We start from the raw sequence: 115,343 nt of genomic DNA, 5'->3' as shown, positions 1-115,343 counted from the left end.
GTTCTGACGGAATGAACCTCTCTGACATTATGAAATCAATGAATTCCTCATATGGCATATACATATAGTCCATAGTTTCACCCTGCTGTAATTTAACGTGTTCCTCATCATCACATACATTAAGATAACCATAATATATACAATGTCTTGCATCATCAGTATACCTATAAAGTTCAATTAAATCCTCTGGCGATTTCTTAATTCCCGTTTCTTCCAGAAGTTCCCTTACCGCTCCTGTCCTAGGTGTTTCACCGCTGATAATAGAACCTCCTGTAACTTCCCATTTTAAAGAATTCGTCTTGTTACGCGACCTCTGCGTTGTAAGCACCTTTCCTGTCTTTGTAACTGTATACACCATAACAACTATGTGGTACACGCCTTCTGGAAGTGACTTTGCCATACTTCTGCGAACTTCAAAACCTAACTTATTCTCATTGGCATCATAAGCGTCCCACATCTCCTCATCGACCATTTCAATGAAGCTGTCATAATACTGCTCCTTAAAATATATCATTTCTTCTATCTGCTGTTTGGTATATAATATGTTCTCAGGTGCAACGACCCACACTGTTCCTGAATCATCTCTCCTTCTTGCAACTGCAATAAGAACACCTGAATATTCATCAACAGCAACATCAACACCTACAAGATACACTCTCTGGTCATCTGTTACCGGTTTGAATTCCAGATCCTTATCATTGATAACGTATCCGACATTAATCGGATACACAACCGAGGGGTTATCCTCGTCTGTACTTCCCAATGGGTGGTCAACTTTTACGGCTACTAATTCTTCTCTCACTGTTCCTCCTCCAGGTACTAACAATAGACACAAAATGTTGTTCTTACTTATTATCTAACCACTTATAATGATAAATGTAATTTGCCACTAATATTATATATTATTTTACATTTGTTGCAAGTATTTTACAATAAAGGCGATATCATTCTTAACATACATACCCCAAGTCTTAATGGCTTAATAACATCTTTAGTATAATCAGCTGTCACTTCGTGTCCTGCCTCAAAGTTATTTAACATATCCTGCTTTACACTTAATGCCGTCGCTTTATTATATATAAATACTGCATTTTCAAAATGAAGATATAAGCTTCTGTAGTCCATATTGATTGTGCCAACAACAGATACTTCATCATCACATACCCACTGCTTAGCGTGACAGAATCCTGGTGTATACTCATATATTCTCACGCCAGCCGAACACAGTGGCTCATAATAAGACCTTGTAATTCTGTATACAAGCTTCTTATCTGGTATTCCCGGTGTGACAATTCTTACATCAACGCCTCTCTTAACCGCAAGCCTTAACTCTCTTTCCATCTCATCAGTGATAATAAGATACGGAGTTGTGATATACACATAGTCCTTGGCATTTTTTAGAATATTAAGGTACACGTCCTCACCAATTCTGTCCTGTCCTAATGGATTATCTGAATATGGCTGTACATAACAGTCTTTCATAACTGCCTTATATGTACCATCTGTCGCATCAAGATATTTATTATAATCATTATCAGTATGTTCTATGGCATTCCACATAGTAAGAAAGCTTGCTGTGAGACTCTTTACCGCATCACCCTGAAGCTTAATTCCTGTGTCCTTCCAGTAACCATATGGGTGTGTTATATTAAAATACTCATCTGCAAGATTATATCCACCTGTAAAGCCTACCTTGCCGTCAATAACGGTTATCTTCCTGTGATCCCTGTTATTCATAAACATATTTACAATAACTTTAAGTGGATTGAATACACGGCACTGTATGCCCTTCTGCCTCATCTGTTTTATGAACTCTTTATTAAGGAAAAAAATACTTCCTAAATCGTCATAGAATATTCTTACCTCCACACCGCTCTGTGCCTTATTTTCAAGGATATGCTTAAGCCTTGCAAAGCTTTCAGCATCTTCAATAGCGTGATATTCCATAAATATAAAATGCTCTGCCTTTTCAAGTTCAACAAGCTGTGCCTCAAAGCTTACATCAGTAGTTGGATAATATTTTACATCTGTATTGCTGTATACAGGATATCTTGCTGTATTGCTTATATATCTGCACTGGTTAGCTACGCCCTTGTCCTTGCTGGCTATATCATCTATTATGTCATTATCCTGCTTTAAGAGGGTAAGCACATTCGTTTCAATATTATTAAATGAACGTCTAACACCTTTAGTTACAATAGAACGTCCAAATAGCAGATATATACATATTCCAAAAAACGGAACTGCAGTTATTACGATAAGCCAGGGCATTTTCTGTGCCGCATTAACGTGTGTTCCAAATATTTTAAGGGCAATAAACATTGCTATAAATGTAAGAAGCAATGTTATGGCAGTTGAATATGTATTCAGCTTCATCATTAAAAATATCATCCAGCCAGTCTGTATAAGAACAAGAAGCCCTATCAGTATCAACCTTGTTGCACTATTTTTTATGCTTGATTTTTTCTCTGTACGCATACCATCACCATTCCTGCATATATTATCTATAATTCAATCTGTGCATCATCACAAATCTTATGTAATAGATAATTATACACCTATATTGTCTGTCCTGCAAACTGTGTCATATATAATTTATAATATCTTCCCATTTTGTTAAGAAGTTCTTTATGATTGCCTGCTTCAACTATATGTCCCTCATCCATAACAACAATTATGTCAGCATCCTGTATTGTAGACAATCTATGAGCTATTATAAGACTTGTCCTGTTCTCCATAAGCTTAAGCATTGCATCCTGAATATGCTTTTCAGTTCTTGTATCCACGTTAGATGTCGCCTCGTCCAATATAAGGATCTTAGGCTGTGCAAGAAATGCTCTTGCTATTGATAAAAGCTGTCTTTGTCCCTGTGATATATTCTCACCCTCTGCCATAAGCTCTGTATCGTATTTTAATGGCATTTTATTAATCATAGTATCGCAGTTGCTCATAGCCGCAGCGGCATACATCTGCTCATCAGTTGCCGCTTCATTGGAATACTTAAGATTATTCTTTATTGTATCTGCAAATAATACAGTATCCTGCAATACAATCGCTGTGTTCTTACGGAGTGTGGCACAATCTATGTCCTTTATATTAACATCATCTATTAATATCTCTCCGCTGTCAACGTCATAAAATCTCATTAAAAGATTGACAACTGTTGTCTTTCCGCTTCCTGTTGAGCCTACAAGTGCCACCTTCTGTCCTGCCTTAACTTGAAGATTAAAGTCATATAGCACCTGCTTGTCCTTGGTATATGAGAAATTGACATCTTTAAACTTAATAACGCCCTCAAGCTTATCCATATTCTTATCACCACTCTTATCTTCAAGCGGTTCGTCCATAACTGCAAATACTCTCTCTGCCCCCGCTATGGCTGTCTGTATCTGTCCATATATCTGTGCAAGCTCATCAATTGGTCTTCCAAACTGCTTCGCATATACGATAAATGCAGATATAACACCGATAGATATAATATGGTTAATGGCAAAATATCCGCCAAATGCCGCAATAATAACAAAGCTTATATTATTGATTACATTCATAACTGGTCCCATTGAACCGCCAAGAATCTCTGCTATAATTCCAACCCTTGTAAGTTCATCCGACACACTGTTAAAGTCTTTTATGACATTTTCCTGCCTGTTATATGCAACAACTGACTTATAACCTGTAACCATCTCCTCAACCGTTCCATTAAGATTACCTAAAAGCACCTGTCTTTTCGTAAAGAACTTCTTCATAGCCTTAGATAAGAACTTAGTTGCAATCACTGTAAGAATTACAGTAACGCACGATAACAGTGCAAGCTGTGGACATAATACAGTCATCATTATAACTGTTCCAATAATCGTTAATACACCTGAGAACATCGAACTTAACGATTGCGAAACTGTTGTTGATATATTCTCAATATCGTTAGTCATACGGCTCATAATATCTCCGTGGCTGTTACTGTCAAGGTATCTTACAGGAAGATTAACTATGTGCCTGAATAAATCTTCTCTCATCTTCTTTACGATATTCTGGCTTAATACCGCACTTATCTTGGTCTGTAAAAATGTACATATACTATGTATTATGTATACAACCACCATTGTTATAAGTATCGGAGTTAATTCCTTAAATCTGCCAGAAGCTATAATATCAATTGCATTACTCTGAAGCTTTGGTGCATATACCGAACATATTACTACAACGATAACAGCCGCCAGAAGCCCTATAATCATAGCTTTCTCAGCCGCAAAATATGCTATCAGTCTTTTTAAAGTACCCTTCTTGTCCTTAGCCTTCTCAACAGTAAGATTGCGGTTGCCAGGTCTTCTGCCAAAGGCTTTATAATTATTCATCTGTGCCTGTCTGCTCTGCTCCATTCTATTCATTTCCTTTCAGCTGTGACTCATAAATATCTTTATATATCTCACTTGTCTTTATAAGCTCACTATGGCTTCCAACATCTGCTAATCTGCCATTATCCATTACAACAATTCTATCTGCATTCTTTACAGAAGCAATTCTCTGGGCAATTATAATCCTGGTTACATCATATTTCTTTACCGACAGCTCTGAATAAAGATCAGCCTCTGTCTTTAAATCAAGTGCACTTGTAGCATCATCAAATATAAGTATCTCTGAATTCTTAAGCACTGCACGGCTTATGGCAACTCTCTGCTTCTGGCCTCCTGAAAGACTGTGTCCACCCTGACTTACCTGTGTATCCATACCATCTGTCCTGTTGTCAATAAATTCTGTTGCCTGTGCTATGTCAGCGGCTTGTCTTATCTTTTCAATGTCTGCACTGTCATCACCCCACGCAATATTTTCTGCTATTGTAGTGCTGAATATCTCCGGCTTCTGTAATGCTATTGACACTTTATCCCTTAAAACCTGCAAATCATAATCTTTAACATTGACATCATCTATAAGTACTTCCCCCTTAGTCACATCATAAAAACGTGGTATGAGATTTACAAGACTTGACTTGCCGCAGCCTGTTGCACCCAGTATTCCGATAGTTTCACCCGGATTAATAACAAGGTTAAAGTTCTCAATAACATTTTCATTATCCATACCTGGATATGCAAATGACACATTCTTAAATTCAACTTTTCCCTTAACGGCAGTTTCTTTATTATATGTACCGCTCTTTATTGCCGGATCACAGTTAATTATCTCCATAACACGCTTCTTTGAGGCAATTCCCCTTGAAGCTGTCTGAAATATCATCGTCATACGCATAACCGCATTAAGCACCTGTGAACAATATGTAATCGCCGCCATTACATTACCAGGCGTTGCACTTCCTGCACTTACCTGTATTCCACCAACCTTTATAACCGCAACAACTGAAAGATTTAATATAATATTCATAATAGGTGTCATATAAGAAAGCAGTAAAAGCACATCAAGCTGTGTTGAAACAAGCTCATTATTAGCTTTCTCAAATCTTTCTGTCTCGTAATCTTCCTTGACATATGCCTTTACAACTCTTGCACCAGACACATTTTCCTGCATTACATTGTTAACCTTATCAAGCTTCTTCTGTAACACTGTGAACTTAGGATTGGCTTTGGCTATGAAATATACAACACATACTGCAACAAACGGAAGTGCACACGCAATTATTATTCCAAATTCCATATTAAGTGACACCATACACGCTATACCACCGATAAACAGCATACTTGTACGCACAAAACCTCTCAGGCATTGCATTACAAAATTCTGAAGCTGTGTTATATCATTCGTAACCCTTGTAATTAAAGAACCTGTGGAGAATTTATCAGTCTGTTCAAAAGAGAATTCCATAATTCTCTTAAAGACAGCTTTTCTTACATCATTACCAAACTGCTGTGCACAAAGATTGGCAAAGACACCGGACATAATGCCACAGATACCACCAAGTGCCACAAATCCTATCATTTTAAGCCCGATGGTAATTACTGTATTAAGATTGCCAACCCCGCCATTGTTAAGCCCCAATACACCGTCATCAATTATTCTGCTCATAAGCTCCGGCTGTAACAAGTCCATAGAAACCTCACCTATCATAAATACAGGTGCAAGCAGAGCAAAGAACCAATACTTTTTTAAATATTTAAGCATACCACATTCCTTTCTTAAGCTTTATTACTTCTTATAGCTAAAAAGCACCATCAGAATAAATCTGCTGGTGCTTCTTCTATTATAAATACATTTTATAAATCAAGTACAAATATTCACTTAATAACAGCGATTCTTACTTAATCCAATATCTAATCTTCAAATACCTGCTTAATACTGTCATAATGCAGGAATTCTCCTGTTGCTGCTATCTGTTTAAGTTCTTCTCTGGTAACGAACTTATACCCTAAGGCTTCCTCTGTCTGTATATGTATGTCCTCATCTTTAACATCTTTAATGAACTTGTATACATCTACAAAATAATTGTCACCCTTGCCAGGATTCTCTCTTTTATAGGTGAATACATATCCACCTCTGGCATCTGTAACGTCAATTCCTGTCTCTTCACGAACCTCACGTCTTACTGCATCAATTGACTCCTCACCTGCCTGAGCCGCTCCGCCTGATACTTCCCACCAGCCAGGAGCCCACGCCTTAGTCATAACACGCTGTGTAATAAGGAACTTTCCATCCGGACGTTCTATGACACCTAACACTGTAAGATGATATTCTCCATCTTTAAGCTGCCAGTCATTCTTTTTCATTAATCTGCCTGTCTTTTCTTTGTTGGCATCATATATATCCCACATTTCCATATACGTCATCCTCCATATATTATAATCAGCCATACAATAATATACAGCGATTAACATTTTCGTTATAACTATGATTAGTATAACACATTTTCAATACTTTTTCTAGTTAGCTGAGTGAATTTTAACCATATGAGCATATTCACCATCTAACTCCATAAGCTCCTTGTGAGTTCCTCTTTCCTTAATCCCCTCATCTGTAAGCATATATATTTCCTCAGCATTTTCTATTGTAGTAAGTCTGTGGGCTATAACAAATGTAGTTCTATTCTTAGCCAGCTTCTCTAACGACTCCTGTACAATCTGCTCACTTTCATTATCAAGTGCTGATGTTGCCTCATCAAATATAAGTATAGGTGGATTTTTAAGAAATACCCTTGCTATTGATAATCTCTGCTTCTGTCCACCTGACAACTTGACACCTCTTTGTCCTATATCCGTGTCGTATCCATTTTCAAATGCTTCTATAAATTCATGTGCATTGGCAAGCTTTGCCGCTGCAATTACTTCGTCATCGGTAGCATCTGGCTTTCCGTATCGTATATTCTCTTTAATGCTTCCCATAAACAGATATACGTCCTGCTGGACAACCCCGATATTATCCCTTAAGCTCTTAAGAGTAACATCTTTAATGTCTTTTCCATCAATTCTTATGCTTCCTTCTGTCGCCTCATAAAATCTTGGTATAAGCGAACATAATGTAGTCTTTCCTGCTCCTGACGGACCTACCAGTGCCACATATCTGCCTGGTGTAACATTAAAGCTGATTCCTGATAATACTTCCTCGATTCCGTCCTTATATCTAAAAGATACATTGTCGAATGTAATCTCACCCTTAACGTCTTTAAGTTCAACTGCATCTGGCTTTTCCTTTATATCCGGTTCAACTGATAATATCTCAAGAAATCTTTCATAACCGGAATAACCGTTCTGGAACTGTTCTGTAAAATCAATAAGTACCTTTACCGGCTCCGTAAATATATTTATATACAATAAAAATGTTACGAAGTCTGTAATATTAACCCAGCCTCTTGTTATTCCTATACCGCCCACTGCAATTACAATTACATTAATCATAGTTGTAAATGCTGTAAGTCCGGCATTGTACATTCCCATATAATGATAGCTGTCTTTCTTTGACTCTAAGAATAAATCATTGCCTTTTTTGAACTTACCGCACTCTATATCCTCATTAGCAAATGATTTAACAACACGTATTCCTGACAGATTATCTTCTATCTGTGCATTAATCTCACCTATACGGATACGGTTTCTTTTAAATGCACGCTTCATTTTCTTATTAAGGAAATATGCAAATACAAGCATAACAGGCACAAGCACAAATGCAGTAAGCGTAAGCCTTACATCTATAGTGCTTAATATAACAAGTGCACCTACAATCTTAATAAGTGATATTGTTATATTCTCAGGACCGTGGTGTAAAAGCTCTGTTATATCGAATAAATCCGAAGTTATTCTTGATAATAACTGTCCAACCTTCTGGTCGTCATAAAATGAATAAGAAAGCTTCTGGTAGTGGTTAAAAATCTCAGCCCTCATATCGTATTCAATCTTAGCTCCCATAACGTGTCCGTAATTAGATATATAATAATTACACCCCCACTGCACAAGAACAAGCACGAATAATATCACAACTATTGTAAATATTGCCTTAGACGCTTCATCTGCCGGCATATAGGCAACCTTGGAAGTTATATATCTTACAACAAGCGGTATGACAAGTGCCACCGCCGCAGACATCATCGCAAGAATCATATCTATAATAAATGTGCCTAAATATGGCTTATAATACTTTGCAAGCTTTTTAAGATTTTCTTTCATACAACTCACTAATCCTTTCATACTTTATTCATTATTAATAACTTTAATTTTAGTGTTCTGCTTTCATAATCTGTACCGGCACTCCAAGAAGCACTGCTCCGCCAAGCATATTTCCGATTGTCACCATAATCATACTCTTGATAACAGAAGCTGTGCCAATATCACCAAGTAACATATATCCAATAGAAAATGTACTCATATTAGCAATACAATGCTCAAAACCAGCAACTACGAACGCCATAATAATACAGAACATTATTATAAGCTTGCCGCTTTCTGTCTTTAACTTAGTACCAACTAATACTGCCATACATACAAGGAAATTACAAAGAATCCCCCTTACTAAAAGTTCCATGGAACCTGCTGAAATCTTAGAATATATAAAACTGTTATAATAATCAACCATTATTGCGTGTGAAGCCTTACTATATACAAATAAACCCGAAAGAATAAATGCACCGGCAAAGTTACCTATATAGCTTACAACCCATACTTTTATTAGATCTCTTACTGAAACCGTCTTATTGTATGTGCCAATCGCCATAACAAAATTATTACCTGTAAATAATTCTCCTCCCATAAATACGACGAGTACAATTGCAATTGAGAATAAAAATGCACCTAAAAGCTTACCAAACTGTGGATAAGTTGGAAGCAGTACTGCCGCACTCACATTCGATAAAATTGTTGCAACAACAATATAGAAGCCTGCCATAATAGAGCGCATAAAATACTTTCCGAAATGGTTGTTGCATAACTCTGCCTTATTCGATGCTGCCTTAGCAATTGCATCGACATCTGAAAATAACATATTAATCCTCCGTTCGTTGGTCTGACAACCTGTAATCGGGTCTGCAACAATAGTTACAGACCCGATTATAGAGGATAACACATATAAAATTCTATTTCCATAATTTGTGTGTATTTTTAAAAGAACTTACTACTTTAAAGGCATTACAGCCACATAATTAAACATCATAATAAAGTGGCATATGCTTCCTGCCATAACAAACAGATGAAATATCTCGTGAGAACCAAAATACTTATGGTTGGCATTAAACACCTTAAGCTTAAGTGCATATATGACGCCACCGATTGTATATATTATTCCACCTGCTAACAACCACGCAAATGCCGCTGTTGGAAGTGCATTTATTATCTGTGTAAATGATAATACACACGCCCAGCCCATAACAATATAAAGAACTGATGATACCCACTTAGGACAGGTTACCCAGCATAATTTAAAGATAATACCAACTATTGCAATTCCCCATACTAGTGCTAACAGTGCATATCCTGTCTTGTTATGAAGGACAACTAAGCATACAGGAGTATAGGAACCCGCTATCATAACCGATATCATACAATGGTCTAACTTCTTTAATATTTTATTAATTCCAGGTGTTGCATTAACTGTATGATAAGTTGTACTTGCAGCATACAGCAAAATCATTGTTCCTATAAATATTGAAAGTGAAATAACATGTATTGTATCAGGTGCTGACAATGCCTTAATTATAAGCGGTGTTGCAGCAAATAATGCCATAAGCATTGCTATAAAATGTGTTATTGCACTTCCTGGGTCTTTTATCTTTATGTTAGATACATTTTTCTTAATCTTTTCCATAATAATCCTCTTTTCTGCACACGCTTTCTTAATATGTGCTGTAATTATCTTCATATTACATAGTATTGATTACTACGTTATATATATAATATAACCATTTATCATAGAAATCAATATCTAATCACATAATTAATCAAAAAAATACTGTGCAAGGACATAAAAAAAGCCACTTTTAACGGTCAATCCGCTAAAAGTGGCAGCTTTTTATATTACTTCATAAGCTTAAATGCACTAACTAATTCTTTTAATCTGTCCGCCTGTGAAGCAAGTTCCTCACTGCTTGCAGAACTTTCCTCAGCCATAGCTGTATTCTCTTCTACTACAGCTGCTATCTGGCTTGCTGCTTCTGATACCTGCTTTAATGATTCAGCCTGCTGTTCTGAAGCAACTGAAATCTGCTCGATATTCTCAACAAGTTCTTTAGTCTTCTCAACTGACTCCATAAGCTTAGCAGCTGCATCATCAACCATTCCCTTGCCCTCTTCAACTGCATTAATTGCCTGAACTATAAGTTCACCAGAGCTCTTAGCTGCATCTGCACTCTGTGCTGCAAGATTACCAACCTGTGTTGCAACAACTGCGAAGCCTCTTCCTTCTTCACCTGCTCTTGCAGCTTCAATCGAAGCGTTAAGTGCAAGAAGGTTAGTACTTGAGGCAATCTCATCAATTGTATTAATAATACTGCTGATATGCTTAGAATTCTCTGTGATAACTTCCATAGCGTGAACTATCTGCTGTACCTGATTATTACTTTCAATAATCTGGTCACCAACAGCTTTAGCCATTTCATTAGCCTTATTAGCATTATGTGCATTCATATCAACCTGATCAGCTACATTAGCAATTGTACTCTGTAATTCCTGTACTGAACTTGCCTGATCCGTTGCACCCTCAGTAATTGCCTGTGCACCATCTGAAAGCTGGCTTGCATTGGAAGCTACCATATCTGCAACACCATTAATCTCTGAAAGAGTTGATGAAAGATCTGTTATAACTTTTACTAAAGCAACTTCAATGTCCTTAAAGTCACCGATGTGTTCTACATTAGGTGATATATTAAAGTTACCACCTGCCATCTCTTTTAAACCTCGTGTTAGGTCTTTAATTATTGCACTTAATCTTCCCGCCATATTATCAAACTTCTCAGCAAGCTGACCAATTTCATCATTATAATTCTTCTTAATATTAACTGAGAAATCTCCCATCGCAAGCTGGTCCGCTACTGCAACTACATCATCTATAGGCTTAATGTACTTCTTAATAAGCTTATTGCTGATAACAATTATAATTACTAAAGTTATAATCGAAATAACAATCATAAACACTACAAGAATAATCGTATTACGCTCAAGATCTGTCTTATTTAATGCACTTGCTGCCCACCAGGTCTGATTAACAGCTTTAATAGGTGCATAATATCTTTCAACCTTAGAACCATCATCCTTCTTAGTTGTTACACTGAAACTGCTTCCTGTATCAATGCCCTTTTGTATCTTGGCATATTCTTTAGCTGGTAAAACATCGCTTAACTTCTTTCCAACATATTCATCTGATTCGCTGTCATATACAAATGTACCATCACCCATAAGTACATCTACATACATTGTATTGTACTTATCGTCTGTTGAACGGAGTCCGCTGAATGTATCAACATTAATATCTACAAGAATTACACCCTGTGTCTTACCATGATATACAATTGGAAAAGAGGCACTTACCATATTGATGCCCTGATCCTTATATGGACTTGTAAAGCTGCTCTGCTGTGAAGCTGCTGCATTCTTGTAATAGTCCTTTGAACCATAGCTTGAATACTCACCATAGCTTTGTACCTTTCCACTCTGTGCATCTGATTCACTTACATAGATTGTATAATCTTTAATAGCAGGGTCAAAAGCATTAGGCTCAAAAAATACACCAACACCTGCAATGCTTTCACTTGATGTTACAGATGTATTGGCTACGCTGATCATAAACTGCTCAATCTCTTTGTTCATCTTCTGTAACTGTACATCATATACTTCACTCTTAACTGTCTCTCCAGTATATCCGGTCTTAGCATAATCATCATAACGTTCCGTAATATAATTCTGAAGAATATTAGCAACATCTGAGGCTCTGTCAAGTACCTCCTGTACTGATACACCATTCTGCTGTGCAATTCCATCAAACTCACCACTTATACTACTATTCATAAACTTAGCTGCAATTGTTGCACTAATTGCAATCATAACCGTAAGGCAGGCAACTAATAATATACCCACTGCTACTGAAATCTTATAGGTCAGTTGTTTATTTTTGAACCCCTCGACTGCAGCATTTTTCTCTGTGTGTTCCTTGCTCATATTATTCCTCCGTTCTTCTACACATTAAATATTCAATTGATCGTATCTTAAATATTTAAATATATATTATCACTATGTATTTACAATATCAATCCATTTATTAAGTTTTACTAAAATTTGTTAAATATTGTTAAATTATCTTTAAAATCGCAGGTTAATAATCCCAAATTTATACATTTTGAAGCAACTTGAAATAAACACATAATTAAGAAACAAGCTGGAAGTATATGCCAATATTACGCAGACTTATTAATTAAATAAAATTGCGCTATATTAAGCATATACTTCCAGCTTTACATCATCTGTTATCAACCTTTTCAGGATTCATATCGTGCCATAAAAGTCTCTGCTTTGCCATATCCTCAAATGCAGTTCCTTCCTTGCCATAATTGCAATATGGGTCAATTGATATTCCTCCTCGTGGAGTGAACTTGCCCCACACTTCTATATATCTTGGCTGCATAAGCCTGATTAAATCCTTCATAATTATATTCACACAGTCCTCATGGAAATCACCATGATTTCTGAAACTGAACAGATATAATTTAAGTGACTTTGATTCAACCATAAGCTTATCAGGAATATATGATATATATATTGTTGCAAAATCAGGCTGGCCTGTTATAGGACAAAGACTTGTAAACTCAGGACAATTAAATTTTACAAAATAATCATTGTCCGGATGTTTGTTCTCAAATGTTTCAAGCACTCCTGGTGCATAATCCATACTATACTTCGTCTTATTGCCTAACTGCTTAAGTCCTTCATCTTCTCTAGACATATTAATCTCCATTCCTGCATATTGTTCTGTCAACATATTAATTCTTTGGTATATTAATCTACTTGTATAATATTCTTTTTGTATATCAATTCCCCAGTTTATTAAACTGCTTATGCACAATTACTTAATATGCTTCTTAATTCTTTCTGTCATCTGCTCCTCACCCATAATATGAACTATTGTCCAAAGGTCAGGTGTATTGGCACGTCCTGTAACTGCAATCCTTACAGCTTCAGCTATATCAGATACATTTCCCTTGAAATTCTCTGGATTAGCCTTGTAAGCCTTCATATCTGAAGCAAAGCCGTGCTCATCTGCTATCTCCTTAAGCTTGTTAAACCATACTGAATTATCATCATTATGGTCATACTTTGCAAGATAACTCTTTAGTATCTTACTTACCATATCTTCATCAAGCTTGAATTCGTCCATTTCCTCTGCTGACTCACCGTCAAAGAAATAAGAGATAAGTTCAAATATCTGCTTTGCATACATTAAATCTTTTCTTCTTCTCTTAGCACCGACACCCATATAAAGGCGGAGAATTTGTAACATCTTTTCTCTATCGCCGAACCATTTCTCTACATTTTCTGGTTCATTCTCCTTAGCCCAGTCATAAAGGAAATCGTAAAGTTCTTCTTCTGAAAGCTTAGATAATTCATTCTTACATATATTATGAAGCTTATCCTTATCAAAGAGTGCACCTGACTGGTTCATCTTCTCTACTGAGAATGGGAACTCATTGATATCCTTGTCCGGGAACTTCTCGTGCCACTCTTCAAAGTTAGAATTAAGAAGCGTAAGAAGATATACCTTCATTGTATATGGATGGTATCCGTCCTTCCTATAATAATCAAGTGAAAGCTCTGGGTCTTTTCTCTTAGATAACTTTCTCTTGCCTCCTGTCTCCTCATCAAACTTCATAAGATGTGCTGTATGTGCGTAAGCCGGCATCTTAAAGCCCAATAAATGGAATAACTCATAATGTATAGGAGCTGATGCAAGCCACTCACCACCTCTTACAACTGTAGTTGTTCTCATAAGATGGTCATCAATTGCATGTGCAAAATGGTATGTTGGAATACCATCTTTCTTTAAAAGCACAATGTCGTGTATATTCTCTGGAAGCTTAATCTCTCCCTTGATTGCATCAACAAATGTAATCTCCTTATCAGGGCTTCCCTGTGAACGAAGTCTTAATACATATGGCTTACCAGCCTTAATATTAGCTTCTATCTCTTCATAAGAGAGGTTACGACAAGTCGCATATTCTCCATAATAACCTGTAAGAACCTTATCTTCTTCCTGCTTTGCCCTTACCTTATCAAGCTCCTCCTCTGTACAAAAGCATGGGTAAGCAAGTCCTCTTTCTACAAGGCTCTTAGCATATGTATGATATATTTCAACTCTCTGTCTCTGGAAATATGGTCCATAAGCATTTCTTGGATCTGTATCATCAAAGCCAGCACCCTCATCAAATTCAATATCAAAATATCTTAATACATTAATAATTGTTTCTACTGCACCATCAACTTTTCTTTTCTCATCTGTATCTTCTATTCTAAGATAAAATACACCACCATTTCTGTGTGCAATTCTCTCATCAGCAAGTGCACTATAGAGATTGCCCAGATGAATAAATCCTGTTGGACTTGGTGCCATACGTGTAACTTCTGCCTTATTAGGAAGCTTTCTATATGGGAATTTCTCTTCATAATATTCAGGAGTATTAACTACTTCCGGAAATAATAAATCTGCTAATTTCTGATTATCCATTTCATCCTCATTTCTGCGCATATTCTCATATAACTTCTATGTATTATATAATTATATACAATGCTATAATGCGCTTATACATTCACATATCATTACGGCAACAGCCAATATTATATATTACACATTTTTATGATATTTATCAACTTATGTTTGATATATATATCAATTTCATATCACCAACACTTTTAATATATCCATTGACACATAACAATATATTCCTATGTACACTTTGTATGCTATATATATCATATATAGCATATATAATATATATATTTCGACAGGTATATTAAAATACAGGCATTTAAATATTCACATAAATCAGCATAACTTTTTTAATTCAACAATATATTCTCTATAGCATATGCCACACCATCTTCATCATTGCTTTTAGTCACATAATCAGCAATGCTCTTTAAATGTTCTGTTGCATTACCCATAGCAACACCGTAGCCTGCGAATTGTATCATATCAATATCATTATCCGCATCGCCAAATGCCGCAATATCTTTCCTGTCTATGCCAAGAAGTCCTGCAAGATATTGTACTCCTGACCTCTTTCCAGCATCTTTATATGATATTTCTATAAGCTGTTTTACTGAGCTTGTAATATATATATCCTTGTCAGACTCATAAAGTTCATCAATAATCTTACGCTTTAAAATGTCATCATCAAGGACAACATCCATACAATCAAGTTCACTTCTATGCTCATTAATGAATTGTATAATATCCTCTTTTAATATTCTTGTGGAACGCACATATTGTATCGCATTTTCTGTTGCACCGTACTTTACAGGATTGTCAATATACTCCTTTGCCGCATATGCACACCCTCTTATAAATGCCTCATAAGTAACAGGGTACTGCTTACATACCGACAGAACATTATCAACAGACTGTGGTTTTAGTATATATGACTTAATACATTTTCTATCTGCAATCCTGTATACACTTGCACCATTGCTTGTTATTGCATACTCTATTCCCTGTACATTAAGCACTTCCTCTGGAAGAGTATCAAATGCCCTGCCGCTGGCAATACATACATGGACACCTCTTTTAATTGCCCCGCTTAAAGCTCTTTTGTTAGCCTCAGATAAGTGTCCGTCCGATGTAAGTGTCGTTCTGTCCAAATCCAGTGCAATAAGTTTAACCATATATCCTCCATTAACGCATAACCTTAATCATTTTACGATCTGCGTTATTTATAATGCTCATCAATAAGTATCTAATTCACATTTTACGCTTTACTGCTCCAGAAATCAACAGGTTCATACTCCTGTAATCTTGCAAGAAAACCAAGCTTGTCAAGCTTCTCCTGAATAATGTCCAACGTGTCCTCATCAGGTGCTATCACTGTATGATAATGATACCCTGATGTGACATTCATTAACAGATTAGACTTTCCATTTCCAATCTCTGCCATATAATCTTTAATATCACGCCTTGAGTGCAGATTAAGATCTGCCTTAATAACTCCGTATACTTTGTGATATACGAACACATCTTTAACCCAGCCACCCATATCAACAATACTGTTAAGCTCTGCTTCTACATCTGCTTCTGTATGAACGACCTTAAATATTCTTGTATGTTCATTCTTCTTACGGATAACATATCCCCTGTTAGTTGATGATATTTCATTATCAGAAGCTCTTATAAGTGCTATATCCTGAACAATTACCTGTCTGCTCACATTAAGCATACTGGCAAGTGCAACTCCCGAAACAGGCTTACTACTACTATTAAGAATATCTATTATTTTTTCACGTCTTTGTTCTCCGTTCATACTATCTCTCCATTTTCATCTATTCAATTGGGTGAAGATTTTTTAATGATATATCCATAATCGGTGCTGAATGTGTAAGTGCTCCGCTTGATACATAATCAACAGAAAGTCCTGATAACTTTTCAAGGTTCTCTTTGGTAATATTACCAGATATTTCAACCTCTGCCCTGCCGTCAATTATATTAAGAGCTTCTTTCATAGTATCGTGTGACATATTATCAAGCATAATTATATCTGCTCCTGCTTCAACAGCCTCACGGACCATATCAAGATTCTCAACCTCAATTTCTATTTTTCTTACAAATGGTGCATATTCCTTTGCCATTCTAACAGCCTTAGCTACTCCGCCAGCCGCTCCTATATGATTATCCTTTAGAAGCACACCATCTGTAAGATTGTATCTGTGGTTATTGCCACCACCAACTCTTACCGCATACTTCTCAAACAATCTGTTATTAGGTGTTGTCTTTCTTGTATCCAGAAGCTTAATACCTGTCCCTTCAAGACACTGGGCAACTTCATTAGTATATGTAGCAATTCCACTCATTCTCTGTAAGTAATTAAGTGCTGTTCTCTCCCCACATAATAACACTTTTATGTCACCTGTTACAACTGCAAGAAGCTCTCCCTTAGTAACTTTATCTCCATCTTTTACTTTTAAATCAACAACTGTATTCTCATCAAGAAGTGTGAATACCCTTGCAAATATCGGAAGTCCGCATATGATTCCATCCTGCTTGCATATAAGCTGTACCTCGCCCTTCTTAGGTTCTGGCATAACACTGTTAGTCGACACATCTTCACTTGTTATATCTTCCTTTAACGCACTGATTATTAATGGATCTGCATTTAATTTTAAAGTAACATTATCTAACATATTTATTCTCCTGATTATACCATATTTTTGCGTTGTTCTTCAACGCATCCGAAGTTTCGAAGAAACTTCTAAGTGACTACGAAGTAGTCATATTATACCATATTTTTGCGTTGCTTTTCCACGCATCCGAAGTTTCGAAGAAACTTCTAAGTGACTACGAAGTAGTCATATTATACCATATTTTTGCGTTGCTTTTCCACGCATCCGAAGTTTCGAAGAAACTTCTAAGTGACTACGAAGTAGTCATATTATACCATATTTTTCTTTTTATGCTGTCTGCTTTCCTGCATCTGCTTCATCTATTTTATCTTTTACAAGTTTTGCATATAATTCATTCAAGGCATTTTCATCTTCATAATCCGTAAGCTTCATATTAGCAACATAGGCATCGGCCGATGCATTAAGTTTATCAGCTAATTCGCTATCTATCATATTATGAGCTGCTCTCTTGGCAAATACAAGGCTTTCAAGAAGCGAATTGCTCGCAAGCCTGTTTCTTCCGTGAACACCATTGCAGGCTGTTTCACCTACTGCATATAATCTGTCCATAGATGTCCTGCTCTCATAATCAACCTTTATGCCACCCATAAAATAATGCTGTGCCGGTACAACTGGTATACATTCTTTAGTGACATCATAACCCTGCTGTCTGCAATGCTCAACTATATTAGGAAAATGCGATTTCAGCTCAGCTTCTGGAATCGTCCTTAAATCTTCCCAGACGTGATCTGTTCCGTCCTTTTTCATCTGCTCATATATAGCCTGTGTAAGTAAATCCCTTGGCAGAAGTTCATTAACAAATCTTTCGCCATTCTTGTCATAAAGCTTTGCCCCCTCGCCTCTTACTGACTCAGATATAAGAAAGCTTCTGTCCTTCTCATCTTTAGAATAAAATGTTGTTGGATGAATCTGGACATAGTTAATATCCTTTAATTCAACATTATGCTTAACAGCAATTGCAATCGAGTCGCCTGTAAGATGTCTGAAATTAGTTGAATGTCTATAAAGACCACCTATTCCGCCTGTTGCAAGAACAGTGACATCTGCCTTAACTGTCATAAGGCTGTTATCTGATTTTCTTATAACTGCACCAACACATTCATTATTATAGCTTATAATGTCTAACATCCTTGTATTCTCTAATAATGTTACATTAGGAAGCTCCCTTACTCTTTCAAGCAGATGACTTGTTATCTCTTTTCCTGTAACGTCCTCATGGAATATTATTCTGTTACTGCTGTGTGCTCCCTCTTTAGTGTATGCAAGATTGCCCTGCTCATCTTTCTTAAAATCAGCACCTGTCTCAATTAAATCCTTGACAACATCTCTTGACGAACGAATCATTATCTCTACTGATTTCTTATCATTCTCATAATGTCCTGCTTTAAGTGTATCCTCAAAATAACTGTCATAATCACTATCATCCTTTAACATACACATTCCCCCCTGTGCAAGATATGAATCACTGCTTTCTGCATCACTGCTTGTTATCATAAGAATTCGCTTATCTCTCGGAAGATTGAGTGCACAATAAAGACCTGAACAGCCGCAGCCTACTATTAATACATCTGTTTCCATAATTTTACTCCATTTCTTTAATTATACCAGTTTGTTATATACCATTTATCTGCAATGTATTTTAATATTAATCATATTATTTTGCTGCCAGCTCAAGCATTTTATTAAGCGGCTTTAATGCACACTGTGCAAGTTCTTCATCAACGAATACCTCATTAGTATCATTTTCAAGAACATCTAACACCTTATCCAGCGTAACTTTTTTCATATTCACGCATACCTGGTCAGGCTTAACTGTATAAAGCTTCTTGTCTGGTGCCTTCTTTCTTATCTCATTGAACACACCATCAACTGTTCCGATAATATATTCATCTGCATCAGTATCAACAACATAATCAATAATTCCTGATGTGCTTCCAACATAATCTGCAAGTGCCAGTACATCTTCTGTACATTCAGGATGGGCTGCAAATCTAGCCTCTGGATGTAATTCTTTAGCCTTTAACACCATATCTTTAGTAATGACAACGTGTCTTGGGCAGCAGCCATTATTAAACATAAAATTCTTATCCGGGCATTGTTTCGCAACATAGCTTCCAAGATTTCTGTCTGGTATAAAAAATATATTTTTATTAGGAAGATTTTTAACAATCTTAACTGCATTAGATGATGTTACACATACATCTGAATATTTCTTTAATTCAGCAGTTGAATTAATATAACAGACAACCGCAAGGTCATCATACTTTTCTCTTAAAGCAAGTATCTCATCTTTGTCAGCCATATGTGCCATAGGACAGTCTGCATTCATATCCGGCATAAACACTCTTTTCTTAGGATTAAGGATTTTCGCACTTTCTCCCATAAATTCAACACCAGCAAATATAATTCTGTCCTGACTCACCTTAGTAGCCACCTTGCTTAAATAAAACGAGTCACCTATATAATCTGCAACGTCCTGAACATCTTCATCAACATAATAATGTGCAAGTATTACTGCGTTCTTCTCTTTCTTTAACTTTTCAATATCGCTTACGATAGACATATGTATTCCTCCAGAAATCGTTATAATTTCACAAAGTATACTACAAAACTTTACAGCTGACAAGACAGTTGTAAAGTTTTTCGGTAAATTTTGTAATATTCCAGTAAAACTGATAAAAGATATATGCTTATACACGATAAAAGCACTAAAAAAAGACGTAACAGCTATCCGCTGCTACGCCCTTTTATCTAAACTAAGTATTTACTTATTGAATGTTATAAAACCATAACTTTCAAGTGTCTTAAAATATTGTACAAGTCTTTTATACAAAGGCTCAGCTTTATCACCAAAATGCTCGTGCACAAGCTCAGATATATCATATATCGTTCTTGCACCATCTATATATGGCCATATGAAATTACCCATTTCATCAAGATGAATCTTTGATATTCTTGGCTTTCTGAATACAACCTGTGCTATTTTATTAAACACACCTTTATTCTCAACCATTATTGTTACTGCACCATTATCGTCTGTTTGAAAAGGATATTTATCCTCATTATGCATTGGCACATAATCAAGGTAATTAGCACTTTCTGCCTTTGCCTTCTTAGATTTTGTCTTCATATTCGTTCACACTCTACTTTTCTTTGCTCTTAGTCCATACTGCATTCTTTAATATTAAAAGAACCATAATAACCATTAACACAATAGAACCGATTGTTCCAAGTGAAATGCTTCCTGATAAATCAATTGGATCTGCAAGTCCAACTACTGCAAATATAGCAAGAAGAATACCTACAAGACCTTCACCAGCAATAAGTCCTGAGCAGAAAAGAATTCCACCACTTGCTTCGTTGTCCTTATCCTTATCTTTAGACTTCTTGTCAACAAAGTGACGGATAAGTCCACCAATCATAATTGTTGCTGAAAGCTCTAATGGAAGGTATAAACCAATTGCTACTGGAAGAACTGAAATACCAAGTATTTCAATTACTAATGCAATAAATACACCGATGAACACAAGTGCCCAAGGAAGATTTCCTTGCATAACACCTTCTACGATTGTCTTCATAAGAGTAGCCTGAGGAGCTGCAAGTTCTGTTGTACCAAAGCCCCATGCACTGTCAAGAAGAACAAGAACGCCACCGATTGTTAATGCTGCAATAACTGCACCTAAAAGTTCACCAATCTGCTGCTTCTTAGGTGTAGCACCAAGGATATAACCAGTCTTTAAATCCTGTGATGTATCACCAGCCATAGCTGCGATAATACAGATTACAGAACCGATACCGATAGCACCCTTCATACCATGAACACCTACATCACCTGTAACCTTAAGACATAATGTAGCAAATAAAAGTGTAGCAATAGCCATACCTGATACAGGGTTGTTACTGCTTCCTACAATACCAACCATACGAGAAGATACTGTTGCGAAGAAGAAACCAAATATTACTATAAGAATAGCGCCAAGAATTGTAACAGGAATATCTGGAATAAGCCAGATAGCAATTGTAACAACAACAATACCAATTGCAATAGCCTTCATATCAATATCCTGTTCTGTACGAAGCTTACCTGTGTTCTTATCACCTTTCATTCCCTTGATAGCATCTGAGAATGTTTTTACAATAAGTGGTAATGACTTAATAAGACTTATAATACCACCTGTTGCAACAGCACCAGCACCGATATATTTGATGTAATTACTCCAGATTGCACTTGCTCCCTTTGTTGCATATAAATCAGCAATAGAGATTGTACCTGGATAAAGTATTGTTGAACCACCAAATGTTACAATAGCCGGAATAAGTACGAACCAGCCTAATATACCACCAGCAAACATATATGATGCAATCTTAGGTCCACATATGTAACCTACACCAAGTAATGCCGGATATACTTCTGCTGAAAGTTCTGTCTTAAGCGACTTAATAGGTGCTGTAATAACACCAGGAATAACCTTAATTCCATCAGTAATGAACTTAAATAATGCTGCAAATCCCATACCTGCAAATACAGACTTGGCACTTGCTCCACCTTCTTCACCAGCAAGTAATACTTCAGCACAAGCTGTTCCTTCTGGATAAGGAAGTGTTCCGTGTTCTTTAACGATAAGTGCATTTCTAAGTGGAACCATAAAGAGAACACCAAGAATACCACCGCAAAGAGATATTAACATTATTGTAAGAAGTGATGGAGAATCCATAATTCCATCTTTAGCCCATAAGAATAATACAGGCAATGTAAAAATAGCACCTGCTGCTAATGATTCACCCGCAGAGCCAATTGTCTGAACCATATTGCTCTCAAGGATAGAATCTTTTTTCATGATGACACGTATAACACCCATAGAAATAACGGCTGCTGGGATTGATGCTGAAACAGTCATACCTACCCTTAAACCAAGGTAAGCATTAGCAGCACCGAATACTACAGCAAGAAGCATACCCATAATAACAGATGTTACTGTGAATTCTGGAGTAATCTTATCCGCAGGTATATACGGCTTAAACTGCTCGTCTTTCATAAAAAACCTCCTAAAAGTATAAAAATCATTGATGAATTATTGCCAGACGATATAATACAATAAATCATCAAAAAAAATAGAGATGACAACTTCAATGACAGCTGTCACCTCTTTTAATCTTTAGTATTTTATCACATTAAATTCAAAAAATAAAGTACCAATTATATACTCTTTAAATTTTTATTAAATATTCCAGAAAATGGAATAAACTAATTCCAGAAAATAATTAATTGCTCATTTTATATCGCAGATATCTTTTATCAAAAATACTTTTAATTAGTGGTGGAATAATCTCATTCCTGTAAAGCACATTGCAATGCCTCTCTTGTTGCAAGTTTCAATAACATTATCATCTCTAATTGAACCACCTGGCTGTGCAATATACTTAACACCGCTCTTATATGCTCTCTCAATATTATCGCCAAATGGGAAGAACGCATCTGAACCGAGTGCAACATTTGTGTTGCCATCAAGCCATGCTCTCTTTTCTTCCTTAGTAAACGCTTCTGGCTTCTCTGTAAATACTCTCTCCCATGCTCCATCTTCAAGAATATCCATATATTCATCACCAATGTAAAGATCAATTGCATTATCTCTGTCAGCTCTGCCTACACCTTCCTTAAATGGAAGTTCTAATACCTTAGGGTTCTGACGAAGATACCAGTTATCAGCCTTCTGTCCTGCAAGTCTTGTACAGTGAATTCTTGACTGCTGTCCAGCTCCGATACCGATTGCCTGTCCATTCTTTGCATAGCATACTGAGTTAGACTGTGTATACTTTAATGTAATAAGGGCAATTATTAAATCAATCTTTGCCTGCTTTGGAATTTCTTTATTCTCTGTAACAACATTTTCAAGAAGCTCTTCATTAATCTTGAATTCATTACGTCCCTGCTCAAATGTAACACCATATACCTGCTTTCTCTCAACTGGTGCTGGACGGTATGAAGGGTCAATCTTAATTATATTGTAATTACCCTTCTTCTTGCCCTTAAGTATCTCTAAAGCTTCATCTGTGAAACCAGGAGCGATAATACCATCTGATACTTCGTGCTGGATAAGCTTTGCTGTTGAAGCATCACACTCATCTGATAATGATATGAAATCACCAAATGATGACATTCTGTCTGCACCTCTTGCTCTTGCATAAGCACAGGCGAGTGGTGAAAGCTCTCCGATATTCTCATCTACCCAGTATATCTTCTTCTCTACTTCACTAAGAGGAAGTCCTACTGCCGCACCTGCTGGTGATACATGCTTAAATGAAGTTGCAGCTGGAAGTCCTGTTGCTTCCTTTAATTCCTTAACAAGCTGATAGCCATTGAATGCATCTAAGAAATTGATATAACCTGGTCTTCCGTTAAGGATTTCTACTGGAAGCCCGCTTCCGTCTTCCATAAATATTCTTGATGGCTTCTGATTAGGGTTGCAGCCATATTTTAACTGAAATTCGTTCATAACTATTCTCCATTCATTTATTAATTCCTATTATTAATTCTTAATTATTTATTATATTAATAGTTCTTAGTTAGTAGTTCTTATTATTTATTCTTATTGATAATTCTTGTTTCATATTCACCTGTCTTGATATCAATAAATCTTACAAAAAGTGATACTTTATTATCTTCATTAAGATTTTCCCATACCATATTAGTAAATGTATCAATATTGCCTTCTATTCTGACTAATACAGGTTCTCCCTCAAAGCTTGGAAGTGGTGAACCATCATTCATATATGTATGAATAAAATGTCCCTCTCCTGCAATTGGTGCATCATATGTAAATGTAAATCTGTCACACTGGTTAGGATTGCCGTTGTGGCTCTTTAATATTGACATTGCATAATCATATTCACCGTTATCGACTGTCATAAGACCTGATATTCTAGGAGTAAAGTTAGGAGCATCTGGTTCAAATTCCCTTGTTCTTAATGATTCTTCAAATGTCTTTCCTGTACTCATAAGGTCATATACCGTATCTGTCTGGTCACCATTAGTAACGATTGTCTTCTTTCCAAGAACACGTACTGGAGCATATATTATAAGGCTTGGATCTTCAAGCTTACTTGGGTCAAACGCCTCTGTTCTTATTCCTTCCTTGTCCTCAACGAATACTCTGTTACGGCTGTTAGCACTTCTTCCCATAATAAAATATGCTGTAACAGCCTTTGTTCCGTCTGCTGATCTTCCGATAACAATTCCTCTTCCCGGATAAGAACAACCCGATAATTCCTTTTCAAGTGTTGTAATCTGCATAATAATCCTCCATTTCTGTTTTTCATACAGTCTGTAAAAAATGTACAAAGCACATACCGCACTATGTGCAGTCGCCTTTGGCAAGCTACATCTTCGTGCAAGTGTGCATAATCGGCACAAAGTGCCTTTTGTATAATTTATACAAAAAAGCCGACCTTATCTGGGTAACCTTTTAAGGGGCTGCCCAGGCGGTCGGCTGATAATCATATATACTGTACTCCCTGTGGGTAATCCCACACATATTCCATAACTTTAACCAATTAAAAGTTCTGTATAATATGCTTTCCGCCAGTCGTACAGCTCATAGTTTTAAGATACACTAAGTTGCGGCATTTTTCAATATTATTTTAAATATAGTTTTTATACTATAACAATTAATATTATTATTACACTACAGATATTTTTAGTAGTTACCCAAAAGCTTGATTGACTTAGCTTCTTCCTGTATTCCTCTTAACGCATTCATAACGCGGGGATCATCAATATTACCCTCGAAATCCACAAAGAACTTATAATCCCACTGCTTATCTGCTGGTCTTGACTCGATTTTATACATATTAAGCCCATTATATATTATGTGGCTTAAAAGATTATAAAGTGTTCCTGCCTCATTGGCTGTCTCGAATACTATGCTTGTTTTGTTAGCATTTTTTAAGAAACGTCTTGCATTAGTTATTATTACAAATCTGGTTGTATTGTTAGATAAGTCAGCAATACCTGTTTCTAATACTTCAAGACCATATATCTGTGCAGCTTTCTTACTAGATATTGCAACGTGCGTGTGATCATTTTCTGATAATAGCATCTTAGCCGCCATAGCTGTATTAGCCTGATGAATTCTCTGCCAATCCTTGTGTGTATTAAGGAAATGGTCGCACTGCATAATTCCCTGTGGGTGCGAATATACAGTTGTAACCTTATTAATATCTGTTCCCTTAAGTCCTACAAGAACGTGATCTATATTAACAAATGTCTCAGCAATTATGTAGTTATCATATTCCTGTAATAAATCATATACACCTACAACACTTCCCGTTGTAGAATTCTCAATTGGAAGCACACCATAATCAGCTTCCTTATTCTTAACTGCTTCCATAACGTCTCTCCAGGTAGGAACACCATAATTATCACAGTCCTCCCCAAAGAAATTGCAGGCAGCTTCCTGTGTGTATGCACCCGGAACTCCCTGATATACAATCTTAACACCCTCTTTATTAATGCTTTCTATAGCCTCATAAGGTTCTCTTAAAGTCTGACCCATAGCTTCAAGAAGCTGATACTGTCCTTTTCTTGAATTAGCCATAATCTGTGAAAATAAGTCATCAATGGCATGGACATTAGCCTCATTTTTAACAAGCTTTGTAACAGCTTCAATCTTCGCACGTTCTCTCTGTGTATCAAGAACTTTCTTTCCTGTCTGGATTTTGTACTCTGCAACTTCCTTTGTAAGCTTCATTCTCTGTTCAAACAAATCGACAAGCTGTTTATCAATACCGTCAATCTGCTCTCTTATTACATTCAAATCTAACATTTTTCAACCTCGTAATCTTTATTGCTTTAAACCATTGATATTGTATCATATTTTTTGTAATATGTAAGTAAATAATTAACAACTATTAATAATACTGATTAATTATATAAAATACTACAGAATGGAGATTACAATATGAAAAAGACCATTACAATAATTATTGTTGTCTTAGTAATTGCAGCTGCTGGTGTTGGCGGATTTTTTTATTTTAAGAAGAACCAGACAGTACATAACAACGACAATGCTATTGGCAACACAGCAGGCAATCTTATCAATGGAGGGCTATTCTGCGAATATAATGACAAAATATATTTTGCCAACCCTGACGATTACAACAAATTATATGTTATGAATTCTGACTGTACGAACATTTCCAAAATAAATGATGACAGCGTTGCCTACCTTAACGTATGTGGCAATTACATATACTATGTAAAGAATAATTTTAATAAAAGTACTATCGGAATGGTATTCAGAGGCCAGCTTTTTGGTCTTTACAGATGTGATTTAGACGGAAGCCATTCAAAAATTTTATATAATGACCGTTCCGGTGCAGCAAGTCTTAGTGGTAACACTGTATTTTACCAGCATTATGATGACACAACAGCCCTTACATTTTATAAAGTAGACATTGATGGCAAGAATAATTCTATAATATCTGACACGCCTTATTCTCCAACAAGTATATATAATGGAAAGCTTTACTTCTCAGACCCTAACGGACGTCACCATATACTTTCTATGGATACTAAGACCTGTCAGATTGTTAATTACTACGACAGCAATTCTTACCTTACATTGATTGATAATAATTACGCTTATTATATAGACCTTGACAAACAGTATTCACTTGTAAGACTTAATATGTCAAATAAGACACTCGAGCTTTTATATGCACCTGAAAATGGCAAAGTAATTAACTACAACGTATATGGTAATAAAATATTCTTCCACGTTGAGGGCGGTGACAATGCCGGTCTTTACAGAATGAATGTTGACGGGACTCAGTTAGAATATGTAGCCGTTGGCGAAATATCAGGTATTCACTGTACTTCCAGGTATACCTTCTTCTCATATTATGAAGATCAGTCAACACTTTACAGAATACCTACAACTGCACCAATAACAACTATTGAAGAGATTTCAATTAATTAATTTATCTATTAAACAAGTAAATATAGAACAATTCCTACGATGCCAGAGCATAACATAACCCAAAGAGGATTAGACTTCCATTTTCTTAAGATAAAAATATCAATAGCAAAAATTATCAAAGCTACAACATCCAAAGATGTAAGATTATTAGGAAGCGTGCTTTGTCCATAAAACGCCATAATTAACAATGAAATACCTGCTGATGCAATCATTGCTATTACAGCCGGTCGTAGCCCTGAAAGAATGCCCTGTACCATATCGAGTCCACGATAACGATAATAAATGTAAGCAAGCACCATTACAATGACGCAGGATGGAAATACACAGCCAACAGTTGCAATAACAGCACCACAAAATCCAGCGACCTGAATTCCCACAAATGAAGCAGAGTTAATTGCTATTGGACCTGGTGTCATTTCAGCAATAGTTATAATATCAGTAAACTGTGTCATTGTAAGCCAATGGTGAATATCAATCACCTGATTTTGTATTATGGGCATAGCAGCATACCCACCACCAATACTTAACAATCCAATTTTAAAAAAGCTCCAGAACAATTCAAGATATATCATTGCTTATTACCTGCTTTCCGTTTCATATTTTTAATCCATATATCTAATGTTCCAATACAACCACAGACAAAAATAACTATAATGATATTTATAGATAAGTAACGTACAGCTATAAATGAAGCCAACATTATTATAATTGGTAGCAGTCGTTTTTTTTGAAATATACTCTTTGCCATATTTATTACAACATCGCAAATCACAGCAGCAACTCCGCAAAGCATCCCTCTCATTGCCATACTAACAATAACATTATTACGAAATGCCTGATAGAACATCGAAATTATTGAAATGATTATTAATGGGGGCAATACTGTTCCCAATACCGCAAGTATAGCTCCTGGAATGCCTGCTATATGATACCCCAACATAATTGAAGCATTTACTGCTATCGCACCTGGCGAAGCTTGTGCAATTGCTGTTAAATCCAGCATCTCTTCTTCCTCTATCCAGCCTAGTTCATCAACAAACTTTTTCCTCATTAAAGGAATTATTACAAATCCTCCTCCAAATGTACACGCACTTAATTCAAAAGTTGATAAAAACAATTTTCTATACTTATACCAGATGCTCATCTCTAGAATTCCATCCTTCCTATTTTTTAATACTATATCACTTGATTCCTAATAATTGAAATAATATAATCTTACATAAATAATAAGTAATTTGATATAAGGAGTTTATAATGACACTACGACATATGATAATTTTTCGTGCTGTATGTGAAAATGGATATAATTCTACAAAAGCTGCATCTGCTTTACATATAACACAGCCAGCTGTAAGCCTTGCCATCAAAGAAATAGAACAATATTATGGGGTACAGCTTTTTGACCGCATAGGGCGAAGACTCCAAATCACTAGTGCTGGACAACGTTTTCTTCAATATGCAATACACATATCCGATTTATTTTCAGATATGGAAACTGGATTTCGCGACTGGGATTCCAAAGGCATCATTCGCATAGGAGCAAGCATAACAATTGGCTCTCAATTTTTACCAAATTATGTAAAGTCTTTCTATGAAATATGTCCAGAAATAGATGTAAGAGTAACTATCGAACAATCTGAACGACTGGAGCAAAAAATACTTGCAAACGAGTTAGATTGTGCGTTAATTGAAGGTATATCGCATAATTCTAACATCGTATCTGAAGCCTATATGCAAGACTATTTAAGTGTTATTTGCGATACTAATAAAGGATGGAAAGATGGGCAGAATATACCCATAGAAGTATTTCAAAAGCAGCGTTTTCTATTACGTGAAAAAGGAAGCGGAACACGTGAAGTTTTTGATCGTGTTACTACACAAGCTGGCATTCATATTATTCCAGTATGGGAAGCTATGAGTACAACAGCACTAATCAACGCCACGATCAACGGACTAGGTATTTCTGTTTTACCAAATAGAATGATTATTCCATCATTAAAACAAGGATTAATTTCTACAGTAAAGGTACAGGATTTAATTTTCAGTAGAAATTTCTATATTATTTACCATAAAGATAAATTTTTGACTCCATCTATCAAACAGTTTATTAATCTGTGCAAAGAATATGTATAATAGTTATTCATTGCCATAGTACAATATAATATAAAAATAACAATAAGAGCCACAGTTTCATTTAAACTATGGCTCTCTTATTATTTTATATTTATTAATCAGGATATTCGCTTGTTATTCCGAAATATTCTTCTAATGAAATCCAATCACCATTATTATAAAGCTTCTCTGCTAATTCAGTTCCAACATATCTTAAATGCCATGATTCATACTGGTAACCTGTATAAGCATCCTTTCCCTTTGGAAATCTTATGCAGAAACCATATTTATAACAGTTATCATTAACCCATTTACCTTCACTTGTATACTGAAAGCTGTCTTCTATCGAATTCAAATCAAAGCATAGACCTGTCTGATGTTCTGAATTACCCGGTCTTGATGAATAAGTATCTGCCGCAGCTTTTCCATCGTTGGCTACATATCTATTGTAAAGACCCACCTGATAATCATATGAACGGTAACCACTCGCAATATAGATATTAAGTCCTTTTGCTGTCGCATCTGCCTGCATTTTTCTGAAAGCCGTCATTAAATCCTTGTCAAGGCTCTTATTACTTCTTGCCTCTGTTACAGGTACTTCTGGATTTTCTGGAATAAATGTACTTGGAAGTGCATATGTCTTATTGGCTATTAAGTAACCATCTATATATGTTGCTCCATTTCTGTTATCAATAGTAAATCCCTTAGATGTCTTAGTTACGCCATCTCCTGTTGATGACCCTTTTTTATCATCTGTCTGCTGGCTCTCTGTGCTCTTATCATCTGAACTATTAACATTTGAAGCATCAGATTTACTCGCTGTATCTGTGCTGTTATTAGATGAATTAATACTATCACCTGCCTTAGACTCTGTGTTATTACTGCTATCGCTTGTTGTAACTATTGTATTATCATTAGTATCCGTTGACTTTTTCCTGTTAGCATTTAATAACAATACTACTGCTACAATAATCACAACAACTACTACTGCTATACACGCGGCAATTGTAATTCTTTTTCTCATAATCCTCTGTTTTCTTGTTAATCTTTTCTTTCTCATATGTCCTCCTGTTATCATTATATTAATGGAGATGCAACTTTATAATCTGAATTCACAATAACATTTTTTAATGCTGTAACCTGCTCATTATCACACTCTTTTATTAAATTGACAAGACCCTTTGTTATAAGCCACGCACCATATTTATTAAAATGTGTATTCTCTGATACAGTGTCTTTCTTAGCAAGTTCATTAACAAAATCCTCTGGCCACTTGCCCTTATTGATACCCTTTTTGATAGATGTATACTTGTGAATATCAGCTTCGCCTATACTCTCAAAAAGCTTTACCGTATAACTAAATAAATCTATCACGGAAGTATGTGTTTCCTCTCCTATCTGCTTCATTGCCCTTATATAGCAGAAATTATCACCGCCGTGAAGTCCCGGACCATCTTTAATTGTTCCGTCCTTGTTAAATGCTGTTCTTGCCGGTGCTGTTACAAGCACTGGAACAGCATTATGTTCTCTTGCCATATCAATATACTGCTTTATGAACCATTTGAAGCTGCCCTTCTCACCATTAGGTGAATATGGATAATATGTATCATTAGGGTAAGTGTTATTAAATGCCTTAACGCTTGCAAGCACTGCTTCCTTATCAGCTATTGAGTCATCTTTCATTAAAGCATCTATATATTCTTCAGGAATATAATCTTTAGGCACTCTCTCGCCCGGTATAACCGGATATCTTCCGTCCTCATCAGGTATTCCAAGCTCTGTCATACGGTTAAACATAGTGCTGTAACCTTTAGAACTATCATCATTGTGGCAGAATTCTATCAAAAGGTAATCTCCTGCCTGTATACTTTCATCTATTTTATCAAATCTTCCTTCATTGAGAAATAACCTTGAACTTCTGCCTCCCTTGGCGCAATTAAATACTTTAGTATCAGGAGTTACATAATATTTAAGGTATTGTCCCCAACCTGCTATAAATTCTTCTTCTGTGTAATTCTGGACGATTGAATCGCCGGCTAAATAAATATTCATAATTCTGCCTTTCTTCCTCTTTGTAATTACTTTACACGACTTATACATCTGCTCGTTTGTTTTTAATTGAACTGACATATTTATTGCTTATCTTCATAGTTTCGCTGTGGACTTTCATAGATTTTGTCGCACGGACATTGTGTGAGGGCTTAATATTACCGCTGGGCACGCTTTCGCTACTTGAAACCGTAACGGACACATAAGCGGCTAAAATACAGCCGCTAAGTGCCGGCGGTTTCAAAAGTACCCAGCTTGCAATATTAAGCCCTCACACAACTGGTGTTCTATAAATTTGTGTCAGTTTTATATGTTTAAATGATAGCACATATCTGTTATTTTCACTATATATTTTCGACAGTAGTTTCTGTTACTGCTTTCGATTTTAGACATACCTATCTATACTAAATGGTTGTCACTAGCTATATCGTAATTATCTGTGTACTCCGCATTTTGCCTAAGCTCCACTAACATTTCATCAACTTCTAATTCCATAGTCCCAATCCCTTTCCTAACATATCCCCCGTATCTTTCCTCTCCACTCACAACGCTGCTCTTGACTACAACTATATTTAAGTATATCATAATAAAGTTACATAAGTTATATCAAATCTATTAAAAACCCCCAATTAAATCAGTCCTCCAGACCGATTTAACCCAAAAATCACCCACCAAAAAGGTCGATAAATACCATTTTATAAATAATAAAGGTCGATATAGCACCACCCACAAAGCTCATCGCCACAACTGTGCATATCTCACAATACCGCACCGCTACCTTTAATGATATCACCAAGGTTACCCCATCGCAACCAAGTGCCACTGTCAGATTGGTGTGGGCTGATATAAGCATAAGAAGACGATGGGGAGCCGCCGGTCCTTAGCTGGCAGTGCCAACTGGCAGCTTAGTACCGCTGCGAGCGACACTCAGTGCAAACGGGTCTTCGTTGCTTATATCAGCCCACCCCAATCGTCCATGTCTATAACATTGTTATTTATCCCCCTTTTAAAAATATTATGTAAAGAAAGGACCCTACTTATGCAAGATAAAACACAACAGATTTTCCGCGATGCTCCAGTACCTAAAGCCGTACTTACTAACGTAATTCCATCTATAATAAGTATGCTTATGGTTCTTGTATACAATCTTGCGGATACATTTTTTATTGGTCAGACTAAAGACCCACTTATGGTTGCCGCTGTTTCCATTGCTACACCAGCATTTATTATATTCATGGCTGTCGGTATGTTATTTGGAATTGGTGGTACTTCTATGATAAGCCGAATGCTTGGCGAAGGAAAACGTGATATGGCCAAACATATTTCAGCATTCTGTTTTTGGACAGGTGCAGCAATTGGCGTTATTGCTATGATAATTATGACAATATTTTCAGTTCCCGTATGCCGTCTTATCGGTGCAAGTGATGCTACAATAGGATACGCTTCACAATATCTTTCAATCGTTGCCATTGGAATACCATTTCTTATTGTAAGCAATTCCTTTAGTAATATCATTCGTTCTGAAGGTCACGCTACAGTCGCTATGACCGGAATGATTATCGGTAATATGATTAACATTGTACTTGACCCTGTTATGATTATTGGTTTTAAATGGTATGTTGCAGGTGCAGCTGTTGCCACAGTTCTTGGTAACATTTTCTCAACCGTATTTTATATTATCCACCTTACTTCCAAGCGGTCGATATTATCGATTAAACCTAAAGATTATTCCGCTAAAAAGATAATTACTCTCGGTGTGCTTTCAATCGGAATTCCAGCTTCACTTAACAGCATACTTATGAGCTTCTCCAATATTATGATCAATTCATTTATGGCAAAACATGGTGATTTACAACTTGCCGGTCTTGGTGTTGCTATGAAAGTTAATATGATTGCAGTTATGCTTCTTATTGGTGTTGGAACTGGTATCCAGCCTCTGCTCGGCTACTGTTTCGGTGCTGGAAATAGCAAGCGTTACCGCTCAGTTTTAAAATTCTCTTTATGTTTTGCAATATGCTTAAGTATTATAATGACACTCATATGTTATCTTGGTGCAGCTCCTCTTGCAAAAGCATTTCTTGATGATGAGGAAGCATTTGGATATGCATTTGCATTTTCAAGAATATACATAATGTCTGGGCCTGTGCTTGGAATACTATTCGTATTCATCAATGCAATACAGTCAATGGGTGCTGCGATACCATCGCTTATACTTTCAGTAAGCCGTCAGGGAATAATCTATTTTCCGATACTGATTACAACAAGCATTGTGAACAACACGCCTGTTAACCTTGCTATGACACAGCCTATAACTGACTATATTGCAACAGCTTTATCTATAGTATTATTCATAGTAGCTTATAAGAAATATTTTGTAGCTAAAGATGATACATCTGTGGCTGATTAATGTTATAGTAATACTATTAATTGACTAAATCAGACATAAATTTATATAATTAATACATAATTAATATAAAACCAATAGTCATAAAACGTAAGTGCTTACCATAAAACAGCAGGACTGCCATATATATGCCCCCTACTTAACAGTAAGGTGACATATACATAGCAGTCCTGCTTTATTAAGAATAGTATTCTAATTTCAATTAATTCATATTCTGAGATTATGCTGCTCTATTTCCAACACTCACCTCAAAAATATTAACTTTATATTACCCCTTCGAATCGTAAGATGTTCCATATAATAAATCTGACACATCAACACTTGAAGATGAAGAATTATAAAGACCTGACAGGCTTTTCTGTATGCTTAATGCTTCTGATACAATATTATTAACTGAACCTGATTGTTCTTTAATTCCCTTCATTAATTCAGACTCACTTCCTAACATCTTCTTTAATTCAGACATATCTGCACTCTTTAACTTATCAGTGTCAACTGAAAGCTTGCCATTATCATCAACAGTAATACCTACTGCCGCAAGTGCCTCCTTATTGTCTGTTACAAGCTTATCAAGCTTAGTCTTGTAAGTATTCTCAATTGTGCTTCCAACTGTATTAATGTTAGTAATAAGTGTATTATAAGCACTTACAAAATTATTAACAGTATCATATACCTTATCTTTAGAATAATCACTTGAATCTTCATTCCAGAGCGATTCGTTAGATAATGAACTTATTACACTGTTAAGATTAGATGCTGAAGATGCAACCTTCTCATACTGTGCATCCTTAGAAGAACTTGATGTATCATATCCAAGAACTTCTTTCATCTTCTGCTGATATCTTAAGTTGTTATTCTGGATAAGAACATCAATATAAGAATCTGCGGCACTCTTTGACTTGCCTGTTGAACTACTACTATTTAACATATCAAGAAGAGTAGTAGATTGTGTAGAAATATTCACTTTATCTTCCTTTCCGTGCAATCGCACCAGGATATATAATTCCCTCCGTGGATATCCATATTTTATATATCGGCACGCATAACAATATGTTTAGAAAATATTCCTAATTCCCATCGCGAATTATAATTATATCATTCAGCTTAAGCATAGTATCCTTCTGTGGAAGAATCGATAAATCATCTCTAAATATAAGATATATTGACACAAAATCTGTTTCTTCAATCTCCTCTACTGTCTTTCCTGCCTGTGTCTTATCAATCTTTATCTCTGCTATCTCTTTTATATCTGCATTTTTAATATCAGAAATGCTGCTTTTTCTCTGATACTATTCAACAAAACCTGCACTAATAATACCTGTTGGTATAGCCACCGCACCAACTCCAAGATAGGCTATGCATATCGCCATAATTCTTCCAACTTAAACCTTGCAGTTACTCCTTTACATTCAGGATAAAGCAGATCCGCCGTCCATATCCTAAGAATATATTCCACGCAGAATATAAATAAAGTTATATACTCAACCCATTTAAAAAATCCACCCATAAATGCAAGCTCATCAAAGGTCTGCAAAAATGTCACTATAATATTAGAAAATATTGTTATCGTTATAAATATATCAAAAGCCCTGCTTATGCGGTTGCTCTTATCCCCAATCTGAATTATGTTAAATATATTGTTCTTCATACAAATCCCGCCGCCTGTATTCATAATCAGTTCATACGCTTACAGTTTGACTGACTGATGATTATTAATTGCTGTTATCTGCTGTAACATTTGTTATATATTGTAACATATATTACATAATAAACACACAATAAAATACCGGTGCCAGCTATTAACTGACACCGGTATTAAAATTTATAAGGAGAAATGTATATTATTATGATGATGTGAATACCAGCCACTAGTCCTGTTATTCACATCACACAACAAGCGATTAGTTATTAGCAAATAATGCTGTTGATAAATATCTATCACCTGAGTCTGGGAGTAATGCAACGATATTCTTACCCTTGTTCTCTGGTCTTTGTGCAAGAATTGTAGCTGCCTTTAAAGCTGCACCTGAAGAAATACCAACAAGTACACCTTCACTTACTGCGAATGCTCTGCCTTCTGCAAATGCATCATCATTATCAATTGCAATTATTTCGTCATATATCTTTGTATCAAGAACTGTAGGAACAAATCCTGCACCGATACCCTGAATCTTATGAGCACCTGCTGTTCCCTTTGAAAGAACCGGACTTGTTGCTGGCTCAACTGCTACAATCTTAACATCTGGATTCTGTGACTTAAGGTATTCACCAACACCTGTAACTGTTCCGCCTGTACCAACACCAGCTACGAATATATCTACCTTACCATCAAGCTGTTCCCAGATTTCTGGACCTGTTGTAGCCTTGTGAGCTGCTGGGTTAGCCGGATTATCAAACTGTCCTAAGATGATAGAGCCTTCGATTTCCTTGTTAAGTTCTTCTGCCTTTGCAATAGCACCCTTCATACCCTTAGCACCTTCTGTAAGAACAAGTTCAGCACCATAAGCCTTTAAAAGATTCCTTCTTTCTACTGACATTGTATCTGGAAGTGTAAGAATTGCTCTATAGCCCTTAGCTGCTGCAACTGAGGCAATACCAATACCTGTATTACCACTTGTTGGCTCGATGATTGTTGCACCAGGCTTTAATAATCCCTTATCTTCTGCATCCTTAATCATTGCTAATGCAATTCTGTCCTTTACAGAACCTGCTGGGTTGAGATATTCAAGCTTACCAAATATGTTAGCCTCTATAACCCCTGCCTTCTTAGAATATCCATTAAGCTTAAGTAATGGTGTCTTTCCTACTAATTCTGCTGCACTCTCTACATAATTACTCATATTATTAATCCTCCTGAAAATGTTTTATTATTGTTTTCCTATAAACCTATATGTTTAATGTGTTTTATGATTGCATTATATCCTCTGATTAGTAATCTGTCAACCACTAATTTTTAAATTCTTATAATTTTTATTATGCCCCGTATTATCCTTCCATATATCCATAATAATTAAATTAAAAAGAAGCCTGTACCACAGCCAGTGTCATTAATTTAATAACATTGCCGTATTCCAGACTTCTATCTTATTATCTTTATATAACTTATTAATATATATCATATATATCAACCGAATTTCTTCGTTACATCTGCCTTCATTATCTTGTCAGCATATTCCACGCCATATTTTTTCACAACATACTTATAGCACTTTGATAACTGAGGTGTTCTTGACTTCAAATCGTGTGCATCAGATGCAATATAATCTACAATATGGTCTTTAAGAAGTGCCTTAGTACATCTCTGTACTGCCCAGCCATTATCGCCGGTAACTGAGTCTGCGTTAATCTGTATGTCAGCACCCATTCTCTTTAACTCATATATATAGTCCCAATCCTTAACCGTACACACATATCTTTCAACGTGTGCCACAATTGGGTGATAGCCAGCCATTATAACATCAAGTACAGCTCCTCTTACCTTGTCCTGCTCAACTCCTGAGGAGAACTCTATAAGAATTGTGTCAGTTCCGCACATTGTCTTTTCATCAAGCTTATCCAAATCGTCTAATATCTCTGACCTGAAATACACTTCCCTGCCAAGATACACTCCCATATCAGGAAATGTCTTAGCCGCCTCGTCAGCAAGTATCTCATAATGCTCTACTATCTTGCTGTAATGTGCCATACCCCTCTTAGGATGAAAATGTGGTGTCAATATGACATCTCTTATACCATCTTCATACGCCATTTGCAACATTTCCATACTTGTCTTTATATCCGGCGAACCATCATCAACTCCAAATAAAATATGATTATGTATATCTGTAAAACCTGTACATACAGGTTCTTCACTCATCTTTCTCATATAAAACCCGCTCACTTTCCAACCATACGTTCTTATATTTTATTATATAAAATATACATATCATCTGTCAATCAAACTATTACAAAGCTTATATAAACTTTATAATTACCAGTTCTTACATTCACGAAGCCCTATATTTACAACGCTTTATACTTGGATATTTCTTCAAGATACTGCTGCCCTATCGTACTTAACGCAATTCCCTTTCTTGAAATATAACCAATATCCATAACTTCCTTAGCATCAAGCTTTACTGCACAATATTCATCACCATTAAGCTCCTCACATATAATTCCTGAACACAGCGTATATCCATTAAGTCCAACCATAAGATTAAGCATAGTTGCCCTGTCATTAGCCTTAATAAGCTGCTTATATTCATATGTGCTTAATACTTCTTCTGCATAATAAAATGAATTATAATCCCCCTGGTCAAATGAAAGACACGGATAATCTTTTAACTCCTCAAGCTTAATAAGCTTTTTACCAGCAAGCGGGTGTCCCTTGTACATATATACATATATTTCACATTCTAACAATTTATGGAACTCAAGATAATTATCATTGAAGATTTTCTCAAGCACATTTTTATTAAAGCTGTTAATGTACAGTATGCCAATTTCACTTTTGCCATTCTTCACATCTTCTATAACCTCATATGTCTTGGTTTCGTGTACAGCAAACTCATATTCGTCCATACCATACTGCTTAACCATATGCACAAAAGCATTAACCGCAAAAGAATAATGCTGCATTGACACACTGAATCTTTTCTTGACTTCTGATTTAGTAATGTATCTTGCATCTAAAAGCTCATACTGCTCCATAACCTGTCTTGCATAACCGATAAATTCCTTGCCCTCAGGTGTTACTGCAATACCATTCTGTGAACGTCTGAATATTTGTACTCCAATCTCCTCCTCTAAGGAATGTATTGAAGTTGAAAGACTTGGCTGTGATATAAAAAGCTTCTTGGCTGCTTCATTAAAAGACTCTGACTCTGCAACAATTATCGCATATTTTAACTGGTTTAATGTCATACCTTAATCTCCATATTATGCTATTCCTTTTATGCCATTTTCTGAAGGAAGGCTTTAGTTCTTTCACTCTTAGGGTTATCTATAACGTCTTGCGGCTTACCCTCTTCGACTATTACGCCACCATCCATAAATATAACTCTGTCAGCTACATTTCTGGCAAAATCTATCTCGTGTGTAACTATAACCATTGTCATCTTTTCATTGGCAAGTTCTCTTAAAAGCTTAAGAATTCCTGCTGTTATCTCTGGGTCAAGTGCAGATGTTGGCTCATCAAAGAACAGCATCTTTGGATTCATAGCAAGTGCCCTCGCAATAGCAACTCTCTGCTGTTGTCCGCCTGATAACTGGCCTGGGTAGCTGTCTTCTTTATTCTCAAGTCCAACCTTCTTTAAAAGCTCGCGTGCCTCGGCAGTCACCTCAGCTTTATCACGTTTCTGCACATTAATTGGTGCATCAATTACATTTTTAAGAACTGAAAAATGTGGGAAAAGGTTGAAATTCTGGAATACAAGTCCAAAATTATTTCTTATGCTGTGTAACTTCTTCTTGTCTACGTACTGTGCTGCACCTGACTCATTAAGCGTTGCACTCTCACCACAATATGACAATGTTCCCTCATCCATATTCTCTAGAAGAGTTGCACATCTTAAAAATGTTGATTTACCAGAACCTGATGGTCCGATTATTGCAACAACCTCTCCCTCATTAACTTCTATTGATATATCCTTTAACACTTCAAGACTTCCAAATGTCTTTTTTACATGTTTCATTTCAAGTAAACTTGTACTGCTCATACTGCCTCCATCTGTTTAATAACGCATTTTCTTTTCTATATATTCCATTATCCAGGCAACTATAAAGTTGAATATATAATAAAATGCTCCTGCAATAAATAATGGCATTATGCTTGCACTTGCCGCCGCAATCTGCTTAGCGAGCGTGAACATTTCTGTATACGCAAGTGCAAATGCTAAAGATGTATCTTTTACAAGAGTTATTACTTCATTAGTAACTGGTGGAAGCACAATTCTTGTCATCTGTGGAAGTATAATTCTTACAAATGTCTGTGCCCTTGTGTAACCAAGAACTGTTGCAGCTTCACTCTGTCCTGCTGGTATCGCCTGAATTCCCGATCTGAATATCTCTGCAAAATATGCCGCATAATTAAGTGCAAATCCTATAATTACCGCATAAAATCTATAACTGTAAGAAAGCGAAATTCCAAATACATAATATGGACCAAAGAACACAACTAAAAGCTGTAACATAAGGGGTGTTCCTCTCATTATTGATATGTATATCTTTGCAATCCATCTTATTACATTTACCTTTGACAATCTTACAAACATAAGTAAAAGTCCTAGTGGAAGTGAGAATACAAGTGTAAGTACAAATATTGCAAGTGATGCAAGCATACCTTCTGCAAGCTTGGATACAACGCTTCCAAGTTCAACAAAGAAATTACCTTTATCAACAGCTAAATCACTATCATTTACAACATTATCAGCACTTAAGCATATGCTTTCCTCAAGTCCCCATTCTTCAGCTATCGAAAGAAATGTTCCATCATCAAGCATATCAAGAAGTGTTGATTGTACTTTATCTCTTAATTCTGTATTGCCAAGTTTAAAGCCTATTCCATACTGTTCATTAGATACATGCTGTGACAACATTCTGAATCTGCCGCCTCTTGCATTAAGTTCATAATTGGCAACACCCATATCCATACATATCGCATCAACTGAACCAGCCTCAAGATTCATAAATGCACCATTATAATCACCAACCTGCTGTAATGAGGCAAAGCTTTTAGCAAGTGCAACATTTTCCGGTTCTGCATCTTCACCGGTAAATGCTGCAAGTGCAGATGAGTCTGACTGCACAACAACAACTTTTCCTGCTAAGTCTGATAATGAATTAATGCTTGAATCTGACTTTACTATTACAACCTGTGAATTATCAATATATGGAGTTGTCCATGTATAATCGGACTCCCTTCCGTCCATAGTAAATCCATTCCATATACAATCTATGCTTCCAGATGAAAGTTCCATATCTTTAGAATCCCAGTCGATTGGCTGTTTGACAAGTTCCCAGCCATTACGTCTGCATACTTCTTCTGCTAAAGATAAGTCAAATCCAACATATTCTCCACTCTCATCTTTGTAACCATAAGGTGGAAATTCCGCATCAAAACCCACTGTAAATGTTGTCTTGCCGTCTGACTGCTTCTTATCTGAACAGGCAGTAAATGTACCTGCTATAAAAGAGCATAATAAAAGTACAATAAGCATTTTCCTTAATAATCGCGTGTTGGTACAGTTCCTCATATTAATCTCCATTCTGTTCTTGCAATTCACTTCTCTAATACGTGAATATTTTATTACTTTAATACACTAAATCGTACCCTACTTATGCACTTATGTCAACTTAATATTTTACATATTCTAATACTGTTTCTGCAAATGTATCTATATCGAATGGTTTGGCTATATGTCCATTCATTCCGTGCTCCAATGCCTTCTTCCTGTCCTCATCAAATGCATTAGCTGTCATTGCTACAATTGGAATATCCTGCCATCTGTCTTTTTCTAACTGTCTTATTAAACGTGTAGCCTCAAAACCATCCATATCCGGCATACACACGTCCATAAGAATAATATCCACAATACCATTTCGATATTTTATATAATCTACAGCTTCACTTCCACTGGCACACTCAATTATATGAGCACCATTTTCCCGTAAAAGCTCGCAGGCAATTTCCCTGTTATACTGATTATCATCAACAACCATTACCTTTATATCTGACAGGCTCTGATTATTCTTTATTATATTATTATCTGTCCCGTTGTCAGTCACATTTTTATCGGCCTGTGTCCTGACAACATATTGAAGCGGTAACTTTACTGTAAATGTTGTACCTTCGCCTAACTTACTGTCAACATCTATTGTTCCATTCATAAGTTCAATTATCTGCTTGGATATAGACAGTCCAAGCCCTGTTCCCTCTACTGATATATCATTATCGTATGCTCCCCTTGTATACAAATCAAATAATGATGGCATATCTTTTTCATCTATTCCCCTGCCATTATCCTTCACTATAATAATATAATTATGTATATTATCCCCTATATTATTATTACAGTCTTCTTTCACAATAACATCTATATGTCCGCCAACCGGCGTATATTTGATTGCATTGTTAATAAGATTAATAAGCACCTGGCTTATTCTCGTCCAATCCATATACACATATTTATCAGTTATACCCTCTAGATCAATTGTCATCTTTTGTTTCTTTACTGCCGCCTGAATTTCTACAAGATTATAGAAATCTGTCATAAGCTCATAAATGTCGCTTTTTTCATTTTCTATATTAATCTTTCCCTGCTCTATCCTTGACACCTCAAGCACATCATTAATAATACCAATCAGATGATTTCCAGCTTCTTTAATCTTTTCAAGGCAATCCTTAACCTTATCCTGATCCCGATTATCCATATTATTCTGTGCAATTGAGGCATATCCAAGAATCACATTCATAGGTGTCCTGATTTCGTGCGACATATCAGAAAGGAACTTTCCCTTTGCCCTGCTAGCACTTTCAGCCTGTGCAAGTGCTTCTTCTATAAGAAGCTGCTGTTCAATCTCTTTCTTTATAACATCTTCAATGTCCCTTATCATAAGAATAACACTTACAGGCTCACCATTTTTTCGCTTCTCAACGACAACACTTACAAGACACCACCTGAATACTCCATTGGTTACCTGTCTTTTGTATCTGTACTCTGTCTTATCTTTATGTTTTAATTCACATTTAAGATTATCAACTGCAAGAAGCGTTGACACATCTTCCTCCGAATTATTACATATGATATTACCTGATATTCTGCGGTTGACCTCGTTAGTATAATCTATAAACTCATTATCCTCGATATACCACGGATATATTCTTTTGCAGGTATTATCTGAAAGATTGACATAGTACACCTCGTAATATGCCTGAAGCGTGCTTGATACAATATTTCCATACCATTGTGTTCCTTCTGCGGCAATACTGCTTTTATTATTCCCTCTACTCATAACTTTCTACCCCTCTGTTATCTACATAATGACATTATTCTCTCTTATATCTGAAACAAGTTGTCGCCTGAACGCCCTACACCCATTCTCATTCCAGTATTTTCTTTTCTCTATCTTTATAACCTCAAATGTAGTATTTAAGATATGCGACTTATAACTTGTGTTAGGTTCTCTGCCTGGATAAAATACAGTGATTGAATCCCTAAACTCGTCTTCGTCCAAATCATAATCTTTAGCAAATTGCTCAGAAAGTTCATCTGTTGTAATCCTCTTAATATGTGCATAATACCCCACAAGATATGCAAAATAGTCCACATCAAACTTTTCTATCCAATAATCATCTGATGCCACAAATACAACTACAGGGAACTGCCTATTATCATCTTTAATAAGATCCTTTAATGTATTGTATTCTTCTTCATTATCAATACCCCTTACATTCTGTCTTAACCTCTCCACATCACAGATTCCAATATTATCTGCTATCTCTCCATAGAAGTTAGGACGGCTGAACAATACATTTTCATTATCTCTGTACTTATCTGCTGGCTCAGCATATTCATTACTTACGTCAAATAAAAGCCTGTCACCATCTTTCTTAATAGTAGCAATCGATATCCACAGTCTGTTAGCGACCTTAGAATCAAGGTGCGTTGTAATCTCCTTGAAATATAAATTCTCATTATCATATTCAAGCGATACCTTATACCCCGGTCTTTCATTATCATATGTATCCACACTGCCCGGCATATCATCAAATACTTCATTAAATCTTGAATGTACCCACGAATATATGTAATTAACTGCCTTTTTAAATGCGTCCTCCATAGAAAGATTAGTAAGATCAATGCAGGAATGTGACTGGAATACCTTATAATTGCCAAGCGGTTTAAATGGCTCAAAGCGGCGTCTTTTACCGCCAGCCTCGAATTCCTGTTTATTCTTATGCTCCTGCTCTATCTTTCTAAATGCCTCGTTAAGCCTTTCATCATCAGGGCCTATCTGATTGACAATCTTTACTATATTATTAAGTGTAAGCTCTATTCCATTCTCTGAAGTATCAAGCCATAACTGTTCAATAGCCCCTTGTCTTGGTGCCTTATAAAATATCTTTGCAAGCTCTGTGTCTGAATCAAACAGCTCCTCTATGTATGGATGCAGTGGTTCATTCTCAAACTTTAACCTGTAGTGACACCTTAACATATCATTCCATTTCTTGTCTTTGTAATGCTGGTGTCCTAAATCTTCAAGCAGCCCTGCTATCGAATCATCACACAGTTCAAATGTAGCAAGAATACTGTTCATCTTTCTTGCCAGTGCTTCGTTACCTATTCCAAACGCCGAGCCTTTATATCTCATATCGTGCTCAATCTCGTGCCAGCCCTCAAATGAGTTCGTCCTTACCTGAACCTCAAATGTATCGTCAACATAATCTGACAGATATGGATTGACAATTGTCTTGCTAAGATATGCTGGAAGCTTGAATATTCCATTGACCTTCATAGCCTTGAATTCATATTCATTATTCTCCGTAGTCTCCCACATTCCTGGAGATATAAATAATGTATCTAAAAGCTTTCTGCATATATCTACATCATCAACAAAATATAGGATTATTCTTATTCCTACAAGATCCTGCATTTTCTTATCTTCATTCTCCGTACCCGGACGTCTGTAATCTTTAAATATAAGCTTATTCACCATAGAATCAACTGCCTTGACCCTGTATGCAATTCTGTAGTAAAATCCTGCTCTTTTTAGCTTTTCCTCTATAATGCTTAATAAATCATCTTTTACAACCTGTGGAACAACTATCTGTTCAACATTCTCCTTTGTAAATAACTCATTAACTTCATTCATAAGTAACCCCATCCAATTCTTCATATATCTTTCTTTTAAGCTGTTCTTTAATGCTATCCTTGGCAAATGCAGCTTCAGCTGAATTAATAAGCAAATTCTTTAATATTATACCATTTATAGGAAATGTTTGCACAAGTAATTTAAGTTCATTTTTAATACTTGTGCCTGAAACCATCATATTGTCCGTATTTATGGTAACTTTAACACCATTATTAATAAGTTTCATAATTGGATAATCAGCAATATTATCAACAACTTTCGTATTAAGGTTACTTGTAGGACACAATTCTAACGGAATATTCTTATCTGCCAGCTCCTTAATCATATCCTCTGACCAGGCTGCCCTTATTCCGTGTCCTATTCTTTCAGCTCCCATATATATTGCCGTCTTTATGCTTTCTTCTCCATCTGCTTCACCTGCGTGTATTGTAAACGGAATATTATATGCCAAAGCTTCTTTAAATATTCCAACAAACTGCTTTGTTGGATATAATTTTTCTGCACCGGCAAGGTCTAGTGCCACAACTCCACGTCCAAGATACTTATGTGCAAGCCTTATCGTTTCTTTATTAAGCTCCTCATTATCACTGCCTCTCATACAGCATAATATAAGCTTGTGATAATCCGAATTATCAAGACCTTTTATTGCAGCCTTCACAACTTCTTCCTGTGTCAGTCCCTTCTGCATATGAAGCTGTGGTGCAAATCTTATCTCGCTGTACATTATCCCCTGACTATCCTGCCCAGCTATTAACATTCTCACACATTCAGTAACAGCTTCTGCTTTCTGCAAAAGTGTCAGTGGAAATTCAAATTTTTCCAGATATTCATTCAAATCCCTGCAGTCTTTGGACACCTGTAATCTTTCTTTCAGGTCTTCTTCACTTTCATTAAGTTCAATACCATTGATAAGAGCCAGCCTCTTAGCCATTGGAATACTGACTGAACCATCAAGGTGAACGTGTAAATCTATAAGGCAGTGTAATTTATCTATATTAATATTCATAATAATCCTCTTTTCTGCGTACATTTTACGCATATCAACCTGGTGCCTTGTAAGGGCAGCTCTAGCTTTTTTCAAATCTCCCACTATGTACAGCTTTATTATAGCACATATTTATACAGCTTTGAAAGGCATAGATAATTCGCACTAACTATTCGCACTAACTATAAGTTTGATTATTTGCCAGGTTTATGTTATACTTATTACACTTATTAGTATTATATTTACATTAATTATTTATTAATTGCTTTATAATCTACAATTATTTATTAATTCACATAAATGTTAGTCAGGGGGAATAATTATGGTCATCCACGAATCAGCTGAAGATTATTTAGAAACAATACTTATGCTTAGCAAGAAACTGCCTGTTGTGCGTTCAATTGATATTGCCAACGAAATGGGCTATAAGAAGTCAAGCGTCAGCATTGCTATGAAGAATCTTCGTGAATCAGAACATATACGCGTAACTAAAGAAGGTTATATATACCTTACAGACTCTGGCAGGGAAATTGCCGAGATGATTTATGAAAGACATCAGATACTTTCTTCTTGGTTAATACAGCTTGGTGTCAATAAGCAGACTGCCGAGGAGGATGCGTGCCGTATCGAACACGATATAAGCAAAGAGTCTTTCAATGCCATTAAACAGGCTATATCTGAACAGCTTAGCAACAGACAGAAATAACTTACTAAAAAAGGGACTTAAAAAGTCCCTTTTAATATTGTTCATTTTTTAATTATAACATCATCCATTCACATTATAAATATTATAATCCCTATAACCAGCAGGAACTTCTTCATCAGTTATTATCTTAGCTGTATCAATCCTTGCAAATGTCACTGAACTTACATTATCGAATTTGGTGCTGTCTGCAAGAATTATTTTGTGATTGCAATGGCACATCGCCATTTTCTTAACTTCTGCCTCATTAATATCAGGCGTCGTAAATCCACATTTAATACTTATGCCATTTGTACCAAAAAATCCTTTGTTGAAATTATAATTTCTTAACATTTCAATAGCATTAGCACCTACTACTGCTTCTGTTGAACCCTTAAGCTCACCACCTATAAGTATAACCCTGAAACCTAACGCCGCAAGATTTCTTGCGTGTGTAACAGCATTAGTCACATATACCGCCCGCTTTTCTGTTATATAATCAATCATACAGCCTGTTGTAGTGCCTGCATCCATATATACAAAATCATCAGGTTCTATAAGTCCTGACGCATATTTTGCAATAAGCTTCTTGCCATTAATATTTATTTCACGCTTCTGCGTAACGCTTGGTTCACTGCCTGAAACTTCAAAACCTGCTGATACTGCACCTCCAAATACCTTGACAAGCTTGCCTTCTTCATCAAGCAAATTCAAATCTCTTCTAATTGTAGATTCAGAAATTCCAAGTTCTTCTTTAATCTCATTGACAGTTATACTTCCCTTGCGTTTCAACTCCTGAAGTATATATTCGTGTCTTTTCTCTGCAAGCATAACAATCACCTTTTCCAATATACCAATTATAATTCAGATACATCAGTGTCACGGATAATCTTTCTGATTGGAAGAATTCTCCCCGGCGAAACCGACAATTCATCAACACCCATTTCAAGAAACTTCTGTGTAAGGCTTGTATCAGCTCCAAGCTCTCCACATATTCCTGCCCATATCCCGGCTCTATGTGCATTATCGACAACCATTTTAATCATCTTTAGCACTGCTGGGTGATGTGCATCAAAAAATGTATCCAGCTTAGGATTCTGCCTGTCAACAGCCAATGTGTACTGCGTCAAATCATTAGTTCCAATACTAAAGAAATCAACCTTTTTTGCAAGCTCATCGCTAATCATTGCAGCCGCCGGTGTCTCTATCATTATTCCTGTCTTTGGGCTTCCTATCTTAATCTCCTGAGCCGCAAGCTCAGCCTTCACCTCATTTTCAATCTCTTTTATGCGGTCTATCTCCCACATATTAGCAATCATCGGATACATAATATGAATATTGCCATATGCACTCGCCCTGTATAAAGCTCTTAACTGTGTCTTAAATATATCCGTTCTTGTAAGGCATATTCTGATAGCTCTCACACCTAATGCCGGATTGTCCTCTTTATCAAGATTAAAATAGTCACACTGCTTGTCTGCACCTATATCAAGTGTTCTTATTATAGCCGGCTTTCCAGCCATATTTTCCGCAACAGTCTTATATATATTAAACTGTTCCTCTTCTGTCGGAAAATCAGTTCTCTCAAGATAGATGAATTCACTCCTGAACAATCCTATTCCTGCCGCATCATTAGCAAGAACTAACGCTATATCCTTAACATTACCAATATTAGCATACAACTTTATCTTTGTTCCATCAAGCGTTACATCTTCTTTTCCCTTAAGTCTGTTTAAAAGTTCCTTCTGTTCTATATACTTCGCCTGTTCTTTCTTGTAGCGGTCAAGTGTCTCGCTATCAGGATTGATATACACAACTCCATTAAAGCCGTCAACAATGCCTGTTAAGCCGTCTATATCTTCATCAAGAACACCTTTTGTTCCTATAAGGGCTGGTATCCCCATTGTCCTTGCAAGTATAGCTGTATGTGAATTAACCGAACCCTTAACACTTACAAATGATAATATCTTTTCTTTATCCATCTGTACAGTTTCCGATGGTGCCAAATCTTCTGCAATGATTATTGACGGCTCATCAGATTCTATTGTACTGCTTTTACCACCACTAAGAATAGTTATAAGTCTTTCAGAAATATCTCTTACATCTAAAGCCCTGCCTCTCATATATTCATCGTCCATAGCCGCAAACATTGATGAAAAGTTATCCGAGGTCTGTGCAACTGCATATTCAGCATTAACATTCTGATTATCAATTATATTAAGAACCGACTCTTTATAATCGTCATCTTCAAGCATTATCTGGTGCATTTCAAATATTGCCGCATTGGCTTCACCGACTTCCTTTAAAGCCTTATCATAAAGCATACCTAACTGTTCAACTGCTTTATCAACGGCATTAATATATCTTTGCTTCTCGCTCTCACAATCATCAATATGCATCCGCTTAACCTGCTGTTGTTCTTTACTGTACACTTTAATTCTGCCTATGGCTATCCCGCCAAACACGCTTTTTCCTTTATATTCATACATAACAGCCCCTCCTTTCTTTAATTTCAGCCCTTTAATTAGGTATTTTAATTTATATACTTTAACCCTGGCACTTTAATTTACATATTAGCTTTCATAAATTCTTCAATCTTTGCAGCTGCCTGTTCTTCGTCTGTACCTTCTACATTTACTGTTACTTCCTGTCCACATTTTACTGCTAATGACATTATTGTAAATACCTTCTTGCAGTCAGCAGTCTTTCCGTCTTTCTTAATTAATATACTACTCTCAAACTGCTTAGCTGCTTTTACAAGTTCACCTGCTGGTCTCATATGGATTCCTTCTTTGTCTGTAATTGTATAATTAAATTCTTTCATAATAAACCTCTTTTCTGCGTATCTTTTATTTTAAACGTTTCGTTTTGGTATATTTTGTGTTTTTTATATTTATATATTGTGTTTTTAACAGGACCATACCAGATACGCCAGGCTACAGTCATATACTTTATTTTAAAATTATATTTTATTAACAAATCTATTCATTAACCTTCTTCTTTAATACTCCAAGAAGGAAACAAGAAACGATTGTTCCAACAACTAATGCTAAAAGATAATATAATGGGTTGCCGACAACCGGGAACACGAATATTCCACCGTGTGGAGCCATTAACGTGCACTTAAATAACATACTTATTGCTCCTGCTATTCCAGAACCAATAAGGCATGCTGGTATAACGTGAAGCGGATCTGCCGCCGCATATGGAATGGCACCTTCTGTTATAAATGCAAGTCCCATAATAAAGTTGGTTGGTCCTGCCTCTCTTTCTTCCTTAGTGAACTTATTCTTAAATAACATTGTAGCAAGTGCAATAGCACAAGGTGGAACCATACCACCAATCATAACTGCTGCCATAATATCGTAATTACCATATGCAATTGAAGCTGTTCCAAATACATATGCTGCTTTATTAAATGGACCACCCATATCAATTGCCATCATTGCTGCAAGCACAAATCCAAGAATTATACGGCTTGAACTTCCCATTCCAACAAGGAATGAATTAAGCCCTGTATTAATCGCCCCCATAACAGGCTCTATTACATAGTTCATTCCAAGTCCTATAACAAGAATTCCCACAACCGGATATATAAGCACAGGTGCAATCTTTTCAAGTGCTTCTGGAAGCTTGTCACACAATTTTCTTAAACCTAAAATAATGTATCCAGCCGCAAAGCCTGCAACTAAAGCACCTAAAAATCCAGACTTTCCATTAGCTGCAATATATCCTCCGACAAAACCCAGTGCCAGTGCCGGTCTGTCACCTATTGCCATTGCAATATATCCTGCAAGCACAGGAAGCATAAATCCAAATGCTGCTCCACCTATATTCTTAAACAAAGCTGCAACTGGTGTTATAGTACCAAAATTAGCTCTTTCAGCTTCAGAAAGACTGTTCATATCAACATTAATTCCATCAATAAGAAATGCTATGGCAATCAGAATACCACCGCCAACTACAAATGGAAGCATATGCGAAACACCATTCATAAGCTGTGTATATATCTGATGTCCAACTCCGCCTGATTTATTCTTCTTAACCGCAGCTGCCTGACTATCATCAGAAGATCTGCCCATCCCATGTACCTGATATTCGGGAACATCACCGCTAAGTGCCTGACTTATTAATTCATCAGCTTTATTAATTCCGTCTGATACCTGACATTCTATAACCTTATGTCCTTCAAACCTTGCCATTGGCACTTTGGCATCTGCCGCAACTATTATACATTCCGCTTTTTCTATATCTTCATCTGTAAGCACATTTTTAGCACCTGCTGAACCTCTTGTCTCTATCTTAATTGTACAGCCTGCCTTTTTAGCTGCTTTTTCCAGACCCTCAGCTGCCATATACGTATGTGCAATACCTGTAGGACACGAAGTTACAGCAGCTATATACCTGCCAGCCTGCTCTGTATTACTACTGCTGGCATTATCTGAACCTGTATCCTGCAATCTTTCATCAATGCTCTTGCTTTCACTGTCTGCATTATCTATAACTTCAAGAAATTCCCCAATATTCTTAGCTGCTTTTAACTTTCTGATAAATTCTTCATCCATAAGAAGCACTGAAAGCTTGCTTAATACATCCAGATGAACATTATCCTCACTATCCGGAGCTGCTATAAGAAACAATACATTAACAGGTTCACCATCTAATGAATCATAATCAACTCCATCCCTTATAATCATAGCTGCAAGTCCCGGTCTGCTTACCGCACTGCATTTGCCGTGTGGTATGGCAATTCCCTCTCCAACACCAGTTGTGCTTTCTTCTTCTCTTGCAATAACCTGCTTCGTATATGCTTCAATATCTGTAATATTACCGCTGGCCGCCATAAGCTTCACAGCCTGCTCTATTGCCTCTTTTTTATTCAAAGGCTTTGCATTAAGGTCAATACTTGAAGCATTTAATAAATCCGTAATCCTCATATACATACCTCCATATTTATAATAAGTTTAAATACCCTTTAATAATCTTTTGAATAATATTATCTGGCTGCAATTATCCTATAATTAACCTGTTATAATCATCTGGTTATAACAACTTTATCAATAAGCATATTTACCTCTCCAACTGTTGCCAGCCTTTCCGAAAATGCACTGGCACTTCCTGTTGCAACCCCTTTCCTGAACGCATACTCATAATCTTTCTTTTCAATCCAGCCTGAAAGGAAGCCCGCTACAAGCGAATCTCCTGCCCCCACTGAATTCTTAAGTATCCCATCCGGAGCCTTTGCTTTATACACATTGCCATCATCTGCTACAAGTATTGCACCTTTTCCACCCATTGATACGCATACATTAACAGCACCCATTTTCTTTAATTTCAAAGCATACGGAATAACTTCTTCCTGTGTATTAAGTGTCACATTAAATATATCTCCAAGCTCGTGCTGGTTAGGCTTTATAAAAAATGGATTATATTCCAATACATTAGTCAACAGCCTGCTTGTTGCATCAACCACAATCTGAACACCTTTGTCCTTTAACATATCCATAATGTCTTTATATATATTATCTGATATGCCTGCCGGTATGCTACCCGCAAGAACAAGAACATCACCGCTTTCAAGTCTTCTTAATCTGTTCATAAGCTGTTCAATATGAGAACTATCTATATGTGGTCCTTGTCCATTAATCTCCGTTCCATCAATCGACTTTAACTTAATATTAATTCTTGAAATTCCGTCATTAATTTTGATAAATTCTGAATTAATGCCACCATTATGCAGTCTTCTTACAATCTCATCTCCAGTAAATCCAGCAATAAAACCTAACGCTGTACTCTTTATTCCAAGATTGCCAAGAACTATAGATACATTAATTCCTTTACCTCCGGCAAGCATTAACTCACTGCTCGTCCTGTTAGTCATACCTGGTCTGAAATCTTTAACAGATACAATATAATCAAGTGATGGATTAAATGTTACGGTATATATCACTTTATATCCCTCCCTTCTGGTCACGTTCCTTTTGTTATCATTATAATAACTCCATATTCATTCATAATCAATTATTATCATTCACAAACATTCATATTCTATTTTGTGCAGATTGTACATATATAAGATTTATTATTAGGATTTTATGTAGAATTATACCATTTAATTGAATTAATATTAACACTTATGATTGTTTTAATTTCTAAATCTTATTCAGATACTTGATTCCGACAAATATACATTTTATAATGATGATGTAAGAAATCTACTTAATATTACACAGAACATTTACAAAGAAAATATAGAAGCTATTTATTCTCAGTATCAGTCTGATGATGTTGACCCGGAGATCATCGATCTTATATTTAATAAAGCAGAAGAAACTCTGAAGCTTAAATATTAATATTTTCATCAAACAACCCCCAAGTAAATTATGAATAAACATTTTCATAATCTGCTTGGGGGTTATTATGTCTTATATATAATATATAACTCGGTTTCACTATATGATATGCATTATAATTAATTACAAAAATAATATATAATACTACCTGCAATCACACCGGCACCGACCAATACCACTTGCCATCACATATAATCTACATTGTATAATCCACATCACATATGATTTATCATACTCGCCAGATATCCCGCACCAAAGCCATTGTCAATATTAACAACGCTTACACCGCTTGCACAGGAATTAAGCATTGAAAGCAGTGCTGACAAACCGCCAAAATTAGCTCCATAACCAACACTTGTTGGAACAGCTATAACAGGGCAGTCAGCCATACCTCCTATGACACTTGCAAGTGCGCCTTCCATACCAGCAATTGCAATTATAACTCTTGCATTCATTATAGCATCAATATGGTTCATAAGCCTGTGCATTCCTGCAACGCCAACATCATACAGCCTTACAACTTCATTGCCATATACTTCTGCTGTCCTGGCTGCTTCCTCGGCAACTGGTATATCACTTGTTCCGCCTGTTGCTACAACAATCCTGCCCTTGCCATTCTTTTCTGGCATATCGCCAATTATTCCAATCTGCGATAATTCATCATAATTCAGGTTATATTGCTGTGCCACATAATCAGCGGCTTCCCTGCTCATTCTGGTTATAAGGATTGTCTTTTCTTTTTCTTCAAGCATTGCACCAACTATACCGGCAATCTGCTCTTTAGTCTTGCTTTTGCCATATATAACTTCCGACATTCCCTGTCTTAATTCCCTGTTGGTATCAACCTTGGCAAAGCCTAAATCCTTAAATGATTCTAATTTAATACTATCTGCCGCCTCTTTCGGAGAAATAGCACCAGAGGCAACATTTTCCAATAAATTGTTAAGTTCCTCTTTGTTCACGGCATTTTCCTCATTTTTCAAGATATCCCTTGTAATCACCTGTATGAAGTATATCATCAGCTCTCTGTATTTCTTCCTTAGTTGGAGGCATAATATCTTCAAGCTCATATTTCACACCAAGATCGTGCCACTTAAATACACCAAGTGTATGATATGGAAGAATTTCAAATCTCTTAACTGTCTTTAATGACTTAACGAAATCTGAAAGTGCCTGTAAATCTTCCTTATCATCTGTAACCTTTGGCACAAGTACGTGACGTATCCACATATCCTTGTTATTATCCGAAAGATATTTTGCCATATCTAATATATTCTTATTAGTCCAGCCTGTAAGTTTCTTATGCTTTTCATCGTCAATATGCTTAATATCGAGCATAAAAAGATCTGTAACTGCCATAAGCTCATTGAACTTGCTTATAAATGGTTCTTCAAATGTAAATGGATTGCCTGATGTATCAAGAGTTGTATGAACTCCTTCTTTCTTGGCTATCTTAAAAAGCTCTGTAACAAATTCAATCTGAAGAAGTGCTTCTCCACCACTCACAGTTATGCCTCCATTATCTTTCCAGTAGTTATGGTATCTGTAAGCCTTATCAAATACTTCCTGTGGTGTCTGGAGTTCGCCATCCTCTAACTTCCAGGTCTCTGGATTATGGCAATATTTACATCTCATATGACACCCCTGAAGAAATACTATATATCTTACACCAGGTCCGTCAACTGAACCAAAACTTTCTACTGAATGAATTCTTCCTTTTATATCTGACATAATAATCCTCATTTCTGCGCATATCCTCTGTCCATAATCATTCATACCCTATGCGCGCCGGTATGAAGCTTCCGTGGAATATTATACAACAATAGTGTATACAAGATATTATCATAATAAACCATTTTATTCTACATTAATATGATATAAGTGTCAAAAACAAAAAGAATTCACCATCTTTGTTAAAATTATCCTCTTTTCCATAAATCTAATGAATCACATAATATTATCCGGTGTTCAGTAAACCAATTAATTATTTTACCTCATTATTCTGCCATTTAATTATATTATTCAATTCTTGACTTCTTTAATATCCTCTTTATTAATTCAACATTAATTTTTATGTATACACATTATTAATATCAGGTAACTCCTCTATCAGCTCTGCTAATTACTGTATCTTGCACATTGTTTTGTGCTGAACTACTTTTTGTTAACAAATTATCAATTAACAGTATTTTGTGATATAATTTTGATATTTTTTTAACATTGCTGTTATTTTAAATAGTTTTTAGTATTTTTCTTCTTTTTGATAATAATTTTCGCATAATTATATTGTTTGTTTAGTCTGACTATGTTATTATAAATCCACGACTGGAATTTATCGAAAGTACATTGTGTGCTTTAACTTATTCCTGATTATCGTAAATATCACAGACAGGGAGATTAGATTTATGGGATTTTTAACAGGTAAAACCGCCATTATAACAGGGGCTGGCCGTGCCGTATTAAGTGACGGAAGATGTGGTTCTATCGGATATGGAATTGCTACAGCTTATGCTAAGGAGGGTGCTAATATTGTCATTACAGGACGTAATGAAAGCAAGCTTGCCGCCGCTAAAGAAGAATTAGAAAAGCTTTACAATATCAAGGTTCTTACAATTCAGGCAGATGTTAATGCCTCTGCTGATAATGAAGCTGTTGTAGCTAATGTCGTTAAGCAGACAATTGATACATTTGGACATATTGATGTGCTTATCAATAACGCACAGGCCTCTGCTTCCGGCGTTCCACTTGCTGAACATACTACAGAGCAGTTCAATCTTGCTATGTATTCAGGTCTTTATGCCGCATTTTATTATATGAAAGCCTGCTATCCTTATCTTAAGGAAAGTAAGGGCTCTGTAATTAACTTTGCTTCTGGTGCTGGGCTTTTTGGTAACTTTGGACAGTGTGCCTATGCCGCCGCTAAAGAAGGTATAAGAGGTCTTACAAGAGTTGCTGCAACTGAATGGGCTAAAGATGGAATTAATGTTAATATTATATGCCCTCTTGCGTGGACATCACAGCTTGAGCAGTTCAAGAACGCTTATCCAGAGGCATTTGATAAAAATGTTCATACTCCACCAGCAGGCCATTTCGGTGATGCTGAGCTTGAAATCGGACGTGTATGCGTACAGCTTGCATCTCCAGACTTTAAGTATATGACAGGTGAAACTCTCACACTTGAGGGTGGACTTGGACAGCGTCCATAACCAACAATAACTAATAAAGGGTATCAATTACCAAACTCAAAAAAGGGTACTGAAAACATAATTCCAGTACCCTTTCTTTTTATTATAACGTTATCAGCTATCTATAAACTTCATTATACAACCACCATACACTTTTATACAGTTTACATATATTTTATCTTTCTGATATATTTCAATAAGTCTTATATATCATATATATTAATTTCTATGATGTAATTCCTGTACAGTCCTGCTGATTTCTTCCCTTAAATGCTCTTTTTCTTTTGGAAGATTATTAAGCTTCTCAAGTAAATCCGCAGTATTATGTTCTGATCCGACATTTCTTAATGCCTCACAAGCCGCATATACAACATCATCATCTTTATCATCAACAAGTCTTAACAATAAATCAACACTGCTGTTATTATCGTTAGTTCCTAAGGCTTTAGCCAGGTCAAGCTTCTCTTCCTTAGTTCCATACACATAATCTGCAACTGCATAGAAATCATTCTTCTTTACAAGATGTTCGATTTTTTTGTTAATATCCTTCTTAAATAACATATCAGATTCCTCCCTTATAAATATAAATAGTGAAATCTAATCTATCGCGATATTTATTAATTAGGTTTTCATTAACACAGATTATACATCTTTTATCATTAAATGTAAAATGTTATTTTGATATGCTCATTATATTCTGCGCGTTTTTCAGCACATATGAAGTTTCGTAGAAACTTCTAAGTGACTACCAAGTAGTCATATTGTGCCTGCACCAGACAACTGCTCATAAAGCTTTAATGCCGCTCCATCTTCCTTATAATTAACAAATACTATCTTGTTATCTCCCTTTATCATAACCACAGGTCCATAGCCATTCCATATAAAAAGCATACATTTTCCATATGTATTGCCTTTATAATTACCTATATTATACTCTTCTGTTGCCCCGCCATTAGTTCTTGTAAAGCTGTCTTTAGGCATTTTATCCATAAGCTGTACTTCCTCAATATCATCAATATTGATTGAGAACTCATATCCCACAGCTTTTACCGTGAAGTAATTATCTTTAATTTCTGTATCTATATGGACATTAATATATGGTATCATAATAGCCACAAACCATATAATAAATCCAGCAACGACAGCCTCAAGTGACCACATAATTGCTTTTCCAGCTTTATTACCAAGATTGAAGGAATAATTCATATCACTCAGTCTGTTCTTGACTAATACTTTAGGATCAGCAGGGTTATTATAGAATCCAGTTTTCCAATACTCATCATCATCTACATATAACGGCTCGTCATCTCTGTTAAGTATCTCCTCTTTCTTCTTTCCAATAACAATAATCATCCATAAAATAGCAAGTGTATACATAAATTGAATTCCCATATACACATAATAGTTGGCATCTGTTATTCTGCTATGTCCTATATATTCAATAAATATATATAGCCACGAGAAAGCATTGATTATGTTAGTTATTAACACTCCTTTAAATATATATTTTTTAACCATCTTATTGACTGCCTGATTAACAGCCGTATCTTTACTGTATACATTTCTTTCTCTTTTATTAAATGCCACATTAAATACAAATGATATCAGCGATACCAGCAACGTATTAAGTAATAATATAAGTGCCTGATTAAAATCCTTTGTTCTGCCACTTACTACCCACAGAATAATACCTGTAACAATCTCAGCACCTATTGGTATTAAATGATAATACAACTTAACTTCTCCTCTGACCGCTGACAGGGAAGTATCTGCATATATCCTTTTCTGGCTCTCTATAACCCATTTATTCTTAACCTTTATATCATACATTTTTCTATGTGGTATAATCATCAATAATTCTATACCTACAGCATAACCAATAAGCCACACACACCAGATAAGCACAAATATTATCATATTAAGAAAATTCACAAAACATATTGCTATACCCAAAAAAGCATTAACATTCTGGAATATTTTATAATTATGCTTTGTCTTTTCAATAAGACCTGCAACCTCTTCATCACCAATATTCTCCTGTGGTATATGAACACCAAGAATCATTCCCTGCTTATATTCATAATTGCCTATAAATCCAAATCTCACAATTAAAATTGTAAATATATTGCTTACCAATGCTATCACAAACAATGCTATTCCCATAATATTATCCTCCCCGTCCAGTCACCAAAATGCTTTTACTTTTGTATTTATGTTGTCTTTGGTTCACTGTCACCTGACACTTTGATTTTTGAATATATTTCATTACACATACTTAGAAAATCTCTCTTATCCATTCCATTAATAGCTGCTTCTGCTAATAATAATTCAAGTTCATTTTCAAGCTTTTCCCTGAATACAATATCCATATCAATATTATCTGATACTATTGCTCCGTGCCTGCGGTCTATTTTAATATATCCTTCTGTCTTTAATATCTGGTACGCTTTATTCACTGTCATTGTATTAACTCCAATATCCTGTGCAAGCTGTCTTACCGTTGGCAGGCTCTCGCCAAGCTTTAATTCACCACGTCCAATTCCCATTACAATCTGATTACGAAGCTGGACATATATAGGTGTACTGCTATTCATATCTAATTCAATAATCATTGTATTAACTCCTTTCCTGACACAATATTCACAACATAGAATTGACCTAACCGATATCTTATGAACCTTACATTAAACAAATATAACCTTTTCACAATCTTATTAATAAGGCAAATAAAAAAGTAGTATTATTTGTATTAGTTATTGTAATACAAATAATACTACTTTGCAATATAATTTGAAAATAATATAATTGAATACTATTATCAGATACTATTACCTGTTAATTATTCCCCTCCGTGCTTTGCTCCTCTATAGCTTCATTAAGATTATTCTCTATCTTTTCAAGCGTTGCACACATACTGTTAAGCTCTTCTTCGCCTATACCTTTGCGGAACACTTCCTCAGCCATATCAAATATATCAGATACCCTGTCAGCTTTTTCCTTTCCTTCTTCTGTTAAAGATATAATCCACGAACGCCTACACTCTGGATTATTCTGTCTTTTAATAAGTCCCATACTCTCTAATCTGTCAAGCGTTCTTGACATCGTAGTCACCTCTATAAGGCAGGCATCTGACAATTCTTTCTGGCTCATTCCATCACATTTTCTTAACTCATATAATATGCGTGGCTGCCCCTGTCCAACTGTCAGTCCAAGTTCTATAAAATATGGTCTTAATAATCTTCGTCTTAGCATTTCCACGTCAAACAGGTAATGTCTTACATTCTGCTTACTTTTCATAATGACCCTCTTTTCTTAATTATTGTCCTCTCCATATAATCAAGTATTTTTTCATTCAAAAATCTCATTATCGACTGGCATTCCACATCCGCCGCAGAACTTAGTCCCATTCTCCAGTTTCATTCCGCAATTTTTACAGTACATTACATTCTCCATTTCTTTTGTTTTTTTATTTTATATTAGTTGTCATTTTATGTATATATACATTTTCACAATTATATAAAAATATAAAATACCAACACCCTATTATCTCCATTCCTAATCACATACACATTTGCAATTATCTTGTCAACGACTGAATCTCTTTTTGTATAAGTCTTCCTGCCGCCTTTGCCAGCTCATCAATACGACGTATTCTTGTAAATTCTTTTCCATAAATCTTTTCTGCGCTATTGGCCGCCGCATCATTTCCCATAAAAACGGCTGATACATGTATTCCTTTAGCACGCAGTGCACGTACCTCTTCGGCTGCATCATTAACAGAAATATCGTCGCTATAATCATGTCCAAACGGGCTGTCCTGTGATGGCAGAATACGCTGGCTGTCATTAGGCGCAGCATCTGTTAAAATAATCACAAGATGCCTGTCAGCCACCCCCGGGTTCATATCAAGGATTTTACCAATTCCCCGAAAAGCAAGACCATCACGATTCCAACCGGCAGCATAATAATTGAAAATATTGTCGCACTTCTTATCCCTAAAAGACTTCAATATATGAAAAACTGTATATCCTCTAACACTGCAAAATCTTGTTACCCTGACCGGTATATTACATTTCACGAGGCTTTTGGAAATAATTACTCCCTGCGCAGCAAGCATTTCCTGATACTGAAGCCTTGAAGCAGATGCATCAAGAAGCAGATCCACTGTAAAGGACGGTTGATTATCATCTTCATATGTGTGAAAAATCCTGTTATCTTCTATATATTCTGCACGCCATACTTTGGTTGTATCAAGCCTTCCTCTCTGACCTGATATTACATCTGTCTTCTGACTTATATATTCGCTATTACGGATTTGTTCGACTATATGTGCAATAAGACTATCATAAAGCCGTACATTTTTATTATAATATGAATGATTTCTTTCAACCTGCAGCTGTGACTGTTCTCTTAAATGAAGAAATTCCTTCGGTATATTTTTCTTTGTTATATATTTTCCATCTGTAAACCATAAATGGCATCCTGTATGACTGCCTGTACACAGTTCTTTTTCTATTTTAATAAGAGTCTGCTCTGATATAACAGATCTTCCAAAACAATTCTCAATATAAGAGCAGTCATCATTTTCTTTCTTATATGTTATATTATCTTTCTTTTTACTGTAAGCTGCTTCACCAGTCATATTGTCCGCCGCAGAAGAACGCATAACCATTACATGATTATTTCTTACAGAGCTGACAGGCATTATTCTTGTCATTATCCGGGCAAATGCCCCTGTAAAATGCAGTCGCAACGCTTTTTTTTCATGTTTTACGCCATCAAAAAGATTAAATTTGCGATAAATTGCCAGCACAGCATCTATCAACCGGTCTGTTTCAGGCATTATCTGTGGTGTCAGTTCTGCATACAGCTTTTGTTCATTTGGTGTCAGCAGAACCTTCTTTTTCCCTGACACACTGCTCCATCTGGCTGACTGCATATTATATACAAGCCGGTTTTTACTCATCCACTCCTGCCTCGACAGCTTATATTCACCTGCAAAAAAAGCCTTTCCATAATAAACCCGTAAATCAGTCATAGACGGACGTTTTAATGCTTCCTCTGTATACAGTACATGTTCCAGATAAAGCCATGTCAGATCATCCAGCATAGCCTGACTGATATCTCCGTTCCAATAACCAAATAAAGTGCTGATTGCCTTTTCACCATAATACTTATATGCCAGTCCAATTATAAGATTCATATATAAATCTGAATCTAAATCCCCTGTTTCAACAGCCAGAAACAATGGATCAAAATTATAGCGTTCCGCCGCATTCCATACCTGATTAGCAGCCCGTCTTTCCTTAGCAGTATAAGAAATGGTACGCATTATTCAAACACCTCCGTATTATGCAGCTTTAAAGGAAACCTTGAAGCTATGACATCACGTATAAGCTCTTTTTCATAGCTGTCAAATATCTTATTGGTAATTCCAAGATCCAATGCATCCCTGATTGGAATACCCTTTTTTATAAGACTTATAGCATCAATTAATCCACGCAGATCCAAAGCTTTCTCTGTAAGTTCACCATTTTCACATTTTTTCTGAAGTTCATTAAATAAAAGTGCAAACTGTTTGTTATACTTAGTAACAAGTGAAGGAAACTGATCCTTTAACAGTCTCTCAAGATCTTCCTTTGCCAGTGGCGGCATCTGTATAACTACAAATCTTGAGGCAAGTGCCTCATTTAATTCCCTTGTACCTGCATAATTATAATTCATCGTAGCAATAAAACGTGTATCATCTGCAACCTCTATCCTGTCATATCCTGGAACATCAATTACACGTCTGAAATCAAGTACAGAATGTAAGACTGCAAGTGCTTCATTCCTTGCCATATTGATTTCATCGAGAATCCCAAAGCCGCCACTTTGTGCACAACAGTACACCGGTCCGGGTCTGAATGTAACCCTGCCATCGTGAAATGTATCAGAACCTATCAGCGCAGCCGCATCCATATTAACATGGAAGGAAATATCCCATGCCGGACGTTCAAAAACTGCTGCAAGATTCTGTGCAAGCACATTTTTTCCCGTTGCCTTCTCTCCTGCCAGCAAAAGATTTCTGCCACACAGAAGCACTGCAAGAGCCTCTTCCCATACCTTATTGCCATAATAATGAAAATGTGGTACAGGAATACGTTTTTTTAATGCTTCATCTACAGTATGTTCTTCTGAATAATGCCGGACTTCTTCTACAAGCTGTGCAGAAACACCTTCCTGCTTCAAAAACTCAATCAGATTATTCAATACCAACACCTCTTTAACTATTTTTTTATATTTTGATTATATTCTTTTTATTTATTTATTTCAAATTACAATAATTCAAGCTATATTAATGTCCGATTTATTCAAGTTCGAATTGTCCCGTATAGAGCTGGTAATATCTTCCTTTCTGCTCTATCAGCTCATCGTGGCTTCCACGCTCAATAATCTGTCCTTTCTCAAGTACCATAATCGCCTTGGAATTTCTTACAGTTGACAATCTGTGTGCAATAACGAATACTGTTCTGCCTTCCATTATTGCATCCATACCATTCTCGATAAGTCTTTCTGTTCTTGTATCTACTGAGCTTGTCGCCTCATCAAGAATAAGTACAGGAGGCTTGGCTACTGCTGCCCTCGCAATGGCAAGAAGCTGGCGCTGTCCCTGTGAAAGATTGCTTCCATCGGAATAAAGCATTGTATCATAACCATCTGGAAGCCTTCTTATAAATGAATCTGCATTAGCTATTACGGCTGCCTCCCTTACTTCCTCATCTGTTGCATCAAGCTTTCCATATCGTATATTGTCTGCAATAGTTCCTGTAAACAGATGTGTTTCCTGTATAACCATTGCCATTGACCTTCTTAAATCATCTTTACTTATATCCTTAATGTCTATTCCGTCATAAGTTATTGTTCCTGACTGGATATCATAAAATCTGTTAATAAGATTAACTATTGTTGTCTTTCCTGCACCGGTTGAGCCTACAAATGCTATCTTCTGTCCCGGCTTTGCATATAAAGTTACATCATTAAGAATAGTCTTTTCTTTTACATATCCAAACACAACATCTTTAAATCGCACATCTCCCTTTAACTCAACAAGATAGCCTGCTTTATCTTTCGTCGCTGGAACCTTCCAGGCGTATATGCCTGTATTACCTGAAGCTTCCATAAGTTCACCAGCTTCATTTTTCGTAACATTACATAATGTAACCCTGCCTTCATCAACCTCAGGTTCTTCGTTCATCATATCAAATATACGCTCTGCACCTGATAAGGCTGAAAGCAGGAAATTAACCTGTTGTGTGAACTGGTTAAGAGGCATCGCACTCTGCCTTACATATACAAGATATGCTGAAAGCGTACCTAAATCCATAAGTCCCTTTAATGTAAATATACCGCCAACACAGGCTGATATTGCATAATTAAGATAAGAAAGACTTACTATTGTAGGAATCATCATTCCAGCAAATGCCAGTGCATTAGTTGACTCTTTTCTGAAATTCTCATTCATTTCACAGAATTTCCCGTAATCCTTTTCCTCGTGGTTAAATACCTTCTCAACCTTCTGTCCAGCCATCATCTCCTGAACGAATCCATTGATTTTACCAAGCTCTTCCTGCTGTCTGTTAAAATATTTCTTACTGTGCTTACTGTTAAATTTGATAAAGAAGAACATTATAATAAGAAATACGACAACTATCATAGAAAGACGTATGCTTAATACCATCATCATCGTAAGTGTACCAAACAGCATAATAAAACTCTGTATTATCATAGCAAAACTGTTATTCATAGCTTCCTGAACTGTATCAACATCATTAGTAAAACGGCTCATAAGTTCGCCGTGTGTATGTGCATCGAAATATTTTAATGGAAGCTTCTGTGTATGCTTAAATAAATCATTTCTTATATCCTGTATAACCTTCTGTGACATTTTCACCATAATGCGGTTATATCCAAGTGTTGATAATGCTCCACACGCATACATTACGCCCATAGCTATAACAGCCTTTAAAAGTCCTGTCATATTGCCCGGAACAATAAATCTATTGACAACAGGCTTAATAAGATAAGTTCCTGTAACATTAGCTCCTGCACTTATGAATACAAGAAATGCTACTAATATAAGCATCCATTTATAATGTCCAAGATATACGAATAACTGTTTCAATGTCTTCTTGGTATCTTTAGGTCTTTTATATCCAACATATTTAGCCATTATAAATCCACTCCTTCCTTCTGTGATTCATATATTTCCTGATATATCCTGTTATTGGCAAGAAGTGTTTCGTGTGTGCCTATCGCAGCTACCTTTCCCCTGTCCAGTATGATAATCTGGTCAGCGTGCTTTACCGAAGATATTCTCTGTGCTATTACAATCTTGGTCATATCTGGAAGCTTATTAGCAAGTTCCTCTCTTATCTTAGCTTCTGTCGCTGTATCTACCGCACTTGTTGAGTCATCAAGAATAAGCACCTTTGGCTTTTTTAATATAGCTCTCGCAATACATATTCTCTGCTTCTGTCCACCTGATACATTGACACCGCCCTGTCCCATATCAGTATCATACCCCTGTGGAAGTCTGTCTAAGAATTCATCTACACAGGCAATATGGCAGGCTTCATTTATCTCCTCCATAGAAGCATTCTCATTACCCCAGTAGAGGTTAGAAAGCAGTGAGCCTGAGAATAAAGTGTTCTTCTGCAATACAACTGCAATAGCATCCCTTAAATGTCTCATAGGATATTTTTTTACATCTATTCCGTCTATTCTCACCGTTCCTTTGGTTGCATCGTATAATCTTGGAATAAGTGATACAAGCGTTGTCTTGGCTGAACCCGTCTGTCCTATTATTCCAATAGTCTGTCCTGCTTCTATATTAAATGAAACATCAGAAAGAACATATTCTTTTGCCTCTTTCTTGTATTTAAACCATACGTGGTCAAACTCAATTGAACCCTTTTTAACACTTATATCCTCTGCCTGTTCATCTGTTATGTCTATTTTTTCATCAAGAACTTCGACAATTCTTGAAGCTGAGGCTAAAGAACGTGTCATCATAAGAAATACATTTGACATCATCATAAGTGAATTAAGTATAAGAAGAACATAACTTAAAAAGCTTGTAAGCTCACCAATCTTTAACTGTCCTGCATTAATAAGATGTCCGCCGATAAAGAGAATTGATATAATCGTTCCATACATAACAAACTGCATAGCTGGCATATTAAGAACTGCTATACCGAATGCTTTCTCTGACTCTTTCTTAAGATTAGCATTAACTTCCTCAAACTTAGAAACCTCGTAATCACCTCTTACATATGCTTTAACTACTCTTATCGCAGTAAGATTTTCCTGAATGCTTCTGTTGACTAAATCTATTGCATTCTGCATACGTCCATAAAGTGGACGGACATTCATAATAATAATTATGAGAAGCACGGCAAGTATAGGCAGTGCCACGAAAAACACGAATGCAAGTGTTCTGTTAATTGTAAATGCTACTGACGATGCAAATATAAGCATAACCGGGCTTCTGCCAAATGGTCTCATACCTGTTGATACCGAATTCTGTATATTCGTAACATCACTTGTCAGACGAGTAACCAGCGAAGAAACCCTGAAATGGTCTATATTGGCAAATGAATATGATTGTAATTTCTCATATTCTGCCTGCCTTATATTAGCGCCAAGTCCCTGTCCTGCAAGTGCTGAAAATCTTGCACTTCCAATGCCAAGGATAAGTGCCAGAACCGCACATCCTGCCATCTGCAAGCCCTTAGTATAAATATAAGCTGTGTCGCCATTAGCAACACCATTATCAATTAAATCAGCCATAATCATAGGCACCATAAGTTCAAGCACTGCCTCAACAGCAATACATAAAAGTGCCAGACAGGCATATTTCTTATACTGTTTCATATAAGAAAATATTCTTTTAAGCATTAAAATGCACCTCCAATTGTTGTATCTGCAACTATTGTAACATCAATTTTTGCACTGTCAACTTATATTTTCAGCCTTCAGACTTCAAATACCTGATTATCCATATCTAAATTGGGAACTGATAAATTATTAACTTCTAAACTTTCTATAAAACGGCAATAATTTATTGACATCCGCATATATAAGTGTTAAAGTGTGACCATAATGATTGTTAATTAATTATCAATCTTATTTTTATTAAGATAGTTACTTCGTGTAACACTATACATCACTAACAAAGTATATGTATGATTATCTAAGAAAAGGGGAACTAATTATGAGCAAAGAAAAATCTTTAGTAGTTGACAACATCCAGTCTCTTGAAGAGCTTATAAGCTCTGTAAAAGAGGCACAGCGTATCTTTTCAGCATATTCGCAGGAACAGGTTGATAAGATATTTACCGCTGCTGCCCTTGCTGCTAATAAGGCAAGAATACCTCTTGCCAAGATGGCTGTCAAAGAAACTGGTATGGGAATTGTTGAAGACAAGGTAATCAAAAATCACTATGCTGCTGAATACATTTACAACGCATACCGTGATACCAGAACCTGCGGTGTTATCGAGGAAGATAAAGCCTATGGCATTAAGAAGATCGCAGAGCCTATCGGTGTTGTTGCCGCTGTTATTCCTACAACTAATCCAACTTCTACTGCTATATTCAAGACTCTTATTTCATTAAAGACACGTAATGGCATTATCATAAGTCCACATCCCCGTGCTAAGGAAAGCACAATAGCTGCTGCTAAGGTTGTACTTGAGGCTGCTGTTGCTGCCGGTGCTCCTGAGGGTATAATCGGCTGGGTTGATGTTCCAAGCCTTGAACTTACCAACACTCTTATGAAAGAAGCCGACATTATACTTGCAACTGGTGGTCCTGGTATGGTTAAGGCAGCTTATTCATCTGGAAAGCCTGCACTTGGCGTAGGTGCTGGTAACACTCCAGCTATTATCGACAGTACTGCCGATGTTATACTTGCCGTCAACTCTATTATCCATTCTAAGACATTTGATAATGGTATGATATGTGCTTCTGAGCAGTCAGTAATCGTTGACTCATCTATATATAAGCAGGTTAAAGAGGAATTCACTAAGCGTGGCTGTCACTTCCTTAATAAGACTGAGCTTGATAAAGTAAGAAAGACTATCATTATCAATGGCTCGTTAAATGCCAAGATAGTTGGCCAGAGTGCTTATAATATCGGAAAGCTTTCCGGCATAGAAGTACCTGAAACCACCAAAATTCTCATTGGCGAAGTTACTTCTGTTGACCTTTCAGAAGAATTCGCACACGAGAAGTTATCTCCTGTTCTTGCTATGTATAAGGCAAAGGATTTTGATGACGCCATAAGTAAAGCTGAGCGTCTAATAGCTGATGGCGGATTTGGTCATACTTCTTCTATATATATTAATTCTGCAACTGAAAACTACAAGCTTGCTAAGTTCGAGGAAGCTATGAAGACCTGCCGTATTCTTATTAATACACCTTCTTCACAAGGCGGTATCGGTGACCTTTATAACTTTAAGTTAGCACCTTCTCTTACACTTGGCTGTGGTTCGTGGGGCGGTAACTCTGTATCTGAAAATGTAGGCGTAAAGCACCTTATTAATATTAAGACTGTTGCTGAGAGGAGAGAAAATATGCTGTGGTTCAGAGCACCTGAAAAGGTATACTTTAAGAAAGGCTGCCTTCCTGTTGCACTTAACGAGGTAAAGACTGTATTAGGCAAGAAGAAAGCATTTATTGTTACAGACCAGTTCTTATATAAGAATGGCTACACTAAGTGCGTTACCGACAAGCTTGATGAACTTGGCATAACACACACAACCTTCTTCAATGTTGCACCAGACCCTACATTAGAATGTGCTATTGAAGGAACTAAGGCTATCAACAGCTTTGAGCCTGACTGTATCATTGCTATCGGTGGTGGTTCTGCTATGGATGCTGCCAAGATTATGTGGGTTATGTACGAACATCCTGAAGTTGACTTTATGGATATGGCTATGAGATTTATGGATATAAGAAAACGTATCTACACATTCCCTAAGATGGGCGAAAAAGCCTACTTTATAGCTATTCCTACTTCTTCTGGTACTGGTTCAGAGGTTACACCTTTCGCAGTTATCACTGATGAAAAGACTGGCATAAAGTATCCTCTTGCTGACTATGAACTACTTCCTAAGATGGCTATTATTGATGCTGATATGTGTATGGACCAGCCTAAGGGACTTACAGCCGCTTCTGGTATAGATGCATTAACACATGCTCTTGAAGCATATGCTTCTATTATGGCTACAGATTATACTGATGGTCTTGCACTTAAGGCTATGAAGAATATATTTGAATATCTTCCAGCGGCATATGAGAATGGACCTCACGATGCCAAGGCAAGAGAACAGATGGCTACCGCTTCTACTATGGCTGGTATGGCATTTGCCAACGCATTCCTTGGTGTATGCCACTCTATGGCTCACAAGCTTGGTGCTTACCACCATATACCTCACGGCATTGCTAACGCACTTCTTATTACAGATGTAATGCGCTTTAATGCCGCAGAAGTTCCAGCTAAGATGGGAACATTCTCACAGTATGCTTATCCTCACTGCAAGGAAAGATATGTTGAATGTGCTAACTTCCTTGGTATTGCCGGCAAGAACGATGATGAGAAGTTTGAAAACTTCTTAAAGGCTATCGAGGAGCTTAAGGATAAGGTTGGAATTAAGAAGACTATCAAAGACTACGGCATTGATGAGAAAGACTTCCTTGCTACACTTGATGAGATGGTTGAAAATGCATTTGATGACCAGTGCACAGGTGCTAACCCAAGATATCCTCTTATGAGTGAGATAAAGGCTATGTATCTTAAGGCTTACTATGGAAAAGAGGTTAATCCAGAGGATATAAAGACTAAGTAATATAAATAATCAATATAAATTATATATATTATTATGATGATATATTGTCAATGTCAGATAACATTATTCTCACTGACAGACACAACGGGCTTGTGATATGTACAATACCACTTGTCCCGTTATATAAAGATATGAATGGATATGTGGCAATCTTTATAAAGATTGCCCTCTCGCAGAATTGACATCTGCGTATGAACTTGAATGCCTACATAGTAATAGGCAGGAATGGAGGTTATTATGAAAAAATGTATATATAAAGGAACTCTAAAATCTGTATACGTTGATAAGGATAAGGCTGAGAAAGTATTTGCACTATCTTACAGCAAATCCGATGTATTATATGAAGCACTTAACACTGCAAGAGTTGAAGATACAGGACTTGATATACCACGACTTCTTAATGTATCTGTAGTAGATGGCAAATGGACTATCACAAGCGAATATGCCAAAGGAGAAACTTTAAAAGAGCTGTTAGCTAAACACCCTGAAAATGCAGATGCTTACATAGAGGCTATGGTTGACTACCAGATAGCTATTAATAAGCACAGCAACCCTCTTTTAGTCGATATGAAAAGTAAGCTTGAGCGACAGATTAATGAGCTTAATATTCCTGCTGACACGAAATATGAGCTGGACTCAAGACTTTCAGAGCTTCCTTATCATACTAAATTATGCCACGGTGATTATTGTCCAGAAAATATTATCGTACAGACTGATGACAACAACCAGATAATTGCAATTACCGCTGTTGACTGGGTACACGCTACTAAAGGTAATGCTTCTGCCGATGCGGCTAATACTTACCTTACACTTAAGCTTAGCGATGAAGCCCTTGCCGATAAGTACATATCAATGTTCTGTGAAAAGACTTCTACTGATAAGCGTTACGTTGATAAGTGGATACCTATCGTAGCCGCCGCAAGACTTACTAAGAAAAAGCCAGAAGAAAAGGAAATGCTTGAGGCTATGATTGACATATGTGATTTCCAGTAATCAGATATTAACTTACGATACATCTGTTAATCAAATGTATTAATATTCTTCATTGTTCAACTTTATAAAACCAGCCATATGATACCCCTGCCTCCTTTATGGGAAATGACATCATATGGCTGGTTTTATTATATTTTATATAATATTATTATCTTCAAGAAATTTGCTATACATAGCTTCTATTCTATCCATATCATCATTGTGAAGATTTCCTATTTTAAATATAAAGCTGTCTTTATTAAGCACTGTAACCTTTGATACTCTAGCAGTTGAAGCTAATCTCAGCCCTGCTTCACTCCAATATATAATTGGAATATCATAAGGGTCTTCCTTTCTTACTTTATGTTTAGTTATCTTCACTGATAATACCCCTAATACATTTTCATCAAGTACAATAACTGGTCTATTTATTATTCTACTCGCATCTTCCTCCAACGGAAATTCTACAAACCATACTTCTCCTTTTCTCATTCTGCCTCTCTTTCTTTTTTCATTTGCTCAAACATATCATCCCATTCAGTTTCTTCTACCCATTCATCATCTGATGCTATTACAGCTTTACCATCAGCATTATAATTAGTATTTGCCATTGCCATTTGATATGCTTTATCGCTATATCTCCCAACATTCATATCCGGGTGAAATGGTAAAGCCTGCTCTCTTACTGCCTGTTTAGCCGCCATAGTAAAAAATGTTGTCATATCCATTCCAAGATTTGATACTAACTCCTGCAACTGACTTTTTAAATTCTCGTCTATTCTCATAGTCACATTAGTATTAGCCATAATTACCATCCCTTTCAAATTATAAATTTACTCTAATATTAGAATATGCCTTTCCTGTTGTTTTGTCAATACATTGTTATAACAATGTATTATTTTTAACCTTATCTACATCAAACACCATACTCTATATTATATTGCAGACAACTAATACCTCACTATATAACTTGCATTCCCCACAATAAATCAATATACTAAAATAAATTATTATATACATTATAATCAATTATATACACTATAATCATAAGAAAGGACTACAAGAACACTATGGAACTAATAAAAGGCAGACCAGCCAATGAAGCTGACAGACTTGATAAAGAAATCAGAGTATATGATTTACTTGACCAGTTAGGAATGGAATATTACAGAACCGACCACGAACCAGCAACAACAATGGAAGTATGCAACGATATTGATAAAATTCTTGGCACACTTATATGCAAGAACCTTTTCTTATGCAACCGACAGAAAACACAATTCTATCTTCTTATGATGCCGGGAGATAAAGTATTTAAGACTAAAGATTTAAGCCAGCAGATTAACTCTGCACGACTTTCATTCGCCGATGAGGAATATATGAAAGAATATCTTGATATAACACCGGGTTCAGTATCTATTATGGGGCTTATGAATGATACTGACAACCACGTCCAGTTACTTATTGACAAGGAAGTACTTGAAGAAGCTTCTCTTGGCTGTCACCCTTGTATCAATACTTCAAGCCTTAAGTTAAAGACAAGCGAAGTTATGGATAAGTTTCTCCCTGCTGTCCACCACGAAGCCATAATAGTTGAACTTCCACGATACGAAAATATTTAAGTATATTAATCTCTAACACTTAAAATAAAGTGCTTAGCGTTATCTATCATTCCCCCGAATAGATTAACACTAAGCACTTATTTTCATACCATTGTGAAATATACTTATAATATATAATCAATAGCAAATCATACAACAGCAATTCACAATCCTATATGAGCTATAGCTTGAAATATACTGCCACAATTTATTATTGCTATGTAATATTACTGTATCTGTCCATCTGAAATAGTAATTATCCTGTCTGCGTAATCAGCCATCTGTCTGTCGTGTGTTACCATTATTATTGTCTGCTCGTATTTCTGACTTGCTTTTGATAACATCTTTGCAACTGTTTCTGCACTTCCCGCATCAAGATTTCCTGTAGGCTCATCAGCAAATATAACCGCCGGACTTGTAATAAGTGCTCTGGCAATTGCCACTCTCTGCTGTTCTCCACCTGACATTTCTGATGGATATTTATTCTTGCAATGGCTTATCTCTAATTCTGATAATATCTCGTCAACCTTTGCATCATCTGGCTTTTTTCCATCAAGTAGAATTGGCATAACTATATTTTCATATGATGTAAATTCTGGAAACAGGCTGTAATCCTGATATATAAAGCCTATATTTCTTCTTCTGAAACCTGACAGCTTCTTGTCCTTCATATGTGTTATGTCCTCGCCTTTTATTAATATACTGCCTGTATCTGGTGTATCCATACTTCCAAGTATTCTTAATAATGTAGATTTTCCCGAACCACTCTTTCCTATAATAGCTGTAAATTCGCCTTTCCCGAATTCAAGGGAACACTGCTTTAATGCAGGAACATCTACACTTCCTGTATGATATGTCTTGGATATCTCTTTAGCCTGTAATATAGCCTCCATACTTATCCTCCATTTCTATATCTCTAATTGCATATATGTAATTCCATATATAATTATTTTTAATATTACCTAATCAAATATATATTTATAAGCTGCCTGTGCCTATATAACTATAATTTCCTTATATTACTTGAATATATCAGCACTTCCAATATAAGCATAAGCGGGAGTGTTACTATGCACCACAGTGATTCCCTAAGTGCTTCACGCATACATATTCCAAGTAATTTCCCTCTTGTCATCCCCATTTTTCTAAAGAGAATGAACTTGCCGTGTCTGCTTTCTATCCTGTTTCTTATAATTATTGCCATTATAAGAAGCTGGATAATTATTACCGCCATTATAGTTATTCCATATTGCAGTATATTATTGACAAGCTGCGTTCTGTATACATTCTTGCTGTCAACATTTGACTTATAAGTTATATTATTACTCTTAAGATAAAGTGCAACTTTGTTGTTAGTAGCAGAAAATGTTGATGACAGGTCGTAATCTATCTTTATCTGATTATACTGTAATTCAAAATCTATTCCGTCTGTCAGTCCTTCTCCCGTAATTCTTAGCATAAGATCTTTCTGGTTATCAACCGCCTGCTTAGCAAGTTGCGTACTTGCAAGTGCTGTATAATAACCATAATCTGGCATTATACCATTAAAATCTTCCTTAACTTCATCTGTAACTTTAATAACTGCTGCCACCTGAGGTGCTACACAGGCACCAAACATCGTTTCTACCTCTAAATCAGTCTGTGTGAAACTATATGTTGTACTTGCTGTATTAGGATTATCGTCATCTTTAAGTTCTACCTGTAAATCTATTTTTCCACTATTATTATATTTATTGAAAAATGGAATATCATATGGATATACTGCATTGCTTGATGTAATATACCCTCCTTTATTACACTGTCCAAATGGAACATTATAATAATTATAATATAATGTATCACCAGCTTTTAATGTATCATCATAATCACCCTCACAGTTATCCTGTATAAATACTATAACCTGTTTTCCACTTGCAAAGTCATCATAATTAATATTGGATTTATCAATATATTTGCTGGCTATATCATATATTTCCTTTGTTGGATTTACATATTCTGTTGCAAATAAATACCGGCTTCCATAAGTCGGATCTTTCATAGTTTTAGCTATAGATGAAGCCTTCTGTGCAGCTATAATCTTGTCAATTCCCATCTTATGATAGTCCTGGTTATCCCAGTACCATGTTCTTTCTGACTCAAATATAGAATAATCAATTGAAACTATACCCGGTATTTCATTTAAACCATCTATAACATCAGATGACACACCTTCTATAATGCTATTATTACCATCTTTAGCCAAAGGCGAATTCATTATTGCACAATTAGACTTTATAATTCTATCTGGTGAATTATATGGTATAGATGTAAATAATGCTGTCATACCATTATCTAATATCAACTGGCGTAATTCATCATACGGAATATTATATCTATTCCTGCTGTTGTATTCTTTATTGATAAGATCAACCTGTGTAAATTCGTCCATATTTAACGACTTAGCTGGATAGTTATCAAAATCTTTAAGGTAAGATATATATATCATATCAGTTCTATAATTAGATGATGGTATGTCCAGATATCCATATATATCAGGAAGTGAATTATTTTTCTTATATTTATCAAATGATGTAGCTATCTTCATAACGCTGAATACAAGTACAACACAGATAAACAGTGAAAATAATCTTACACCTATTATCATTCCTACACCATCACGCTTCATAAGCCTGCTTGTAATTACACGGCTTACATTAGATACCTTAAGGTTGGATTTTCTGCCTGATGTATTATTATTACGAACCTCAATATTAACTATCTGCTTTTTGCTTCCTGCCTTAAGACGCTTCTCTTTAACTGTATCCATAACATTAGATAACAGTCCTACTATCTCCTCAACTACAACTGCTATTACAACAGAAGCAATACTTTTTAACACAATAGAAACATTAATTGTATAAAATGAAAATCCTGCCTTTCCTTCAAGTATGCCTCCTACAATTCCTCCAGCCAAAAATGCTGTAATTATTCCTATCAATGCTGCTGGAACTATTATCAAAGCATTTTCAATAATATACATTCTTCTAAGCTGTGAACTGTCTGCACCTAAGGAAGCATATTTCTTATAAGATGCCTTTCTTGTATTCTTATACTCAATAAGCTGGTAAGAAAGTGCTGTTATTCCTATTGCCATAACTATTAAATACATATAAATATATATGCTTGTTGAACCCCAAGGCTTATAATCATATACACCTGAATTGTATGTATAACTCTTTGATGTCTTTTCCTTTATAGAGTCAAATACTGCTTTGTAGTCATCAGTCTTTATTGAAGCCTTTATAGGATATAAGAACACCGAACGTATATCATAATTAAATTGTGATAATTCACTGTTCACTACAACTGCTGATGGTATCTGCTTTCCATTATTCCATATATTAGTATAATTTCTGTATATACCAACAAGTGTATAAGTCTTTGTGTTTCTTTTCTCTTTGTTGCCTATGCTGTTATTGTCACAATATTTAAGATTAATGCTCTCACCAATCTCACCGTTATAACCGAGTGTCAGAAGGGTGTTCCAGTCCATTGCTATCTCACCACTATTTTCTGGCTGTCTTCCTTCATCAAGCTTTATATGTGACTGTGCAAGAAACTCTGATGAAAAGCTTCCTACATAAAAGCCTGTACTCTGCCAGTCATCGTTAAGAACATTAACGCTTCTTGACACCTTTACCGGCTGTTCAATATAAATGTGGTCTGTAAGATTACTATCTGGCTGCCTGCTTCCTATATCCATAATAAACCAGTCGCCAAATCTGTCTTTATTGGACTGCATCTGCCACTGATACATATTTTCCTGAAATATAAGAACTGCTGTTACAAAAAATACTGCAAATAATGTTGTAAGTGCAGCTCTTATAATCTGCCTGTATCTTCTTTTTACGCTTTTAAATGTTATTTTTAGAATATTCACGTCATTACTCTGATATTAATACCAGCCACTCCTTTCTTTTAGGTTATAACTAGAATACCCTATGAATCTTACAGCAATCTTACAATCGTTATTATATTGGTATAGTTATTATTTTGCTTTTCTTTTCATATTATATTTAGGTATAATTATCCTGAAGCTTACTCCCCTGCCGTCTTCATTATTATTGACACTTACGCTTCCGTGATGTGCCTCAATTATAAGCTTTGAAAGATTAAGGCCTATTCCTGTATGCAGGGAATTATAGCTTTTTCCACTCTCGAACCTGTTAAATATATTATCAAGCTTATCCTTAGCAATTCCATTTCCATCATCTTTTATTGTTATAATGCACTTATCAGCATTGCATACGGCATTTATATCCACATTTTCTGCTTCTTCACTGCAATTCTGTACTATATTAATAAATGCTTCCAACAGCCACTCCTCATCTGCATTAATAAAGTAATATTCATCATTACAATATGAAGTTATATTACAATTATTAACAACAGGCACTTCTGATATGACTTCATTAATAAATTCATTAACATTAATATCATCTTCTGTTAATACAATCTTCCCCGACTCCATTCGGCTTAATTTCAACAGCCTTGTGATAAAATCCCTTATCCTGTATGTCTGCCTGAAACATTCATTCAGATTATTAATAAGCTTTTCATTATTGGACAGACCTGTATCTGTAAACCCTTTTCCAGTCTCCGCTTCTGACTTTTCCCCTGACATATCGGAATTAATCTGTAACTGTGACATATTGGCGTTAAGCTGTTCCTCCATCATATCAAGCGACAGGCTTAACGCTGTAAGCGGTGTCTTTATCTGATGTGCTATATTTTCCGTAAAATCCTGTAACTGTCTGCTACGCTTCTCCATATATGTTCTGTACGCACCAAGTTCTTTTGATATATTCTCATTATCTTCCTTTAATTTATTCATATATGAGTACACATCATTATGTCCGATTTTTACAATATTATATATTGTAAAAGCAAGCAGTATAACCATAATTCCAATAATTACGGCAAATGGAATATATTCTCCGCCATATAAGAACATATACCACGCACCATTTCTTGTATAACCTGCCTCCTGCAATATAGCCGAATAATCTGCTGTGCCCGTGTGACCTTGTCTTCCATAAAATAATATGTACAGAAGCTGTTTGCCTGCTTCTTTATTGACACCATACAGGGTTGTTGCCATATATCTTACCCTATATTCATAATATATTGTGATAACTGATACTACTACCACAGTTGCAAGAAACATACCTATTGTATACACATATAATCTCTTTTTTATCGCTCTCTCCATCTGTATCCCACTCCCCTTATAGTATCTATATAATTCTTGTCCGAATTATCCATTTTCCCAAGCTTGGTCTTTAACCTGCTCACTGTTACTGTCAAAGTATTATCCTCAACAAATGTTCCCGTCCTGTCCCATAATTTCTGAAAAAATACTTCTCTTCTCACAATAAGGCCGCGGTTACATACAAGTATCTCTAATAATGCAAATTCTGTAGGTGATAACTGTATATCCTTCGCAGCTTTCTTTATTGTAAGATTATCAAAATTAATAACAAGCGAACCTAATGTATATATATTAGAATTGCTTTTATCCATATTGGAAATACTTTTATCAAGCATAGCCTGTCTTCTTAAATTGGCACTTATTCTTGATAAAAGCTCAGATACCCTGAAAGGCTTCGTTATATAATCATCACCGCCTATATCAAGCCCTTTTGTTATGCTGTCCTCATCATCGCACGAAGTTAAGAATATAACCGGTGTCACACAGCCTTCACTGCGAAGCTTTTCGCATACACTAAATCCATCTCCGTCTGGTAAATACACATCTAAAAGGTATAAGTCTGTATTCTCACTATCAATTTTATTAAAACTACTGATATCAGCACTTTCTATAACCTCATACCCTTTATCACGCAGAAGCTGTGATAACTGTCCTCTTATAACTTCATCATCTTCTAATATATTTATTACTGCCATTATTCTTTAACCTTTCCAGTAATGTTTTCTTTGTATCTTATCAAGATTATTTATAAATGTCTATATTACTTATCAGGCACATACTTAACCGTCAAAGACTGTTTCACCTTCAGTTATCAGCTTATATTAAACAAGGACTGCCGCACTAAATTGAACTTCTTCCTACTTATGTATACAGGAAGCTATTCCAATATTATTATGCGGCAGCCCTTTGCTTGTTAAAATATTAGGTTTGGTTTAATGTAATGTCAGTCTATGCTAACGTTTAGTTGTTTGCATTAGCATTTTAATTATTTAATAAATCCAACCTGCTTAGAGATTTCCTCTATAGCTTTATCCTTTTTCTGGTTGAATATAACTTTGTTCTCCTCGAACATATTGTTGCCCTGTGTATCTATTGATACGATAAGTGGGCCAAATTCCTTAACCCGGCAGTTCCAGAGTGTTTCAGGCATTCCTAAGTCACGCCATTCTGCTCTTACAATTTCTTCTACTTCTGTAGCTGCCACAACTGCATTTCCTGCTGGAAATACACAATGAATAGCACCGAATTCTTTGCAGGCTCTCTCTGTGTTCTCTTTCATACCTCCTTTTCCAATAATAACTCTTACTCCTGTAAGCTTAACAAATTCGTACTCGAACTTCTCCATTCTCATACTTGTTGTTGGTCCTACAGATACCATCTCGAACTTGTCATTCTCTAATGGTCTGATAATTGGACCTGCGTGGAATATAGCATTATTTCTTACATCTACAGGAAGTTCTCTTCCTTCTTCCACCAATCTTCTGTGCGCAACATCACGGCAGGTTGTCATACTGCCATCAAGATATACGATGTCACCAACTTTAATATCCTTTAAATCCTCTGCTGATACAGGAGTAATAAGTACCTTTTTACCATTTCTCATCTCTACCATTATAAAGTCACCTCCGAATGTGTTGTAATTGTATAATTAAGGTCTTTATCAAAGATAATATGGCCTCTTCTATGGCTCCAGCAGCCAACATTAACGGCTACACCTATTGCTGATGGGTGGCGGGCTGTATTTTCAATATTAACACCCATAACAGAATATTTTCCGCCCATACCCTGAGGTCCTAAGCCTATAGAGTTAATTCCATCTTCAAGAAGTCTTTCCATTTTGGCAGCTCTCTCATTGTCATTATGTGAGCCAATTGGTCTCATAAGTGCTTTCTTTGAAAGTAATGCTGCTGTTTCTACAGAAGTTGCAACACCAACACCAACTAAAAGTGGAGGACATGCATTAAGTCCATAGCTTGTCATTACATCTAATACGAATTTAGTAACGCCCTCGTAACCTTCACCTGGCATAAGTACCATAGCCTTGCCTGGAAGTGTACAGCCGCCGCCAGCCATATATGTATAGATTTCGCACTGGTCACTGTTAGGAACAATATCCCAGAATACTGTAGGTGTTCCCTTACCAACATTCTTACCTGTGTTATATTCATCAAATGTTTCTACACTGTTATGTCTTAATGGTGCTTCAAATGTTGCCTGTACAACTGCTTCTTTAAGAAGTCCCTCAAGTTCATCAATAAGTGGGAACTTAGTTCCACATTTTACCCAGAACTGTAATACACCTGTATCCTGACAGCTTGGGCGGTTAAGCTCTACTGCTAACTTCTGATTCTCAAACATTGTATTGTAGATTGTCTTCGATAATGGACTATCTTCCTTATCTCTTAACTCCTCAAGCTTCGCAATTACATCATCTGGTAATTTCTTAGCTGTATAGGCAATAAACTTTGCCATATAATCTGTAAGCTGTTTTACCTGTGCTTCTTTTGACATATTAATTCCTCCTTCAAATTCCTGTAAAATATTTTGTTAGTTTAATTAGTCTGTTTTATCTTTTATGTTTTATTTATCAATCTTCTCTTGTTTTAAGCCTGATTATTATACTCAGCTTAATTTGCTTAACATCTGGATTAGCCTGCTTAATACCTGGCTTAATCTGTTTAATATCTGGCTTAGTCTGCTAAGCTTAAGGGAAGAATGGATACATAATTGGGAGTAATATCATACTTACTATTGTTGATACTACTATAAGTGGTATTCCTGCCTTGGCATAATCTTTAAATGTATAACCTCCTGCACCTATTACCATTGTGTTAGCTGGCATTCCAATAGGTGTTGCATATGCACAAGAGCCGCCGATTACACAAGCCATAAGCACTGCACTTGGGTCAGCACCTATTCCTGTGGCAATTGATAAACATATAGGAGCCATAAGTGCTGTTGTTGCTGTGTTACTCATAAAGTTAGTTAATACACAGCAGAGCATAAATACTACAAATGTTAAAAGGTATGGCGATGGATTATCTCCTAAAAGTCCTATTACCTTATTGGCTATCATCTCACCTGCACCTGATTTGGAAAGTGCAGATGCTAATGAAAGTGTTCCACCGAATAAGAATATTGTCTTTAAATCAATTGACTTTAATGCCTGCTTTTCTGATATTACACCAGTTACTATCAATGCTAAAGCTCCGATACATCCTGTTATGCAAAGCTTTATTCCAATCTTGTCCTCAAATATCATCCCCAGTAATGTAAGGATAAGTATTATAAGCGATAACCACTGCTTCCATTTTTGAACATCACTGAAATCTGTCTTATTACCATAACCTGAGTCCTCACTTGGCTTTGTATCTGGTAATAATTTGTATCCTACTAATGCGAAGAATATTATTCCAGCTATTAATATTGGAACGCCTACCTTGGCATAATCGAAAAATCCAAACGACTTGCCAATCTCCTGCATAGTTGACTGTGCGATAAGATTACCCGGTGCACCTATAAGTGAGAGATTACCTCCCATAGCAGCTGCAAATACAAGCGGCATTAAAAGTTTAGACCTTGAATAACCTGACTTTGCTGCTATTCCGATTACTACCGGAATAAGAACTGCTGCTGTTCCAGTGTTTGATAACACCCCGCTCATAACACCTACAATTACCATAATTGCAATTATGAGCTGTTTCTCTGACTTAGCAAAATGTGTTACAACTCCACCTATCTTATTAGCCATTCCTGTTTCAAATAATGCTCCACCTACTATAAACATTGCTACAAATAATATTACATTACTGTCTATAAATCCTGAAAAAGCTGTTTTCCAATCAAGAACCCCTGTGATAACCAGCCCCACGCAGACTATCATTGATGTTACTCCAAGTGGAAGTTTCTCCCATATGAACATTATGATTGCAAACAACAAAAATATTAACGTTATTGTTGCGTGACTCATCAAAATTCCTCCATTTACTATATATTTACTTAAGAAATATTATTACCGGCTTTTCTATTTCCTTTGCTTGATTTTATTATATAAAGACATTTTCTTGTTGTAAATTTACAAAAAGAAATACTTTCATAAGTAAAATTTATAACTTTTAACCAATTTTAGACAAAACCACCAAATATATGCTATAATATTTAACAAATTAATTATAATTTTATATATACTTAACAAATGTGTTCTGTATACACTATAAATAAATATTACCTTATATGAGCTATATGAGCTTATTAATACATTTAACAGGAGCAAAATTCTATGAAAATCGTACAGTTACAATATTTCTGTGCTGTTACAAGACTTCACAGCATAACAAAGGCAGCAGCTGAGCTTTATGTGACTCAGCCTGCCATATCAAGTGCAATCAAAGAATTAGAGAAAGAGTTTTCCATTAATCTGTTTAACAGGACCAAGAACCATTTAACCCTTACTAAAGAAGGGGAATTATTCTACCAGAAGGCAGTTGTGCTTTTAGAACAATATAATAATACTTTAGAACAGCTATACGACTTAGGACAGTGCAAAGCAACTGTAAAGATTGGAATACCACCGCTATTAAGCACAATATTCTTTCCGCAGTTAATAACAGATTTTAAAGAATTATATCCAGATATATCATTTGAATTATTTGAGTATGGTTCTATAAGAGCTGCTAATATGGTTCAGGAGGGTAAACTTGACCTTGCCCTTGTTAATATGCACTTTTATGAGATAGACAAACTTAATTCCTTCACTGTTATGAATGACAAAATAGTATTCTGTGTGTCCAAAAGCCACCCGCTTGCCAAATGCCACGAGGTGACAATTGAGATGATTAAGAACGAACCTCTTATTATGTATAATACTGACTCCGTACAGAATGAAACACTTGATACCGCATTTAAGCGGGCTGGAGTGAATCCGAATGTCATTCTTCATGCAAGTCAGCTATATACAATAAGGAACTTTATATGTAATAATCTTGGTGGTGCATTTCTTTATTCATCACTGCAAAAAAATCTTTCTGGTACTACAGGAATTCCTATAAGTCCTGTTATTAACCAGAATATAGGCATAGTATGGAAGAAAGGCAGTTATACAACCGACAGTGCAGAAAAGTTTATAACTTATATCATTAATAAATATAGTAATTAAATACAATAGATTTATATGACATTAATTATATAGTTATTATTTTATATAATTAATCACTTATTAGTATTATTAAAAATACAAATATAAAATAACAAGGAGTTAATCAATGAAAGACAAATTAAAAGCATTTCTAAAGAAAAAAGACATTGAAGTATCTGTAAAAAGATACGGAATTGATGCACTTGGTGCTATGGCACAGGGTCTGTTCTGCTCTCTTCTTATCGGAACAATACTTAATACGCTCGGTACACAGCTTCATCTTGGCTTCCTTACAGACACTGTTGCTACTGTAAGCGGCGTTAGTTATACTGTCGGAGGACTTGCCTCTGCTATGAGTGGTCCTGCTATGGCTGTTGCAATCGGTTATGCACTCAAATGCCCACCTCTTGTACTGTTCTCGCTTATAACAGTTGGTTTTGCCTCCAATGCACTTGGCGGTGCCGGCGGACCTCTGGCTGTATATTTTGTAGCAATTATTGCCGCCGAGGCTGGCAAGATGATTTCAAAGGAAACCAAAGTAGATATACTTGTAACACCTCTAATAACTATAGGTGTTGGAACAGGCGTTGCCGCACTTATTGCACCTGCCCTTGGAAAAGCTGCAATGAAAATCGGCGAACTTATAATGCTTGCAACTAACTTACAGCCTTTCCTTATGGGTATTGCTGTATCAGTATTAGTCGGTATTGCACTTACACTTCCAATATCATCTGCTGCCATATGTGCCGCATTTGGACTTACTGGTCTTGCAGGCGGTGCTGCCGTGGCTGGATGTTGTGCACAGATGGTTGGCTTTGCTGTAATGTCATTTAAGGAAAACCGCTGGGGCGGACTTGTATCGCAGGGAATAGGAACTTCTATGTTACAGATGGGCAACATAATCAAGAATCCTAGAATATGGATAGCCCCTATTATAACATCAGCAATTACTGGACCTCTTGCAACCTGCATCTTCAAGCTTAATATGAATGGAACTGCCGTATCTTCCGGTATGGGAACTTGTGGTCTTGTCGGACAGATTGGTGTATATTCCGGCTGGGTAAATGATGTGGCAGCAGGGACTAAAGCCTCTATTACCGCTATGGACTGGGCTGGACTTATACTTATATCATTCGTACTTCCAGCAGTTATATGTCCACTTATTAATATGTTCTTAAAGAAATTAGGCTGGGTAAAAGATGGAGATATGAAACTTTCATAAAATAATACAGGAAATGAGGTTTAACTATGCTGACAACTATAAGAAAAGCTACGGTCAATGATAAAACACGCATTATGGAAATCTACGCTTACGCAAGACAATTTATGGCTGAACACGGCAATCCTAACCAGTGGAAGAATAACAATCCTTCTGAGGAAACAATCGACAATGACATTGCAAAGCAAGAAATGTATGTAATTGAAACAGATGGCGAGGTTCACGCAGTATTTTATTTCCATATTGGTGATGATTCCACTTATCAGGTAATTGACAATGGACACTGGCTGTCTGATGAACCTTACGGCACAATTCACAGAATTGCTGGTGACGGAACTATTCACGGCGTACTTGAAATTGCTGTTAATTACTGCAAGAAACAGATATCACACTTAAGAATAGATACACACCACGACAATAAAATTATGCAACACGTTATAGAGAAAAATGGATTTAAAAAATGTGGAATTATATATGTTAAAGACGGTTCTGAAAGAATTGCTTATGAATTAATATAATAATACAAGAAAACAATAAAAAATTTTAAAAATAAGAAAAATAAGAAATCCCCCACCTGTAAGCTTTTATACCGGTGGGGGATAACAAATTCTATCCAGTTATAGCTGTACTATATCCGTTTAGATTACATACTCAATATTATTTATTGTAATATCCTTATAATGCTTTCTTATAAATATCTGCTATCTGTTCCTGCGTGAATACAACTGGATTATTCGCAACACTTGCAGCAGATACCTTCATACAGTTCTCTGCCATCCAAGGAATATCCTTTTCTTCTATTCCTAAATCTGAAAGTGTACAATTAAGATTAATACTCTTAAGAAGCTCTCTTATCTTCAAGGCCAGATCCTTAGCTTCCTTACCGCCAAATAACTTTGCAATATCAGCAAATTTGCTTTCATTGCCAGTATAAGATGCTTCAATAATTGCCGGAGTAAGAGCCGCAAGACCTTTTCCGTGTACGATATCACGAAGTCCGCTTGCAGGGTGTTCCATTCCGTGTGCAAGAGTAACTCCTGCTGTATTAATAACCATTCCGCCTATTGTGCTGGCAAGTGTTATCTTCTCCCAGCCATCTTTACCTGCATTATCACTGTATACATTTACCAGATTACCAGCTATAAGCCCTATTGCATAAAGACTAAGTGCATCTGTAAATGGCTGTGCAATCCTTGAAGTATATGCTTCCATACAATGACACAGAGCATCAAAGCCTACAGAAGCAAGCACTGATTTAGGCATTGTCATCATACATTCAGGGTCTACAATTGATACTTTGGCAACAATTGCATTACATCTAAGTGACTTTTTATCACCATTATCAGGATTGGTAAGAACTGCAAATCCGTTGCCTTCTGAACCTGTACCGCATGTTGTTGGTATAAGTATTAATGGAAGTGCCTTATCACCTGACTTCTTTCCAAATATATAATCACTTACATCGCCGTCATTTACTGCAAGAAATGCTATTGCCTTAGCACAGTCCATTATGCTTCCGCCGCCTATTGCAACTACAACATCACAGCCTTTTTCTTTAGCGTAAGCTGCTCCTTCACCGGCTGTTGTTGTAAGTGGATTTTGAGATACCTTATCAAAAAGCTCTGTTTCAAGCCCTGCCTGCTTTAAGCTGTCATTAACTTTATCATAAAGCCCTGACTTCTTGGCACTGCTTTTTCCTGTTACAATAAGAGCCTTTTTGCCATAAGGCTTAGCAAGCTCGCCGGCTTTATTAACTTTTCCTGAACCAAATACAATATTAACTGGAAGATAATAATTAAATTCTATATCTTTACTGCTTTCCTGTGTAATTACATTTTCCATTATCATTCTCCATTCTTTCAAGTAATTACTATTAACAGCCATAATTACGATTATATAATTGCGGCTGTTATATTAATCTGTGCCTATTTGGTGCTAAGGCTTTCTACTGTTTCCTTGATGATTTCATATGCTTTATCGCAGTCTGCCTCTGTAAGAATAAGAGGTGGTACCATACGGATTATATGTGATCCGATAGCTGTTATAAGAAGCTTTCTGTCAAAACATTCATGCTTTACATCTACGCCGCTTATTGTATCATCGAATTCCACACCAACAAGAAGTCCCTGATGTCTTACTTCCTTAACGTGTGGAAGCTTCTCTAACTTTGCACTGAAGTAATCACCCATTTTCTTGGCATTGTCAGCAAGATTTCTGTCAAGAAGCTCATTAACCTCTGCTAAAGCTGCTGCGCATGATACAGGATGTCCACCAAATGTTGTTCCGTGTGAACCTGCTGTAAATGCCTTTGATACTTCTTCTGTTGCACATATAGCACCTATTGGCATACCACCACCAAGACCTTTTGCCATAGATACAATATCTGGCTTAATGCCATAATTCATATATGACATTACTGCACCTGTTCTGCACCAGCCTGTCTGAACCTCATCGATAAGAAGAAGCATATCGTGTTCATCACAGAACTTTCTAAGACCTGTCATAAATTCCTTAGTTGCCGGGTGTACACCGCCCTCGCCCTGTACAGGTTCAATCATTATAGCGATTGTATTCTCTGTGCAGGCATCTTCAAATGCCTTAAGATCATTGTATGGTGCATATGAAAATCCATAAGTCATAGGTCCGAAACCTACCTGACAAGCATTGCCTGGCTGACCTGTTGCAGACATAGCACCGAATGTTCTTCCGTGGAAACCGTCCTTAGCTGTTACTATATGATAACGGTTTGGTCCGTATTTTTCAACACCATACTTACGAGCCATCTTAATCATTGCCTCATTGGCCTCTGTACCTGAGTTCTGGTAAAATATTTTATCCATACCAATTGTCTTACATACCTTCTCAGCAAGTAATGCCTGTGGAATTGTATAAGGATAATTAAATGTATGCATTATGTCCTCAACCTGATCCTTAACTGCGGCAACAACCTTTTCATTACAGCTTCCTGCATTATTAACTGCAATACCTGCGTAAAAGTCAAGATATGGTGTCTTATTCTCATCATAAAGATACATATCTTTTGCGGTTTCAGCAAGAAAATCGAAACGCTCATAAGTTTCAATCATATACTTGTTAACCTTGTCCTTAATATCCTGTGCTGTCAATCCTGTATCCTTTAACTTCATAATAATCCTCCATTCCTGTGTCATTGGTATGGCACATATACGTTTTTTACAAATCAAAAAGGCAAAGGCTCGAACAACTTTCGTTGTAACGGCGCCTTTGCCTTTAATTAATTCGTATATTTATTTAACACTGATAAAATAACACACAATATATTGTATGTCAACATTATAATCTTACAATTATATTAACTTTTACTTAATTATATTAACTATCAAAAAGTGAATTATTTACAAGAAATACAATCGTAGATATGCTGTGCAGTTATCTGTATCTGTGTGATAACAATCATTAACATACATTGCACTTCCTGCTATTATACATACTAATACTGCTATTAATATGCCTGTTATAATCTTTTCTTATTTAGCTTCATACTTTTCAATTGCCTCAATTACTGTCTTAAGTGCTTTTATTCTTGCATACTTCTTATCGTTAGACTCAAGTATGTGCCACGGAGCATATGACGTGTTAGTCTTTTCTAACATCTCATTAACGGCTTCCTCATAGCTGTCCCACTTCTCCCTGTTACGCCAGTCCTCATCAGTGATTTTCCAACGTTTCTCTGGTGTATTCTCTCTTTCCTTAAATCTGGCAAGCTGTGTATCCTTATCTATCTGAACCCAGAACTTTACAATAATTGCTCCCCAGTCGGAAAGTTCTTTCTCAAATTCATTAATCTCAACATAGGCTCTCTGCCAGTCATTCTTACTGCAAAAACCCTCAAGACGTTCAACCATAACCCGTCCATACCAGGTCCTGTCAAATATTGCAACGTGTCCTGTCTTTGGAAGCCGGTTCCAGAATCTCCAAAGGTAATGTCTTGATTTCTCGTGTGGTTCAGGACTTGCTATTGGGTGCACTTCATAACCTCTTGGGTCAAGTGCTTCTGTTATTCTCTTGATATTTCCGCCTTTTCCTGCCGCGTCCCATCCTTCATATGCAATTATAACTGGTATCTTCTTTCTATATAATTCATTATGAAGCTCCTTTAAACGCTTCTGATAAAGGTCAAGAAGCCTTTCGTATTCCTCATCTGTAAGGCTTTTATCAAGGCTAACCTCATCTAACCTGCTTATTGGCTTTAATGGGAATGCATTCTGAAGAAGCGGAACTGACAGTGCACTGTTGGCAAATGCTGTGTCAATGCCCTGTACTATAGTCTCTAGTATCTGTAACTGTGCCCACTTCTTATCCTTCGCATCTACTATATACCAGGGTGCTGTCGAATGATTGGTATCACACAGAAACTGGTCATACACTTCCATACATTCATCATAATGCTTATTCTGCCATCTGTCGTGCTTACTTACTCTCCATGCTGTATTCTTATCTTCCACTAACTTCTTTAATCGCTTCTTCTGCTCCTTCTTATCAATATTAAAGAAGAACTTAAGCAGGAGATATCCATTATCCGTAAGCTGTCGTTCAAATCTTTTAATACTCTCTATCCTCTTCTTATATTCTTCCTCTGAAAGCTCGCCGCTTAACTTCTGGCTTGTAACCTCTGACATCCAGCCGCTGTCCATAAACACGAACTTTCCTGCCTCTGGAATTTTTACAAAATGTCTGTAAAGGAACGGCTTTCTTTTCTCCTCCTCTGTCGGTTCGTCCATAACTGCAACCTTGAAAAAACGTGGATCTATATTCTTAATTAACTTTCCAAGCACACTTCCTTTTCCTGCCGCACCCCAGCCCTCAAGCAGTACGATTACTGGAAGCTTCTTTTCTTTCATAGCAATCTGCTGTTGTAAAAGGCTGTTCTTTGCATTGGCAAGTCTTTTATCCACTTCCTCTGCTGTTGGCTGTTCTACCTTGTTCCAATCTTTTAACATAATCAAATCCTCCAATCTAACCCACTTTTTATAAGTATTATAACAGAATATAAGACAAATTAACAGTATAAAAGCCACATCAAAGCTATTCCTGTAATCAGGAACATTTCCTCTGACGTGGCTTAATTATTTAATATATTATCTGATATTATTCCTACTATATATCCAGTAATTTAGATGATACTGCTTATCTTGTTAATCAGCTATTACTTATCTGACTTATCAGCATCATCAAAATTTAATCTTTCTTCCTCAACAACTAATGGTCTGTTCATAAGTCGCTGGTTCATACTTAATATATATTCTCCCATAAGACCTATGAATATAAGCTGTAATGAACCTAATATGCTGACAAGGAGAATAAGAGGAACCATCCCAGCTGTAAATCTGTTCCAGTATACAAGCTTAAGAACAAGGTATACAATTCCAACAATTATGCTGACAAGACCAAAGAATCCACCAACAAATGTTGCAAGTCTTAATCCAAGCTTAGTATATGATGTAAAGCTTAACATTGCAGCATCATAAAGGGTAAAGAAATTATTATGTGTCTTTCCTGCTCTTCTCTGTGCCTGTGTATACTCAATCTCAGTTCTCTTAAACCCTAATTCTCCAACAACACCTCTTAAAAATGGGATTGGATCTTTCAAGTCCCTCATAACCTGTACAAATGACTTGTCATATAAACCAAAACCTGTAAAATGCTCTATCTGTTCAACAGAAGACATTTTTTTAATAAGCTTGTAATAACAGGTTCTTAAGAAATACATTATCTTGCTTTCTTTACTGCTTGACTTTACTGCACATACTATCTTATAGCCCTTTTCCCATTCTGCTACAAGTCTTGGAATTACATCAATAGGGTCCTGAAAGTCTGCACATACTGGTATTGTACAATCGCCATCTGTATTAATAATACCATAATATGGAGAATTAAACTGTCCAAAATTCTTAGCATTAAATATTGCCTTAATCTTCTTATTACCCTCACATAACTGTCTTAACTTAACTCTTGTTGTATCAGTTGAGTCGTTATCAATAAATGTTATGTCATAATCATACTGTGGCAGATCCTTTGCAAACATCTCTATCAACGCTTCGCTGAGAGGTATAACATTTTCTTCCTCATTATAACAAGGTACCATAATACTAATCTTCTTCATCTTAATCTCCATTCTTACTTCTTTATTACATCTAAGATATTATAAATTCTGTGTTCTACACCATTCTATTGTCTCTTTTATACCATCTTCAAAAGAATACCTTGGCTCAAATCCAGTGTCTTCTCTTAACGCTGTAATATCTGCACACAAGTACATTACCTGTAAAGGACCATATGGAATATCTCCATATCCTATTGTGACATTTTTATTGGCATTTTGTCCTATAATATCAATATATTCTTTTAACGGTCTTGCTTTACCGCTTCCTATGCAGTATGTTCTACCGTCTGTACCTTTCTCACCAAGTAATCTCATTGCTAATGCTGCATCCTTTGAATAAAGGAAATCCCACATCTGCTCACCCTTAGTACAAGATGGCTTTTCTGAATTAAGAAGCTTATAAATAGTGCTCATAACCATTGTATTCTCACCATCATAAGGACCATATATGCTAAGTATCCTTGTCCATATATGACGCATTCCCTTCTGCTTACAGGCAATTCTTGTCATCTGTCCAGCACATAACTTGGCAATCCCATAACCATTTTCAGGAAATGCAGGAACACTCTCATTCAAAGAGCCTTCATATCTGCCATATTCAGCCTGTGAACCAGCACCTATAAAAGTATCACAGCCAAGTGCAAAAGCAGCTTCAACCGCATCAAGTGCATATTTTACATTAAGATTTTGTCCATACATATTATTTCTGCTGTTGCCAAATGTTCCGTCCCAGCCAAAATGATAGAACACATCAGCTCCCTCTCGAATAAGCTCTGGCAGTTTATTAAGCTCTGACAAATCGCAGTCAACACGCTTTACCATATCACTTGTCTTAATTCTGTCTGCACGTCTTGAACCCGGTCTTACAACAGCAACAACCTCTACTCCGTTAGATACAAGTTCATTAATCAGTGCTAATCCAATAGAACCTGTAGGTCCTGTAATTACCGCTCTTTTCATTAAAATCCCCATTTCTATATACTGGTTTCTATATTTATCCTGATATGGGACAGCAAGACTATCATTACTGATATTTACGCTGTCCCAATGAATGATTATAAATTATCAATTACAGTTATGCAAGATGATTGCTTTCATATTCTTCCCTGTCAAGGAATGGTGCCATATCATCAACTGCCGCTGATACTATCTTTCCGTCTGGAAGTACCTTTGAACTTGACTTTGGTGCAAAATTCTGGTGCCAGTCTACAACTACCTCACAGAATACAGGACCCTTATGGTTAATAACTTCATCTATAGTTTCATTAATGCCATCAAGTCTGTCTATTCTGTAATAAGGAATATCAAAAGCTGGTATTACTCTTGAGAAGTCTGGTGTGCTAAGACCATATCCTCCACCAATTCCTACATATGGCTGTCCCTTAAACAGATTAGTCTGTGTCTGTCTGATAGAATGATATCCATTATTATTAATAAGGAATATCTTGATATCAAGATTATTGTATACAATAGTCTGTAACTCCTGCATATTCATCATAAAGCTTCCATCACCCTCAACACAGATAATTCTCTTATCTGGTTCTGACACGCTTGCTCCTACTGCTGCTGGAAGTCCATAACCCATTGCCGCACAACCCGAATTAGTATATAATCTCTGACCCTTCTTAATATCAGCCGCCTGAAATGTTATAACACACGCCGCACCATTACTGCACACAACACTGTCATCTTCATTTAATTCCTCAAATAACTTTGTTGTGAATACATATGGATTTAAGCCGTCTTTATCTTCATAATATTCTGGAAGTGTCGCTGGATACTTCTTATCTAACTGTCTGCACCAGTCAACCCATTCCTTATGGCTGTCATTCTTCTCATATTCTGCCTCATTAACAGACTTGAAGAAATCTCTTAAATCTGCGTGAACAGGATAATCAACCTTCACTGTTGGCTTATTAAGCTCTGCAGCATCTATATCTACAACTATCTTATAAGCATTTTTGCCAAAATCGCCAAAATTATATCCTATCATACGAATATTCATTCTACAGCCTAATACAATAAGTAAATCTGCGTTCTGAACTATGAAATTACCTGCCCTTGTACCTACTGTACCAGGTCTTCCACAATATAATGGGTGCTCATCCCATATAATATCGTGTGCGTCCCACGCTGTAACAACTGGAATTCCAAGCTTATCTATACATTTAATGAATTCATTCTGCTGGTTAGCGTGTCTTATAGCTGTTCCTGCAAGTATTACAGGTCTTTTAGCTTCTTTAATCTTCGCAAGCACATCCTTAGTATACTGTTCATCATATACCGGATTATCCTGATTAAATGATGCCCAGTGCTCATCAATATAACCCTGCTTGTCAAAGCCCTCTAAATCGTCTGTTTCAATAAATGTTGAGGCAACATCGCCAGGAATATCGAGCCATACCGGACCCGGACGTCCATTAAGCATAAGAAACCAAGCCTTCTCAACTTCTTTTCTTATACTCATAGGATCTGTAATCATCTTGGCATACTTAGTCATAGTAGATACTGCTGATGTAATATTAACTTCCTGATCACCAAGCTGACGAAGCGGAAGGTTAGTTGACCATACTGTTGTCTCTCTTTTAGCCTGTCCGGTAACAACAAACATTGGAATAGAATCAACATATGCACCGAATACACCTGTAATTGCATTAGTTCCGCCAGGACCACCAGTTACACATACAGGAGCAATCTTTCCTGTCTGTCTTGTATAACCTTCTGCAGCAATTGTACAAGCCTGTTCGTGATGATTATAAGTAATCTTTAAGCCTTCCTGATGTCCAAATGCATCATTAAGGTGCATAGCTGCTCCACCAGTTATCATAAACATATCGGTTACACCCTGCTTAACAAAGAATTCTGATATATATTTTGCAACTTTCATTCTCATAATGTTTATCCATCCTTTTAATAATATTCTATCTTTATATTAAATTAAGCAGGTCTAAAGGCATTGCCGCCGCTCCTACTGCCTTGAACTTGTATACATCTTCTGGTGCCCTGAAATCAAATCCATAAGTTACACCTATGAAATCCATGCCAATCTTTTCTGCACCGATAGCATCATGACTGCTGTCACCAATCATAACTGCATTAGAATAATCAGTAACTCCTAAGTCAACCATACATTTCTCAATAATATCAACCTTTTTTAACTTATTATTATGGTCAGCACCATATAATATATTAGTATACTTATCAAATCCAAAATGCTTTAAAATTGCCTCAGCATAATCCTGTCTTTTATAAGTTGCTACCGCAAGCTTTACATTTCTTTCCATAAGCTTGTCAAACACTTCATATATTCCATCATATGGAACTGCCTTAAGAAGCTCATAATCCTTATATCTGTTTCTAAAACAGGTTGCAATGTCCTGTAATATATCTCCACTAAGATTATATGCTTTAGCGAATGAGTCCTGAATTGGTGGTCCGATAAATGTCTTTAAAACATCCTCACTTAATGGCTCAAATCCCATCTTATCTATTGTATATTTTACTGATGCAAGAACCCCTTCTGTTGTATCAAGAAGTGTTCCGTCTACATCAAATACCGCTATCTCATATTTTCCCATAGTTATTTCCTTTTTCTTGTGATATTTATATGATAAAACCGCATTTTCCTAAAATCAACTTTAATATATATAATGAATTATCACCAGCTTCATCTGAGCCAGTAATATTCTTGAATTCTTCTTTATCAAATACATAATCAAAATGGTCACCATTATTAGGCGTAACATCACTTAATGTAATAATCTTTACTGTATCTGGTCTGTCTGATAACTGTGATGACAGATTAACATAGCTTTTACTGTCACTGATAAATACATACTCATCCAGCTGGTCTGATTTATCATCTATGCCTTTATCAGTCAGACTGTCAAACGATATCGTAATATCTTTAGCAAGACTGTTAACCCATATTACCGTTCCCTTATAAATTCTGTTATCATCTGATACTGTTACTTTGCTGTCATCTACATCAGGCTTAACCATAATATCCTGATTAACCCCAGCACTTTTTATAATGATATTCTGATTATATAAATCTTTCTTTAAATTATTATATGATTCATCTGAAATATCTGTAATTATTTTCTTGTAATTATCATATAACTGCTTTATAAACTGCTCATCATACATAAGCTGCTTATCTTCACTCTTAGCAAGTTCAGATAATATTTCATTAATCTGCCTTATTGATAAGTTTTCCTTATCCATAAGATATGAAACATAGCTTGGATGACAGCTGTTAAATGCCGCCATATAAAAGAACATATTATAGCCCCAAGGCTTAGTTCTGTAAATATCCATAATATTACAGTTCAAGGCTTCCAAAATCTGGCTTATATCATAATTCTTATTATAATAATCATTAAGGTGCATAGCCAGAAGCTCTATCGGACAATTACCTGCACTTTTCCCCATCCCATATACTGTAGCATCTACAAGTACATCTCTTTTCGTATTACATAGAAGCATTTCCTGACAATTAGCAAATGCTCTCTGGAAATTATTGTGCGAATGGTATCCAAGACTTATATTTTCCTTTAACCCCTCATCAAGCATATAAAAATAATGCAAAAGACTATCCTTCTGCAACAGACCATATGTGTCAACCATTGATACTGCATATGGCTCTATATCATTAGCAAGCTTTATTAAATCCTGCAATTCTTCATCATTATAGCTTGTAATTGAAACAAGCTGTACAAATACCTTATAACCAAGTGCTTTTACCTTGGCACAGTATTCAACAGCTTCTTTTCTCTTATCTTTTTTAAATATTACCCTTATTCCATCTAATATGGACTCATTACAAGGCTGAAGGTTAGACAGACTACAAGTACCGTAGTCTATCATACCTACAACCATAGTATCTTTATGGTTACATTTACCATATACTTCTTCAAAGCTTCTGGTATCAGGAAGGATACTTCTATTGATGTCGAACTTTCTTCTTTCATCAATAAATCCAACTTCTACTATATCAATTCTGGCATTTACAAGCCTTTCAAATATACTTATTAAATTATTATGACCGAAATTCCAGTCATTAACATATCCACCATCTCGTAATGTACAATCTAATAGCTGAATTCTACCCAAGTTACTTACCTTCCATCATAATTAGTTAATTACTTTTTGCCAAATGCCCAAAGCTTATTCATAAAGAAGTTGATAGGAATACTTATAACAAGATTAATAATAGGTGCTAACATCTTGCTTATATGAAGAACTGATACCCACAATACTGATAATATATTATTAAGAATCAATCCTGTAAATCCATAAGAAACATATGTCTTAAATAATGCTGCCCATATATTTCTTTTTTCGCCTTCTTCTTTCTTAAATACAAACTTGTTATTCCAGTAAAATGACCAAAGAACACTAAGTAACCAGGAAACAATGTTCGCAATGATATAATCAAACTTTACACCGCTCTTAGATACAAGCAAAAGTGTTACAACATAAAGTAAATAAGAAATAATTGTATTAGACACACCTACTAATCCAAACTGTAAGAATTCCTTGAATGTCTGTCTTTTCTTGTCTGTTAAGTCCTTTTTGATAATCTTAAAAAGCAGCTCAACAAAAAACATATAAATTTTTTCAATAAAACCGTATATTGTCTTACCCATATTAATGTACTTTCCTTATGACCATAAATTACTGATTAACAGCTTCCTTGATTGTCTTAGCCATATAATCAATCATCTCATCTGTCATTCCTGGATATACACCTACCCAGAATGTATCTCTCATAATTCTGTCTGTGTTGTCAAGAGTTCCTACTACTCTGTAGCCTTCTCCTGTTGCTCTCATCTCATCAAAGCAAGGGTGCTTTATAAGGTTACCAGCAAAGAGGTTTCTTGTCTGGACACCGTGGCTTTCGATATATTCTACGATTGCCTTTCTGTCAAGACCTTCTTTTACTGTAATAAGGAAACCAAACCAGCTTGGTCTTGAATTATCACAAGGAACTGGAAGAATTACCTTATCTTCAATATCAGCAAGTGCTGCTCTTAATCTGTCAAAGTTATGTCTTCTTCTCTCAACAAATGAAGGGAACTTCTCAAGCTGTGCACAGCCTACTGCTGTCTGCATATCTGTTGCCTTGAGATTATAACCAAAATGTGAATATACATACTTATGGTCATATCCTAATGGAAGCTCGCCATACTGCTTATCAAATCTGTGTCCACAGAGATTATCCTTACCAGAAGGACATACGCAGTCACGTCCCCAGTCTCTGAATGAACGGATACACTTGTTAAGAAGTGGGTTGTTAGTATATACGGCACCACCTTCACCCATTGTCATATGGTGTGGAGGATAGAAGCTGCTTGTTCCTATATCACCGATTGTACCTGTGAACTTCTCTTCTCCATTAATTGTATATTTTGAACCAAGTGCATCACAGTTATCTTCTACTAACCAGAGATTGTGCTTATCACAGAATTCCTTAACTGCTGATAAATCAAATGGATTACCAAGTGTATGTGCAATCATAACAGCTTTTGTCTTATCTGAATATGCTTCTTCAAGCTTTGTTACATCAATATTGTACTGTGGAATTGTAACGTCTACAAATACAGGAACTGCACCATACTGGATAGCTGGAGTAACTGTAGTTGGGAAACCAGCAGCAACAGTGATAATCTCATCACCTCTGTTAATTCTTCTCTCACCAAGAAGTGGTGATGTAAGTGCCATAAATGCGTTAAGGTTAGCTGATGAACCTGAGTTGACAACTGATACATACTTTACATTAAGGTATTCACCGAGCTTCTTTTCAAACTCATCTGTATAACGTCCTGATGTAAGCCAGAATTCAAGTGCTGAATCAACAAGATTCATCATTTCCTTGCTGTCATACACACGGCTTGCGTATGATATTCTGTCTCCCTCTTTGTACTGTTTCTGGTTATGATACTTCTTGCAGTACTCATCTACCATTGCAAGAATTTCTTCTCTTGCTTCTAATTCATTCTTATTATCAAACATTATTTATCCTCCATAATTAATTATTCTGCAAAGAATTCGTCTATCTGCATATCCATACATTTAACTACATCGCCATTAGCCGCATATACCTTTGACCATTCAACTGACTTTTCAATAGCTGTATCAAAGTTCCAGCGTGGTTTCCAGCCAAATGTTGTCTTTAACTTAGAGCAGTCAAGCTTTAAGAAATTAGCCTCGTGTGGACCTCCGTCATACTTGTTAACCCATTTAAGTCCTTCGCCCCATTTATTACAAAATGTGTCTACAAGAACTCCTGTTGTTATACAATCGCTTTCATCTGGACCTACGTTATAGAAATCAGCATACTTCTTATCTTTGAACTGTTCCATAGCTATCATAAGATAAGCTGCAAGTGGTTCTAATACGTGCTGGTATGGTCTTGTTGAATGTGGGTTACGTACAACTATATCTTCCTTCTTAATAGCTGCTCTTACACAATCTGGCACAATTCTGTCATTGGCAAAATCACCGCCGCCGATTACATTACCAGCTCTTGCTGTTGATACAGATACATCCATATCATTGAAGAATGAATTGATATAACTGTGTGTAACAAGCTCTGAGCAGGATTTACTGTTAGAATATGGATCATATCCGTCAAGTGGTTCATTTTCTCTATAACCCCATGCCCATTCATTATTATGGTATACCTTATCAGTAGTTACATTAAGGAATGATTTAACACAAGGGTTAAGTCTTACACATTCACATATATTAACTGTACCCATAACATTAGTTTCATAAGTGTATACAGGGTCTTTATATGAATCCCTTACAATAGGCTGTGCAGCAAGATGTAATACTATCTCAGGCTGTACTTCCTTAAACACTTCCTTTAAATGTGCTAAATCTCTTATATCACCTATAACAGAATTAATATTGTTCTCAACGTCTGCCATTGAAAAAAGATTAGGATCCGTAGGTGCTTCAAGTGAATATCCTGTAACCTCTGCTCCTGCTTTTACAAGAATTCTGCAAAGCCAAGAACCCTTAAATCCTGTATGTCCTGTAACAAGAACTTTTTTGCCTTTATAAAAACTTAAATCCATCTTTATATCTTATCCCTTCCTGATAATAATTACCATTTTTTCCAAGGAGCTGTTCCTGTGCTAAGATACTTCTCAAGCATATCCATTTCTCTCTTGTTATCCATACACTGCCAGAAGCCATTGTGCATATAAGACATAAGTTGTCCTTCCTTAGCAAGCTTCTCAAGTGGATCTTTCTCAAATACTGTGTTATCACCTTCAATATAATCAAATATTTCAGGATTAAGTACCATATAACCAGCATTGATTGGTGCACCATCCATAACACTCTTCTCTCTGAAAGACTTAACAGCATTATCTCCGCCAATATCAAGAACACCCTTCTGCTGTTCAAGCATAACTGATGTAAGAGTAGCAATCTTTCCGTGTTCCTTATGGAACTCTACAAGCTTTGATATATCAACATCACATACGCCATCACCATAAGTCATAAGGAAAGGTTCATTACCTACATACTTCTGTACTCTCTTAATTCTTCCACCTGTCATAGTATTAAGTCCTGTATCAACTACAGTTACCTTCCAAGGCTCACAATGCTGTTCGTGGATTATCATATCATTAGAACCTTTAGTAAAGTCAAATGTAATATCACTATTATGAAGGAAATAATCAGCGAACCATTCCTTTATTACATACTGCTTATAACCAGCACATATAATAAATTCATTAAATCCATAATATTCATATTCTTTCATAATATGCCAAAGAATTGGCTTACCGCCAATCTCAATCATTGGCTTTGGCTTAAACTGGCTTTCTTCACTTATTCTTGTTCCGAAACCACCAGCTAATAATACAACCTTCATACTGTTCCTCCAGTCTTTTTTAAGTATATTTAATATCCTTTTATATTTTTCATCAATCCACACTTCTCCAATGCTCAAGTGTTTCTCTAAGAGTCTGCTCTAATGAAATAACCGGCTGCCAGCCGACTTCACTCTTAATCTTGTCTATGTCAGGTTCTATAATTGGAACATCTACAGGGCGTAGCTTATTCTCATCAACCTTAACCTCAATGGCTGTATCAGACATTGCTACTATCTCATCAAGTATCTGACTGATTGCAATTGCGTGTCCAGTTCCTACATTATATGTTTCTCCACGTCTGCCGTGTTCAACAAGAAGTGCATAGGCCTTTACTACATCTCTTACATCTGTAAAATCTCTCTTGGCACTTAGATTACCAACATATATAACTGGCTCCTGTCTGCCTTTCTCAATATCTGCAACCTGCTTGCAGAAATCAGCTACAACAAACATAGGTGTCTGGTTAGGACCTATATGGTTAAATGCCCTTACCATCATTATATCAAGGCCATAAGCATCAGAATATATCTTTCCCAACATATTCTGGCATGCCTTTGTAGCGGCATATATATTACCTGGACGAACTGTATTATCTTCAACAATCGGACATTCACCCTCTTTGATATGTCCGTATTCTTCACCTGAACCTATAAGAAGTACTCTTGGCTTTTTATCAAGCTGTCTTACAGCATCAAGAAGATTAACACAGCCTTTTATATTAACATCAATTGTAAGCGTTGGATTCTTCCACGAATATGCAACTGATGACTGTGCAGCAAGATGAAATATATAATCAGGCTGTTCAGCCTTAAGCAATCCTACTATCTGTCCAATGTCAAGAATATCGAGATTCTTAACAACTGCATTATCCATAACAAGCTGTTCTTTCTCTGTCTTAGTAACTGTAACCTCGTATCCACAATCATCAGTAATATGTCTTACAAGATATGGACCGACAAAACCGCCTCCGCCAATTACTAATGCTTTCATATATTACCTCATTTCTGATAATCAAATATTGTCAGGACAGAATCTCTGCCCTGACTCCTCGTAACATTTAACATTTATTAGTTATTAGCTTCTGCTTCTTTCTTTACTAATTCAAGGTCATTCTTAACCATTCTCTCAACTAATTCCTGGAAAGAAATCTCTCTCTTCCAGCCAAGCTTTGCTTCTGCCTTAGCTGGGTTACCAATAAGAAGTTCAACCTCTGCTGGTCTGAAGAAGTCCGGATTAACCTTAAGTACAACCTTACCTGTTGCCTTATCCTTTGCTATCTCATTAACGCCTTCGCCCTCGAACTCAACTTCAATTCCTGCCGCAGCAAATGCTGTCTTGGCAAATTCTCTTACTGTTCTTGTCTCATTAGTAGCGATTACATAATCATCTGGCTCTTCCTGCTGTAAAAGTAACCACATAGCTCTTACATAATCCTTTGAATGACCCCAGTCTCTCTTAGCATCAAGGTTACCAAGTTCAACATGATCCTGAAGGCCTAACTTAATACGTGCTACAGCATTAGTAATTTTTCTTGTAACAAACTCTTTTCCTCTTCTTTCTGATTCATGGTTAAAAAGAATTCCTGAGCAGGCATACATATCATAACTTTCTCTATAATTCTTAGTAATCCAGTGTCCATAAAGCTTTGCCACTCCATATGGGCTTCTTGGATAGAAAGGTGTATCCTCTGTCTGAGGGATTGCCTGTACCTTACCAAACATCTCTGATGTTGATGCCTGATAAAATCTGCACTCTGGCTTAACTATTCTGATAGCTTCAAGCATATTAGTTACACCGATAGCATCAATATCTGCTGTTGTACAAGGTGTATCCCATGATGTAGCTACAAAAGACTGTGCAGCAAGATTATATACCTCATCTGCCTGTGATATTCTCATAGCTGATATTAATGATACGATATCCTGCATATCTGCATATATAAAATGTATCTTATCCTTAATATGGTCTACATTACCGTAATCAACGACACTCTTTCTTCTCATAAGGCCATATACGTTATAGCCTTTTTCAAGAAGAAGTTCTGCTAAATAAGAGCCGTCCTGTCCTGTAATACCTGTAATTAATGCATTTTTCATAATTCTACTCCATTCTTTAATTTAGTCTGCATATTTTATAAATATTCATTCTTTCCTGCTTCTCTTAAACTTGCAAGGACTTTCTTTATCTCTCCAGCATTCTCTTTAGTTGAAATAAGTGTCGCATCTTTAGTATCAACAACAATCATATCTCTTAAGCCTACTGTTGCTATAAGCTTGTCTGCTCCTTCAATTACACAGTTCTTTGTATTAACAGTAACAACATTGCCGTTGACAACATTGCCATCTTCATTGTTCTCTTTAATTCTACCGACTGCAAGCCAAGAGCCAACATCATCCCAGCCAAAATTACCAGCTAATGTATATATATCATCAGCCTTTTCCATAATTCCATAATCTACTGACTGTGATTCAAGGTCAGGGAACTCTTTCTCAAGTGTAGCCTGATAATCAGCTGTTCCAACAGAAGCCTTAATCTTCATAAGTCCATCATATGTTGATGGCATAAAGCTCTTAAAACAGTCAAGTATTGTTGAAACCTTCCATACGAACATACCTGAATTCCAAAGATAAGAACCATCTTCAAGATATGACTTGGCTGTTTCAAGGTCTGGCTTTTCAACAAACTTTTCAACTGAATAGCTCACACCTTCCTTGTTATCCTTATTATATTTGATATAGCCATAGCCCGTCTCTGGATAATTAGGTGTAATACCTACTGTTACAAGATTAGCTCCGCTCTCAGCAACCTCACAGGCATTAACAAATGTATCTTTAAATATATCATTATGCTTAATAAGATGATCTGATGGAAGAACTATCATAACTGCATCATCATATTTAGATGCAACGTGTACCGCTCCAAGACCTATACAAGGTGCTGTATTTCTTCCTATTGGTTCACAGAGAATATTCTCTTCTGGAATACCTGGAAGCTGTTCTTTAACAAGCTCTCTATAATTAGCATTTGTTGCAATATATACATCTTTAATGTCAACTAATGGACTTATTCTTTCCACCGTAAGCTGAATCATCGTCTTACCGTCATCTGTTAATGACAAGAACTGCTTTGGAAGGTTCACTCTACTCCTTGGCCAAAATCTCTCGCCTTTTCCACCTGCCATTATCAATGCTGTTTTTTTCATGATATACCTCATTTCTTAAATAACTGAATATTTAACGTTTCAATATAGGCACACTACGCCTTTCTATAAGCTTTAAAATTATATCCCAACAGACCCTATTTGTCAATTTTTCCTGGCTTTATATTCACTGAATTATGGTCTTTGCATAACATTATCTTAACTTGTAGAAACTTAATGTGCCATCATTACTTACAATTGGTGAAATGCCAAGCTTTTCTGTAAGCTGGCTCTCTATCATTCCAATAAACTCTTTATCATTCTCCCATTGGGCAGTTCTTTCTTGTGTCATAAGCCCCTTATCTGGATTTTGCTCTTTAACGCCTGCACACACTGCCAAGTCTATCTTTCATCAGTTCACTATTCCCTTAATTAATTATATTTATAATAATTTTATCAAACTGGACTTTATTATTCAACAATATGTATCTGTTTTATTAGACATTTTCTATATGATATTATATAATAAATCATTAGCTTTCCAGCAACGCCAACTGGCATTAAAGCTTTTATATTCTATAAATAATAGGAGATAATGTATGTCATATAACTTAATTAACCAGTTCAAAAAGGATAATAAAATAACACCTAAGGGTATCATTTTTATTTTTATGCTGTTCGTTATTGTTGTACAGTCTGCAATAATTATTTACAGTAACTTATTTGAACTTGAACATCACCTTGGATTTGATGCTTCATCAGCTTATCTGCAGGCTGTTGAAATATGGAGATGTAAATCTTTAGTTCCATCAACCTTTGCACTGACAACTACTCTTGGTCTTGATTCACCGACTCCGCTTGCCGCACTTTTCTACGGCATTACAGGAAATATCTTTCTCGGATTTGGAATCGCCAATATTATACTTGATGTTGTAATAGCTGTTATATTCTATAACCTATTAAAGGAATTCAAATTATCCGCTTTTGAGATTGCTCTTGGATTTATCTTCCTTTTATGTCCATTTATGACACCAGACCATTTCATAGATAACAACCTTTCTTATTTTGCAATGGTTCTTGGCGAGCAGGGCTCTTACAGCGTAAAGATAATAACTATGCTTCTTTTATTATGGGTTGTCGTACAGTTAGAACACCGTAATAATAAAGCTTTACAGGCTGGCTCAGAAAATGTATCGCACAACAATATCAAATTATATATATCAATTGTATTTGCAACACTTTTCTCTATGCTTACAGCAATTTCAAGTGGAATATATGTTGCTATTACAATATTAGTTCCTTGTGTGTTCTACTATGTCTTTAAGATTATCTATAAGAATTCTTTAAAGGTGCTTAAAGACTATGGCTTTATATTTACTATGGCACAGCTTGTATTAACATTTGCCTGCAAAGCCATATCAGGTCATATATTTGTTTTCCAGTCTAAAGAAAGCTCTATGGTATTAACAGGTATATATGAATTCTGGCACAACATAGGAAGTCTTATAATGGGATATCTGCAATTACTGTGTGGAATTTCTATTGAAACAACAACAAGCCTTTTCTCATTCAGGGGAATAATCCAGATATTATCCATAGGCTTTATATTATTCATATTAATTCTTATGGTAATATCTGTTAAACGCATTATTAAAGAAATAAAACAGAAGGATATCGACTTTACAGAGATAATTCCATATACAATAATATTAGTTAATATCGCAATATTCATATTCTCTTATACTTTATATGATGGATATTTTTTTGAATACCGCTACCTTATTATTGTATACCTTATGCAGATTGTAATATGCTTAAAGGCTATTAATAAGCTCAGTGATGAGCATATATTTAAAGCACTCATTACATTTGCAATATCATTCGTGCTCTTATGTGAAAGCGTTGGATTATTCAGGCTCTATCACGAAAAGACTATAGACTCCGATACTCTTGTTCCTCTTCTTGAAGAAGTCGATACTCTTGATGTTCCTATAGCATATGTATGGGGTACAACTTCTGCGCAAATGCAGATAGATGCAAGAAATTTCAGAATAATGGATCTTAATCTTGTATACAGAACACTTACTGATGATACTTATCAGAGAAGCAACCGCTGGGGCGATTATCTTTATTATGATGAAAACAGCCAGTGGACAGGAAGAACCGTGCTTATCACAACACTTGATGATTTGACAACACTTCCTGAATTTATAGTTAACAAATATACTTTTGTTAATAATTACGGCGATTATCTTATATATGTATCAGAAATCAATCCTTTTGATTTAACTGCATTCGATAATAACTGTACCAAAAATATTAATTTTATGTATTCAGAAGGCGTTGATATTGGATGGGCTGAACTTGACAGTAATGGCTATCTTGTCGCTGATGATACTGTTTCTGGCAACATTATGAATATGACACTTCCTGGTGTTGAAAAAGGAACATATTCCGTTACAATAAACTACTCATCTGATGACAATAATTCAGATACTTATTTTGAAATATGTAACCTTGCTGATGACAGTGTTATTGCCAAGGCTTCTGCCTCAACAGATAATGAAACTATAATTAATAATATCGAAGTTAATGATACTTCTGATTTAATAATTAAATGCTTCAAAAAAGACGGCTACAGCCTGATATTAAAGAATGTGCATATTAACAGGAAATAGCTGGAATAAATCTTATATCAATAAAATCCCCTTATATATTGGAAATACAGCCAGTAAGATTTCTATCTTCTGGTCATACACCCAATATATAAGGGGTATTTTATAGTTATTATAATGTTTAAAACGCAACAAAATATTTTAACCGGACATAACCAATTAATAATTTAACCTCTATTATTAATTAACTGGAACCCAGTATTCAAGCACTGCTGAGCCTACTGTAAATTCATCTGATAATTCAAAGCGTTCATAGAATTTATCAAGATTAACACCTTTATCAGTTAAAGTATAATGTGCATTATAATCCATAATTATCGGCTCATCAATGTTATCAAGTTCATTCTGTAAATATTCCAATGACTGAGGATATACATCTAAATCTGCAAAGTCTATAAAATAATATCCACTATCCCAGCCAAGTTCGTAATATACCATAGGAATTGAAAATCCTATCGCCTTAGTGTCTTTAGCACATACATCCGCTATATGCTGTATCTCACTGTTATATACTTCTGTATTTCTCATATCTGACAGTTCATTACCGCCCTCAACATATGAATAGTTGTATACTCCTGCCGCACACATAGCAAGAAGTATCCCTGCTGACAATGCCGCAAAGCCTTTTAAGAGTATCGAAAGATATCCTGCCTTGCTCTTCTGGTAATTCTTTATACAGTAATCTGCAAATACAGCAATCATAATCACTGTTGTAAAATGAACAATTGTAAGATTACCATACGCTGTACGGTTAATATAATATGTCATCTGCCCAAGTGCCATAACTGCAACAACTGCCATAAAGGCATCATATCTGCTGTCGTCAATATTCTTATCACCTGTATTAAGATTAGAATTAAAGAAGACATTCCCTATAAAAAACAATCCAAAAAATGCTGTTATAAGCCATGCAACAATACCTTTCTGGTATTCATATCTAAGATAATCAAAATAGTCTGAATTCATAAGTGGGAATATGAACTGCTTAATGCTTATAAAGCTTCCACCCATAAGAACATTGATAATTCCTGTAATAACCCACGCTCCTGCTATTGTTCCTATAAGTGCCAATACAACAATCAATGTGTTTGTATACAGACCTGCCTGTTTGAAATTATATTTTTTGATATTATCAATAATATAGTATGCTGCTACTGCTATAGTGTATACAATGCCTGTTTCAAAGTTCCATATTACTGATATCATAAGCAGACATACATTAATAATTATATATACAGGCTTATAACAGTATTTTCTCTTAACACCAAAGAATAAATAAGCGAGTATTATGCCTGCAAATAATGTTCTATGTGGTACAAGCTGGAAGTAAACTCCTGTATGCAGTGAACAATTAACAACAATAAGTGCAGTAACCGCCATTATTCTGACTGCATTGTTACTTACAAGTTCAATTATTACATAGGCAGCTGCCATATATGAAAATGCTGACAAGGCTGCCATAAGTATCATAAATGTATTAATACCACCACCAATAAGCTTTAATATTGGGGCTAATATAAGTGCATAATATCCATACACACCTGAATTAAGACCGCTTCTTGCAACACCATTAACCGCTGAATACACTGTATTAAAATACGCATCAAAATGATATACATTATAATCTGTTGAATACACATTAGGCAGATAAAATGAATAAGCATATATAAGCCCTGCTACTACCGCAAATAAATACAGATACACCTTATTCTTAACCGGTTGTACCACTGCATTTTCTTTCTTAATAACAGCAAGCATTATTATAAATATAGCTGTCAATGCAATCACAGTAATCTTTTCATTAGCGTGATACAGGTAATCATCTGCTGCCGGTCCGTCAAACAGATTAACCTCATTAAGATAACAGCCTATAAGTATGCCGAATACAACTAATATAATAAGAGCTGATATAACACTGTACACTTTATTATTACTGCCTGATAACTTTAATCTGTTCTTTACTGCCGGAATGTTCATAATAATACATACCAGCAGGCAGAACACAAGAAGAAATACAGCATATGGAATTATATTTGATGTAATCTTTCCACTGTATACAGGATTGCCCTCTATCTTATATACATACAGCTCAATGCCAGCTAATACAACAAGATATGCTATGCCTATGCTGAATATTTTTCTTATTAAATTATTCTCACTATTCATTATTATTAACTCTCTATTATTAACTCTTTATTACTGATTATTATTACAACCAGCTATTTTATATTCATAATTTCATTGTCTGATTTATTCTTCATCCAATAATGGTATAAACATAATCTCTTTAAGTTCTTCTCTTGATAAAAATGGAGCTAAATCCTCAAGTGGAGGACTTACAAGTGTTCCGTCCTCTAATCTCTTAGTACTGCTCTTTGGCTCCCATACCTGCTTGGTATCTGTAAATATTTCACAGAATACAGGACCATCTGCCTCTAATACCTTATCAACTGTTTCCATCATCTCTTTGTTAGATGAAGCACTGTAATAATCATAACCAAATGCTTCAGCAATCTTCTTGAATTCAGGGAAAGATAAATCTCCTGACTCTGGACCAATTCCTATTTTGCAATGCTCTTTAAACAGATTATTCTGTGTAAGTCTTATTGAATGATAACCATTGTTATTAATGAGGAATACTTTAATTGGAAGCTTGTTAGTAATTATTGTCTGGAGTTCCTGCAAATTCATCATAATACTGCCGTCACCCTCAAGGCATATAGTAGTTCTTCTGCCGCCACCGATACAAGTACCAATAGCTGCTGGAAGTCCGTATCCCATACTGGCAACAGCACTGTTGTTAGCCATTCTGCTGCCTTTTTTAATGACATAAGTCTGATTACCTACAACACAGCACGCCCCATTAGATACTGCTGTAAGGCTGTTCTCTGGAAGCTGGCTGCTTAAGTATTTAATAAATGCGTATACATTAGCTGTACTTCCATTTTCCTCCCATTGCTTTGGCTGTACAACAGGATATTCCTTTTTCCACTTCAATGTTGTACTGCACCACTCATCTCCTCTGAATACAGGTGCTATATCTGAAGCGTATTTATCAAGCTTTGTAAGGAAATCCTTTGCATCTGCCCATACTGGCATTTCAACGTGGATAGTTGGCTTCTTTAACTCAGCTTTATCTATGTCTACCATTATTACTTCTGCGGCTCTCGCCCAGGTCTTCCAGTTATATCCTGTCTGGCGGATTGATATTCTTGTTCCTACTGCTAATATAAGGTCAGAATTCTGTATAGCCCAGTTACCTGGTCTGTCACCCATATTACCAGCTCTTCCACAATAAAGAGGATTATCATCTTCAATAAGGTCAACTGCATTCCAATATGTCACGATAGGAATATTAAGCTTCTTGGCAACTGAACGGAACACATCATATGCACCCGAAAGTCTTATTCCATAACCTGCGTGAAATACTGGTCTTTTCGCATTCTTAATCTTTTCAAGAACAGCCTTGACAACGCTATCCTCAACAGGCGGTGGAAGCAGCTTATCATCTTCCTCTGGATCATAACCCCTTAATTCATCTGTTTCAATATATCCACCCTGATAATTAACCGGAATATCTATCCATACAGGACCTGGTCTTCCTGTTGTAGCAAGGTGCCATGCCTTCTCAAGAGCATATCTTATATCCTTAGGGTCTTCAATCATAGTTGCATATTTAGTCATATTAGATACTGACTTTACTATATCATATTCCTGATCACCCATAGCTCTTAACGGAGTTTCAGTATACGATAAGGCATACCTTGCTGTTGTATCATATCTTACCTGTCCGCTTATTATAAACATCGGTATTGAATCAAGCCAGCCGCCAACTACACCTGTAAGTGCATTAGTTCCACCCGGTCCAGTTGTAACACATACTGCTGCAATTCTGTTATCAATTCTTGCATAGCTTTCAGCCGCCATAGCACAAGCCTGTTCGTGATGATTATAAGTTACCTTAAGCCCTTCATTGTGTCCAAGTGCATCATTAAGGTGCATAGCTCCTCCACCTACTACAGAAAACACATCTGTAACACCGTGGCTTACAAGAAAATCTGCAACATAATCAGCTAAACGTATTCTCATATTCTAATCTCCATTCTATTAATCATTTTATAATTATTCTTATACTTTACAAATATTCGTATACTGTCAATATATAATTCTACCGGATTCTCTGTGTCGCCCAAAATCGTATCGCTTATATCTTCTATTTCGCAGACGTGAACCACATACACATATGAGCAATATAAATCATAGCTTCATTATTATCATCACTAAACCATTTTTAATTCTATCCAGAGCTATGTCATCTAAAACTTATAAAAGCTAAGACAGCCATTATCACTTATAACCGGCTTTGTTCCTGTTGCTTCTGTCAAATCACTTTCTAACTGTTCTATCTGTTCTGCAAGGTACGCTCTTCTGTCAATATATATTCCGGCAAAACCCGCTTCCTTTAAAGCCTTAACCATATCATCGGCTTTCAGGCTTCCGATTTCTTCATTCCAGCTATCGCCTTCTCTTCCCTTAACAGAACCATAGCTCCATTTAAGTGTGTCTGAATGAAGATAACCAACGAAAAGATGATAATCCCACATATCATTCTGTGACTCACCCTCCGGATATTTATGATATGGAAGCTGATAAATCATAGAGCCATCATCAACTGAACTTTCAATGTATGACACAAGCTTATCATCACTTGCATATTCATCCTGTATTGCCTTATAGGTTTCTGTTGGTGTCTTGCCACCGCAGCCTTCCCATATACTAAACACACATACAAGTCCTGTCACTGCTGTTACAATAATTGAAGCTGTGCGTTTATCAGCTTTAAGCTTATCAACAATAGCTCCCATAAGCATAGCCACCGCCAATATACATACATATTCAATAAATATTGAAATTCTGTTATAGCCTCTTATCTTATCTGTGATCAGAAATGCTATCATAGTTCCAAGTCCGCTTGTTGTACCAAGAAGCACAAGCATAATATTAATCTCAGAAAGTGCTCCTAATCTCTTCTTTAATGCACTGTCCCTGTTCATAAACAAAGTGAACATAAGTATAAAGAAACCAATGATTGCAATAATTCCAAGGTATTCTGTAACATTTTCATTAAGATATGTAGTATTGCTGTCATACATATCTATAGCTTTCTGTATTATACCTATGCCATGTGCATTTCTAGGCATAAATAGCATAATAAGCTTTAAACCATACATTTCTGTTTCAATAAATCCAGCTCTTGATACAGCATCCTGATTAGCACCGTGCTGTAAATTGTATATCTTGGCTGGCACCATACAAAGAATAAAGAATACTGCAATAACTACACATATTGAAAGTGCTCTGACAAACCCTTCCGGCTTCTTATTCTTTAACCACTTGCATACACCTGTTACAAGAAGTATAAAGCAGGTGAAATATGGATAATAACCTATTCCATTATTAGCAATAAGCAGTGCAATTACAATTACAACATAATTGATTGGTCTTTTAAAGAACTGCTTATCAAACTTAAACACTTCTTCTCTTTCAAGAATATAAAAGCATAAAAGAAATGATAAAGGCACAAAATAAGCCTCTGCAAGCACCATATGTCCCACACCTCTTGCAAGCATAAATGGTGACATTCCATATACTGCTGATGTCAATGCTGAAATCCAGCAGTTAATTCCAATCTGTCTCATTACGATATATGACACAATTCCTGCAAATATAAATATGCTTAAATATGTAAGATTAAATCCTACAACAGCATTACCGCCAGCAAGGAATACAAATATTTTCATTATAACCATTCCGGCATTATGCAGATAGTTAGCTGAGAAATCATACATCTGTGTTCCATTTGGTGCACCCAGCCTGTCCGTTGTCATAATCCAGCCCTGTTCTGAGAACATCTTGGCATCTACAAGCATACTAAGGTCATCTCCGCCTGAATATGCTATTGGATATGTTATATCAAAATTAAATAGATTAAACTTATAAATCATTGCCACTGTTATAATAAACAGCATAAGTATAACACTTGCATATTCCTGCCAGTTATTCTTCATATGATTACTTATTTTCTGCTTCATTCTTCTCTCCCACAAGCTTAATTATGTCATCAAACTTCTTCATAATATCTTCCCACTGGAAGTAATCTTCAACATACTTTCGTGCATTCTTACACATAATCTCATATACATCTGTATGTTCAAGCAGATAATTAACACAGCCTTCGAATTCAAAGAAATTCTTGTAATAAAGACCACCATTACTCTTAACGCAGTGGCCCTTTAACACATCACATATACCATTAACTATAACTGGCTTTGATAATGTCATAGCTTCTAATACTGAAATTGAAAGACTCTCGAACTTAGATGGAAGTATAAGTGCCTTAGCACCGCTTATTCCGTCAAATTTATCCTCATCAGTAACGAAACCAAGACTTATAATATCAGGGTGCTTAGGTATCTCACATACCGCCTTGCCCATAAGCACAAGCTTAAGATTATTCTTATTACGCTTTTTATATTCCATAAAATAATTAAAAAGTCTTGGACAATCTTTACCTTCATCAATACGTCCTACATATATAACGTAATTATCAAGGTTATATTTCTTCTTAAATCTATCAGCATCAACAGTTGTTGGGACATCTACACCAACACCGCATACTTCGTATGGAACATCTTCATTATGGAATATTGAGTGTACAAGATCCTTTTCCTCGTCTGTAAGGAATACAAACGCATCCGCAGCCCCGAACACCTTTTTATACATATCAAAATGTATAAATGGTTCCTGATGTGCTGTAGGAATAAATATTGCCTTATTCTTAATTCTTACAATACTCTTAACCGCTGTATAGTAAAGATAAGTTACAACAATAATTGCCTCATATTCGTCCTGATGTTCATCAACATATTCTACAAGCTCTGGACAATATGGTCCCATATGCTCTATCCATCTGTCCGATAATTCTTCGCCCGCATTGGGATTAGAAAGCATTTCAGAATCAAGTGCTGAGAATACCTTAGGAATTCTTTCGTGTACTGTCTTAAATCTTCTTACAGTTACACCATTAATATCCTCAACACCTTCCTTGTAATAATTCTGCCATTTAACATATTCAACAGCACAGGAAGTAAGAACTTCTACTTCATACTTAGCCTTAAGTCTTTCAGCAATCTGTCTTGAATAAAGTTCAGAACCGCCATTAACCTCTAATCCGTATCTTTGATTTATAATAGCTATCTTTTTCATATTTATCTCCGTTTCTAACTTTCAAAAAAATCAAGAAATCTCTTAACAATTACATCCCATTTGAAATTATCTAATACAAACTGACGTCCTGTCTTACCCATAGTCTCAGCAATTACAGGATTGTCCATATAATAATTAACACATCCTTCAAATTCAAAATAATCATTAAAATATAATCCTGAATTAGACTCTTTAGCGAAATTAGCTGTTACATTGCAAGCCGCATTAACAAGAACTGGTCTTTCACACAGCCAGCTTTCCATTATTACAATAGAGAAGCTTTCATTCTTTGACGGCTGGCACAGACATACCGAACCTGCACAGGCATCATATTTATCCTGTATATCAAGAAATCCCAGATCAACTACCTTATCTTTAATATCCTCTGGAATATTAATATCTCCTCCGCCTATTAAGACAAGCTTTAAGTTCTTATCAGGATTTCTTCTTGTAAATTCGCCAAAATATTTTATAAGTGTATATATATTCTTGGCTTCATCTTTACGTCCTGCATATATTATATATGGTTCATTAATATTGTATTTCTTTCTGAACCTGTCAGCATTATATTCAAAATCTGTTTCTACGCCTTCTCCTAAAAGCACCTGATTAACATTTCTTAAATCAAGCACTTTATTGGCAAGTTCCATCTCCGGTCTTGCGTGGAATATAATTCCTCTTAAATCCCTGAATGTCTCTCTATAATGTCTGAAATAAGCGTATGCCTCATCGTGCAGGCACGGAATAAGAATTGACTTAAATGGACACGCCAGTATCCCATAATAAGTTGTACCAAACATATATGGAATAAACACATATCTATGATATTCCTCACTATGCTCCCTGAGATAATCATACATATCAGGACTATTGACCATTTCCCTTATGAATATATCTTCTTCATCATAGGATATTGTCTTTCCCTGCATAACCTTGGCATTAATTCTATGAAATTCTTTCATATTGCCTTTTCTTACTTTGAATCTTCTTATTGGAATTCCATCAACTATCTCTACACCTTCCTTGAAATAATTCTCAGTCCAGTCAGCAGTAAACTCTTTTACACAGGTTGTTATTATTTCCAAATCAACATTATTGGCTTTCAAGTGGGTCACAATTCCTCTTAATTCCTGTTCTGCTCCCCCTCGTATATCCTTATGATACCATGGAACTACAAATCCAATTTTCTTCATAATGCTCAATCCTTCTTATCAATAAACTTTGACAAATACTCCTTGAACATTGCAGATATATTATCATAGCTATAATATTCAAGTCTTTCATTTTGTTCTTCTATAACATAATCCCTTAACTTCTTATCTTTAACCATCTTGTCAATGCAGGCAGCTACATACTGTGGATTATTATCATCTAATATCATACCCTTATGGTTCATAGTTTCAGGCACAGCAGCCCTGCCATAAGCAATTATTGGAACTTTGAACTTCATTGCCTCAACAATCGGAACGCAGAAGCCTTCATGCTCACTCATACATAGAAATACATCTGCTGTCTTATAATAAGCAAGTATCTGGTCAAACTTTATATGTCCTGTAAATATAACTGTTCCACCCATACCAAGCTTCTTAGTATATTCTGTAAGCCTTATATAATATGGATCATCATATCTGAACGAACCAGCCAGTATAAGACGTGACTTTTTATTATACAATCTGTTGTAATAATAAAATGCTGATATAAGATTCTCCTGCTTCTTATTAGGTGCAATACGTCCTGTAAATAATATATTCACATAGTCATCAGAATATTTCTTTACAACTGATTTGTCTGGTGCTTTATCATAATCAGACATTGGTATAATAATTGGAAGTACATCAATAGGGCATTTATAACCCATATTAAGCAGATCCTTTTTATTGAATTCTGAAACAGCAAGACAATAATCGACCTTATCAGCTAATGACTTAGCACCTTTAAGACCATACTCACATATATCACTGAATCTTTCATCATTATTCTTGAAGTATTCTGGTGGTGTTATGTTATGATACACTACAATTTTACGGCAAGGATACTTAGCCACATCAAAATTCAGGCGGCTTCCTGTTGACATATGGAATATTATAATATCATCATTCGATACATCTTTTAATTCTGAAATTGCAAGTGCCGTCTTTTTATCAAGTGGTGGTACTATGCTTTCGGCATATATTCTTGTCTGATATCCCATCTGCTTGATTGCCTTTTCCATAGCTACTGTATCATTACTAACAGCATCGCCATAAGCAATAGTAGATAATAACTGAAAAATACGCATATTACTTTCCGCCCTTTAATTCTTCTATCTCTTTCTTAAGTTCAGCTATCTCTTTATCTTTTTCTTCTATATAACAGTTCATCTGGTTCATCAAACGGACAATTGAAGCATTAAATCCATCCTGAGCCATAACGATAGGTTCTACAAAGAAATATACAAGCTTTCTTATTGCCTTTTTAAAGAATACTGTTACTTTTCCACCCTGTAATGGTCTGTATGGATTAACTTCCCATTCGTGGTTGGCAACATATATATCCTCATTGAATTTTACTTTATCAAACTTATTAACATTCATTGAACCAACATCAACAATAACATCATCAAAGCTTAATAAGTCATTAGTATAACCCTTAACTTCAATCTCTTTCTTAATCTCTTTCATAATTGATTCTACATTAATCTGTTCTGACATATACTCCTCATTTCTGTGTATCTGATACACCACTTACATTTACAAGCTAGAAATTAGCATATATAAAGCCCTGTGTTGCGCCTATATATCCAAATATTAATATAACAGCTATCAACGCATAATAAGCAGCCCACCTTACCGCTAATGGCTTGGCCGCTATGCTCTCTCTTATAGCTATACCTTTTTCTTTAAGTACACTTATAATAAATACTATAATACAGCCAGCGATTATAATTATATAATCTCTTGCTTCTATTCCAAGGTCTAATAGTGAGCTGTTAAACTGTGAAAGGCTAAATCCCTGAATTGACCATCTTATCATACATAAAGCCTGACTTACACTGTCAGCCATATCAAAGTACCAGCCTATATTAACAAGTATAAATGTTCTTATAATCTGCCATAAAGTCCAGCCCCTGCTTGTTGCATTAATATGAAACTTATTAAGAAGCTTCTTGTATACAGGCTCTAAAAGATTGCTTATTGCAATAATAAAGCCATTGTAAAGTCCATATGCAATATATTTCCAGGCTGCTCCGTGCCATATACCTACGATAAAGAATATTACTATATTAGCAAAGCATATAGGAAGTGTTCTTCCAAATGTATTGCCAAAGTGCTTCTTTCCCCACTTTCCGAACTTATTCATCTTCTTAGAAAGTGACATCGGATAGAATATGTAATCCTTCATCCATGTACCAAGTGTAATATGCCATCTTCTCCAGAATTCACCTATTGACTTAGAGAAATATGGCTGCCTGAAATTCTCATCCATTGTAATTCCAAACATCTGTGCAGCACCGATAACTATATCTATTCCACCAGAGAAATCCATATATAAATCTACAGAGTACATAAGCACTGCCATAATATAATGAAATCCGCTGTATGCCTCATAATTATTAAATACATTAAGAACAAGCACTGCCGCCCTGTCTGCAATAACAACCTTCTTAAAAAGTCCCCAGCCGATTCTTTGAAGTCCATATTCTACATTCTTTAAATTGAAGCTGTGTCCACTGTAAAGCTGCTTTCCTAATCTGTCATATCTTCCAATTGGACCCTGTAA

General features: G+C 36.0%; 97 protein-coding genes, 2 pseudogenes and 1 riboswitch (2 of these 100 cut by a window edge). Of the genes and pseudogenes, 12 read left to right on the top strand and 87 right to left on the bottom strand.

All coding sequences use genetic code 11. From position 1 onward, the window contains the following. The 21 genes from WMO42_RS01030 to pheA form a co-directional block, all read right to left on the bottom strand. On the bottom strand, positions 1-802 hold the 5' portion of the coding sequence (locus WMO42_RS01030; RefSeq protein WP_022502875.1) for an NUDIX hydrolase. 68 nt of this gene lie to the left of the window's left edge; only the first 802 of its 870 coding nucleotides appear in the window; the start codon lies at positions 800-802; the stop codon falls past the left edge of the window. Between the two features lie 125 nt (positions 803-927). Then, positions 928-2,478: a cardiolipin synthase gene (gene cls, locus WMO42_RS01025; RefSeq protein ID WP_022502876.1), complete on the bottom strand. Its 1,551-nt coding sequence runs from the start codon at positions 2,476-2,478 to the stop codon at positions 928-930. Between the two features lie 80 nt (positions 2,479-2,558). Continuing rightward, entirely contained in the window at positions 2,559-4,376 is a 1,818-nt protein-coding gene (locus WMO42_RS01020) for an ABC transporter ATP-binding protein (RefSeq protein ID WP_349191353.1), read from the bottom strand. Between the two features lies 1 nt (position 4,377). Beyond that, entirely contained in the window at positions 4,378-6,108 is a 1,731-nt protein-coding gene (locus WMO42_RS01015; protein ID WP_318255700.1) for an ABC transporter ATP-binding protein, read from the bottom strand. 149 nt (positions 6,109-6,257) lie between these two features. Next, the gene (locus WMO42_RS01010) at positions 6,258-6,761 is read right to left on the bottom strand and encodes an NUDIX hydrolase (protein ID WP_022502879.1); all 504 of its coding nucleotides are present in this window, start codon (positions 6,759-6,761) and stop codon (positions 6,258-6,260) included. A 102-nt stretch (positions 6,762-6,863) separates the two neighbouring features. Then, positions 6,864-8,600, bottom strand: coding sequence for an ABC transporter ATP-binding protein (locus WMO42_RS01005; RefSeq protein ID WP_349191426.1), 1,737 nt, complete (start codon positions 8,598-8,600; stop codon positions 6,864-6,866). A gap of 49 nt (positions 8,601-8,649) precedes the next feature. Next, a complete protein-coding gene (locus WMO42_RS01000; RefSeq protein WP_022502881.1) occupies positions 8,650-9,411 on the bottom strand; it encodes a formate/nitrite transporter family protein in 762 nt (253 codons plus the stop codon). 129 nt (positions 9,412-9,540) lie between these two features. Further along, entirely contained in the window at positions 9,541-10,230 is a 690-nt protein-coding gene (locus WMO42_RS00995) for a hemolysin III family protein (RefSeq protein WP_349153684.1), read from the bottom strand. 209 nt (positions 10,231-10,439) lie between these two features. Next, complete coding sequence (locus WMO42_RS00990) at positions 10,440-12,575, bottom strand: methyl-accepting chemotaxis protein (RefSeq protein WP_349153683.1); 2,136 nt, start codon at positions 12,573-12,575, stop codon at positions 10,440-10,442. A gap of 298 nt (positions 12,576-12,873) precedes the next feature. Beyond that, positions 12,874-13,356: a preQ(1) synthase gene (gene queF, locus WMO42_RS00985; RefSeq protein WP_022502884.1), complete on the bottom strand. Its 483-nt coding sequence runs from the start codon at positions 13,354-13,356 to the stop codon at positions 12,874-12,876. A gap of 120 nt (positions 13,357-13,476) precedes the next feature. Next, entirely contained in the window at positions 13,477-15,132 is a 1,656-nt protein-coding gene (gene gltX / locus WMO42_RS00980) for a glutamate--tRNA ligase (RefSeq protein ID WP_022502885.1), read from the bottom strand. Positions 15,133-15,464: 332 nt separating this feature from the next. Next, a complete protein-coding gene (locus tag WMO42_RS00975; RefSeq protein ID WP_349191349.1) occupies positions 15,465-16,289 on the bottom strand; it encodes a Cof-type HAD-IIB family hydrolase in 825 nt (274 codons plus the stop codon). A gap of 83 nt (positions 16,290-16,372) precedes the next feature. Further along, positions 16,373-16,921: a transcription repressor NadR gene (locus tag WMO42_RS00970; protein WP_022502887.1), complete on the bottom strand. Its 549-nt coding sequence runs from the start codon at positions 16,919-16,921 to the stop codon at positions 16,373-16,375. A 19-nt stretch (positions 16,922-16,940) separates the two neighbouring features. Beyond that, on the bottom strand, positions 16,941-17,798 hold the full coding sequence (gene nadC, locus WMO42_RS00965) for a carboxylating nicotinate-nucleotide diphosphorylase (RefSeq protein ID WP_349191347.1): 858 nt from the start codon (positions 17,796-17,798) through the stop codon (positions 16,941-16,943). Between the two features lie 267 nt (positions 17,799-18,065). Continuing rightward, positions 18,066-19,376 (bottom strand): L-aspartate oxidase, encoded by a 1,311-nt coding sequence (locus WMO42_RS00960; RefSeq protein ID WP_349191345.1) that lies wholly within the window; start codon positions 19,374-19,376, stop codon positions 18,066-18,068. Between the two features lie 76 nt (positions 19,377-19,452). Continuing rightward, positions 19,453-20,361 carry a quinolinate synthase NadA gene (gene nadA / locus WMO42_RS00955; RefSeq protein ID WP_349191343.1) on the bottom strand — a complete coding sequence of 303 codons (909 nt, stop codon included), beginning with the start codon at positions 20,359-20,361 and terminating at the stop codon, positions 19,453-19,455. A 201-nt stretch (positions 20,362-20,562) separates the two neighbouring features. Beyond that, a complete protein-coding gene (locus tag WMO42_RS00950) occupies positions 20,563-20,928 on the bottom strand; it encodes a PqqD family protein (RefSeq protein ID WP_022502891.1) in 366 nt (121 codons plus the stop codon). Positions 20,929-20,941: 13 nt separating this feature from the next. Next, positions 20,942-22,834 (bottom strand): oligopeptide transporter, OPT family, encoded by a 1,893-nt coding sequence (locus WMO42_RS00945; protein WP_349191341.1) that lies wholly within the window; start codon positions 22,832-22,834, stop codon positions 20,942-20,944. A gap of 276 nt (positions 22,835-23,110) precedes the next feature. Further along, a complete protein-coding gene (locus WMO42_RS00940) occupies positions 23,111-24,292 on the bottom strand; it encodes a phosphoribosylaminoimidazolecarboxamide formyltransferase (protein WP_349191339.1) in 1,182 nt (393 codons plus the stop codon). 83 nt (positions 24,293-24,375) lie between these two features. Continuing rightward, the gene (locus tag WMO42_RS00935) at positions 24,376-25,089 is read right to left on the bottom strand and encodes an IMP cyclohydrolase (RefSeq protein WP_022502894.1); all 714 of its coding nucleotides are present in this window, start codon (positions 25,087-25,089) and stop codon (positions 24,376-24,378) included. 175 nt (positions 25,090-25,264) lie between these two features. Continuing rightward, positions 25,265-25,395, bottom strand: a riboswitch (ZMP/ZTP riboswitch). A 97-nt stretch (positions 25,396-25,492) separates the two neighbouring features. Beyond that, positions 25,493-26,620: a prephenate dehydratase gene (pheA, locus tag WMO42_RS00930; RefSeq protein ID WP_022502895.1), complete on the bottom strand. Its 1,128-nt coding sequence runs from the start codon at positions 26,618-26,620 to the stop codon at positions 25,493-25,495. A gap of 135 nt (positions 26,621-26,755) precedes the next feature. Here pheA and WMO42_RS00925 point away from each other — a divergent pair, with 135 nt between their 5' ends. Next, positions 26,756-27,775 carry a DUF5050 domain-containing protein gene (locus WMO42_RS00925; RefSeq protein WP_022502896.1) on the top strand — a complete coding sequence of 340 codons (1,020 nt, stop codon included), beginning with the start codon at positions 26,756-26,758 and terminating at the stop codon, positions 27,773-27,775. Between the two features lie 8 nt (positions 27,776-27,783). Here the strand turns inward: WMO42_RS00925 and WMO42_RS00920 are convergent, their stop codons facing one another. Together WMO42_RS00920 and WMO42_RS00915 are read right to left on the bottom strand one after the other, a co-directional pair. After that, the gene (locus WMO42_RS00920) at positions 27,784-28,347 is read right to left on the bottom strand and encodes a chromate transporter (RefSeq protein WP_349191336.1); all 564 of its coding nucleotides are present in this window, start codon (positions 28,345-28,347) and stop codon (positions 27,784-27,786) included. Then, complete coding sequence (locus tag WMO42_RS00915) at positions 28,344-28,919, bottom strand: chromate transporter (RefSeq protein ID WP_349191335.1); 576 nt, start codon at positions 28,917-28,919, stop codon at positions 28,344-28,346. The genes WMO42_RS00920 and WMO42_RS00915 overlap by 4 nt, the downstream gene beginning before the upstream one ends. A 110-nt stretch (positions 28,920-29,029) precedes the next feature. Between WMO42_RS00915 and WMO42_RS00910 the strand changes: the two genes are divergently transcribed. After that, positions 29,030-29,908, top strand: coding sequence for a LysR family transcriptional regulator (locus WMO42_RS00910; RefSeq protein ID WP_349191333.1), 879 nt, complete (start codon positions 29,030-29,032; stop codon positions 29,906-29,908). 94 nt (positions 29,909-30,002) lie between these two features. Here WMO42_RS00910 and WMO42_RS00905 read toward each other — a convergent pair whose 3' ends face one another. From WMO42_RS00905 to WMO42_RS00895, 3 genes are all read right to left on the bottom strand, one after another. Beyond that, a complete protein-coding gene (locus WMO42_RS00905; RefSeq protein WP_022502900.1) occupies positions 30,003-30,947 on the bottom strand; it encodes a M15 family metallopeptidase in 945 nt (314 codons plus the stop codon). Between the two features lie 17 nt (positions 30,948-30,964). Beyond that, positions 30,965-31,939, bottom strand: a complete 975-nt coding sequence (locus tag WMO42_RS00900) for a hypothetical protein (RefSeq protein ID WP_349191331.1) — start codon at positions 31,937-31,939, stop codon at positions 30,965-30,967. 396 nt (positions 31,940-32,335) lie between these two features. Continuing rightward, positions 32,336-32,482 carry a hypothetical protein gene (locus WMO42_RS00895; RefSeq protein ID WP_156331050.1) on the bottom strand — a complete coding sequence of 49 codons (147 nt, stop codon included), beginning with the start codon at positions 32,480-32,482 and terminating at the stop codon, positions 32,336-32,338. Positions 32,483-32,975: 493 nt separating this feature from the next. Between WMO42_RS00895 and WMO42_RS00890 the strand changes: the two genes are divergently transcribed. Then, positions 32,976-34,343 (top strand): MATE family efflux transporter, encoded by a 1,368-nt coding sequence (locus WMO42_RS00890; protein ID WP_055175553.1) that lies wholly within the window; start codon positions 32,976-32,978, stop codon positions 34,341-34,343. A 265-nt stretch (positions 34,344-34,608) separates the two neighbouring features. Here WMO42_RS00890 and WMO42_RS00885 read toward each other — a convergent pair whose 3' ends face one another. From WMO42_RS00885 to add, 12 genes and pseudogenes are all read right to left on the bottom strand, one after another. Continuing rightward, positions 34,609-35,304, bottom strand: a complete 696-nt coding sequence (locus WMO42_RS00885) for a hypothetical protein (protein ID WP_022502903.1) — start codon at positions 35,302-35,304, stop codon at positions 34,609-34,611. Positions 35,305-35,407: 103 nt separating this feature from the next. Then, the gene (locus WMO42_RS00880; protein WP_349191425.1) at positions 35,408-35,527 is read right to left on the bottom strand and encodes a hypothetical protein; all 120 of its coding nucleotides are present in this window, start codon (positions 35,525-35,527) and stop codon (positions 35,408-35,410) included. A 167-nt stretch (positions 35,528-35,694) separates the two neighbouring features. After that, the gene (locus WMO42_RS00875; RefSeq protein ID WP_055175558.1) at positions 35,695-35,988 is read right to left on the bottom strand and encodes an ion transporter; all 294 of its coding nucleotides are present in this window, start codon (positions 35,986-35,988) and stop codon (positions 35,695-35,697) included. A gap of 253 nt (positions 35,989-36,241) precedes the next feature. Beyond that, a complete protein-coding gene (gene cysK, locus WMO42_RS00870) occupies positions 36,242-37,180 on the bottom strand; it encodes a cysteine synthase A (RefSeq protein WP_349191328.1) in 939 nt (312 codons plus the stop codon). Between the two features lie 284 nt (positions 37,181-37,464). Further along, on the bottom strand, positions 37,465-38,205 hold the full coding sequence (locus WMO42_RS00865; protein ID WP_349153925.1) for a CpsB/CapC family capsule biosynthesis tyrosine phosphatase: 741 nt from the start codon (positions 38,203-38,205) through the stop codon (positions 37,465-37,467). Positions 38,206-38,342: 137 nt separating this feature from the next. Further along, a complete protein-coding gene (locus tag WMO42_RS00860; RefSeq protein ID WP_349191326.1) occupies positions 38,343-39,245 on the bottom strand; it encodes a LysR family transcriptional regulator in 903 nt (300 codons plus the stop codon). A 29-nt stretch (positions 39,246-39,274) separates the two neighbouring features. Further along, complete coding sequence (locus WMO42_RS00855) at positions 39,275-40,039, bottom strand: amino acid ABC transporter ATP-binding protein (protein ID WP_090139467.1); 765 nt, start codon at positions 40,037-40,039, stop codon at positions 39,275-39,277. 15 nt (positions 40,040-40,054) lie between these two features. Then, positions 40,055-40,699, bottom strand: a pseudogene (locus tag WMO42_RS00850) (amino acid ABC transporter permease); the annotation flags it as partial. Positions 40,700-40,789: 90 nt separating this feature from the next. Next, positions 40,790-41,539 (bottom strand): annotated as a pseudogene (locus tag WMO42_RS00845) (amino acid ABC transporter substrate-binding protein); the annotation flags it as partial. 136 nt (positions 41,540-41,675) lie between these two features. Next, positions 41,676-43,334 carry an ATP-binding protein gene (locus WMO42_RS00840; protein WP_349191323.1) on the bottom strand — a complete coding sequence of 553 codons (1,659 nt, stop codon included), beginning with the start codon at positions 43,332-43,334 and terminating at the stop codon, positions 41,676-41,678. 21 nt (positions 43,335-43,355) lie between these two features. Further along, complete coding sequence (locus tag WMO42_RS00835) at positions 43,356-45,218, bottom strand: hypothetical protein (protein WP_349191321.1); 1,863 nt, start codon at positions 45,216-45,218, stop codon at positions 43,356-43,358. Continuing rightward, positions 45,187-46,275, bottom strand: coding sequence for an adenosine deaminase (gene add / locus WMO42_RS00830; RefSeq protein ID WP_349191319.1), 1,089 nt, complete (start codon positions 46,273-46,275; stop codon positions 45,187-45,189). The genes WMO42_RS00835 and add overlap by 32 nt, the downstream gene beginning before the upstream one ends. Before the next feature lie 226 nt (positions 46,276-46,501). On the opposite strand from add, the gene WMO42_RS00825 reads away from it, so the two are divergent. Further along, positions 46,502-46,885, top strand: coding sequence for a metal-dependent transcriptional regulator (locus WMO42_RS00825; RefSeq protein WP_022502913.1), 384 nt, complete (start codon positions 46,502-46,504; stop codon positions 46,883-46,885). A gap of 60 nt (positions 46,886-46,945) precedes the next feature. Here WMO42_RS00825 and WMO42_RS00820 read toward each other — a convergent pair whose 3' ends face one another. From WMO42_RS00820 to pflA, 7 genes are all read right to left on the bottom strand, one after another. After that, positions 46,946-47,692 (bottom strand): DeoR/GlpR family DNA-binding transcription regulator, encoded by a 747-nt coding sequence (locus WMO42_RS00820; RefSeq protein WP_349191318.1) that lies wholly within the window; start codon positions 47,690-47,692, stop codon positions 46,946-46,948. A 26-nt stretch (positions 47,693-47,718) separates the two neighbouring features. After that, positions 47,719-49,350, bottom strand: coding sequence for a phosphoenolpyruvate--protein phosphotransferase (ptsP, locus tag WMO42_RS00815; RefSeq protein WP_022502915.1), 1,632 nt, complete (start codon positions 49,348-49,350; stop codon positions 47,719-47,721). 77 nt (positions 49,351-49,427) lie between these two features. Next, entirely contained in the window at positions 49,428-49,685 is a 258-nt protein-coding gene (locus tag WMO42_RS00810) for an HPr family phosphocarrier protein (protein WP_022502916.1), read from the bottom strand. 157 nt (positions 49,686-49,842) lie between these two features. Then, complete coding sequence (locus tag WMO42_RS00805) at positions 49,843-51,798, bottom strand: fructose-specific PTS transporter subunit EIIC (protein WP_349191315.1); 1,956 nt, start codon at positions 51,796-51,798, stop codon at positions 49,843-49,845. 98 nt (positions 51,799-51,896) lie between these two features. Beyond that, positions 51,897-52,811 carry a 1-phosphofructokinase gene (gene pfkB, locus WMO42_RS00800; RefSeq protein WP_349191313.1) on the bottom strand — a complete coding sequence of 305 codons (915 nt, stop codon included), beginning with the start codon at positions 52,809-52,811 and terminating at the stop codon, positions 51,897-51,899. Positions 52,812-53,429: 618 nt separating this feature from the next. Then, positions 53,430-54,176 carry a nickel pincer cofactor biosynthesis protein LarB gene (gene larB / locus WMO42_RS00795; RefSeq protein WP_055175578.1) on the bottom strand — a complete coding sequence of 249 codons (747 nt, stop codon included), beginning with the start codon at positions 54,174-54,176 and terminating at the stop codon, positions 53,430-53,432. A gap of 10 nt (positions 54,177-54,186) precedes the next feature. After that, positions 54,187-54,945 carry a pyruvate formate-lyase-activating protein gene (gene pflA / locus WMO42_RS00790; RefSeq protein WP_022502920.1) on the bottom strand — a complete coding sequence of 253 codons (759 nt, stop codon included), beginning with the start codon at positions 54,943-54,945 and terminating at the stop codon, positions 54,187-54,189. 674 nt (positions 54,946-55,619) lie between these two features. Between pflA and WMO42_RS00785 the strand changes: the two genes are divergently transcribed. Next, entirely contained in the window at positions 55,620-56,420 is an 801-nt protein-coding gene (locus WMO42_RS00785; protein ID WP_022502921.1) for an SDR family oxidoreductase, read from the top strand. A 198-nt stretch (positions 56,421-56,618) separates the two neighbouring features. On the opposite strand, the gene WMO42_RS00780 is transcribed toward WMO42_RS00785, so the two are convergent. The 9 genes from WMO42_RS00780 to WMO42_RS00740 form a co-directional block, all read right to left on the bottom strand. Then, positions 56,619-56,960, bottom strand: coding sequence for a HEAT repeat domain-containing protein (locus WMO42_RS00780; protein ID WP_022502922.1), 342 nt, complete (start codon positions 56,958-56,960; stop codon positions 56,619-56,621). A 195-nt stretch (positions 56,961-57,155) separates the two neighbouring features. Next, positions 57,156-58,562 carry a hypothetical protein gene (locus tag WMO42_RS00775; RefSeq protein ID WP_349191310.1) on the bottom strand — a complete coding sequence of 469 codons (1,407 nt, stop codon included), beginning with the start codon at positions 58,560-58,562 and terminating at the stop codon, positions 57,156-57,158. Positions 58,563-58,609: 47 nt separating this feature from the next. Further along, positions 58,610-59,011 carry a GntR family transcriptional regulator gene (locus tag WMO42_RS00770; RefSeq protein ID WP_055175593.1) on the bottom strand — a complete coding sequence of 134 codons (402 nt, stop codon included), beginning with the start codon at positions 59,009-59,011 and terminating at the stop codon, positions 58,610-58,612. A gap of 223 nt (positions 59,012-59,234) precedes the next feature. Then, positions 59,235-59,696 carry a MarR family winged helix-turn-helix transcriptional regulator gene (locus WMO42_RS00765; protein ID WP_022502925.1) on the bottom strand — a complete coding sequence of 154 codons (462 nt, stop codon included), beginning with the start codon at positions 59,694-59,696 and terminating at the stop codon, positions 59,235-59,237. 51 nt (positions 59,697-59,747) lie between these two features. Beyond that, positions 59,748-59,840 (bottom strand): zinc-ribbon domain-containing protein, encoded by a 93-nt coding sequence (locus WMO42_RS00760; protein WP_022502926.1) that lies wholly within the window; start codon positions 59,838-59,840, stop codon positions 59,748-59,750. A 136-nt stretch (positions 59,841-59,976) separates the two neighbouring features. Continuing rightward, the gene (locus WMO42_RS00755) at positions 59,977-61,731 is read right to left on the bottom strand and encodes a hypothetical protein (protein ID WP_022502927.1); all 1,755 of its coding nucleotides are present in this window, start codon (positions 61,729-61,731) and stop codon (positions 59,977-59,979) included. Beyond that, complete coding sequence (locus WMO42_RS00750) at positions 61,731-62,651, bottom strand: MoxR family ATPase (RefSeq protein WP_082421599.1); 921 nt, start codon at positions 62,649-62,651, stop codon at positions 61,731-61,733. The genes WMO42_RS00755 and WMO42_RS00750 overlap by 1 nt, the downstream gene beginning before the upstream one ends. Before the next feature lie 97 nt (positions 62,652-62,748). Continuing rightward, positions 62,749-64,611 (bottom strand): ABC transporter ATP-binding protein, encoded by a 1,863-nt coding sequence (locus WMO42_RS00745; RefSeq protein WP_022502929.1) that lies wholly within the window; start codon positions 64,609-64,611, stop codon positions 62,749-62,751. Then, positions 64,611-66,338 (bottom strand): ABC transporter ATP-binding protein, encoded by a 1,728-nt coding sequence (locus tag WMO42_RS00740; RefSeq protein WP_349191307.1) that lies wholly within the window; start codon positions 66,336-66,338, stop codon positions 64,611-64,613. The genes WMO42_RS00745 and WMO42_RS00740 overlap by 1 nt, the downstream gene beginning before the upstream one ends. Before the next feature lie 316 nt (positions 66,339-66,654). Between WMO42_RS00740 and adhE the strand changes: the two genes are divergently transcribed. Both adhE and WMO42_RS00730 read left to right on the top strand, forming a co-directional pair. Continuing rightward, a complete protein-coding gene (adhE, locus tag WMO42_RS00735; protein WP_349191306.1) occupies positions 66,655-69,291 on the top strand; it encodes a bifunctional acetaldehyde-CoA/alcohol dehydrogenase in 2,637 nt (878 codons plus the stop codon). Positions 69,292-69,528: 237 nt separating this feature from the next. Then, complete coding sequence (locus tag WMO42_RS00730; protein ID WP_318255694.1) at positions 69,529-70,284, top strand: phosphotransferase; 756 nt, start codon at positions 69,529-69,531, stop codon at positions 70,282-70,284. Between the two features lie 135 nt (positions 70,285-70,419). Here WMO42_RS00730 and WMO42_RS00725 read toward each other — a convergent pair whose 3' ends face one another. After that, complete coding sequence (locus WMO42_RS00725; protein WP_022502932.1) at positions 70,420-70,755, bottom strand: type II toxin-antitoxin system PemK/MazF family toxin; 336 nt, start codon at positions 70,753-70,755, stop codon at positions 70,420-70,422. Further along, the gene (locus WMO42_RS00720; protein ID WP_022502933.1) at positions 70,752-71,069 is read right to left on the bottom strand and encodes a type II toxin-antitoxin system RelB/DinJ family antitoxin; all 318 of its coding nucleotides are present in this window, start codon (positions 71,067-71,069) and stop codon (positions 70,752-70,754) included. Before WMO42_RS00720 ends, WMO42_RS00725 begins: the two co-directional genes overlap by 4 nt. Positions 71,070-71,333: 264 nt before the next feature. Between WMO42_RS00720 and WMO42_RS00715 the strand changes: the two genes are divergently transcribed. Then, the gene (locus tag WMO42_RS00715) at positions 71,334-71,885 is read left to right on the top strand and encodes a prolyl-tRNA synthetase associated domain-containing protein (protein WP_022502934.1); all 552 of its coding nucleotides are present in this window, start codon (positions 71,334-71,336) and stop codon (positions 71,883-71,885) included. A 206-nt stretch (positions 71,886-72,091) separates the two neighbouring features. Here the strand turns inward: WMO42_RS00715 and WMO42_RS00710 are convergent, their stop codons facing one another. The 7 genes from WMO42_RS00710 to WMO42_RS00680 all read right to left on the bottom strand — a co-directional run bounded on the left by WMO42_RS00710 (position 72,092) and on the right by WMO42_RS00680 (position 81,085). Further along, positions 72,092-72,757: an ABC transporter ATP-binding protein gene (locus WMO42_RS00710; RefSeq protein WP_022502935.1), complete on the bottom strand. Its 666-nt coding sequence runs from the start codon at positions 72,755-72,757 to the stop codon at positions 72,092-72,094. Between the two features lie 110 nt (positions 72,758-72,867). Next, positions 72,868-75,783: an ABC transporter permease gene (locus WMO42_RS00705; protein ID WP_349191303.1), complete on the bottom strand. Its 2,916-nt coding sequence runs from the start codon at positions 75,781-75,783 to the stop codon at positions 72,868-72,870. Positions 75,784-75,891: 108 nt separating this feature from the next. Further along, entirely contained in the window at positions 75,892-77,115 is a 1,224-nt protein-coding gene (locus WMO42_RS00700) for a HAMP domain-containing sensor histidine kinase (protein WP_349153609.1), read from the bottom strand. Continuing rightward, complete coding sequence (locus WMO42_RS00695; RefSeq protein ID WP_055306408.1) at positions 77,100-77,810, bottom strand: response regulator transcription factor; 711 nt, start codon at positions 77,808-77,810, stop codon at positions 77,100-77,102. The genes WMO42_RS00700 and WMO42_RS00695 overlap by 16 nt, the downstream gene beginning before the upstream one ends. Positions 77,811-78,100: 290 nt before the next feature. Continuing rightward, positions 78,101-78,727, bottom strand: coding sequence for a L(+)-tartrate dehydratase subunit beta (gene ttdB, locus WMO42_RS00690; RefSeq protein ID WP_022502939.1), 627 nt, complete (start codon positions 78,725-78,727; stop codon positions 78,101-78,103). Further along, positions 78,727-79,626 (bottom strand): L(+)-tartrate dehydratase subunit alpha, encoded by a 900-nt coding sequence (gene ttdA / locus WMO42_RS00685; protein ID WP_022502940.1) that lies wholly within the window; start codon positions 79,624-79,626, stop codon positions 78,727-78,729. The genes ttdB and ttdA overlap by 1 nt, the downstream gene beginning before the upstream one ends. A 193-nt stretch (positions 79,627-79,819) precedes the next feature. Continuing rightward, on the bottom strand, positions 79,820-81,085 hold the full coding sequence (locus WMO42_RS00680) for an SLC13 family permease (RefSeq protein ID WP_022502941.1): 1,266 nt from the start codon (positions 81,083-81,085) through the stop codon (positions 79,820-79,822). A gap of 309 nt (positions 81,086-81,394) precedes the next feature. Between WMO42_RS00680 and WMO42_RS00675 the strand changes: the two genes are divergently transcribed. The 3 genes from WMO42_RS00675 (at position 81,395) to WMO42_RS00665 (ending at position 83,986) form a co-directional block, all read left to right on the top strand. Continuing rightward, positions 81,395-82,270: a LysR family transcriptional regulator gene (locus tag WMO42_RS00675; protein WP_055175613.1), complete on the top strand. Its 876-nt coding sequence runs from the start codon at positions 81,395-81,397 to the stop codon at positions 82,268-82,270. Positions 82,271-82,376: 106 nt separating this feature from the next. Then, entirely contained in the window at positions 82,377-83,471 is a 1,095-nt protein-coding gene (locus WMO42_RS00670) for a PTS sugar transporter subunit IIC (protein ID WP_022502943.1), read from the top strand. A gap of 26 nt (positions 83,472-83,497) precedes the next feature. Then, the gene (locus WMO42_RS00665; protein ID WP_349191300.1) at positions 83,498-83,986 is read left to right on the top strand and encodes an N-acetyltransferase; all 489 of its coding nucleotides are present in this window, start codon (positions 83,498-83,500) and stop codon (positions 83,984-83,986) included. A 157-nt stretch (positions 83,987-84,143) separates the two neighbouring features. Here the strand turns inward: WMO42_RS00665 and WMO42_RS00660 are convergent, their stop codons facing one another. From WMO42_RS00660 to WMO42_RS00585, 16 genes are all read right to left on the bottom strand, one after another. Further along, a complete protein-coding gene (locus WMO42_RS00660) occupies positions 84,144-85,310 on the bottom strand; it encodes an iron-containing alcohol dehydrogenase (protein ID WP_349191298.1) in 1,167 nt (388 codons plus the stop codon). Positions 85,311-85,393: 83 nt separating this feature from the next. After that, complete coding sequence (locus WMO42_RS00655) at positions 85,394-86,614, bottom strand: acetylornithine/succinylornithine family transaminase (protein WP_349191296.1); 1,221 nt, start codon at positions 86,612-86,614, stop codon at positions 85,394-85,396. Between the two features lie 360 nt (positions 86,615-86,974). Further along, entirely contained in the window at positions 86,975-88,447 is a 1,473-nt protein-coding gene (gene pap, locus WMO42_RS00650) for a polyphosphate:AMP phosphotransferase (RefSeq protein WP_055175622.1), read from the bottom strand. Positions 88,448-88,653: 206 nt separating this feature from the next. Then, positions 88,654-89,610 carry a glycosyltransferase family 2 protein gene (locus WMO42_RS00645; protein WP_022502948.1) on the bottom strand — a complete coding sequence of 319 codons (957 nt, stop codon included), beginning with the start codon at positions 89,608-89,610 and terminating at the stop codon, positions 88,654-88,656. Between the two features lie 39 nt (positions 89,611-89,649). Next, entirely contained in the window at positions 89,650-90,570 is a 921-nt protein-coding gene (locus tag WMO42_RS00640) for an NAD(P)-dependent oxidoreductase (RefSeq protein ID WP_022502949.1), read from the bottom strand. 115 nt (positions 90,571-90,685) lie between these two features. Further along, complete coding sequence (locus tag WMO42_RS00635; protein ID WP_022502950.1) at positions 90,686-92,503, bottom strand: thiamine pyrophosphate-binding protein; 1,818 nt, start codon at positions 92,501-92,503, stop codon at positions 90,686-90,688. Between the two features lie 34 nt (positions 92,504-92,537). Then, positions 92,538-93,188, bottom strand: a complete 651-nt coding sequence (locus tag WMO42_RS00630) for an HAD hydrolase-like protein (protein ID WP_022502951.1) — start codon at positions 93,186-93,188, stop codon at positions 92,538-92,540. A gap of 25 nt (positions 93,189-93,213) precedes the next feature. Beyond that, positions 93,214-94,725, bottom strand: coding sequence for an aldolase catalytic domain-containing protein (locus tag WMO42_RS00625; protein ID WP_349191293.1), 1,512 nt, complete (start codon positions 94,723-94,725; stop codon positions 93,214-93,216). A 29-nt stretch (positions 94,726-94,754) separates the two neighbouring features. Next, the gene (locus WMO42_RS00620; RefSeq protein WP_022502953.1) at positions 94,755-95,261 is read right to left on the bottom strand and encodes a GtrA family protein; all 507 of its coding nucleotides are present in this window, start codon (positions 95,259-95,261) and stop codon (positions 94,755-94,757) included. Positions 95,262-95,289: 28 nt separating this feature from the next. After that, a complete protein-coding gene (rfbH, locus tag WMO42_RS00615; protein ID WP_116443626.1) occupies positions 95,290-96,627 on the bottom strand; it encodes a lipopolysaccharide biosynthesis protein RfbH in 1,338 nt (445 codons plus the stop codon). Positions 96,628-96,647: 20 nt separating this feature from the next. After that, entirely contained in the window at positions 96,648-97,703 is a 1,056-nt protein-coding gene (rfbG, locus tag WMO42_RS00610; protein WP_349153680.1) for a CDP-glucose 4,6-dehydratase, read from the bottom strand. Between the two features lie 23 nt (positions 97,704-97,726). Beyond that, positions 97,727-98,503 carry a glucose-1-phosphate cytidylyltransferase gene (gene rfbF, locus WMO42_RS00605; RefSeq protein WP_022502956.1) on the bottom strand — a complete coding sequence of 259 codons (777 nt, stop codon included), beginning with the start codon at positions 98,501-98,503 and terminating at the stop codon, positions 97,727-97,729. A gap of 52 nt (positions 98,504-98,555) precedes the next feature. Further along, a complete protein-coding gene (locus WMO42_RS00600) occupies positions 98,556-99,494 on the bottom strand; it encodes a GDP-mannose 4,6-dehydratase (protein ID WP_349191291.1) in 939 nt (312 codons plus the stop codon). Between the two features lie 77 nt (positions 99,495-99,571). Continuing rightward, positions 99,572-100,600, bottom strand: a complete 1,029-nt coding sequence (gene gmd, locus WMO42_RS00595; RefSeq protein WP_055175631.1) for a GDP-mannose 4,6-dehydratase — start codon at positions 100,598-100,600, stop codon at positions 99,572-99,574. A gap of 35 nt (positions 100,601-100,635) precedes the next feature. Beyond that, a complete protein-coding gene (locus tag WMO42_RS00590) occupies positions 100,636-101,706 on the bottom strand; it encodes a mannose-1-phosphate guanylyltransferase (protein ID WP_022502959.1) in 1,071 nt (356 codons plus the stop codon). 151 nt (positions 101,707-101,857) lie between these two features. Continuing rightward, a complete protein-coding gene (locus tag WMO42_RS00585; RefSeq protein WP_349191289.1) occupies positions 101,858-102,043 on the bottom strand; it encodes a hypothetical protein in 186 nt (61 codons plus the stop codon). Between the two features lie 199 nt (positions 102,044-102,242). On the opposite strand from WMO42_RS00585, the gene WMO42_RS00580 reads away from it, so the two are divergent. Then, positions 102,243-104,321 (top strand): hypothetical protein, encoded by a 2,079-nt coding sequence (locus tag WMO42_RS00580; RefSeq protein ID WP_349171906.1) that lies wholly within the window; start codon positions 102,243-102,245, stop codon positions 104,319-104,321. 177 nt (positions 104,322-104,498) lie between these two features. On the opposite strand, the gene WMO42_RS00575 is transcribed toward WMO42_RS00580, so the two are convergent. The 8 genes from WMO42_RS00575 to WMO42_RS00540 all read right to left on the bottom strand — a co-directional run. Further along, a complete protein-coding gene (locus WMO42_RS00575; protein ID WP_349191287.1) occupies positions 104,499-106,484 on the bottom strand; it encodes a hypothetical protein in 1,986 nt (661 codons plus the stop codon). An 84-nt stretch (positions 106,485-106,568) separates the two neighbouring features. Continuing rightward, a complete protein-coding gene (locus tag WMO42_RS00570) occupies positions 106,569-108,407 on the bottom strand; it encodes a thiamine pyrophosphate-binding protein (RefSeq protein WP_022502962.1) in 1,839 nt (612 codons plus the stop codon). Positions 108,408-108,634: 227 nt separating this feature from the next. Next, on the bottom strand, positions 108,635-110,410 hold the full coding sequence (locus WMO42_RS00565; RefSeq protein WP_022502963.1) for a hypothetical protein: 1,776 nt from the start codon (positions 110,408-110,410) through the stop codon (positions 108,635-108,637). Next, entirely contained in the window at positions 110,391-111,584 is a 1,194-nt protein-coding gene (locus tag WMO42_RS00560; protein WP_022502964.1) for a glycosyltransferase family 4 protein, read from the bottom strand. The genes WMO42_RS00565 and WMO42_RS00560 overlap by 20 nt, the downstream gene beginning before the upstream one ends. Before the next feature lie 14 nt (positions 111,585-111,598). Next, positions 111,599-112,777 (bottom strand): glycosyltransferase family 4 protein, encoded by a 1,179-nt coding sequence (locus WMO42_RS00555; RefSeq protein WP_022502965.1) that lies wholly within the window; start codon positions 112,775-112,777, stop codon positions 111,599-111,601. A 5-nt stretch (positions 112,778-112,782) separates the two neighbouring features. Next, entirely contained in the window at positions 112,783-113,862 is a 1,080-nt protein-coding gene (locus tag WMO42_RS00550) for a glycosyltransferase (protein WP_022502966.1), read from the bottom strand. A gap of 1 nt (position 113,863) precedes the next feature. Continuing rightward, entirely contained in the window at positions 113,864-114,274 is a 411-nt protein-coding gene (locus tag WMO42_RS00545; protein ID WP_022502967.1) for a hypothetical protein, read from the bottom strand. 46 nt (positions 114,275-114,320) lie between these two features. Beyond that, on the bottom strand, positions 114,321-115,343 hold the 3' portion of the coding sequence (locus WMO42_RS00540; protein ID WP_349191284.1) for an MBOAT family O-acyltransferase. The gene runs 561 nt beyond the window's last position; only the last 1,023 of its 1,584 coding nucleotides appear in the window; its start codon lies beyond the right edge, outside the window — the gene reads right to left on this strand; it ends in the stop codon at positions 114,321-114,323.

Source organism: Lachnospira sp. CLA-JM-H23 (assembly GCF_040096425.1).
Taxonomy (GTDB): Bacteria; Bacillota; Clostridia; order Lachnospirales; family Lachnospiraceae; genus Lachnospira; species Lachnospira rogosae.
Note: the sequence above shows the minus strand (reverse complement) of the source record. Positions and strands in the feature narration are given on the sequence as shown.

Coding starts and splice junctions, on each gene's coding strand:
- cls (WP_022502876.1), bottom strand. CDS start 2,478: ATGCGTACAGAGAAAAAATCAAGCATAAAAAATAGTGCAACAAGGTTG.
- WMO42_RS01020 (WP_349191353.1), bottom strand. CDS start 4,376: ATGGAGCAGAGCAGACAGGCACAGATGAATAATTATAAAGCCTTTGGC.
- WMO42_RS01015 (WP_318255700.1), bottom strand. CDS start 6,108: ATGCTTAAATATTTAAAAAAGTATTGGTTCTTTGCTCTGCTTGCACCT.
- WMO42_RS01010 (WP_022502879.1), bottom strand. CDS start 6,761: ATGGAAATGTGGGATATATATGATGCCAACAAAGAAAAGACAGGCAGA.
- WMO42_RS01005 (WP_349191426.1), bottom strand. CDS start 8,600: ATGAAAGAAAATCTTAAAAAGCTTGCAAAGTATTATAAGCCATATTTA.
- WMO42_RS01000 (WP_022502881.1), bottom strand. CDS start 9,411: ATGTTATTTTCAGATGTCGATGCAATTGCTAAGGCAGCATCGAATAAG.
- WMO42_RS00995 (WP_349153684.1), bottom strand. CDS start 10,230: ATGGAAAAGATTAAGAAAAATGTATCTAACATAAAGATAAAAGACCCA.
- WMO42_RS00990 (WP_349153683.1), bottom strand. CDS start 12,575: ATGAGCAAGGAACACACAGAGAAAAATGCTGCAGTCGAGGGGTTCAAA.
- queF (WP_022502884.1), bottom strand. CDS start 13,356: ATGTCTAGAGAAGATGAAGGACTTAAGCAGTTAGGCAATAAGACGAAG.
- gltX (WP_022502885.1), bottom strand. CDS start 15,132: ATGGATAATCAGAAATTAGCAGATTTATTATTTCCGGAAGTAGTTAAT.
- WMO42_RS00975 (WP_349191349.1), bottom strand. CDS start 16,289: ATGGTTAAACTTATTGCACTGGATTTGGACAGAACGACACTTACATCG.
- WMO42_RS00970 (WP_022502887.1), bottom strand. CDS start 16,921: ATGAACGGAGAACAAAGACGTGAAAAAATAATAGATATTCTTAATAGT.
- nadC (WP_349191347.1), bottom strand. CDS start 17,798: ATGTTAGATAATGTTACTTTAAAATTAAATGCAGATCCATTAATAATC.
- WMO42_RS00960 (WP_349191345.1), bottom strand. CDS start 19,376: ATGGAAACAGATGTATTAATAGTAGGCTGCGGCTGTTCAGGTCTTTAT.
- nadA (WP_349191343.1), bottom strand. CDS start 20,361: ATGTCTATCGTAAGCGATATTGAAAAGTTAAAGAAAGAGAAGAACGCA.
- WMO42_RS00950 (WP_022502891.1), bottom strand. CDS start 20,928: ATGAAGACAAAATCTAAGAAGGCAAAGGCAGAAAGTGCTAATTACCTT.
- WMO42_RS00945 (WP_349191341.1), bottom strand. CDS start 22,834: ATGAAAGACGAGCAGTTTAAGCCGTATATACCTGCGGATAAGATTACT.
- WMO42_RS00940 (WP_349191339.1), bottom strand. CDS start 24,292: ATGAACGAATTTCAGTTAAAATATGGCTGCAACCCTAATCAGAAGCCA.
- WMO42_RS00935 (WP_022502894.1), bottom strand. CDS start 25,089: ATGCAGATTACAACACTTGAAAAGGAATTATCGGGTTGTTCTTATCCG.
- pheA (WP_022502895.1), bottom strand. CDS start 26,620: ATGTTAGATTTGAATGTAATAAGAGAGCAGATTGACGGTATTGATAAA.
- WMO42_RS00925 (WP_022502896.1), top strand. CDS start 26,756: ATGAAAAAGACCATTACAATAATTATTGTTGTCTTAGTAATTGCAGCT.
- WMO42_RS00920 (WP_349191336.1), bottom strand. CDS start 28,347: ATGATATATCTTGAATTGTTCTGGAGCTTTTTTAAAATTGGATTGTTA.
- WMO42_RS00915 (WP_349191335.1), bottom strand. CDS start 28,919: ATGAGCATCTGGTATAAGTATAGAAAATTGTTTTTATCAACTTTTGAA.
- WMO42_RS00910 (WP_349191333.1), top strand. CDS start 29,030: ATGACACTACGACATATGATAATTTTTCGTGCTGTATGTGAAAATGGA.
- WMO42_RS00905 (WP_022502900.1), bottom strand. CDS start 30,947: ATGAGAAAGAAAAGATTAACAAGAAAACAGAGGATTATGAGAAAAAGA.
- WMO42_RS00900 (WP_349191331.1), bottom strand. CDS start 31,939: ATGAATATTTATTTAGCCGGCGATTCAATCGTCCAGAATTACACAGAA.
- WMO42_RS00890 (WP_055175553.1), top strand. CDS start 32,976: ATGCAAGATAAAACACAACAGATTTTCCGCGATGCTCCAGTACCTAAA.
- WMO42_RS00875 (WP_055175558.1), bottom strand. CDS start 35,988: ATGAAGAACAATATATTTAACATAATTCAGATTGGGGATAAGAGCAAC.
- cysK (WP_349191328.1), bottom strand. CDS start 37,180: ATGAGTAATTATGTAGAGAGTGCAGCAGAATTAGTAGGAAAGACACCA.
- WMO42_RS00865 (WP_349153925.1), bottom strand. CDS start 38,205: ATGAGAAAGATGAGTGAAGAACCTGTATGTACAGGTTTTACAGATATA.
- WMO42_RS00860 (WP_349191326.1), bottom strand. CDS start 39,245: ATGACATTAAACCAGTTAAAATATGCGATAATTGTTGCAGAGTCAGAG.
- WMO42_RS00855 (WP_090139467.1), bottom strand. CDS start 40,039: ATGAGCAGTACAAGTTTACTTGAAATGAAACATGTAAAAAAGACATTT.
- WMO42_RS00840 (WP_349191323.1), bottom strand. CDS start 43,334: ATGAGTAGAGGGAATAATAAAAGCAGTATTGCCGCAGAAGGAACACAA.
- WMO42_RS00835 (WP_349191321.1), bottom strand. CDS start 45,218: ATGAAGAATTGGATGGGGTTACTTATGAATGAAGTTAATGAGTTATTT.
- WMO42_RS00825 (WP_022502913.1), top strand. CDS start 46,502: ATGGTCATCCACGAATCAGCTGAAGATTATTTAGAAACAATACTTATG.
- WMO42_RS00820 (WP_349191318.1), bottom strand. CDS start 47,692: ATGCTTGCAGAGAAAAGACACGAATATATACTTCAGGAGTTGAAACGC.
- ptsP (WP_022502915.1), bottom strand. CDS start 49,350: ATGTATGAATATAAAGGAAAAAGCGTGTTTGGCGGGATAGCCATAGGC.
- WMO42_RS00810 (WP_022502916.1), bottom strand. CDS start 49,685: ATGAAAGAATTTAATTATACAATTACAGACAAAGAAGGAATCCATATG.
- WMO42_RS00805 (WP_349191315.1), bottom strand. CDS start 51,798: ATGAGGATTACGGATTTATTAAATGCTTCAAGTATTGACCTTAATGCA.
- pflA (WP_022502920.1), bottom strand. CDS start 54,945: ATGTCAGATATAAAAGGAAGAATTCATTCAGTAGAAAGTTTTGGTTCA.
- WMO42_RS00785 (WP_022502921.1), top strand. CDS start 55,620: ATGGGATTTTTAACAGGTAAAACCGCCATTATAACAGGGGCTGGCCGT.
- WMO42_RS00780 (WP_022502922.1), bottom strand. CDS start 56,960: ATGTTATTTAAGAAGGATATTAACAAAAAAATCGAACATCTTGTAAAG.
- WMO42_RS00775 (WP_349191310.1), bottom strand. CDS start 58,562: ATGGGAATAGCATTGTTTGTGATAGCATTGGTAAGCAATATATTTACA.
- WMO42_RS00770 (WP_055175593.1), bottom strand. CDS start 59,011: ATGATTATTGAATTAGATATGAATAGCAGTACACCTATATATGTCCAG.
- WMO42_RS00765 (WP_022502925.1), bottom strand. CDS start 59,696: ATGAAAAGTAAGCAGAATGTAAGACATTACCTGTTTGACGTGGAAATG.
- WMO42_RS00760 (WP_022502926.1), bottom strand. CDS start 59,840: ATGTACTGTAAAAATTGCGGAATGAAACTGGAGAATGGGACTAAGTTC.
- WMO42_RS00755 (WP_022502927.1), bottom strand. CDS start 61,731: ATGCGTACCATTTCTTATACTGCTAAGGAAAGACGGGCTGCTAATCAG.
- WMO42_RS00745 (WP_022502929.1), bottom strand. CDS start 64,611: ATGGCTAAATATGTTGGATATAAAAGACCTAAAGATACCAAGAAGACA.
- WMO42_RS00740 (WP_349191307.1), bottom strand. CDS start 66,338: ATGCTTAAAAGAATATTTTCTTATATGAAACAGTATAAGAAATATGCC.
- adhE (WP_349191306.1), top strand. CDS start 66,655: ATGAGCAAAGAAAAATCTTTAGTAGTTGACAACATCCAGTCTCTTGAA.
- WMO42_RS00730 (WP_318255694.1), top strand. CDS start 69,529: ATGAAAAAATGTATATATAAAGGAACTCTAAAATCTGTATACGTTGAT.
- WMO42_RS00725 (WP_022502932.1), bottom strand. CDS start 70,755: ATGAGAAAAGGAGAAGTATGGTTTGTAGAATTTCCGTTGGAGGAAGAT.
- WMO42_RS00720 (WP_022502933.1), bottom strand. CDS start 71,069: ATGGCTAATACTAATGTGACTATGAGAATAGACGAGAATTTAAAAAGT.
- WMO42_RS00715 (WP_022502934.1), top strand. CDS start 71,334: ATGGAACTAATAAAAGGCAGACCAGCCAATGAAGCTGACAGACTTGAT.
- WMO42_RS00710 (WP_022502935.1), bottom strand. CDS start 72,757: ATGGAGGCTATATTACAGGCTAAAGAGATATCCAAGACATATCATACA.
- WMO42_RS00700 (WP_349153609.1), bottom strand. CDS start 77,115: ATGGAGAGAGCGATAAAAAAGAGATTATATGTGTATACAATAGGTATG.
- WMO42_RS00695 (WP_055306408.1), bottom strand. CDS start 77,810: ATGGCAGTAATAAATATATTAGAAGATGATGAAGTTATAAGAGGACAG.
- ttdB (WP_022502939.1), bottom strand. CDS start 78,727: ATGGTAGAGATGAGAAATGGTAAAAAGGTACTTATTACTCCTGTATCA.
- ttdA (WP_022502940.1), bottom strand. CDS start 79,626: ATGTCAAAAGAAGCACAGGTAAAACAGCTTACAGATTATATGGCAAAG.
- WMO42_RS00680 (WP_022502941.1), bottom strand. CDS start 81,085: ATGAGTCACGCAACAATAACGTTAATATTTTTGTTGTTTGCAATCATA.
- WMO42_RS00675 (WP_055175613.1), top strand. CDS start 81,395: ATGAAAATCGTACAGTTACAATATTTCTGTGCTGTTACAAGACTTCAC.
- WMO42_RS00670 (WP_022502943.1), top strand. CDS start 82,377: ATGAAAGACAAATTAAAAGCATTTCTAAAGAAAAAAGACATTGAAGTA.
- WMO42_RS00665 (WP_349191300.1), top strand. CDS start 83,498: ATGCTGACAACTATAAGAAAAGCTACGGTCAATGATAAAACACGCATT.
- WMO42_RS00660 (WP_349191298.1), bottom strand. CDS start 85,310: ATGGAAAATGTAATTACACAGGAAAGCAGTAAAGATATAGAATTTAAT.
- WMO42_RS00655 (WP_349191296.1), bottom strand. CDS start 86,614: ATGAAGTTAAAGGATACAGGATTGACAGCACAGGATATTAAGGACAAG.
- pap (WP_055175622.1), bottom strand. CDS start 88,447: ATGTTAAAAGATTGGAACAAGGTAGAACAGCCAACAGCAGAGGAAGTG.
- WMO42_RS00645 (WP_022502948.1), bottom strand. CDS start 89,610: ATGAAGAAGATTAGTATTATGGTACCTTGTTATAATGAGGAAGAAAAT.
- WMO42_RS00640 (WP_022502949.1), bottom strand. CDS start 90,570: ATGAAAAGAGCGGTAATTACAGGACCTACAGGTTCTATTGGATTAGCA.
- WMO42_RS00635 (WP_022502950.1), bottom strand. CDS start 92,503: ATGAGAATGAAAGTTGCAAAATATATATCAGAATTCTTTGTTAAGCAG.
- WMO42_RS00630 (WP_022502951.1), bottom strand. CDS start 93,188: ATGGGAAAATATGAGATAGCGGTATTTGATGTAGACGGAACACTTCTT.
- WMO42_RS00620 (WP_022502953.1), bottom strand. CDS start 95,261: ATGGGTAAGACAATATACGGTTTTATTGAAAAAATTTATATGTTTTTT.
- rfbH (WP_116443626.1), bottom strand. CDS start 96,627: ATGTTTGATAATAAGAATGAATTAGAAGCAAGAGAAGAAATTCTTGCA.
- rfbF (WP_022502956.1), bottom strand. CDS start 98,503: ATGAAGGTTGTATTATTAGCTGGTGGTTTCGGAACAAGAATAAGTGAA.
- WMO42_RS00600 (WP_349191291.1), bottom strand. CDS start 99,494: ATGAAAGCATTAGTAATTGGCGGAGGCGGTTTTGTCGGTCCATATCTT.
- gmd (WP_055175631.1), bottom strand. CDS start 100,600: ATGAAAAATGCATTAATTACAGGTATTACAGGACAGGACGGCTCTTAT.
- WMO42_RS00590 (WP_022502959.1), bottom strand. CDS start 101,706: ATGAAAAAAACAGCATTGATAATGGCAGGTGGAAAAGGCGAGAGATTT.
- WMO42_RS00580 (WP_349171906.1), top strand. CDS start 102,243: ATGTCATATAACTTAATTAACCAGTTCAAAAAGGATAATAAAATAACA.
- WMO42_RS00575 (WP_349191287.1), bottom strand. CDS start 106,484: ATGAATAGTGAGAATAATTTAATAAGAAAAATATTCAGCATAGGCATA.
- WMO42_RS00570 (WP_022502962.1), bottom strand. CDS start 108,407: ATGAGAATACGTTTAGCTGATTATGTTGCAGATTTTCTTGTAAGCCAC.
- WMO42_RS00565 (WP_022502963.1), bottom strand. CDS start 110,410: ATGAAGCAGAAAATAAGTAATCATATGAAGAATAACTGGCAGGAATAT.
- WMO42_RS00560 (WP_022502964.1), bottom strand. CDS start 111,584: ATGAAAAAGATAGCTATTATAAATCAAAGATACGGATTAGAGGTTAAT.
- WMO42_RS00555 (WP_022502965.1), bottom strand. CDS start 112,777: ATGAAGAAAATTGGATTTGTAGTTCCATGGTATCATAAGGATATACGA.
- WMO42_RS00550 (WP_022502966.1), bottom strand. CDS start 113,862: ATGCGTATTTTTCAGTTATTATCTACTATTGCTTATGGCGATGCTGTT.
- WMO42_RS00545 (WP_022502967.1), bottom strand. CDS start 114,274: ATGTCAGAACAGATTAATGTAGAATCAATTATGAAAGAGATTAAGAAA.